Below are 112,132 nucleotides of genomic sequence, written 5' to 3'. Positions count from 1 at the left end.
CGCCCTCCGCGGCCACGACGCCGACGACGGCGGTCTCCGGGTTGCGCTCGCGCAGGTACGTCGCCGCCCCTCGGGTGGATCCGGTGGTGCCGAGGCCGCCCACAAGCAGGTCGACCTGACCCGCGTCGCGGTGGATCTCGCGGCCGGTCTCCTCGTAGTGGGCGCGCAGGTTGTCCTCGTTGGTGTACTGCGAGGTGTGGTGATAGCGGCCGGGCTCGCCCTCCATGAGGTCGCCGATCACGCTGAAGACGTCGTTCGGGGCGGTCGGGTCCGGACACTCCGAGAGGCCCGGCATCTCGGTCACCTCGGCGCCGAGCAGCGACAGCATCTCGCGGACCTCGCGCACCCGGACCCGGTTGGTGAAGGCACGGAACCCGACACCGTGCATCGAGGCGATGATCTGGAGCGCCTTCGCGGTGTTGCCGCTCGAGGCTTCCACGACGACCTGTCGGTTCGCGACGATCCCGTCGATGTGGTCGCGCAGCAGTCCCCAGGCGACCCGGTCCTTCACGGAGCCGAACGGGTTGGCCGACTCGAGCTTCAGGAAGATCTCGGCCTGGGGCACGCCGTGGGCGGCCGGATCGAGCCGCAGCAGCGGGGTGTCGCCGATCATGTCGAGCACGCTGTCGTATCGCATGGTCAGCTCCTGTGGTGATCGTCGGGCGCGTCGGCGAACGTGTCGGCGGTGAAGGTGAACCGGTCCTCGTCCAGGACCGCGGCGACCTTGGGCGGCGGCGCATGCCCGGCGGCGGCGGACGCCGACAGGTCCATCTGATAGGCGGCGGTGTTCACGAACGCGAGTACGTCGCCGCTGCGCGGCTCGGCGTCGAGGAAGACCTTCCGCCGGCTGATCAGGTCCGACTCCAGACAGAGCCGTCCGGCCAGGAACACTCCCCCGTCCGGCGGATCGCCATGCCCGTCGACGAGGACCGGGTCGAGCAGGACCTCCTGGTCGGCGGGGGTGACCTGGTTGCGGGAGAGGTCGAGCACGACCAGCTCGCGACCGGCCGCGCGTTTCCGGTAGAGCACCTCGGCCAGGGTGATCCCGGCGTGGTCGACGAGGGCCTTGCCCGGTTCGATCCACAGCGCGAGCATGCACTCGCGCAGGACCTCGGCGACCGGTCGCCGTTCGATCTCGGCAGCCAGGAACCGGTCGAGCACCTCGGTCATCGGGCGGTGGTTGCCGTACTTGTGCGCGGCCGGCGCCACGACGTCGTGACCCGGCCACACCAGCTCCCCCGGCCCCGCGGCAAGCGCCTGCGCATACCGCTGGAAAGGCTCCGGATCCTCGACGAACCGCTGGCGGATGCCGCCGCCGATGTCGACCACCGACGGCCGCAGACCCTTGCGGTACGCAGCGGACACCACCGCCATCGACTCGGTCAGCGCGTCCACGCGGGCGGCCGGATCGGCGGTGTCGAGGTGGAACGCGACACCGCGCAGCTCGAGCCCCGGCGCGCGGCGTACGGTCTCGAGGGCGGCGTCGGCGTCGGCGAGGTCGATGCCGAACCGAGACGGCGGCACCATCGGCGAGACGAAGCCGGAGAGCCGCAGCAGGACCGGGACGGTGCTGCCCGCACGCGCCGCGGCGGCGAGGCGGTCGAGCTCCCACGGATCGTCGGCGTTCGCGGTGACCCCGAGCGACGCGATCCGCTGGATGAACGCCGGCGACTTCGGACCGGTGGCCTCGATCCGGTCCGGCGCGAACCCCGCCGCCAGGGCCCGGTCGAGCTCGGCCGAGGAAGCCACGTCCACCCCGAGGCCGGCTGCGGCCGCCTCGGCGACCAGCGCGGTCGAGGCGTTCACCTTGTGGGCATAGAAGACGTCGTGCGGGATCGCGTGTCGCCGGAGCACGGCCTTCAGCGAGGCCGCGTTCTCGGCCATGACCTGGGGAAAGACCACGTGCAGCGGCGAGCCGAACCGTTCGATCGCCTCGGCCACCGCCGCGCCGTCGGCGAGGAACCGGTCGGCGATCGGGTGCCGCGCGGCCGGGAGCGGGTAGCGAGCCGTCACCCGTCGGCCACCGTGTAGCCGCAGTCGCGCAGGTCGGCGAAGACCCGGTCGCGCTGGTCGGCGTCGGTGAACCTGGCCCGCACCCGCTTTCCGTGCAGGTCCACCTCGATCAGCTCGGCCGCCTGGGCGTCGAAGACGGCGGTGATCGTCACCCGGCAGTGCCGGCAGGTCATGTCCGGGACCCCGAACTCCTGCTCTCCCGCGGCGAACCGGGCATCCCCGTCGGCAGGTCCGGGGGCCTCCGCGATCCGCACCGAGTCGACCGCGGACCGGAAGGCGCCGGTCAGCGCCTCGGCGACCGCGGCGAGCGGCTGGACCCGTGCGCCGTCGACCTGGTGGGCTCGCTGTCCGAGGCAGACCGGGCGCTCCTCGGCCGGCAGCAGGGCGTACTGTCGCGAGATCTGGTCGAGCTCGACGTGGTAGCGCTGGATGGCGGCGCGCAGGCCCAGGCCCTCCTCGCGGGCGCGGGCCATCACCTCATGGGCGTCGGCGATGGTGCGGCGCTTCATCTCGGCGAGCAGGGTGACGGTATCCGGGGTGTAGCGAAGGCGGCCGCCGGAGCGCTCCAGCCGCGCCGGGATCATGCCGCGGCGGTAGGTGGAGGCCTGCAGCTCCCAGAACCAGGTCGAGGCCACCGTGCCGTACAGGCCCGAGGCATGCATCTCCTCGGCGAACTCGACGAGGTCGTCGATGTCGACCTGGCCGGCGAGCATGCCGTGCTGGACGAGGGCACGGCCCGCGGCCTCGGCGCCGACGCGGAAGATCTCGCCGGGTTCCTGGTCGGTGGTGGTGTCGGCGAGGACGTCGAGCTCGTCGTCGCCGAGGGCGTCCGAGCGCGCGGTGACCGCATCTGCGGCGGCGATCGCGTCACCCACGGCGATCACGGCTTCCCGGGTCGCGATCGGCAGAAGTGGTCCCAACGGCCCCGGGCCGATGTGGCCGCTGTTGGCGATCCCGCGGGAGTCGCGCCAGGTGATCCGGTGAGTGGCGGTGACGACCTGGTCGGGGCGGCACGGGCGCATGAAGGATTCCAGGTAGCGACGCTGTCCCGTCGTGAGCGGTCCGCCGGGTTCGGGGCGGAGCTCCTCGACGCGGTACGCCACCGACACGGCCGGGGCCGTCGGCGCGGGCCCGGTCAGGAAGTCGGCACCGGCGACCTCGGCGAGGATGCGGGCAGCGGCGGCGCGGTCGTACCGGATGCCTTCGGTCTGCACGTGTCAGGTCCTTTCGGCAGCGGCCGCGAGGCCCTGCAGGAGTCGGTCGACGTCGTTCTCGTCGTTGTAGAGGTGGAAGCTCGCCCGGACGGCGTCGTCCCGCGGGCCGTCGAGACAGTGGTCGCCGGCGCGTACGTAGACCCGGCGGCGTTCGAGGGCGAAGGCGACGTCGGCGCCGGCCTGGCCGTCGAGGGCGAAGGCGACGATGCCGCTGTGCGGGCCGCTCGCCTCCACCGGCGGTCCGAGGAGCGTGACCCCGCCGATCCGGGTAGCGCCGTCCGCGAACCGGGAGGCGAGGGCGGCCAGGTGGCCGCCGACGCGGTCGATCCCGATGCCGTCGAGGAACGCCGTGGCCCCCGCCAGCGCTGCCGCTCCGACGCCGTCGAGGCTGCCCTCCTCGGCGGCGTCGGTGAGCGGTGAGACGTGCCGTGCCGGCCCGCTCCGCCCGGCCGCGCGGTCGACGGCGATCCGGTGATGCTCACCGCGGCGTACGTAGACCGTGCCGGTGCCGGGAGCACCGAACATCTTGTGGCCCGAGACGACGGCGACCTCGGCACGGGACTCGGCCAGGCGCAGGGGCAGCCGTCCGGCGCTCTGGGAGCAGTCGAGGCAGACCGTCGCGGCCGGCGGGATCGCCAGCGCGTCGAGGTCGGTCCGGGTGCCGTGGAGGTTGTGGACGTCGGTGGCGACGACCACCGCGGTGCGGTCGCTCGCGGCCCGGGCGAAGTCGTCGGCGTCGATACGTCCCAGGCGATCCCTCCGATAGGGCACCGCCCGCACCCCCTGGGGCCGCATCCGTTCCGCCAGCCGGAGCCAGGGACGCACCGTCGACAGGTGGTCCCCCGGACAGTAGAGGATGTCGCCACCCTTCTCGAGCGCGGCGGGGCCCCACCGGGCGGCCAGGAACGCCATCGCGCCGGTAGCGCCGCGGGTGAAGGCCACCTCGTCGGGGAAGGCGGCGCCGAGGAACGCGGCGACGGCGGCCCGGGCCTCCTCGACCCGACGCAGCGCGTCGCGTGCCCACGGATGTCCACCCCTGCCGGGGTTGGCGGCGGGACCACGCAGCTCGGCGGTGAGCTGGGCGATGACCGGTTCCGGGCACGGCGTGCCGGAGGCGGCGTCGAGGTAGACGAGATCGGGTTCGGCGGTGAGGGCCGGGAAGTGCCGACGGGAGCCGAGCACGGACGACTCCGCTGCCGGTCAGGTTTCGCGGGCGATCGAGAAGCCGGCCTTGGCGAGCGTTGATCTGAGGACCCTGGGCTCGACCGGTTCGTCGGCGGTGACGCGGGCACTCGAGACGGCTCCCGGGTTCAGATCGACCTCGACGCCGTGGACGCCGTCCAGGTCTCCGAGAGCGTTGGTCACGCTCTCGACACAGCGGTTGCAGGTCATTCCATCGATGCGCACTTCGAACTGAACCGACATGAGGCTGCCCTTCAGTAGGACTTCGCTGGTTCGCTCGAAAATATCACCGAACCGATCGCCTCACAGGTGGTTTGGTCCGTCCCCCGGTCCGCTGGAGGACGACACGCGCACGGATCGCCGGAGACGGCCGTCAGCCGGCGATCTGGGCGAGTCCGCGACCGAGCCTGCCCGGCGAGTTCCCACATCCTCCGAATCTCGCCGCCCGCTCAGGCCGCCGTCATCACCCCTTCCGGGGGAGGTCCAGCCGTACGCTCAGGCGAGCAGGGCAGCGAGATGGCTGGCGACGCTCTCGGGATCCAGCTCGAGGGCACCCTGGCCGACCGTCACCTCGGTCGCCACCCGGCCCGGCTCGTCGCTCGCGGTCCACGGTCTGCTGAACGCGAGCGAGTGCTCCTCGAGAGCGGCGAGGAGACGGGTGTTGATGTCGTCGGGGTCGCCCGCTGCGTACAGGAGGAAGGTGTTGGTGTGCGGCACCGCCGGCTGGGCGGTGATCTCCGCAGGAAGTGCGGCGGCCAGGGTCCTCGCCCAGGTCACGCACTCGCCGATGTGCGGGAGCCGGTCGCGGAGGCCGACCAAGGCGGCGACCGCCTCGGCGGTGGAACGGTAGAGCGTCCCGCCCATCCGGTGCCGCCACAGTCTGGCTTGGGCGACGAAGTCGTCGTCGCCGAGCAGCGCCGCTCCGGCGAGGCCACCGAGGCCCTTGTAGAAGCTGGTGTAGACGGTGTCGGCGAGGCCGGCGATCTCGGCCAGCGGCTTGCCGAACCACTCCTGCGACTCCCAGATCCGGGCGCCGTCGATGTGGAAGGCGATCCCTCGCTCACGGCACCCCTGCGCCAGCTCGGCGAGCTCGTCGAAGGTCGGCAGGACACAGCCGGCGTCACGCAGCGGAAGCTCGACCAGGCACGCCGCGAGCGGTCCCGGGATCGCGTCGAGGTGCGCCCTCGTCGGCGTCTCGCGGCCCGTGGTGAGGTGCTCGATCCGCAGGTCCTGCAGGATCCTCGGCCCGTCGTCCTCGTGGACCAGCAGATGCGAGAGGTCCGGCAGCGCGACCCGCCGGTTGCCCGCGGCGTCGGCGTGAATCCGCAGCGCCACCTGCTGCGCCATCACCCCCGAGGGAAAGTACGCAGCCGGCTTCCCGAGCAGCTCGGAGACCTCCGCCTCCAGGCGCGCCACCGGCCCCCTCTCGGCGTAGACGTCCCACTCCTCGATCCCGAGCTCTCGGCACGCCTCCGCCAGCCCGTCGAACACCTCGGCCGGACTCGGGTACGCCGGGAACACGCTCTGCCGGCACGCGATGATCGCCGCCCGGAGTCGCTCCGGCAGCGACTTCTCCTCCTCGTTCACGCGGCTCACCCTAGTGAGCGCGTCCGATCCCGAGCATCGGATTTCTGCGGCTCTAGTCTGTCCCCATGAACCTGCCGGCGGACCTCAGACGACCTGACTCGAGGTTCCAGAACCTGCTGTCGCTCCGCGCTGCGACGTACGCCGGAGTGGGTGGCGCCCTGGTCACTGTCGTCGTCGCCGGCTGGCCGCAGGTCGGCCTCGTCCTCGGCTGCCTGTCGGTGGTCGTTCTCTACAGCGTCTACCCGACGCTCTCGCTCGTCTGGGGCACCCGTACCGAGCGACTGACGGAGTGGGCCTTCCTCGCCGCCGCCGTCATCAGCATCGCGCTCGCGGTCACCGTCTCCGGCCGCTGGCTCGCCCTCGGCTGGGCGCTGCACGGCGTCTGGGACCTGCTGCACCACCACGACCGCCACGTCCTCGGGCTCCGCGGCATCCCGCCGTGGTACGTCCACATGTGCTGGATCTGGGACCTGCTGGCGGCGCTCGGCCTCCTGCTGGTGCTCTGACGGCGCGTTCGATCGGCCGACGCTCAGTCGCCGTCGCCACCACCGTCGACGGCGTCTCCACCACCTTCGGGACCGCGCGGGATCTCCGTCTCGAGCTGGTAGGCGATCGTCTCCTCCAGCGGCACCGAGGGCGGGAGCTTGCTGAAGTCCTCCGGGGGCTGCTTCGTCATGTGTCGAGTATCGCCCCCGCTCGGCTGGCATGGCGATGGGTAATTCGACCCATCGCCACGTGCAACCCGAATGCGCCGTACGACCGACGCGGAGCGGAGTGGTGCGGACCTAGCGTCGCGAGCATGGACACCACACACATCGAGACGATCATCATCGGCGCCGGCCAGGCCGGCCTGGCGACCGGTTACCACCTGCGACGACGCGGCCGCCCGTTCGTCATCCTCGACGCCAACGCGCGGATCGGCGACAACTGGCGACGGCAGTGGGACACGCTGCGGCTCTACTCTCCGGCCAAGTACGACGCCCTCCCGGGGCTGGCGTTCCCGGCGAAGAGATGGTCGTTCCCCGGGAAGGACGACGTCGGTGACTACCTCGAGACCTACGCCCGCACCTTCGAGCTGCCGGTACGGCTCGAGACCCGGGTCACCGGCCTCGACCGGCACGGTGACGGCTTCCGGGTGACGACCGACCATGGCACCTGGACCTGCGACAACGTCGTGGTCGCGACCGGCACCTTCGGACGTACGCCCAACGTCCCCGCCATCTCGGCGCAGCTCGATCCGTCGATCCTGCAGCTCCACTCCAGCGAGTACCGCCGGCCCGGGCAGCTGCGGGACGGGCCGGTGCTCGTCGTCGGTGCCAGCCACTCCGGCTGCGACATCGCCTTCGAGGTCGCCGAGTCGCGGCCGACGATCCTGGCCGGCCGCGACTGCGGCCAGATCCCGCCACGTCTGGACTCGCCGGTGATGCACGTGCTCTTCCCGGTGCTGCTCTTCGCCTGGCGGCACGTCCTCACCCGGCGTACCCCGATCGGCCGCAAGGAGATGCCCGAGATCCGCCGCCACGGCGGGCCGATGCTCCGCGTGAAGCGCTCCGACCTGGCCGACCGGGGCGTCGAGCGCGTCACCTCCAGGATCGAGGAGGTACGCGACGGCCTGCCCGTCGTCGACGGCACCCCGCGCGAGGTCGCCAGCGTCGTGTGGGCCACCGGCTTCCGGCAGGCGTTCGACTGGCTTCACCTGCCCGTGCTCGACGAGGACGGCTGGCCGCGGGAGATGCGCGGCGTGGTGACGGAGGCCGACGGTCTGTTCTTCTGCGGCCTCAGCTTCCAGTACGCCTTCAGCTCCATGCTCCTGGCAGGCGCGGGTCGCGACGCGGCGCTGGTCGCCGACCGGATCACGTCCCGGATGCGGCAGTCCGCGCGGGTCTCCGTCGGCGCCTGATCCGAGTACGCTCTCCAGTGGAGGTGCCTGCCGTGGCCGACGTCCAGCTGGAGAGCGCCCGCGCCGACTACGACCGCGGCGACTGGAGCGCGGCCTACGCGGGGTGGTCGGCCGCCGACCCGGGCCTGCTCTCGGCCGAGGAGCTCGAGGACTTCGCCGTCGCCGCGGAGCTGACCGGGCACCACGACGACACCATCGCCGCTCTGCAGCGTGCCTTCCGCAAGAGCCAGGAGGCCGGCGACCTCGGGCGCTCGGTGCGTTGTGCCTTCCGGATCACGATGACGTCGTACGTCCACGGGGAGAGCGCCCTCGCTCGCGGATGGACCTCGCGAGCCGAGGGCCTGGTCACCGAAGCAGGCGAGGACGCCGCCGGTGCCGCGGTCGGATGGGTGGACTTCCTGCGGATGTTTCGCGCGCTGGGCACCGGGGACTACGCCACGGCAGGAAGCTATGCCGACCGGGTGGCCGAGCGCGGCCGCCGTCATGCCGAACCCGACCTCACCGCCCTCGGGCTCTGTGCGCAGGGCAGGATGGCGATCTACTCCGGGCGGGTCGTCGAAGGTCTGGCGCGGCTCGATGAGGCGATGGTCCGGGTGATCGCCGGCGAGGCCTCCCCCGTCGTGGCGGGGCACGTCTACTGCACCGCGATCGAGGGCTGCCAGGAGATCAGCGACTTCGGACGGGTCGCGGAGTGGACGGCTGCCCTCGAGCGCTGGTGCGCCGCCCAGCCCGGGCTCCTGGCGTTCACCGGGCAGTGCGCCGTCCACCGCGGCCAGCTGCTGCGACTGCACGGTGAGTGGCAGCGGGCCCTGGAGGAGTTCGAGCACGCCACCCGCCGCTACCGGGAGGTGAACGCGCCGGACGCGGTCGGGCTGGCGGCGTACGAGGCGGGCGAGGTGCTCCGGCTGCGCGGCGAGTACGCCGAGGCCTATGCCGCCTACGAGCGTGCCGCCGACAGCGGCTTCGACCCGCAGCCCGGTCTCGCCCTGCTCTGGTCGGCCCGCGGCGAGGGCGCGGCGGCGCTGGCCGCGATCGACCGGCTGCTCGCCGAGACGGGTGGGGACGTGCAGCGGTGCCGTCTCCTGCCCGCTGCGGTCGACGTGCTGGTCGACGCCGGCGAGGTCGACCGGGCCCGCAACGCCGCGGCCGAGCTGGACGGGCTGGCCGGACGCTTCGGCTGCGTCTGGCTGGAGGCGGCCGCCGCGCACGCCCACGGCACGGTCGAGCTGGCCGCGGGCGACGCCGCCGGCGCCCTCCCCTACCTGCGTAAGGCCCAGCAGCTGTGGGCCCGGGCCGACGCGACCTATGAGCGAAGCCAGGCGCGGTTGCTCACCGGGCGCGCCCTGGCCGAGGTCGGCGACACCGAGTCGTCCCGCCGCGAGCTCGAGGCGGCGCGTACGGTGTTCCGGCAGATCGGCGCCGGCCCCGCTGCCGACGAGGCGGAAGCTCTCCTCGCCCCCGCCTCCCTGCCCGCCGGGCTCACCGCCCGCGAGGCCGAGGTCCTCCGCCTGGTCGCCTCCGGCCGCAGCAACGCCCAGATCGCCGCCGACCTGGTCCTCAGCGAGAAGACCGTCGCCCGTCACCTCTCCAACATCTTCACCAAGCTCGACGTACGCTCCCGCACCGCCGCCACGGCCTTCGCCTACGAGCACGGCGTGGTCTGACGATCGGCAGCGCTATCGAAGTTCATCCCCACGGAAGCGGCCCAGGATCTGGAGATGCTTCAGGGACACCGGGTCCGGTGTGGTCTCCCGACCCGTACCACCTGCCTTCGCCTCGAAGTCCCGCCACGCGTTCACCGTCGCTCGACCGGCCCAGCCATCCACGACGAGCTTCCGCCCTTTCGGGAGGTGTTTCACGTTCAGAGCGTTCTGGATCGTGGCGACGCCGTGGAACCGCTTCCGGTCGCCCTTCTTCACGCCAGCCGCGATCTGGAACTGCTCCTGCACCAGCGCCAGGTCGGACACCACCTCGGGGTTCCACATCCATGCCGGCTCGGAATTCAGCCACCGGGTGGTGTCGGTCCACTTCGCAGGGTTCTCCACCACGGACACGTGGACATGCTTGAAGTGACCGTTGCTGCCGGTGTACTTCCGGGGCGCGAACCCGAAGGTGCGGGAGTAGATCACGCCGTTGCTGATCACGTACCACACGCGCCGGTCGTGACGGGCGGCCTCGACAACCAGCAGACGCAGTTCGGCGGCCGGGTCGTTGTCGTCGATGTCGACATCGATCGCGCGCACCGCGCCCCCGTGAGCCCAGTCGGGGTTGTGGGACGACTTCCGTGCAGCGTGCGACGCGTCTCCGATCCAGCCATCACTGGACTTGTCCCGGTGCGAGAAGCGGGCATTCACCTCGTTTCGCAGAGCGACAAGCGCAGGCACCAGATAGAACCCCATTCAGAACCCCTCCTTGTCCTCTACCGCGACGAAGATGTCGTCGACGTATTCATCCGCCATCTCGTCCGGATCGCCCTCGTCCTCGGGCTCTGCGACCACGACAGGTGCTTCGGTCTTGCTCTCGATCGTGTTCTCGGTCGTGTTATCGGCCATTGCTCTGACCTCGGCGAGATTCTTCGGCAGCTGGTAGCCCTCCGGGTCGGTCCCCGTCACGTTGCCTTGCGCCGTCAACCCGGTGTAGGTCCACAGCGCCGCAAGCCCCATCACAGCGACGTTGTACCAACCCGGAATACGGTCCACTCCGTCATAGATCCCGGCGAGTGCGATACCACCGACCGTGGTCAGCCCCGTGGTGATCCACTGGATCATCAGTGCGAACTCGCGGACCTTCGGATACTTGTTCAGTGGGTTCATCTGTCGACTTCCCTCTCGATATCAAACAGCGAAGAAGACCCAACAACGAGGGGCCGATAACGCTCGAGACCGAGAGGGGCGAGCATGGGAGGCGCAGAACATCATTGCTACCTCATTGAATTCGCATCGGGGCCCGGTGAACCCTCGAATTCGATCGCGGAATACTCTTAGAGATTCCCGCGGTGCGAACCCGGAAGCATCCCCAAAGTTGCGTATCGGTTCAGCGATGACGAATGGATGCCTGGATGAATGGGCGCACGCATCAATACCCGTTGCATTCGGCGGGACTTTCGTCCAGCGAATTCAGCCCTGCGCCTCGTCCCACTCGTCGGCCAGGCCGGCGGTGACCATCACGGACGCGAGCGCGGTGCGTTGGTAGAGCACCCGCCGACCGCTCCGCCAGCAGGTGACCAGTCCGGTGCGCCGTAGCACCGACAGATGCGAGCTCACGGTCGCGGCCGAGAGTCCGATCTCCCGGGCCAGATCGGTCGTCGAGCGCGGCACCTGCAGACTCATCAGGATCTCGCTCCGGCTCCGCCCCAGCAGCTCGCCCAGCGCGTCCTCGCGGTTCACAGGCATGGGCCGGTCCGTCCACAGGGTGCCGATGCCACGCGCGCCGTACGTCAGGCTCGGCTCCCCGAGGAGACCGAGCTCGACCCACATCCGCGGCCAGACGAAGACGGACGGGACCAGAGTCAGGCCTCCGCCGTCGATGTCGCTGTCGGTGGCGCTGTTGATGCGGATCGCCTGATCGGTGAACTGCAGCGAGGGGTGCAGGTCCGAGAGCAGGGAGGCGATGCCACCGCGGGCCAGCCGGTCCAGACGATAGGCCACGTCGGCATCGAGGACTCCGCGCAGTCTGGGCCAGTGAGGCTCGAGCACCTGGTGCCAATAGCGCTCGAGCTCCACCGCAACCCGTTGAGGAGCGTCGGGATCCTCGAGGACGCGACGTACGGCCGGCGTGACGCCGACCCCCTGCCAGGCCCGCTGCAGCTCCCGCAGAAGGTGCTCGTGCGGCCAGTCGGCGACCAGCTGGAGCTGCTCCTCGATGGTGGTCTCCGTGCTGGTGGCGCCGACGAAGAGGAACTCGGCGACGTGTCCACCCGGCGGCACGATCCCCCGGAGCAGGTCGTTGTCGGCCCGCCGCAGGTCGCCACGCACCCGGTCGTACCAACCGCGGTGCAGCGGATGGATCGCGCCGGAATGGACCACGTACAAGCTCTTCACGGCCTCGGCCAACGGCGAGAACGCGAAGCGTGTCCGCGCGAGCACGGCGGAACTGAGCCGCAGCTGGATCATCAGTCGAGAGTCTGGCACACGTCCTCGAGCGTGCCGTCCACCTCCGCGAACTCTCGCTGCCCGTCGGCGTGCCGGAGGTAGTCGACATTGCCGGAGACCACGTAGACCCCCGGCGGGGTGAGTGCGTTCGGCACCCGGATCACCGCCAGTCCGTTGCCGTGGAATCGGAAGTGGACGCCGCCGTCCTCGCCGATCGTCGCGCGGAGGGTGCCGGAGGTGTCGCGGCGGATCGACTCACCGCTGTCGACGTTGGTGAAGCGGAACCCGAGCGATCCCTGGGTGTCCACCACCCGCGGCGAGCCGTCGGGGAACGTCTCCACCACCCGGGTGATCTCGTGGTCGTACAGGACGTCTGCCTGCAGCTCGAACGCGCAGCTCTCCCCCGCCGCGAGGTGGAACGGTGGCGTGAAGGTCTGCTCCCACCCGGAGCCGCCTCCCTGATCCGCGAACGCCGCCGGGAGGATGGCGTTCACCGCAGCGATCGCCGCGCCGATTGGTACAAGCCGTCGCACGGTCTTACCCATGGTTGCTCCTGTGATGCTGAGGGAATCGGACGCGTCCCATCGTGGAGAGCGACCGCGACGACGGCGACGATTAGACCCAGACCGAAGGGTCAGCCGTCGGTGAGAGGCCACGGATCCGGGAAAAGTTCAACGTTGTCTTTACCGAGACCGCCGCTCATAGTTGACGTCCTCCAGCGGAAGGCGGGTACGTGGGCGAGCAGGTCGACAGGGTCGGGCAGGTCTACGAGGAGCAGCGGTCGGTCGACGCGATGCATGCGCTCCTCGGTGCCGAGGTGAGCGCGAGACGCGCGGCCCAGGAGCGGGCGATCGCGGCGCCCGTCGACGGACCTGGTGAGCGTTATGCCAGAGACCTGGAGGTTGCGCAGCTGACCGAGAGCATCCGACAGCTGCGGGCGGCGGAGAACGCGCTGTGTTTCGGGCGGATCGATCGGCCCGACGGCGAGTCCCTGCACATCGGCCGGATCGGACTGCGCTCCGAGGCCGGGGAGCCGCTGCTCATCGACTGGCGGGCCGAGGCGGCGCGGCCGTCCTACGCGGCGACGATGGCCGCACCGATGGGCCTGCGCAGACGCCGCCACCTGCGCCTCGACGGGCGCCGGGTCGTCGACGTCAACGACGAGATCCTCGACGGTACGTCGCCGACGGCTGCCGACCTCGTGGGCGACAGCCCGCTCGTGGCCGCACTGGGCGCGGCCCGGACCGGGCGGATGCACGAGGCCGCGGCGACCCTGCAGGCCGAGCAGGACGAGATCGTCCGGTCTCCCCATCGCGGGATGATGGTCGTCGACGGCGGCCCAGGGACGGGCAAGACCATCGTCGCGCTGCATCGCGCGGCGTACGTGCTGTACGCGTTCCCCGCCATCGCCGGCCGAGGTGTCCTCGTCTTCGGGCCAAACCAGCGCTTCCTCACCTACATCTCCGAGGTGCTGCCGTCGCTCGGCGAGAACGACGTGAGGCTGGCGACGATGCCTGATCTGGTGGGTGTCGAGGCGGCCCGGGCCGAGCCGGACCACATCGCACGGATCAAGGGCCGCTCGGCGCTCGCCGACGGCCTCGCGAGCGTGGTGCGGCGTCATCAGCCCCACGGCGTACCGCTGGAGCTGAAGACCACCCACGACACGGTGCGGCTCGACCCGGCGGTCATCGATGCCGCTCGCCGCCAGGCCTTGCAGGGCGACGTCGGGCACAACCGGGCCGGCGACCTCTTCACCGAGTACGTCGTCGATGACCTGGTCAACGAGCTGGAACGCCGCACCACGACGGAGATCTCCGACTACGAGGAGGAACTGGAGGCGCTGCTGGGCATCGATCTCGACCGGTTCGCGGGCGTCGACGGCACTGGATCCCACGACGATCTGGACATCGACTGGGACAGCATCCGCGAGGATCTCCTCGGAGACCCGGCCATCGAGCGCGCGATCGCACGGGTCTGGCCCCGACTCTCCGCGGAGGATCTCGTCCGCGAGCTCCTGAGCAGCCGCGACGTACTCGCAGCCATGCTTCCCGACGTCGCGGCCGAGGACCTCGCGCTCCTGGGCGGCGGCGCTCCTGACCAGTGGAGCAGCGCGGATCTGGCCCTCCTGGACGAGGCGCGCGCCTTGGTCGAGGGTGGCCCGGGGACGAGCTACGGACACATCGTCGTGGATGAGGCCCAGCAGCTCTCCGAGATGGAGTGGCGTGCGCTGATGCGCCGCTGCCCGAGCCGGTCGATGACCATCGTCGGAGACCTCGCCCAGGCAGGCCCCTCGACCACCCTCCGCTCGTGGGACGACGCGTTGAGTCCGTACGTCGAGGAGCGGTTCGCCCACCATCGTCTGACGGTCAACTACCGCACCACGACCGAGATCCTGCTCGCGACCGAGCAGCTGCTGGCCGAGATCGCTCCCGATCAGCAGCTCTCCAGATCGATCCGGCACGGAGACCAGCCGCGGATCCTGGCAGTGACCGAAAGGGCCCTCCCCTCGACGCTGACCGGTCTGATCGCCGAGGTGGGTCAGAAGCACCCCGGTGAGCTGATCGGCGTCATCGCCACCACCGGCCGCTCGCGCGGCCTGGAGGCCGAGGTCGAAAGGGCCGGCGCAACGATCGTCGCCGCACCCGACGCCCGCGGCCTGGAGTTCGACACGGTGATCATCGTCGACCCCTCAGGGATCCGCGCTGCCGGGGACGCCGGCCCGCGCGACCTCTACGTCGCCATGACCCGTGCGACGAAACGACTCTTGAGCCTGCAACCGTCCTGAAAACCAACGAAGTCCAGGTCAGATTCACGATCTGACCTGGACTTGTCCGTCGGGCTGACAGGATTTGAACCTGCGGCCCCTTGACCCCCAGTCAAGTGCGCTACCAAGCTGCGCCACAGCCCGAAACTGCGAGTGGATTTCTCCGCTCGAAGCGATCCGAACATTACCGCACCGCGCCGCATGGCCTCCAATCGGTACCCCTACGGCGGGTCGTCGGCGGCGGCGAGGGCCTCGGCGGCCTCGTCGATGATGGCGCGCATGGCCTCCTCGGCTCCGGCGGGGTCGCCGTTGCGGATGGAGATGGCCACCTTCTCGTGCAGCTCGATGGCGGTCGGGTTCGGCGTGGCAGGCATCAGGTGGTGGTGCGTACGTCCGGCCAAGAGCTCGGCGACGAGGTCACCGAAGGCGGCGAGCATCTCGTTGCCACAGGCGTTGAGGAGGACGCGATGGAAGGCGGTGTCGGCCTCCAGGTAGGCCTCGAGGTCGCCGGAGGCGGCATGGACGACCATGTCGGCCACCGACCGGGCGAGGGCACCGTGGTGTTCCGGCTCGGCGCGCTCGGCGGCGAGGCGCGCGGCGATCGGCTCGAAGCCGCGGCGCAGCTCGGAGAGCGAGAGCAGCTGCTCGCGCCGGCCCTCGCCGTCGAGGCGCCAACGGATGACGAGCGGGTCGAAGACGTTCCACTCCTGCCGCGGGAGAACGGTGATGCCGACGCGGCGCCGGGTCGCGACCATGCCCATCGCCTGCAGCACCCGTATGGCCTCGCGCGCGACCGGCCGCGAGACGTCGTACGTCGCCTGGATCCCTTCCAGCGTGAGAACGGCCCCCGTCGGCAGCTCGCCGGAGACGATCTGGCGCCCGAGCGCGTCCCGGACGCTCTGGTGCAGTCGGTGCGCGGACTCACCGCTCGATGTCGTCACGGCGGCATCGTCGCACATCCTCGGCACCCTGCAATCAGAATCCTTACCATCACCCCGTCTTGCCAAACGGATGCCTTTTGATGCACCCTGTGACGCGTGACACAGAACCCTCTCCTCGTCGTCATGGGAGTCTCCGGCTCCGGCAAGTCGACCGTCGGTGCGGCCATCGCCCAGCGCCTCCGGGTCCCCTTCGCCGACGCCGACGACTTCCACCCGCCGGAGAACATCGCGAAGATGGCCTCGGGTCGTCCGCTCGACGACCGCGACCGGCAGCCCTGGCTGGAGACGCTCGGCAGTTGGCTCGCCGAGCACGAGCACACCGGCGCGGTGCTGAGCTGCTCGGCGCTCAAGCGCAGCTACCGCGACCTGCTCCACAGTCGCGCCCGCGGCCTCCGGCTCCTCCATCTCAGCGGCACCCCGGAGGTGGTCGAGGCGCGCCTCGCCGCCCGCGCGGGGCACTTCATGCCGCCGTCGCTGCTGCGTTCCCAGTTCGCGACCCTCGAGCCCCTCGCTCCCGACGAGCAGGGCATGACCATCGACATCGACCAGGACATCGATGCGATCGTCGACCGCTATCTCACCACGGTGACCCCCACCTCGAACCTCACCAAGGAGTCCGCATGAACATCCTCGCTGCCGCGACCGAGCCGGTCGCACCGGTCGCCTCAGGAGGCGTACTCCTCGCCGCCGCGCTCGCGGCGATCGCGCTGATCGTCGTCCTGATCACCTACGTGAAGCTGCACCCGTTCCTCGCCCTGCTCCTCGGCGGCGTCGCGGTCGGCGTGCTGTCGGGCCGCAACGTGATGGACGTGATCACCTCGTTCGGCGAGGGATTCGGCGCGACCGCCACGAGCGTCGGCCTGCTGATCGCACTCGGCGCGATGTTCGCCAAGCTCCTCTCCGACTCCGGCGGCGCGGACCAGATCGTCGACACGATCGTCGGCAGGTCCTCGGTCCGTACGCTGCCCTGGGCGATGGCGCTCGTCGGCGCGATCATCGGCCTGCCGATGTTCTTCGAGATCGGCCTGGTGCTGCTGATGCCGGTCATCTACCTGGTCGCCCGTCGCGCGCAGGTCTCGCTCATCACGGTCGGCATCCCGACCCTCGCCGGTCTCTCAGCGATGCATGGCCTGGTGCCGCCGCACCCCGGTCCGCTCGCCGCGATCGGCGCGCTCCAGGCCGACCTGGGCACGACGCTCGCGCTCGGCGTACTCGTCTCGATCCCGGTCATCATCGTCAGCGGACCGCTGTTCGGCCGACTCGCCGGCCGCTGGGTCGTGGTCGAGGCGCCGCACACCTTCGACGCCGCTCCGGTCGCCGACGGCTCCGGCGACAGCCGCCGCCCCTCGTTCGGCATCACCCTGTTCAGCGTCCTGCTCCCGCTGGTCCTGATGCTCGCCAAGGCGATCGTCGACATCGTCATCAACGACCCCGAGAACCAGGTCCAGCAGGTCTTCGACGTGATCGGCTACCCGCTCGTCGCACTGACCATCGCGGTCGTCGTCGCCATGTTCACCCTCGGCCGCGGCGCCGGGATGGACCGCCGCCAGATCGCCAAGACCGTCGAGCAGTCGCTCCCGCCGATCGCGGGGATCGTGCTCATCGTCGCCGCCGGCGGTGGCTTCAAACAGTCGCTGATCGACACCGGCATCGGCACCCAGCTCGCCGAGTGGGCGCAGGGCTCGGGCGTCTCCGCCATCGTCCTCGCCTGGGTGCTCGCGGTGCTCATCCGCCTCGCCACCGGCTCCGCTACCGTCGCCACCATCACCGCCTCCTCGCTGGTCGTCGACCTGGTCGCAAACATGCCCGCCGCCGAGGTCTCGCTCGTCGTGCTCGCCGTCGGCGCCGGCTCGGTCTTCTTCTCGCACGTCAACGACGCCGGGTTCTGGCTGGTCAAGGAATACTTCGGCCTCGACGTCGTGCAGACGATCAAGTCCTGGTCGCTGATGGAGACGGTGCTCTCCGTGTCCGGCCTGGTGTTCGTGCTGGCGCTGAGCCTGGTCGTCTGACCGAGTGATCTGACCGAGGCCCTCGCGAAACTGTCGGTGCCGTCCGACACAATCACTCCTGACACATGGATCACACCCACCACAGGAGCTCACCGTGTCGGATACACCTTCCCCATCCAACACAGCCCCGACCAGCACCGAAGAGACCAGCGGCCCAGCGCCCTCCGGCAAGCTCGACCCGATCTCCCGCAAGGGCACCCCGGCCCACCGGACGAGGTCGAAGCGGGAGGGCGCCGGGCGGCGCCAGGGAATGCCGGTGCAGGCGATCAGCCTCTCCGTGCCGGCATCCCTGGCAGCCCAGTGGAAGACCTACAGCCAGGAGGTGCCGCGCTCGCTCGTCGACGTGATGCTCGACGCCGTCGCGGCCACCCGCCCCCGGCTACCGGTCCTCCTGCGGGCCCACCAGGCGGCGCTGCGCGAGAAGACCAGGCCCGTCTCCGACGGCACCTTCCTGCGCACCGTCCCGCAGCCGAAACGGCTCGAGGACCCGTACGTCACGATGCCCCTGCGCCTCCTCGCGACGAACGTCGACGTGCTCGATGCCATGGTCCACGAGATGGCCGCGGAGTCCCGCTCGCAGCTGGTCGTGGTGGCGCTGACCGCGTGGCTCGCCGACCGGCGGGCCGAGGATCAGGTCTACGAGGAGCAGCTCGAGCTCGAGGTGCCCGAGGACCCGTTCGACCGTCCCTGAGCGCATCCGGGACGGTCCCCCGTCCCGGATGCGTCCGGTCTCAGAGCACCTTGGTGCCGTACATCTCCCCCAGCGGGTCGGCGAGGAGCTCGAGCCGCTCGCCGTCGGGCCCCTTGAAGTAGATCGATGACTTGGACTCGACCATGTAGTCGATGCCGGCGTCGTCGAGCTTGGCGCGCAGGTAGTCCCACTTCTCGTGGGTCACCGAGATCGCGATGTGGTGCAGCCCGCCGAGCACCTCGGCGTACTCCCCCAGGTCGAGCCCGGGGAGGGTGAAGAAGGCCAGCAGGTTGCCCGCCCCGACGTCGAAGAAGAAGTGGTCGGAGCCGGCGTAGTCGCGGTTCTCGAAGATCTCGGTCAGCGGGAACTCGAGGAGTCCCTGGTAGAAGTCGATCGACCTGCGTACGTCCGAGGAGAGCAGCGCGGTGTGGTGGATCCCCCGGGCCGTGGTGGCCGGCCGGGTGCCCTCCTCGCGGAGGTACTCCTTCTTGATCCGCTCACGGTCCTTCGTGATGAAGTCCATGTCGATGCTCATCGTGCTCTCCTCATGCCATGACTTTCAGATCCTGAAGAAGCTGCCCAGGAACTCTGCGGCGACCGCGGGGTCGCCCTTGACGGTGCCGGCGTTGGTCCGGCCGTACGCGGTCAGCACGAAGCTGGCCGGGTCGAATTCGATGATCGTCTCCACGCCGTCGAGCGATCCGGGCTCCTGCTGGAGACCGTCGGCGCCGAGCCTCATCCGGGTGCCACCGGCGTGCGCGCCGGAGGTGATGCTGATGCCGACCTCGAGCGGCTCCGCCGCGGGCGTACGCGACACGGTGTTGGCCCACAGGATGTTGCACAGCGGCACCAGCATGTCGGCGGAGTCCGCCGCCAGCGCGTGCGGACGGCCGAGGCCCTCGCGGATGTCCCAGCTGTGCAGCGTGTAGTCGACAAGCGCGAAGACCGGGTAGAACGCCGCCGGGAGCGGGCCCATGTACTTGTGCGGAACCGTCAGGCCCATCCAGTCGTCGGTGCTGAGACCCTCGAAGATCGCCAGCTCGTCGGCGAGCGCCGTCTGACAGCGCTCGACCAGCTCGGCGCGCGAGACGCCCTCGAACTGGCGGGCGCCCTTGTCGACGTGCGTCGCCATCTCGGTGAGCGGCACCAGCTCCGGCGCCTCCCCCTTGCCTGCGGCGGCGTCGAAGCTGCGGAAGTAGGTCTCGGTGGTGTCGACCAGATGGCCGACGACGTTCGCGGCGGTCCACGCGCCCGAGGCGGTCGGACCGTTCCAGGCCTCGTCGGCGGCGACGAGGGCGAACATGCCGTCCGCCTCGCGGCGGATGAGGTCCAGCAGGGTCTCCTTGCTGGATGCGTCCATGAAGTTCCACATGCTCATCAGTGGGAATCCTCTCTGGCCGCGCCTCTGCGACCAGTCTAGTTTCTGCGTCAACAGTTGCCGGGAGCGGGCGGTGATGCTGAAAGCACCAGTTCCGACTCGGTAAGGTGTACCTCATGGACGAGGTCAAGTGGCTCAGTAACGACGAACAGGTCGCCTGGCGTGCCTGGCTTGCCGTCAACGCACAGCTCACCGCGCGGATGAACCGCGACCTCCAGGCCAAGAACGGTCTCTCCCTCGCCGACTACGACGTCCTGGTCAACCTGACCGACGTCCCCGACCGCTCGCTGCGGATGTACGAGCTCGGCGACAAGCTCCAGTGGGAGAAGAGCCGGCTCTCGCGCCAGGTGATGCGGATGGCCGCCCGCGGGCTCGTCGAGCGTCGCGAGTGCCTCGACGACCGGCGCGGAGCCTACGTCGACCTCACCCCGGCCGGGCTCGAGGCCATCGAGGCCGCTGCCCCTGAGCACGTGAAGCTGATCCGGCAGGTCATGTTCGACGCCTTCACCCCCGAGGAGGTCGCCGCCCTGACCAAGCTCTACGAGGGCGTGCTGGAGCGCCTCGAGGCCAAGCCCGCCCGGGCCACCGCGGACGACTCCGCCGCCTGAGCAGCCCACGACATGCGGCAGGCCCGCAGGTCACCCATCGGTGACCTGCGGGCCTGTTGCGTCGGGTCCGGCGCCTGCTAGCGCTAGCGCTTGCGCTTCTCCCGGACCCGCTGCTGGAGCACGATCGGGGTGCCGACGAAGCCGAACTCCTCGCGCAGCCGACGCTCGATGAAGCGCTCGTAGGAGGCGTCGAGCTTGCCGCTGGTGAACAGGATGAAGGTCGGCGGCGCGGTCGAGGGCTGGGTGCCGAAGAGGATCTTCGGCTGCTTGCCGGAGCGGACCGGGTGCGGGTGCTCGGCGACGAGGCGGCCGAGGAAGGAGTTGAGCGCGCCCGTGCCGATGCGCGTCTCCCAGCCCTCGAGAGCCTTGTCGAGAGCCGGGACCAGGCGGTCGACGTGCCAGCCGGTGCGGGCCGTGATGTTGATCCGCGGCGCCCACTGCACCTGGACGAGCTCCCGCTCGATCTCGCGGTCGAGCTGCCAGCGACGGTCCTCGTCGACGAGGTCCCACTTGTTGAAGGCGATCACGAGCGCGCGACCGGCCTCGCGGACCGTCTGCAGGATCCGGATGTCCTGCTCGGAGATCTTCTCGCCGCCATCGATGACCAGCACGGCCACCTCGGCGCGGTCGATCGCGGTGGTGGTGCGCAGGGACGCGTAGTACTCGTGCCCGCTCGACTCCTTGACCCGCTTCCTGATGCCCGCGGTGTCGATGAAGCGCCACTCGCGGCCGCCGAGCTCGATCAGCTCGTCGACCGGGTCGACGGTGGTGCCGGCGACGTTGTCGACGACGGCCCGCTCCTCCTTGGCCAGCTTGTTGAGCAGCGAGGACTTGCCGACGTTGGGCTTGCCGACGAGCGCGATCCGACGCGGGCCACCGATCTCTGTGCCCTCGGGGAGCGGCGGCGGGTCGGGGAGCACCGCGAGGATCGCGTCGAGCATGTCGCCCGAGCCGCGGCCGTGGAGCGCAGAGACCGGCCAGGGCTCACCGAGGCCGAGGTTCCACAGAGCGGAGGCCTCCGCCTCGGTGCGCATGTCGTCGACCTTGTTGGCAACCAGGACGACCGGCTTGCCGGACTTGCGCAGGATGCGTACGACCGCCTCGTCGGCGTCGGTGATGCCGACGGTCGCGTCGACCACGAAGAGGACGGCGTCGGCCAGGGAGACCGCGATCTCGGCCTGGGCGGCGATCCGCTCGGCCAGCCCCTGGGCGTCGGGGTCCCAGCCGCCGGTGTCGACCAGCGTGAACGCCTTGCCGTTCCAGTCGGCGTCGTAGGAGACCCGGTCGCGGGTCACGCCGGGGACGTCCTGGACGACCGCCTCGCGGCGGCCGATGATCCGGTTGACCAGGGTCGACTTCCCGACGTTGGGGCGGCCGACGACGGCCACGACGGGCTGTGGCCCGGCCGGGGTCTCGTCAGTCTCGTGCAGGTCTCGTACGTCCTCGTACGAAACGTCGGGGTCAGTCATTGTTCTCCTCGCTAGGTAGCGGACCGGGCAGTTCGCGACCGGTCAACGCCAGGGCATGGTCCTGTTGGACCTGCATGTGCTTCTGGAGCAAACCCGAGACATGCCCGACTTGTTCCCTGGTACGCGGCCAGCCTACGCGCTCGACGTGGAAAGGCTCGCCATAGACGATGTCGATCCGGGCACCTTTGTGCGGCAGCGACGAGACCCCGCCGCCCGGGTCACGGCTGCCGAGCATGGTCACGGGCACCACCGGAGCGCCCGAGGCGAGGGCGAAATAGGCGGCGCCGCGGTTGAAGCGGACCAGGTCGCCGGCACCCCGGGTGCCCTCCGGGTAGATACCCATCGCGTTGCCCTCGCGCAGCACCTTCAGCGCCGTCTTCACCGCGGCCGGGTCGCTGCCGAACCGGTAGAGCGGGATCTGGCCCGCCCAGCGCAGGAACGGGCCGAGGAACCAGTGCTCGAACATCTCCAGCTTGGTCAGCGCGTGCACCGGACGCGGCGTGAAGATCGCCAGCAGCGGACCGTCGATGATGCCGATGTGGTTGGAGGCGAAGACGACCGGCCCCGTCGCCGGGATGTTCTCGGTCTCGTGCAGCCGGACGTCGAAGCGGCGGCGGATCAGCCGCCGGGCGTGGACGTTGAGGTGATAGAGCGGCCAGCGGGTGGGGTGCTCGACACCGTCCGTGTGTGGAAGGTCTCTCACTCCCCCGCCTTCTCGGCTGTTGCACGCACCGTGGTCTCGACAAGCTCGACCACCGATTCGATGACCTCGTCCAGCGTGTAGGGCGTCGTGTCGACGTGGATCGCCCCCTCCGGCACCGCCGCACCGCCCTTGGTGGAGTCGATCTTGTCGCGGTTCTCCAGCGAGGCGCGGACGGCTTCGGCGTCGCTGCCACCCTCCTCGAGGGCGCGGCGCGCAGCTCGGGCGGCCGGGTCGGCGGTGACGTACAGCTTCAGCTCGGCGGCGGGCCACACGGCGGTGCCGATGTCACGGCCCTCGACCACGATGCCGGAGCCGGCGGCCAGCGCCTGCTCGATCTCCTGCTGCTGGAGGGCGATCAGGCGAGCGCGGACCTCGCGGACGGTGGCGACCGGGGAGACGGCGGCGTTGACCCGGTCGCTGCGGATCTCGACCGAGACGTCGACCCCGTCGAGGGCGATCGTGGGGCCGAGCGGGTCCGTGCCGGAGGTGATCACGGGCTTGCCGGCCGCGGCGGCGACGGCGTCGGCGTCGTGCACGTCGATGTCGTTGCTGAGCATCCACCAGGTCATCGCCCGGTACATCGCGCCGGTGTCGAGGTAGCGCATCCCGAGGCGGTCGGCGACCCCACGCGAGGTGCTCGACTTACCGGAGCCGGAGGTGCCGTCGACGGCGATGACGATGCGGGCGGGGTCAGGGGTGGGATTGCTGCTGCTCACGGGCGGGAGCCTACCGGTGAGCGACCCAACCCCGGGACTCCAGAACCGCCTGCATCCGATCGGCCGCGTCCTCGGCGACGATCAGCTCCATGACACCTACCGGGCGGCCTGGGTCGTGGTCGATGCGTACGTCCTCGATGTTGACGCCGCTCTCCCCCGCGTCCGCGAAGAGCCGGGCCAGGTTGCCGGGCTCGTCGGGCACGGTGACGTAGACGATCGCCTGTGCGGTCTGCGGCCGGCCGTGCTTCCCGGGGATGGCTCGGGTGCCGGCCTGCCCCTCCTTGAGGAGTACGTCCAGGGCGGCCGCGTCGCCGCTGCCGACGGCCGCGATCATCTCGTCGAGCTGAGCGCGCACCTCGGTGAGCAGGTCGGTCACGGCCCGGGCGTTGCCGGCCACGATCTGGCCGTAGAGGCCCGGGTCGCCGGCGGCCACACGGGTCACGTCGCGCACCCCCTGGCCGCTGAGGCCGAGGTGGCCCTCCGGAGCAACGGCGAGGCGTCCGGCCACGAGCGCGGCCATCAGGTGCGGTACGTGCGAGGTGCGGGCGACCGCCTGGTCGTGGTCCTCGGGGGTGAGGGTCAGCGGGACGCCGCCGCACAGGGTGGCGAGCTCGCCGACGAGCTCGGTCGCCACCGGGTCGGCCTCCGGATGCGGCGTGACCGCCCACGGCCGTCCCTCGAACAGCGTCGCGGTCGCGGCCAGCGGTCCGGAGCGCTCGCTGCCGGCCATCGGGTGGCCGCCGACGTAGCGGTGGACCTCCGCGGGGCTGTGCTCACGCACATAGGACAGCGGCGACGCCTTCACGCTGCCGACGTCGGTGACGACCGCCTCGGGGCTGTCGGCGAGGGCTCGGGTGATCACCTCACCGAGATGCGCCGGCGGGACCGCGACGACGACCAGCTGCGGCGTGTCGCCGGGCTTGCGCCGGCGGCCTGCGCCGAGGCCGGTCGCGGTGCGTACGTGACTGGCGACCGAGTCGCTGAGGAGCACGTCGAGACCGGCCGCGGCGCACGCCAGCGCCACGGAGGTGCCCAGCAGCCCGACGCCGACGATCTCGACCGGGCCGGTCAGACTCGACGACCGTCCCCCTGCTTCCCCGGTCCGTGTCATGCGTCCAAGGCTAAACGGTCGGTGCCGCTCGACCCTCTTCGTCTCAGGCCTGTCGGTGCGCTAGCGCGGGCGGCAACCAGGGTGTGCGATATCGCCTTGCGATCACGACGGCTGGTAGCTGCCGAACGACCAGGAGTTGCCCTCCGGATCGGTCACCGTGCCGCCGCGACCGCCGTAGTCCTGGTCGACCATCGGCCGGTCCACGGTGGCGCCCGCGGCGACCGCCTTGTCGAAGACGGCGTCGGGGTCGTCGGTGATCAGGTAGGCGGAGGACACACCGGTCTTCTTGATGCCGCCGTCCTCGCGTACCTGTCCGAACATCAGCCCGCCGCCACCGGGCCAGAGCCATTCCGCGTGGTGCACGATGCCGCCTTCGCGGTAGGTGGCGTGCTCGACGAAACCGATCGCGCTCAGCCACGCCATCATCGCCTCGGCGTCCTGGAACGCCATCGACTGCCAGTACTTGATCTTCGCTACGTCTCTGATGGGTTCAGTGCTCATGCCTCGAGTCAACCGGCTGGCGGTCGGCGAGGTCTTGAACGAATGGGAACTCCTCGTGCAGCCAGGTCGTCGGCGTGCAGCCCGCGAACTCCTGCCACTCCCGGGTCAGGTGCGCCTGGTCGGCGTAGCCGCAGATGCTTGCCGCCTGCGCCAGCGGCATCCGGCCGACGAGTCCGCGGGACCGGTCGAAGCGCGCCAGCCGCTGGAACTGCTTCGGCGCGACCCCGGTCTCGGCGCGCACCAGGTCGCTGATCCGCCGGCGGCTGTAGCCGACGTCGTCGGCCACCTCCTGCACCCCCGCTCCCCCGGTCAGCAGCGCCAGCGCCCGCCCGACCTCCGCCCTCGGCCCGGGCTCGCCGTGGCGCGCCAGCGCGCCGACCAGCCCGGCGACGACCAACCGCTCCCACTGCCGCGGATCGGCCTCGGCCAGCTGCTCCGGCAGATGACGTACGCCGCCGGGTGCCGCGACCTCGTCGAGGGCCAGGAGCTCACCGCGCCAGGCCGCGGCCGGCATCCCGAACAGCGCCCGCACCCCGGCGGTCGTCAGCCCCAGCTGCACGCCGCGCTGGTAGCCGTGGTGATGGATCGTCGCCGGCCGGGTGTGCAGCCCCGAGACCAGTGACCACGCCGTCACCGGCTCGCTGCCGCTCCCCCACGAGGTGACCAGAGGATCGTCGACCGAGAGGACGAACGTCACCTCGGTCGACGGCATCCCGCGGTGCCTCCCCGGCGCGCCGAAGTCCACGTCGTAGGCGATCAGCGACGTGACGTAGGGACGCAGCACGTCCGGCACGGCCATGTCTCGATGGTGCCACGGTCGGCGCGGGTTGCCCATGCGCTATCGCCGCGGGCGGGTCCGGTGTGCGATAGCGCTGCGCGGTGTATGGGCTTTCGGAGGAACAGCCCTGAAGGAGCAGTCACCACGAGATCCCGACCGCCCGAGACGCATACGCCGCTTTCACAGCCGCGACCAGATCAGCCGCTCCGACGCGCCGCTCGACACCCGCAGCGACGTCACGTAGCTGCACCTCCCCGGCCTCCGCCTCGACAGCCCCGATGACCGCGATGAGCGGCTCACGCCGACGCCGGGACTCCCGGATCCGAGCGCCGAGCGAGCCCTCGGGATCCAGGCGCGGACGCAGACCCTCGGCGACGAGCGCGTCGACGAGGGCCCGAGCGGCCTGGTCCTGAGCCGAGGAGACCGGCAGGACGGCGAGCTGGACGGGTGCGAGCCACAGCGGGAGGCGGCCCTGGTAGCGCTCGAGCACCGCCGCGGTGACACGCTCCATGGAGCCGACGGTGCCGCGGTGGACCATCACCACCCGCTGCCGGGAGCCGTCAGCGGCGTCGTAGGTCAGGTCGAACCGCTCGGGCTGGTTGAAGTCGACCTGGACGGTGGCGATGGTCTCGTCGTGGCCGCGCGGGTCGACGACCTGGAGGTCGAGCTTGGGTCCGTAGAAGGCGGCCTCACCCGGTGCCTCGACGACCTCGACGCCCGCCTCCGAGGCTGCCTTCCTCATCGCACCTTCGGCACCGTGCCACTGCTCGGCGGAGCCGAGATAGGACGGCGAGTCGTCGCGGAGGGAGAGGCGTACGTAGTCGACCCGGAGACCGAGGATCTGCTGCGCCTTCAGTGCGGAGCTCAGTGCCTTCGCGGCCTCCTCGGCCACCTGGTCGGGGCGGCAGAAGACGTGGGTGTCGTCGAGGTTGATCTGACGTACCCGGCTCAGCCCGGACAGCACCCCGGAGCGCTCGGCACGGAACATCGGGGCGAGCTCGTGGAGCCGGACCGGGAGCTCGCGGTAGGAGTGTGGGCGCGCCCGGTAGGCCAGCGCATGGTGCGGGCAGTTCGCGGGCCGCAGAACGAGGTCGTCCTCCTCCCCTGCCGAGCCCGACCCGACGGCCATCGGCGGGAACATGTCGTCGGCGAACTTCGCCCAGTGGCCCGAGCGTTCGAAGAGGGCCCGCTTGCCGAGGACCGGGGTCTTGACCGGTACACAACCGTCGGCCCTGGCCAGCTCGGCGGCCAGCCGTTCCAGCTCGGCGAAGACGACAGCCCCGTCGGGCAGCCACAACGGCAGCCCCGAGCCGGCCAGCGGGTCGGTGGCGAAGATGGCGAGGTCGCGGTTGAGGTCGCGATGATCGAGGTTCATGGGTGCTCCTGGGGATGAGGCCCGGAGCACCGCCACCGGAGACGAAGAACCGCCCCGGAGCACTGCTCCGGGGCGGTCTGCGAAAGGGGTGGACAGCAGGTCAGCGCCGGAGTGGGTCCGGCGTCGTCGTGCTCATCGCGCTCTGCTGCATGCCGCTCACCTTAACGGCTCGCCGTCGCGTACGCATCCACGATTCCGAGCCGTCAGAGCTCGGTGGTGTCGAGGAGCTCGCCGAGCTCCTCGCGGGAGAGGTCGCGCATGTCGCCGGGCTTCATGGTGCCCAGCCGGACCGGGCCGATCCGGGTGCGGGTCAGGCGGGTGACCGGGTGGCCGACGTGGTCGAGGAGGCGGCGCACGATGCGGTTGCGTCCCTCGTGGATGACCAGCTCGATGATCGACTTGTCCTTGCGGGTCTCCATGATCCGGGCCTTGGTCACCGTGACCGGGCCGTCCTCGAGGGTGACGCCGGCGAGGAGCCGCTTGCGTACGTTGGGGAAGATCTCGCCCTTGACCTCGGCGACATAGGTCTTGTCGACCTCGTAGCTGGGGTGGGCCAGCCGGTGGGCGAAGTCGCCGTCGTTGGTGAGGATGATCAGGCCCTCGGTGTCGGTGTCGAGACGGCCGACGTGGAAGAGGCGCTCCGGGCGGTCGGCGACCAGGTCGGAGAGGTTGCGCCGGCCTTCCGGGTCGCTCATCGTCGAGACCACGCCTCGCGGCTTGTTGAGGACCAGGTAGACCTTGCCGGAGATCGGGGGGAGCCGCTTGCCGCCGACGCGTACGACGTCCTTGCCGGGGTCGACCTTGGTGCCGAGGCGGGTGACGACCTCGCCGTTGACCTCGACCTCGCCGTTGAGCATCAGGATCTCGCTGCCGCGGCGCGACGCGATGCCGGCCAGGGCCAGCAGCTTCTGGAGCCGGATCAGGCCCTCGTCGTCCAGCGGCAGGTCGTCTCGCTCAGGTAGGTCACTCACGGATTCGATTCTCCCGCATCCTCGGAGTCGGGCCCATTCGCCGCAGCCTCCTCCGGCTGCGCGGCGAGCGCCTCCTGGCTGACCTGCTCGGTCAGCTCCTCCTCCATGTCGGCGAGGTCGGGCAGGTAGGGAGCCAGCTCGGGCAGCTCGCCGAGGTCGGTGATGCCGATCCGCTCGAGGAAGTAGCCGGTGGTGCGGTAGAGGTTGGCGCCGGTCTCGTGGTCCTGGCCGGCCTCCTCGACGAGACCGCGGGTGAGCAGCGTACGCATCACGCCGTCGACGTTGACGCCACGGATCGCGGAGACCCGGGCCCGGGAGACGGGCTGCTTGTAGGCCACCACGGCGAGCGTCTCCAGCGCCGCCTGGGTCAGCCGAGCCTGCTGCCCCTCGAGCACGAAGCCTCCGACGACCTCGGCGTAGGCCTCGCGGGTGTAGAACCGCCAGCCACCGGCGACGTTGCGCAGGTCGAAGCCGCGGCCCTGCTCGGTGTACTCGGCGGCGAGACCCTCGAGCGACGCGACCACCTCGGCGGTCGGGTGGCCCACGGCCGAGGCCAGCGCGGCAGCCTCGAGCGGCTCGTCGGCGACCATCAGTACGGCCTCGAGCGCCGGGCGTAGATCAGCAAAATCGATCGCGAGCGTCTCGTCGGCGGCCTCAGTCATCGTCGTCCTTCTCCCCATCGTCGGCGCCACCCTCGGCAGGCGGCTGCCCCTCGAACTCGTCCTGGATCAGCTCATCGACGTCGAGCGCCCCGTCGCCGGTCCAGCGCACGGTCAGCTCGCCCAGCGCGGTGACCTGGTCGAAGGCGACCGCGCCCTCGCGGAACAGCTCCAGCAGCGACAGGAACCGGGCCACCGTGGTCAGCGTGTCGGGCGAGTCGGAGCACAGCCCGCGGAAGGTGATCTGTCCCGAGGCGCGCAGCCGCTCGATGACCAGCGCCGCCTGCTCCTTGACCGACACCTTCGAGCCGTGGATGTGGGCCAGCCCGATCTCGGGCGGTCCGGGCTTGGGCGCCATCGCGGCCGCGGCGAGCTGGGCGAACTGCTCTAAGCCGATGCCGATGAGCACCTCGGGCAGCAGGCCCGCGTAGCGCGGTTCGAGCTGCACCGAGCGCGGGTGGCGCTTGGACTCCTTCGCCAGCCGCTCCCCGAAGACGGCCGCCACCTGCTTGAACGCCTTGTATTGCAGCAGCCGCGCGAAGAGGAGGTCGCGCGCCTCGAGCAGCGCGAGGTCCTCCTCGTCCTCGACGTCGCCCTGCGGCAGCAGCCGGGCCGCCTTCAGGTCGAGCAGCGTGCTCGCGACCAGCAGGAAGTTGGAGGTCTGGTCGAGGTCCCAGGCGCCCTTCCCGCTGTCGGCGGCGCCCTTCTTGACGTACGCGATGAACTCGTCGGTCACCGTGGCCAGCGAGACCTCGGTGATGTCGAGCTTGTGCTTGGCGATCAGGCTGAGCAGCAGGTCGAAGGGACCCTCGAAGTTGCCGAGGTGCACCTCGAATCCGCCGGCACCACCCGACTCCTGCTCCTCGACCCCGTCCGGGGCTTGTGTCATCTGGGTGACCGTCACCGTCACTCGGCGAGCCGGTGCACGAGGGCGCTGTCTTCCCCGTACTCCTCCAGGTCGGCCAGCACGATCGCGAGCGCCTCGCGCACCAGCCGGCCGCGGTCGACCGCGATGCTGTGCTTGGCCCGCAGGCTGAGCCGGGCGTGCTCGAGGTCGAGCAGTTCCTCGGAGGTGATGTAGACAGTCATCTTCTCGTCGTGCCGTACGCGGCCGCTGGACCGCTTCTTGGCCGCCGGCGCCTCCGCGTCGGGCTCGGGGACGGCGTGGACCGGACGGGCCTTCGCCTCGGCGGCGGCCGCCGGGGTGGCACCGTCGGACGTACGCCGGAAGAGGTCGTCGGCGGCGGGAACCCTCACTCGCCTCGTTGCCATCGGGCCAGCACCTCCTTGGCGAGCATCCGGTAGGAGTCGGCGCCGGTGGAGCTGGAGGCGTACTCGGTGATCGGCTCGCCGACCACGGTGGAGTCGGCGAACTTCACGGTGCGTCGGATGACGCTGTGGAAGACGCGGTCGCCCCAGCCGTTGACCAGGGTCTCCATGACCTCGCGGCTGTGCATGGTGCGGCTGTCGTACATCGTGCCCAGTATTCCGTCGATCTTCAGACGCGGGTTGAGCCGCTCCTGAACCTTGTCGATGGTGTCCTTGAGCAGGGCGACACCGCGCAGCGCGAAGTATTCGCACTCCAGCGGCACGACCACCGAGTCGGAGGCGGTCAGCGCGTTGACGGTCAGCAGGCCGAGGCTCGGCTGGCAGTCGATCAGGATCACGTCGTAGTTCGCGACGGCCGGGGCCAGGGCGCGGGCCAGGGTCTGCTCGCGGGCGACCTCCTGGACGAGCTGCACCTCGGCGGCGGAGAGGTCGATGTTGGCCGGGAGCAGGTCGACGCCGTCGATGCCGGAGGGCACGACCACGTCCTGGAGCGTGATGTCGCGCTCCATCAGCAGGTTGTAGACGGTCAGCTCGATCTCGTTGGGCTGGAGCCCGAGACCGACCGAGAGCGACCCCTGGGGGTCGAAGTCGACGAGGAGCACCTTGCGGCCGTGCTCGGCCAGCGCGGCACCCAGGTTGATCGTGGTCGTGGTCTTGCCGACGCCACCCTTCTGGTTGACCATCGCGACCGTGCGCGCGGGGCCGCCGGTGGCGGGGCCGGGCTCGGGGAGGTTGGGCCAGGGGCGACCGGTCGGACCCATCTTGTTCTTGCCCGGGGAGTCGCCCGCGTCGGGCTCAGGGGCGTTGGCGCGCAGCCGGGCGGAGGGCGGATAGGCCGGCGGCGCCGACGTCTGCGGAGGCATCTGCGGCGCGGTCGCGCCACCTGCTCCGAAATAGCTGTCTTCCATTCCTCCACCCCCGGTTCAGTTGCCGCGGCCCTGGGATGATCACGGCGTGCGGGTCTATATGTCGACACGGCGACTCTAAGACCCAGATCTGCGCGACTCTAGGAGCCGCGCCGGGCGTGTCACAAGGCAAATCCTGGTGATTCTGCTACGCGATCCGAATCTGTTGATGACCTGTGCACTTGGCGCCGCGCCAGCCCCACAGGGAGGGCCTCCGATGTGGAGAAACCTGTGGATGGATCTCCGCCCGATCGGCCGGTGTCAGTGCGACTTACGGCGCTTCTGGAACTGGTCGTAGGCCTTGGTCGCAGCGTCCTTGATCTTCTTCTGGTTCTCGGGCTTGCGAGCCTCGTTGGCGATCTTCGCGATGGCCGCGACGACGACGGGGTTCTTCAGTAGCTTGCGCACGACGCAACGCTAGCGGACGCCGACAAGCAGTCACAGTCGGCGCATCGCCACCGTCGCCAGGACCAGCTCGCCGGCCTCGTCGCTCGCGTCCAGATCGGCCACCGCCTCGATCACCCAGTCGTGGTCGCCGGCCGGGTCGTCGATGGTCTGGGTGATCCGCCAGACCCGGGTGTCGTCGTACGTCTCGTCGTCCTCGTCCACCCCGGCCGGGGCGCCGCGCTCGGCGGTCCAGGTGAGCAGCTTGGGCGATCGCGAGTCGGCGGAGATGCCGACGTCGTCGTGCTCGGCGAAGTAGGCCTCCAGGGCGTCGTCCCAGCGGGACCTGGTCATCACCACCTCGCGTGCGGGGTCGAAGCGGTCGGCGGCCGCACGCTCGAGCCGCATCAGACCGTCGAGGTCGTCGCGCGAGACCGCGTCGACACGGGCCCACATCGCGTTGCGGACCATGATCTCGAAGGCTCGTTGCTGCTGGGACAGGGACCGCGGGGGCGGTGGCGCCTCGTGGTGGGCGACGGCCGACGGGATGTGCTCGGGGTCGGAGAGGGCCTCCCACTCGTCCAGCAGGCTGGAGTCGGTCTGCCGGATCGTCTCCCCCAGCCACTCGACCAGGTCCTCGACCTCGGGGCTCTTGTAGGTCTCGGGGACCGTGTGCCGGAAGGTGCGGTAGGCGTCGGTCAGGTAGCGCAGCACCAGGCCTTCGGAGCGGGCGAGCTGGTAGCGGCGTACGACGTCGGTGAAGGTCATCCCCTGCTCGTACATCTCGCGCAGGATCGACTTGGGGTCGAGGGCGTCCTCGGGCAGCCACGGGTGGGTGCCGCGGTAGACCTCGAAGAGCGCCTCGAGCCGCTCGGCCATCGGCCTGGGCCAGGTGATCTCCTCGATGAGCGCCATCCGCTCGTCGTACTCGACGCCGTCGGCCTTCATGTTCTCGATCGCCTTGCCGCGGGCCTCGTGCTGCTGGGCGAAGAGGATCTGGCGCGGCGGCTCGAGGACGGACTCGATCACCGAGACGATCTCCAGGGTGTGCTCCGGGGACTCGGGGTCGAGCGTGTCCAGCGCGGCGAGTGCGAAGTGGGCCAGCGGCTGGTTGAGCGCGAAGTCGGCCGGGAGCGCCTCGGTGAGGACATAACGACGCCCGTACGCATCGGGGTTCTCGAGCCGGGTGAGGACCCCGCTGTGCACCAGCGAGCGGGTCAGGCGCAGGGCCCGGCGGGCGAGCTTGAGCTGGGTGCGGCGGTCCTCGTGGTTGTCCATGGTGATCCGGCGCATCACCTCGAAGGCGTCCTCGTCGCGGGCGACGACGTTGAGGATCATCGAGTTGTCGACCTTCATCCGGCTCTGCAGCGGCTCGGGAGCGCCGTCGACGAGCTTGGTGAAGGTGGCCTCGGTCCACACGACGGTGCCCTCGGGCGGCTTCTTGAGCTGGGCCTTGGAGTTCTTCTTGCCGGCCTTGCGGCGCTCCTCGGACTTCGCCTTGGCCTTCTCGTTCTCGATGATGTGCTCGGGGGCCTGGACGACGACGTAGCCCTGGGTGTCGAAGCCGGCGCGGCCCGCCCTTCCGGCGATCTGCAGGAACTCCCGGGTGCGGAGGATGCGCTGGCGGCGGCCGTCGAACTTGGCCAGGCCGGTGAAGAGCACCGTGCGGATCGGGACGTTGATGCCGACCCCGAGGGTGTCGGTGCCGGCGATGACCTTGAGCAGGCCGGCCTGGGCGAGCTGCTCGACCAGCCGTCGGTATCTGGGGAGCATGCCGGCGTGGTGGACGCCGATGCCCTTGCGCAGCAGCTTGGCCAGGGTCTTGCCGAAGCCCGCGGCGAAGCGGACCGGCTCGAGCCGCCTGGCGATCTGGTCCTTCTCCTCGGTGGAGAGCTTCAGCCAGCCGGCGTTGAGCAGCGAGGTGCCGTGGGTGACGGCGTCCTTCTGGGTGAAGTGGACGACGTAGACGGGCGCCTGTCCGGTGGTGACGAGCTCCTCGAGCGTCTCCGGCAGCGGGGTCAGGCGCCAGTCGAAGGTGAGCGGAACGGGTCGTTCCGCCTGGTCGACCAGGACGGTGTCGCGACCGTTTCGCCTGGTCAGGTCCTTGGCGAGGACGCTGGTGTCGCCGAGCGTCGCGCTCAGCAGCAGGAACTGCGCCTGCGGGAGCTCGAGCAGCGGCACCTGCCAGGCCCAGCCGCGGTCGGGTTCGCCGTAGTAGTGGAACTCGTCCATGATGACGAGCCCGACGTCGGCATGACTGCCTTCCCTGAGCGCGAGGTTGGCGAGGACCTCGGCGGTGCAGCAGATGATCGGGGCGTCAGCGTTGACCGACGCGTCGCCGGTGAGCATGCCGACGTTCTCGGCACCGAAGGTCTCGACCAGATCGAAGAACTTCTCGCTGACCAGGGCCTTGATCGGCGCGGTGTAGAAGGACACCTTGTCCTCGGCCAGCGCCGCCGCGTGGGCCGCCGCGGCGACCAGCGACTTACCCGAGCCTGTCGGAGTCGCCAGGATGACGTTGTCGCCGGCGAGGATGGACATGATCGCCTCGTCCTGGTGGGGGTAGAGGCTGCGGCCACTCCCCTCGGCCCAGGTCACGACCGCCTCGTAGACGTCGTCGGGGCTCGCTCCGACCTTCGGGATCCAGCTGGTATCGGTCACAGGGCCCTCGGGTGCGCGGTCGCGAAGACCTCTCGGAGATTGTCCACGGTGACAAGAGTGTAGATCTGCGTCGTGGTCACCGACGCATGGCCCAGCAGCTCCTGCACGACACGTACGTCGGCACCCCCGTCCAGCAGGTGGGTGGCGAAGGAGTGGCGAAGGGTGTGCGGCGAGACGTCCTTGTCGATCCCGGCGCGCTCGGCGGCGCGGGTCAGGACCGTCCAGGCCGACTGGCGGGAGAGGCGGCCACCTCGGGCGTTGAGGAAGAGCGCGCCTCCCGAGCGGACGGAGGCGAGATCGGGACGGGCGCGGGTGAGGTAGGCCTCGACGGCCTCGATGGCGTAGGAGCCGACCGGGACGATCCGCTCCTTGCCGCCCTTGCCCCTCAGCAGGGCCACGTGGTCGACCCGGTCGAGGTCGTCGACGTCGAGGCCGACGGCCTCGGAGATGCGGGCGCCGGTGCCGTAGAGCACCTCCAGGAGCGCGCGGTCACGTAGGGCGAGCGGGGTGCCGGGCGCGCCGGCCGCCTCCAGGATCGCCTCGACGTCGGACAGCGGGAGCGCCTTCGGCAGCCGCTTCTCCGCGCGCGGCGGCTTCACATGGCCCGCCGGGTTGGCCTCGACCAGCCCGTCGGCGACCGCGAACTTGTGGAACCCGCGCACCGCCACGACCGTCCGCGCCGCCGATGTCGCGCTCAGCGCCGGATGGTCCTCGCTGCCTTCGCGCAGGTGTGCCAGGAACCCCGACACGGTCGCCTCCGAGACCGCGGTGAGCTCATCGACGTCCTGTTGTGCCAGGAACTCGGCGTACCGCCTCAGGTCGCGCCGATACGACGACAGCGTGTTGGCCGCGAGACCGCGCTCGACCGTGAGGTGGTCGAGGTACGTGCGCATCGCATGCTCCACCGCGGAAGTGGAGTTCGAAGCAACCGATGCCGACGTCACGTCCCCATCCAACCAGGGGTGGTGGATGCCGACGGGTAGGAATACCCGGTGAACCGGGTATTCCTGCACTTCTCTGGCGTGGCAACACCCGAGAAGTGCAGGAACACCCTGAACGGTGTGACTCCTGTGACCCCTGAGTCGATCAGCCGAGCACGTCGGCGAGGGCGACCGTGTCGATCCCGACCGCCTCGCCCACCGGGGCGTTGGTCAGCTCACCGGCATGGGTGTTGAGACCCTTCGCCAGCGCCGCATCATCACGCAGCGCCTGGGCCCAGCCCTTGTTGGCCAGCGCGACCGCGTAGGGCATGGTCGCGTTGGTCAGCGCATAGGTCGAGGTGTTCGGCACCGCACCCGGCATGTTGGCCACGCAGTAGAACGTCGAGTTGTGGACCTGGTAGGTCGGGTCGGCGTGGGTGGTGGCGTGGGAGTCCTCGAAACAACCACCCTGGTCGATCGCGATATCAACCAGCACCGAACCCGGCTTCATCCGCGAGACCAGATCATTCGAGACCAGCTTCGGCGCCGCCGCCCCCGGGATCAGCACCGCACCGATGACCAGGTCGGCCTGCAGCACCTGCTCCTCCAGCACCAGCTTGTTCGACGCCAGCCCGTGGACCTGGTTGGAGTAACGCCAAAACGACATCCGCAGCTTCTCCAGATCGGTGTCCAGCAACGTCACATCCGCACCCATCCCGAGCGCGATGTTGGCCGCGTTCTGCCCCGAGACACCAGCACCGATGATCACGACCTTGGCGTTGGCCACACCACCGACACCACCCATCAACACACCCCGACCACCCTGGGCCTTCATCAGGTTGTACGCGCCCACCTGCGGCGCCAAACAGCCCGCGACCTCCGACATCGGATACAGCAACGGCAGCGCCCGGTTGGGCAGCTCCACGGTCTCGTAGGCGATCGCGGTGACCTTCTTCGCCAACAGCTCCTGCGTCAGCGGCTTGTCCGCAGCCAGGTGCAGATAGGTGAACAGGGTCAGGCCCTCACGCAGACGGTGATACTCCTCCGCCACCGGCTCCTTGACCTTCAACACCATCTCCGCGTTGCCCCAGGTCTCATCGGCATCACCCAGGATCTTGGCACCCACCGCCGCATACTCGCCATCGGTGATCGAGGAACCGAGACCGGCACCGGCCTGCACGAACACCTCATGGCCGTTGGCCACCAGCTCGTGAACACCCGAAGGGGTGATCGCCACCCGATACTCGTGGTTCTTGACTTCCTTGGGAACGCCGATCTTCATTGCTCTGCCTTCATGTCATGGCCCCAGAATGTGGTGGTCCGTGGGTTGTTACGGGTTCAGCCGGATGTTCGCCGCCTGATGCGGCATGTCTAACCCGGTGTGGCGCACGTCACCAAAACCACGTAGATCGGTCATGACCAGGCGCCTGGTTCAGACTCTGCCACGCGCTTTGAGGGCGGCGTACGCAAGAACCGCCTGAACGATCGGCGAGTCGGTCGCCTTGCCGGTGAGCACGGCGTCGAGGAGCTCCTCGAAGGGCACCCAGTGGACGCTCATCTCGGCCTCCTCGTGCTCGAGCTCGAAGCCGTCGCGGTCAGTGGCGGTCAGGCCGCGGGCGAGGAAGAAGTGGTGGATCTCCTCGGAGATCCCGGGCGAGGTGTAGGTCGAGAGCAACGGCGTCCACTCGGCCGCCTCGTGGGCGACCTCCTCACGCAGCTCGCGCACGGCGACGTCGAGCGGGTCCTCGCCGGGGTAGTCGATCAGGCCGGCGGGGAGCTCGACGAAGCGCCGCTTGGCCGGGTGGCGGTACTGGGTGATCACCAGCGCCCGCTCCTCATCGTCGAGCGCGAGCACGACCGCCGCTCCCGGGTGCTCGACGACGAGGCGGCGGAACGGCTCCTCGTCCTCGTGGCCGGGGCGGTTGATCCGGTCCGCACGCAGCGCGACCACCCAGCCGTCGCGGTGGAGGTCCTCGCTCGAGGCGACCGGCCAGCTCTCCGGTACGTCCCACTCGGTGAGGGGGCCTTGGTCCAGCGGCACGGGCGTGTCGGAAATTCGTGCGTCCGATGTCATGGCCCGAGGCTACCCTCGGGCCATGTCTGAGATCTCCCCCGCCGCCCCTTCTTCACTCACCCAGGAGGAGGCCGCCGCACGCGCCGCCTCGATCACCGTGGAGCGCTACGACATCTCGCTCGACATGACCGGTCTGCTGGATGGCGAGACGCTCTCCAGCGTCTCCACGATCACGTTCTCGGCCACGCCGGGCTCGAGCACGTTCGTCGACTGCGTGGCCGAGGTGTCGGCCGCCACGCTCAACGGCACAGACCTCGACCTCACCACGATCAGTGGCGGACGGATCCCGCTCGAGGACCTCGCCGAGACCAACACCCTGGTCGTCAGCGCCTCCCAGTCCAACACCGCCTCCTCCGAGGGCGCGCTGCGCACCGTGGACCCCTCCGACGGCAACGTCTACGTGTGGACCTCCTTCGAGCCCGACGACGCCCGCCGGCTGTGGGCCTGCTTCGACCAGCCCGACCTCAAGGCGGTGCACGCGTTCACCGTGACCGCGCCCGAGCAGTGGACCGTGCTGTCCAACTCGGCGCCGAGCGACGTCTCGGAGGCGACGGCCGGGGCCAGGACCTGGGTCTTCGAGGACACTCCCCCGCTGTCGACGTACGTCGTGGTGGTCAACGCCGGTCCGTTCGTCGAGGTCCGGGCCGAGCGTGGCGGCTACGACCTGGGGCTCTACGCCCGTCAGTCGCTGGCGAGCCAGCTGGAGCGGGACCGCGAGGAGATCCTCGACGTCACCGAGCACGGGCTGGCCTGGTTCGGGAGCAAGTTCGCGATGCCCTTCCCGCAGACCAGATACGACCAGATCTTCGTGCCCGACATGGGCGGCGCGATGGAGAACTGGGGCGCGGTCACCCACAGCGACGTCTTCCTCTTCCGTACGACGCCGACCCATGCCGACCGCACCGAGCGCACCAACGTGATCCTGCACGAGATGGCGCACATGTGGTTCGGCGACCTGGTCACGATGCGCTGGTGGGACGACCTGTGGCTCAACGAGGCGTTCGCCTCGTGGGCGGCCGTGTGGGCCTCGGCGGCTCTGCCCGACTACACCGACGTGTGGGCCGCGATCGCGCTGACCGAGAAGAAGATGGCCTACGACACCGACCTGACCGCCGCCACCCACCCGATCCGCGGGGTGGTGCCGAGCGTGGACGTCGCGATGGCCAACTTCGACGCGATCACCTATATGAAGGGCCAGGCGGTGCTGCAGCAGCTGCACGCCTACATCGGCGAGGAGGCCTACCTGGCCGGGCTGCAGGCCTACTTCGCCGAGCACGCCTACGGCAACACCGTCCTCGACGACCTGATGGGCGCCTTCGGGGCCGCCGCGGGCAAGGACCTCTCGGCCTGGACCACCGCCTGGCTCGACCACGCCGGCACCGACGTGATCACCCTCGCCGACGGCAAGGTGTCGGTGACCAGCGCAGACGGGACCGTACGTCCCCACCGGCTCGACATCGCCTCCTACGACGACTCCGGCGCCCTGCTCGCGACCACCCCGGTCACCGTCGAGGGCGAGCCCGTCGCGGTCTCGCTCCCCGACGGGGCCGCACACCTGGTCAACGCGACCGACGTGACCTTCGCGGCGGTGCGCTCGGACGAGGCGAGCGAGGCCTGGCTCGGCCGGAACGCCGGCATCCTGCCCGACGCGGTGGCGCGAGCGGTCGCGGTCAACAGCGCGTGGTCGGCGATGTTCCGTGGCGAGATCGGCGGCCCCGAGGTCGTCTCCCGGGTCGTCTCGGTCCTCGAGCGCGAGCGGAACCCGCAGGTCACCGGCGAGTTCCTGGGCATGGCCGTGACCGCGGCCGAGCTCTGGACCGCGCCCGAGCGGGTGGCCGAGCAGCGCGCGCTGGTCGCCGGCGCCGCGGCGACCCTCGCCGAGGACCCGGCCAACCGCGACACCGCGCTGCGCGTCGTCGCCTCGCACGCCTCCACGCCCGAGCAGGTCGCCCTGGCCGAGGCCGGGGCGGCCGAGGACGTACAGGTCGCCTGGCGGCTGCTCGGGCGGCGGGCCGAGCTGGGCGACTACGACGCCGAGGCGGTCACGGCGCTGCAGGCCCGCGACCCGGATCCCGAGTCCTGGGTCAGCGCCCTGGCCGTACGCACCGCCCAGCCGCTCGCGGAGGCCAAGGAGGAGGCCTGGCAGGTGACCATGGTCGAGCGCCGGCTGCCGCGCACCGACAGCGCCTACGGCTTGAGCTCGGCGTTCTGGCGGCCCGGCCAGGACGAGATCCTGGCGCCGTACGCCCAGCGCTATCTCGAGGCCGTCGCCGCCATCCGCGGCGGCGGGCTGCTCTCCTACGGGCTCCAGCTCAGGTTCTACCCCACTCGGGCCGGCGAGGACGTCGCCGAGGCGGCACGCGCCGCCTGCGAGGGCGAGACGCTGGTCCCGTTCGTCAGGCAGACGGTCATCCGCCTGGCCGACGTGCACTCGCGGCAGGTGGCGGCTCGGGCGCTGTGAGATCGCGGCTGGATCCGGGTCGAGAAGGTATGGCCCGGGAAGTCGCCGGGTACCCCCTGTGTCGTACGCAATCGAGAGGAGACGCGAGGACATGAGCACCATCGAGAAGAGCGTCCAGGTCGGGGTTCCGATCAGCACCGCGTATGACCAGTGGACGCAGTTCGAGTCGTTCCCGCAGTTCATGGAGGGCGTCGAGTCCGTCCGGCAGCTCGACGACAAGCACCTGCACTGGAAGGCCGAGATCGGCGGCGTGACCCGTGAGTGGGACGCCGAGATCGTCGACCAGGTTCCCGACGACCGCATCACCTGGCGAGCCGTCGAGGGCACCAAGAACCAGGGCACCGTCTCGTTCACCGAGGACCCGATGAACAGGTCCACGAAGGTGACGCTGCACCTCGAGTACGAGCCCGAGGGCGCGGTCGAGAAGACCGGCGACGTCCTCAAGATCGTCGACATGAGGGCGAAGGGCGACCTCGAGCGGTTCAAGGACTTCATCGAGCACCGCGGCACCGAGACCGGTGCCTGGCGCGGCGAGGTGAAGCCGACCGGCGAGGTCGACCACTGAGGAACCCGAAACGCCGAGCCCCTGGGACCGACAGGTCCCAGGGGCTCGTCTCGTTGTTGCTCAGCTCTGTGCTGCTCAGGCCTCGGCGGGCTCCGGCAGCTCGACCTCGCTGACCTCGCGGCGCAGGTTGGTCTCGTCGATCGGGAACCGCTGCTCCTTCTGCCGGTCGAGGGCCGCCTTCACCAGACCCGCGAACAGCGGGTGCGGGCGGGTCGGCCGCGAGCGGAGCTCGGGGTGGGCCTGGGTGGAGACGTAGTAGGGGTGTACGTCGCGGGGCAGCTCGACGAACTCGACGAGCTGGTTGTCGGGCGAGAGGCCGGAGAAGACCAGGCCGGCGCTCTCGAGCTGGTCGCGGTAGGCGTTGTTGACCTCGTAGCGGTGGCGGTGGCGCTCCTCGATGGAGGTCTCTCCGTAGACCTCGGCCGCGATCGAGCCCTTTTTGAGCTCGGCGGGGTAGAGCCCCAGCCGCATGGTGCCGCCCAGGTCGCCGGCGCCCTCGACGTACGCCTTCTGCTCCTCCATCGTCGCGATGACGGGCTCGGGGGTCTCGGCGTCGAACTCCGTGGAGTCGGCCTTCTCCAGGCCGAGCACGTTGCGGGCGTACTCGATGACCATGCACTGCAGGCCCAGGCACAGGCCGAGCGTGGGGATCTGGTGGGTGCGGGTGTAGGTCAGCGCGCCGAGCTTGCCCTCCAGGCCACGGATGCCGAAGCCGCCGGGGACGCAGACGGCGTCGACGTCGTGGAGGTTCTTCGCGGCGCCCTCGGGGGTCTCGCACTCGTCGGAGGGGATCCAGCGGATGTGGACCTTGGCCTCGTTGGCGAAACCGCCGGCGCGCAGCGCCTCGCCGACGCTCAGGTAGGCGTCGGGGAGGTCGATGTACTTCCCGACCAGGCCGATCGTGAGTTCTTCCTTGGGGTGGTGGACCCGGCGGAGCAGGTCCTCCCAGAGCACCCAGTCGACGTCGCGGAAGGGCAGGTCGAGCTTGCGCACGACGTAGGCGTCCAGGCCCTCGCGGTGGAGCACCTTGGGGATGTCGTAGATGCTCGGCGCGTCGGCCGCGGTCACCACGGCGTCCTCGTCGACGTCGCACATCAGCGCGATCTTGCGCTTGATGCCCTCGGGCAGCTCGCGGTCGGCACGGCACACGATCGCGTCGGGCTGGATGCCGATCTGGCGCAGCGCCATCACCGAGTGCTGGGTCGGCTTCGTCTTCAGCTCCTTGGACGGGCCGATGTAGGGCACCAGGGAGACGTGGACGAAGAAGACGTTGTCGCGGCCGAGGCGCTGGCGCACCTGGCGGGCGGCCTCGAGGAACGGCAGCGACTCGATGTCGCCGACGGTGCCGCCGATCTCGGTGATCACCACGTCGACCTCGGGACCGTGCATGGCCAGGACCCGCTCGGAGATCTCGTCGGTGATGTGCGGGATCACCTGGACGGTCTCCCCGAGGTAGTCGCCGCGGCGCTCCTTGGCGATCACGTTGGAGTAGACCTGCCCGGTGGTCACGTTGGCGTGGCCGACCAGGTCGGTGTCGAGGAACCGCTCGTAGTGGCCGATGTCGAGGTCCGTCTCGGCCCCGTCGTTGGTCACGAAGACCTCACCGTGCTGGAACGGGTTCATCGTGCCGGGGTCCACGTTGAGGTACGGGTCCAGCTTCTGCATGGTCACGCTCAGACCACGCGAACGGAGAAGACGGCCGAGGGACGATGCCGTCAGGCCCTTTCCCAATGAGGAGGCGACGCCCCCGGTGACAAAAATGTGCTTGGTCAAGCTCGCCGACTTCATGGACCTCAATCCTATCAATGCTTCAGCAGGCCACCGAAACCTGACGCACCGAAATCGCCACCTTGTTGACTTCGCTGGCGCGCGAGCACGAGCGGCGCGGCGACCTGGCCGGTGGCCGTCTCGACGCCGTCGACCGAGGCGAACCAGCCCGGCCAGTCGTTCGCACGGAGCGTCTCGAGGTTCTCGGAGCCGGTGCTCGCGGCTACGACCAGGCCTTTCGCCGTAGCACCGAGCCCCTCGACGAGTCCTTCGACAGCAGTCGTGTCCCGGCTGTCGTCGCCGAGCACGACCAGGACGAGATCGGCCGGCCCGGTCGGTCGTCCTCGGGCCGTTACCAGGTCGCCGGTGAGCAACGCCACAGCCGCGGTCTTGGCGGGCTGATCGAACTCGGTGGGCGGCTTCGTGCCGGCGTAGGTCTCCCCCACGACCTGACCCATCCGCTGGTAGGTCGCCTGGTCGGCGTCGCCCCGGCCGAGCTGCTTGACCAGCTGGGTGGCCAGGCTGTCGACATACTGCTTGCGGTCCGGGTCCAGCAGATTCGGCCGTACGTCGAGCACCCCCGTCGTCTCACCGCCGGCCGTCTTGATGTTGCCGGTGAGCACGTCGACCGTCTTCGGGTCCGCGCCGGGGAGGGCGAGGACCGCGACCCGCTGCCCGGTGAGCTTGCCCGGCAGGAGCGCAGCGCCGGCCTCCTCCACGAACTGCGACTCGGCGGTCTGCGGGTCGGTCTTCGTCCCGCTCCGGCCCGAGGTGGTGCTCGCCGCGGCGCCCTCCCCCGCATCGCCCCCGAAACCCGAGCCGAATCCGGCGCCGAGGCCGGAGCCGATCTCGGTCAGATCGTGGTCGGCTGCCCAGATGCCGGCGGGAATGCCGATCGCCAGCGCGGTCACCGCCGCGAGAACCGGCAGCACCAGCCGTCGGCTTCGGGGCTCCCTGCGCCGCACCGCCGGGACCGCGGAGGCGTCGATCAGTGTCGGGCCGAGGGCCAGCCGGGTCAGGTAGGTGCCGGCCAGGCCCGGGCGCTGATCCTCGAGGAAGTCGGTCAGCGTGGTGCTCAGCCCGGCGCCGACCACCAGCGAAGGATGCTGCGTGTAGGCGACCAGCAGGGCCGCGTCCTCGGGGGCGAGGGAGGACTCGAACCGCTTCGGCTGCACCCCGACCCGGTCGAGCAGCTCGGCCGCGCTCTCGCTCGCGGAGCCACCGGGCGCGAGCACGACCTCCGCGGCGCTGGTGAGCACCTTCGGTTCGGGGTAGGTGTCGGTGTCCGGGCCCAGGACGAGCACGGCGTGGCGTACCTGCTTCTTGGTCAGCCGCTTCGCCGCGGGGCCCACCGCGATGATCGCCGGGCGCTGCTCGCGCAGGAAGCCCTTGAGGTCGCCCAGGAGCCGGTCCAGGTCGAGGTTGTCGGCGACCACGACGACGGGTCGGCCGACCAGCGGCGTGTCGAGAGGAGGTACGCCGTTGCCGTGCAGCAGCACCTCCTCCTCGCGCTTGAGCAGCTCGCTGCTGTTGTGGGTGAAGAGCTCCAGGTGGGAGCTCAGGCCGCGCTTCGCGTCCTCCAGGTCGCTCTCCAGCGACTCTTGGTCGAGCGCCCGTCCCGAGGTCAGCAGCTGCTCGCCGTCGAAGATCTCGCCGTCGAGGATCCGCGCCTTCCGCCCGTCGACGAGCTTCTCCAGGCCCGCCTCGCCGATCTTGTCGATCAGCTCGATGCCGGCGTCGGCCAGCGCCTGCGGACCCCGGTTGGGGTAGCGCCCCGAGACCATCGGCTGGGCGTTGACGACGGCGATCACGCCCTTGGCGGCGATCGCCAGGGCGGTGCTCCGGTCGAGGTCGACATGGTCGATGACCGCGATGTCACCCTCTTTGAGCCGCGGGATCAGCGCCCTGGTGGGCCGTCCCGAGCGCAGGGTGCCGCGGATGCCCGGAAGTACGGAAGGAATCTGGCGAGTAGGCAGTCTCATGTCCCGCCAATCCTCCCCCGGTATCGCGGCACGTCCCCGGATCTCTCATCCGGCGAGTCGGTCGTCATGGCGGCCGAATGCGTACGTTTGGTGGCCGAATCCGTCGTTGTGGCGTGTGTCGTTCGCCACAACGACGGACTCGGCCGCCAGAACTGAGGTCTCGGCGGGGTCAGGCCTTCGCCGAGCGGGCGACCTCGAGGAGCTCGCGGGCGTGCGCGATGGCGGTGTCGGAGGCGGTCAGCCCGGCCAGCATCCGGGAGAGCTCTCGCTCGCGGGACTCGTCGTCGAGGACGGTCAGGCCGGAGCTGGTGACCACCCCGTCGCTGGTCTTCTCGACGGCGACGTGATGGTCGGCGAAGGCGGCGACCTGGGGCAGGTGGGTGACCACCAGGACCTGGGCGGTGCGGGCCAGGTGGGCGAGGCGGCGGCCGATCTCGACCGCTGCGGTGCCACCGACACCGGCGTCGACCTCGTCGAAGACGAAGGTCGGGACCGGGCTGGTGGCGGCCAGGACCACCTCGATGGCCAGCATGACTCGGGAGAGCTCACCGCCAGAGGCGCCCTTGTGGAGCGGACGGGGCTCGGAGCCGGTGTTGGCGGCCAGCAGCAGCTCGACCTCGTCGAGGCCGTTGGAGCCGTAGCGCAGCCACCGACCTGTCTTGCCCGATCCGACCTTCAGCGGCGCGTGCGGCTCGTCCTCGGAGGCCGGCGCGTCGGTCTCCTTCTGCCGTACGTCGACCACCAGTCGGGCGTGCGGCATGGCGAGCCCGGTGAGCTCGTCGCTGACCGCCTTGGCCAGGGCGCCGGCGGCGTCGGTGCGGGCCGCCGACAGCGCGAGGCCGGCCTCGGCGAGGGCGGCTCGCAGCCGCGTACGCTCGCTGCGGAGCTCCTCGATGCGGTCATCGTCGGAGTCGAGCTCGAGAAGCCGCTTGGCGCCGGTCTCGGCCCAGGCGAGCACCTCGTCGATGGTCTCGCCGTACTTCCGGGTCAGCGCGGTCAGGGCCGCGCGGCGCTCGGAGACCACGGACAGCCGCGCCGGGTCGGTCTCGATCGCGGTCGCGTAGGACGCGACATCGGCGGCCAGGTCGGAGAGCAGGTAGGAGACCTCGGCGAGGCGGTCGGCCAGGGAGGCAGCCTCGGGGTCGTGGTCACGGACGCCGTCGAGGGACTGGCGGGCGGCCGAGATCGCGCCCAGCGCGTCGGGGGCGTCAACCTCGGACGAGAGCGCCTCGCGGGCCTGCTCAGCGGCGGTGCGCAGCGTGTCGGCGTAGCCCAGCCGCTCCTCCTCCTGGGCGAGGGTGACGTCCTCGCCGGGCTCGGGCGTCACCGCTTCGACCTCGCCGAGGCCGAAGCGGAGCAGGTCGGCCTCCTGCGCCCGCTCGCGGGCATGGGTGGTGACCTCGTCGAGCTCGCGCTCGACCTTCTGGAGCTGGCTGTGGAGGTCGCCGTAGGCGGCGAGGAGCTTGGCGACGGGCTCGCCACCGAAGCGGTCGAGCGAGTCGCGCTGGGCGCGTGGCTGCAGCAGCCGGTGCTGGTCGGACTGACCATGGACGGCGACGAGCGGCGAGGTCACCGAGCCCAGGGTGGCTACCGGGACGGTCGCTCCCCCGACGTAGGCCCGGGCACGTCCTTCGGCGGCCACGGTGCGGGCGACGAGGACGCGGCCCTCCTCGACCTCTCCCCCGGCCTCCTCGGTCGCGTCGACGACGGCGGGCAGCGACCGGGCGTCGATGACGCCTTCGACCCGGGCCGCCTTCTTGCCCTTGCGGACCGAGCCGGCATCGCCTCGGCCACCGAGCAGCAGCCCGAGCGCGGTCACGATCATCGTCTTGCCGGCACCGGTCTCACCGGTCACCACGGTCAGCCCTGGTCCGAGCTCCAGGGTCGAGGACTCGATGATCCCGAGTCCGGAGATCCTGATCTCCTCAAGCATGCTCGCCTCCGTTCATCCTGAACGGACGCCGTTCCGCGGCGCCTCGCCATCCCTCCACAGACAGTCCGAACTTCCGCACCAGGCGATCCGTGAACGGGGCCTGGTGCAGGCGGACGAGTCTGACAGGCTCCACCCCCCGGGTGACCTCGATCCGGGCACCCGGGCCCAGGTCGTAGGAGCGCCGGCCGTCGCACCAGAGCACCCCGGCGCCGTCGGCCCGGGTGATCACCTCGACGGCGAGGACCGAGGTCGGCGCGACCACCATCGGCCGCGCGAACAGCGCGTGGGCGCTGATCGGGGTCAGCAGCAGCGCCTCGACGCCGGGCCACACGACCGGGCCGCCGGCGGAGAAGTTGTAGGCCGTCGAGCCGGTCGGGGTCGCGCAGACGACGCCGTCGCAACCCCACCTCGACAGCGGCCGGCCGTCGATCTCGACGACGACCTCGAGCATCCGCTCCCGCGAGGCCTTCTCGACGCTGGCCTCGTTGACCGCGAACGTACGGAAAACCTTCTGGCCGTCCTCGAAGACGCTGACCTCGAGCGCGAGCCGGTCCTCGGAGGTGTAACGGCGCTGCACGATCGCCTCGATCGTCGACTCGACGTCGTCGTACTCCGCCTCCGCGAGGAAGCCGACATGTCCCAGGTTGACCCCGAGCACCGGGGTGCGGTGGGGCTGGACGATCTCGGCGGCGCGCAGGATGGTGCCGTCACCGCCGATGACCAGCGCCAGCTCGCAGTCGCTGCTGGCGTCGTGCTCGTCGGCGGCCAGCTCGAGCTTCGGCTCGTAGGCGGCCGGGTCGATGCCGAGGTCGGCGGCCTCGGTGGCCAGCATCCTCACCACGATGCCGTGCACGGCGAGCGACTTGGCACAGGCGAGACCGACCTCGCGGGCCTCCTCGCGCCCGGTGTGGATGAGCATGAGGACGCGCCGGACCTCGGCTGGGTCCACAGGCGCTGGGTCCACGGCGGAGGTATCGGTCACGGATCAACCTTCTCAGACGGCACCGACACTTCCCGGACGGCATGGTTCTCGAGGCCGCGCTGTTCGCGCACGGCCTCCTCGATCTCGGCCTCGCTGACAGTGGCCTCGCCGCGGCACAGCCAGAGGAAGAACTCCACGTTGCCCGAGGGGCCCGGGAGCGGGCTGGTGGTGACCGCGCGCGCACCCCAGCCGCGCTTGGCGGCGGCGGCCGCCACGGCGTTGACGGCCTCGGCCCGCAGCGCCGGGTCGCGGACCACGCCGCCCTTGCCGACCCGGTCCTTGCCGACCTCGAACTGCGGCTTGACCATCAGCGCGAGGTCGCCGTCGGCGCTGGTGACCCCGATCAGCGCGTCGAGGACGAGCTCGAGGGAGATGAAGGAGAGGTCGCCGACGACGACGTCGACGGGTTCGCCGACCACGTCGAGGGAGAGGTCGCGGATGTTGGTGCGGTCGTGGACGACGACCCGCTCGTCCTGCTGCAGCCTCCAGGCGAGCTGGCCGTAGCCGACATCGACGGCGACGACCTGTCGGGCGTCGTTGCGAAGCAGTACGTCGGTGAACCCACCCGTCGAGGCGCCGGCGTCCAGGCAGCGGCGGCCAGCGACCGAGAGCCCGAGCGGCTTGAACGCGGCGAGCGCCCCGGCGAGCTTGTGGCCCCCGCGGGAGACGAAGTCGGGGCGGTCGGGGTCCTCGGTGACCACGATGGCGACGTCGGTGGTGACGCCGGTGGCCGGCTTGGTGGCGCGGTTTCCGGAGACGGTGACGCGGCCGGCGGCGATCAGCTCGCTGGCGTGCTCACGGGATCGGGCCAGCTTGCGGCGGACCAGCTCGGCGTCGAGACGCAGGCGGCGAGGAGGCATGCGCTCGCCTCTCAGGGCTGGTCGGTCGGCCGCGGCTCACCGGACGCCGCGGCGATCCGGGCCATCGCGTCGTGGGCCTCGGCGGTGTCCTGAGCCTGTCGAAGGGTATCGGGGTCCAGGGCGCGGCGCAGCTCGGTGTGGGCGGCCTCGAAGACGCTGACGTGCTCGGTCAGGGGCAGCTCGTCGAGCCGGTCGAGCGACTCGAGGACCGCGTCGACGCGCGCGACACCGGTGTGCGGCGCCGTGCCGGCGCCACCCAGCCCGGCCGGGGCCGGAGTCTCGTCGAAGTGCTGCTCGCTCATGGGGCTGAGACTACCGTCCCGCCGTCGGCATCCGGGCGAGGCGGCACGGCCTGTGCGCCGATCGTGACCGCCGTCCCGGTGGCGTCCAGGTGTGCCCAGGCGCTGGTCGCGGCGACCCGCCACCAGTCGTCGGTGCTTCCCTGGCCGTTGACGCGCAGCTCGCCGTCGCGTACCCCTGCCGTCCACCCGGCCAGCCGTGCCGTCGTGCCGTCGCTCTCCGGGGCGCCGTGGGTCTCCAGCAGCCCGCGCAGGTCGGAGGAGATGAAGGCCGGCCGCCGCTGCGGCTCGGCCGCGACCAGATCTTCGAGTCCGGTCACCCCGGTGAGCACGAGCAGCGTGTCGATGCCGGCGTTGTGGCCGCCCTCGATGTCGGTGTCGAGCCGGTCGCCGACCATCAGCGGGCGCTCGGCCTCGGTGCGCCGGATGGTCTCCTCGAGCAACGGCCGCGACGGCTTGCCCGCCACCACGGGCTCGACACCCGAGAAGCGGCGCAGGGTGTCGACCAGGACGCCGTGGCCCGGCGCGATCCCGAAGGCGGCCGGGAAGGTCATGTCGGTGTTGCTGGCGACCCAGAAGAGACCGTCCTTGATCCGGACCGCCGCCCGCAGGATGTCCTTCCACAGCAGCTCGGGGTTGTAGCCCGTCACGATCGCCTCGGCGTCCTCGTCGACGGCCACCGGCACCAGGCCGACGGCCTCGATCGGCTCGCGGAGCCCGGCTGCACCAAGGTTGACCACCTTCGCACCCGGGTCAAGACGCTCGGCGAGGACATGAGCGGCAGCCTGCGCCGAGGTGACCACGTCCTCGGCGGTCGCCTCGATCCCCAGATTCTGGATGTTCGCGGCGACCTTGGCCGGAGTCCTGGCGGCGTTGTTGGTGATGAACGCCAGGTGCAGCCCGGCCTCTCGCGCCGCGGCGAGCGCCTCGGGGGCGCGCGGGACCGCGGCACCACCGATGTAGACCACTCCGTCGAGGTCGAGCATCGCCACGTCGTAGACCGAGGCGAGCGTCCGTTCTGAGCCCTTCAACTGATGGCCGGTCAGCACACGGAGTTCCTTACTCTGAGTCGGGGGTTCGGCGAATGGCACCAGTGTGACCCTACGATGTGCGGATGGACGATACGGGTGTGGTCAGGGCGCCGTACCTGGGGCGTCCGCTGCGCCTGGAGCCTTTTCGAGCACTCTCGCTGGCGCCGTCCCGGATCGGTGACCCGACCTCGGCACGGCTCTACTCACGGCCCTATCGCGGCGTCGCGTCCCGGATCAGCTCGTGGCTGGCACGTGGCGACCTGCGCGAGCATCGCGACCTGGCGCTCTACCTGCACGAGTACACCGCGGCCGGGATCACCGTGCGTGGCGTCGTCGGGATCCTCGACGTCTCGCACCGCACCGACGAGCCCGGTGAGGCCGCCGTGCTGCCCCACGAGGGCGTACGCACCGCGCAGGCCGAGCAGCTCGCCTCTCGGATGCGGCAGATGAGAGTGCACCCGGCTCCGATCCTGCTCACCTACCATGCGCCCGACGGTGTCGCCGCGCTGCTCGACCGGGTGCAGGCCAGCCCTCCCGAGGAGCAGTACGACGACCACGGCGGTCAGCACCATCGGGTCTGGGCGATCACCGACGAGGCGTTGATCGGGCAGCTGCGCACGGCCTGGGCGAGTCAGCAGGCGCTGATCGCTGACGGACATCACCGTTACGCGGCGTACGCCGAGCTTCAGGGGGTCGCCGAGCCGGGCGGCTCCACCGCGACGGACTTCGGTCTGGCGATGCTCATCGACCAGGACGACACGCCGTTGCAGCTCGGAGCGATCCACCGCGTGCTGGCCGGGGTGAACCTGCGCGACCTACGGGCCGCGGCCGAGGCCGTCGGGGCCGAGTGGACGGCTGGTGGCCGTGACGCCGCGCTGGGCAGGCTCGGCCCGGGCGTGATCGTGGTCAGCGACGGCCGTGGCTGGGCCACGCTCGAGGTCGACACCTCCGAGAGCCCGATCACCGGCGATGTCGGCTACCTGCACGACCGGGTCCTCCCGGAGCTGCGCCGGCAGCCGTCGCGGGTGCTGCACGCCCATCAGGTCGATGCCGCGCTGAAGCGGGCCCGCCCGGGTCGCGACGTCGCGGTGCTGCTGGCGGCGCCCACGTTCGACACCATCCTCTCCTCCGCCTCGATCGGTCAGCTGCTCCCGGAGAAGGCGACCTCCTTCCAGCCCAAGCCGCACCCCGGCGTGCTCATCCGGCTTCTCGATGCCGTCCGGCTGGAGAAGTCGCGGCACTAGCTCGCCTGCCTCGTCGCCGCGGCGGCACGACTCACCCGTCTGGCGGTCAGCACCTCGACCTCGGTCATCGACTGCAGACGTCCGCCGGTCTTGAAGAACCGGCGGCGCAGGGAGCCGTTGACCTCGATCACGTCACCGACCTGCCAGGTCATCGCCGCCCGCCGGACCCGGGCGACCCAGGTGTGACACTCGAGCGCGTCGATCTGCACTCGGCTCCCTCGGCGTTTGTCACGTGGCCTGTTCACGACCACCCGGAACGCGGTGAGCTGGTCACCGCTCGGCAGATCCCTCTCCTCCGCGGCCAGCGACAGCCGGCCGATCAGCCGCACCTCGTTGACCGTCGCCAGCCCGCCGGCCGGCCCCATCCGCTCGCCATCGTCCGGTGATGGCTCCTTCTCTACCCTTGCGACCGTCATCTCGATCACCTCCGACCACCAGCCTGGTCGGGAGCACCGACAGTTCCGCCCGGGTCCACGCGGCCTGTGGACAACCTCGGTCCGAACCGGGCCTGTGGATGGTCATCGGCCCGTCCGGCGACTTTTCAGAGGGCCTTCGCCGGCCGGTAGCGCGAGACCGTCGGGTCGCCCGCGACCCAGAACCGCCACGGACGCTCCGGGGCGAGCCGCAACCCGACCCGCGGCCCGGCGGCCACCTCGATCCCCGCCCACGCCTCGGCCGGCGCCAGGTCCAGCTCGAAGTCGGTCGTCCCGTTCATGGTGAGGTCGATCCCGAGGGCCGAGGCGAGCCGGGCCGGGCCTCGGGCGAGATCGACGTCGCGTACCGTTCCGCGTCGTTCCCGGGCCACCTCGATCCCCTCGACCACCTCTCCCGCGCGGAGCAGGATTCCGCCGGGTTCACCCTCCGGGTGGCAGACGAGGTTGGCGCAGTAGTGCATGCCGTAGGTGAAGTAGACGTAGAGCCGCCCCGGCGGCCCGAACATCACCCGGTTGCGGTTCGTCTCGCCGCGGAAGGCGTGCGAGCCGGGGTCGTCGGCCGCGTACGCCTCCACCTCGGTGAGCCGCACCTCCACCCCGTCGAGGGACAGCGTCGCCCCGAGGAGCCGCGGAGCGGTCACCTCGGGGCGCTGGTTCAGCAGGTCCGTGAGTCGCACTAGGACGGACGGAACCCGGCTGCCTTGGACCGGAGCTCGGCGAGCTGCTCGGCGACCCGGTCGGGGGCCGTGCCACCCCGGCCGTCACGGGAGGCGACCGATCCCTCGATGGTCAGCACCAGGCGTACGTCCGGGGTGAGCGCCGGGGAGATCGTGGCGAACTCCTCGTCGGTGAGCGCGTCCAGCTCCACGCCCCGCTTCTCCGCCGCCTGGACGCAGGCGCCGGCGAGCTCGTGGGCGATCCGGAACGGGGTGCCCTGCCGCACCAGCCACTCGGCGATGTCGGTGGCCAGCGAGAAGCCCTGCGGGGCGAGCTCGGCCATCCGGTCGGTGTTGTAGACCAGCGTGGCGACCTGGCCGGTGAAGGCCGGGAGCAGCACCTCGAGGGTGTCCAGGGAGTCGAAGACGGGCTCCTTGTCCTCCTGGAGGTCGCGGTTGTAGGCGAGCGGCAGCGCCTTCAGCGTCGTCAGCAGCCCGGTCAGGTTGCCGACGAGACGTCCGGCCTTGCCGCGGGCGAGCTCGGAGATGTCGGGGTTCTTCTTCTGCGGCATGATGCTCGAACCCGTCGACCAGGAGTCGTGCAGCGTGACGAAGTCGAACTCCTTGGTCGCCCACAGGATGATCTCCTCGGCGATCCGGCTGATGTCGACCCCGATCTGGGCGCACACGTAGGCGAACTCGGCGACGAAGTCGCGCGAGGCGGTCCCGTCGATCGAGTTGGCGCTCGACCCGGTGAAGCCGAGCTCGGCCGCGACCAGCTCGGGGTCGAGCCCGAGCGACTGCCCCGCGAGCGCCCCGGATCCGTACGGCGAGTCGCAGACGACCCGCGCCTGCCAGTCGTTGAGCCGGTCGGCGTCACGCAGCAGCGACCAGGCGTGGGCCATCAGGTGGTGGGAGAGCAGAACCGGCTGGGCGTGCTGGAGATGCGTACGTCCTGGCATGATCGCGCCGAGGTTGTCCTCGGCCTGGGTGGCGAGGGCGTCGATCAGGTCGAGCACGAGCCCGCGGAGCACCCGCTCGTGGTCGAGCAGATAGCTCCGGAAGAGGGTCGCGATCTGGTCGTTGCGCGAGCGCCCGGCGCGCAGCTTGCCGCCGATGTCGGGACCGATCTCCTCGATCAGCAGCCGCTCCAGCGCACCGTGCACGTCCTCGTCGGACGCGGCCGGGAGCAGCCGTCCGGCGGTGAACCGGTCGGCGAGGACGTCCAGCCCCCGGTGGATCTCGTTCTCCTCGTCACCGGTGAGCAGCCCAGCGGCCCCGAGCGCCTTGGCGTGGGCGTGCGAGCCGGCGATGTCGTAGAGCGCCAGCCGCCAGTCGAACTGCGTCGAGCGCGAGAGCGCCTCCAGCTCCGGCGACGGCCCCCCGGCGAACCGGCCGCCCCAGAGCTTGCCCTCGTTGGTGGTGTTGGCAGGCGTGGTCACGACTCTCCTCGTACGGCTTTGATAGCGATCTCCATGATGTCAGGAAGTGCGCCGGGAGATGCGGTGCCCTCGGCGCGGAGCTTGTCCGGCGTCCACCAGCCGGCTTGGACGACGGACGCGACCTCGATCGGCTCCAGATTCGCGAAGCTGATCTCGACCTCACGGTCGAGGCCGAGCGCGAAGTAGGCGTTGTGGCCGCTGTAGTCGACGCCGTTCCAGCTGTACTCGTCGTCGTGGATCTGGACGGGACCGACCAGCGCCTCGGGCATGACCCGGACGCCGGCCTCCTCCCACAGCTCCCGGACGGCGGTGCCCACCGCGTCCTCGCCCGGGTCGATGGCACCACCGATGCTGGTCCAGTAGGCGCCGCGCGACGGGTTCCCCGGATCGGTGTCCTGCAGCAGCAGCACCTCGCCGTCCGAGCTGACCGGGAGAACCCGCGCCGACCTGCGATGGACGCGGACCATCAGTCGTTGCCCGCCTCCAGCGCGGCCTCGTCGAGGATCGTGTCGTCGAGGACGGTCCCCTCGACAGGAAGAGCGGCGGGGATGGGCTTGCCGTCGGTGGCGGCGATGCGGTCGAAGCCGCCGGCAGGAAGCTCGCCGAAGAGGGTGCCGTTCTCGACGAGAACCGTGCCCTGATCCAAGGGATGCCCGGCGTAGATCTCCAGCTTGGAGCGCGAGTCGGCGATGTCGAGGTTGCGCATGGTGAGCTGGCCGATGCGGTCGACGGGGCCGAAGGCGGCGTTCTCGACGCGCTCCATGGAGAGCTTCTCCGGGTGGTAGGAGAAGTGCGAGCCCTCGGTGTTCAGGATCGTGTAGTCCTCGCCGCGGCGCAGCCGGAGGGTGACGGTGCCGGAGACGAGGGAGGCGATCCAGCGCTGGATCGACTCGCGCAGCATCAGAGCCTGCGGGTCGAGCCAGCGGCCCTCATAGAGCAGCCGGCCGAGCTTGCGGCCCTCGTTGTAGTAGTTGGACATGGTGTCCTCGTTGTGCACCGCGTTGAGCAGCCGCTCGTAGGCCGCCCACAGCAGCGCCATGCCCGGCGCCTCGTAGATGCCGCGGGACTTGGCCTCGATGATCCGGTTCTCGATCTGGTCGGACATGCCCAGGCCGTGGCGGCCGCCGATCGCGTTGGCCTCGTAGACCAGCGCGACGGGGTCGGAGAAGGACTTGCCGTTGATCGCCACCGGGCGGCCCTCGACGAACGAGATGGAGACGTCCTCGGTCTCGATGGCGACCGAGGGGTCCCAGAACTTCACACCCATGATCGGCTCGACGGTCTCCAGGGAGACGTCGAGGTGCTCCAGGGTCTTGGCCTCGTGGGTGGCGCCCCAGATGTTGGCGTCGGTGGAGTAGGCCTTCTCGGTGGAGTCGCGGTAGGGCAGGTTGTGGGCGACCAGCCACTCCGACATCTCGTGACGGCCACCGAGCTCGTGGACGAAGTCGGCGTCGAGCCAGGGCTTGTAGATGCGCAGCTCGGGGTTGGCCATCAGGCCGTAGCGGTAGAACCGCTCGATGTCGTTGCCCTTGAAGGTCGACCCGTCGCCCCAGATGTTGACGTCGTCGGCCTGCATGGCGCGTACCAGCATGGTGCCGGTCACCGCACGCCCCAGAGGCGTGGTGTTGAAGTAGGCACGGCCGCCGGAGCGGATGTGGAAGGCGCCGCAGGCGAGCGCGGCCAGCCCCTCCTCGACGAGCTGGGGCTTGATGTCGATGGCGCGGGCGATCTCCGCGCCGTAGGCCATCGCACGGTCCGGGACCCCGGAGATGTCGGGCTCGTCGTACTGCCCGATGTCGGCGGTGTAGGTGCACGGGACCGCGCCCTTGTCGCGCATCCAGGCGACCGCCACGGAGGTGTCGAGACCTCCGGAGAAGGCGATGCCGACGCGCTCACCCTTGGGAAGGGAGGTCAGGACCTTGCTCACGAGATGTTGCTCCTTGCTCTGAAACTTACGGAATGTCTGTGGTCTTGCCGGCGAGGCTGAGGAACCGCTCGACGAGCGCCGCTCCGCCCTTGGGCTCGCGGCCGATGACGAGCACGGTGTCGTCGCCGGCGATGGTGCCGAGGATGTCGGGGTACTCGGCCCGGTCGATCGCGGAGGCGAAGTACTGGGCGCCACCCGCAGGGGTACGCAGCACCACCAGGTTCGCACTCCCGTCGGCGCTCACCAACAGCTCACGGGCGAGTCGGCCGAGCTTGCTGCGTCCGCTCGCGGACTCCCCCGGCGCCACCGCGGTGCGGTCGCCGCCCTCGCCGGGAACCGCGTAGACCAGCGCACCGGACGGTGTCCGCACCTTCACCGCGTCGAGCTCGTCCAGATCGCGCGACAGCGTCGCCTGGGTGACGTTGACCCCGTGGGCGAGCAGTGCCTCGGAGAGCTCGGTCTGCGACCGGATCTCCCGGCTCCAGATGATGTCGACGATCAGGGACTGCCGGGCACCCTTGGTCGCCGGCCGCTGGGTCTCGTTCGTCGTCATCGTCGCTCCCACAGGAACGCCAGGATCGCCTTCTGGGCGTGGCGCCGGTTCTCCGCCTCGTCCCACACCAGGCTCCGCGGGCCGTCGAGCACCTCGGCCTCGATCTCCTTGCCGCGGTAGGCCGGCAGGCAGTGGAGCACGACCGCGTCGGGGTCGGCGTGGCCGAGCAGCTCGGTGGTGAGCGCGTAGGGCGAGAACACCGCGACCCGGGCGGCCGCCTCGCTCTCCTTGCCCATCGAGACCCAGGTGTCGGTGATGAGTACGTCGGCCCCGGCTGCCGCCGCGACGGGGTCCGAGGTCACCGTGACCGAGCCGCCGGTCTCCTGGGCGATCTCCTTGGCCCGGACGAGCACCTCCGCGTCGGGGGCGTAGCCCTCCGGCGCGCCGAACCGGACGTGCATCCCGGCCGTGGCCCCGGCGAGCGCCCAGGAGTTGCCCATGTTGCAGGCCGCATCGCCGAGGAAGGCCGCGGTCACGCCGGCGAGGGATCCCTTGTGCTCCTGCAGCGTCTGCAGGTCGGCGAGCAGCTGGCAGGGGTGGAACTCGTCGGTCAGCGCGTTGACAACCGGGACACCGGAGTGGGCGGCCATCTCCTCGAGGTCGCTCTGCGCGAACGTACGCCACACGATCTCGCCCGCCTGCCGGCCCAGCACCCGGGCGACGTCGGCGACCGACTCCCGCTCGCCGATCCCGGCCAAGCGGCCGTCGACGAGCATCGAGTGGCCGCCGAGCTCGGCGATCCCCGAGGAGAACGACGCCTGGGTGCGCAGCGTCGGCTTGTCGTAGATCGTGGCCACGGTCACCGGGCCGGCCAGCGGCTTGGCGGCGTACGGCTCCTGCTTCATCGACGCCGCGAGCGCGAGCACCTCGGCCTGCTCGGCCGGGGTGAGGTCGTCGTCGCGGAGGAAGTGTCTGGTCATCTCGCCTCCTCCGCTGAGTCGAGGATCCCCGGCCACGCGGCCAGCAGCGCCTCGGCGTCGTCCTCGGTGAGGACGAGCGGCGGGACGATGCGGATCCGCTCGGGGGTGGCGTTGTTGAGGATGAAGCCCGCCTCGAGTGCCGCCGCGGCGACGGCGGCCGAGTCGAGACCGGCGAGGACCACGCCGATGAAGAGACCCTCACCGTCGACGCGCACGACCCGCGGGTCGGCGGCGAGACCGTCACGAAGCTTCTGGCCGAGCACGGTGACGTGCTCGAGGAGCTTCTCGGACTCGATCGTCTCGATCACCGCGAGACCCGCGGCGCAGGCGACCGGGTTGCCACCGAACGTGGTGCCGTGGTTGCCGGGCTCGAAGAGCGTGGCCGCCCGGCCCAGACCGATGCAGGCGCCGATCGGGAAGCCGCCGCCGAGGCCCTTGGCCAGGGTGACGATGTCGGCGGTGACCCCGGAGGTCTCGTGGGCGAACCAGCGGCCGGTGCGGCCCACGCCGGACTGCACCTCGTCGAGCCACAGCAGCGCGCCGTGCTCGTCGGCCACGGCCCGCGCGGCTGCCAGGTAGTCGGCCGGGGGCACGACGACGCCTGCCTCGCCCTGGATCGGCTCGAGGATGATGGCCGCGGTCTCGTCGGTCACGGCGGCCGCCAAGGCCGAGGCGTCGCCGTAGGGGACGAAGGTGACCTCGCCCGGGAGCGGCTCGAACGGCGCCCGGTAGGCCTCCTTGGCGGTCAGCGCCAGGGCACCCATCGAGCGGCCGTGGAAGGCGCCCTGAGCAGCCACGATGTGCGTACGGCCGGTGCGCCGGGTCAGCTTGAAGCCGGCCTCGTTGGCCTCGGTGCCGGAGTTGGTGAAGAACACCCGTCCGGTCTCCCCGCCGGGAACCCGGGCGAGCAGGGCCTCGGCCAGCTCGACCTGCGGGTGGGAGGTGAAGAAGTTGGAGACGTGGCCGAGCGACTGCATCTGGGCCGTCACCGCAGAGACCAGCGCCGGGTGGGCGTGGCCGAGGGCGTTGACGGCGATGCCGGCCAGTAGGTCGACGTACTCCTTGCCGTTCTCGTCCCACACGTGGGCGCCCTCGCCTCGGGTGAGGACCAGCTTGGGGGCGCCGAAGGTGTTCATCAGGGAGGCGGCGTAGCGCTCTCCATAGGTGCTCATCGGTCCAGCTCCCTTGCCTTGCGGGTCTTGGTGGTGACGCCGGGGAGCACCTGGGTGCCGACTCCCTCGGCGGTGAACAGCTCCAGCAGCACCGCGTGCTGCTCGCGGCCGTCGACGACGGTGGCGCGCTTGACGCCGCCCTTGACCGCCTCGAGGCAGGCGCTCATCTTCGGGATCATCCCGCTGGCGAGGTCGGGGAGGATGCCTTCGAGCGCCTCGGGGCTGATCTCGCCGATGACCTCCTCGGGGTCGGGCCAGTCGAGATAGAGGCCTTCGACGTCGGTGAGGACGAGCAGCTTCTCGGCCTGCAGCGCGATCGCCAGGGCGGAGGCGGCGCGGTCGGCGTTGACGTTGTAGATGACGCCGTCGGCGTCGGGGGCGACGCTGGAGACGACCGGGATCCGGCCGGCCTCGATGATGTCGAGGACCGACGCGGGACGTACGTCGACGACCTCGCCGACCTGGCCGAGGTCGACTTCCTCACCGTCGACGACGGTGCTGGCCGGCTCGGCGGTGAAGAGCCCGGCGTCCTCGCCGGACAGACCGACGGCCAGCGGGCCGTGCTCGTTGATGAGTCCGACGAGCTCACGCTGCACCTGCCCGACCAGGACCATCCGGACGACGTCCATGGCCTCGGGGGTGGTCACCCGCAGCCCGCCGCGGAACTCCGACTCGATGCCGAGCCGGTCGAGCATGCTCGAGATCTGCGGGCCGCCGCCGTGCACGACGACCGGCTTGAAGCCGGCGAACCGCATGAAGGCGACATCCTCGGCGAAGGCGCGCTTGAGCTTGTCGTCGGTCATGGCGTTGCCGCCGTACTTCACCACGACGATCTTGCCGTGGTACTCCTTCAGCCACGGCAGCGCGCCGGCCAGGGTGCGGGCCTTGGCGGGGTCGGGGCGGCCGGGCTCGTGCGACACCGTCTCCAGGTCGATCACGGTGCCACTCCCACCGTCGACAGGCCGGCGGTCTCGTCGAGACCGAGCGCGAGGTTCATGCACTGGATCGCTCCCCCGGCGGTGCCCTTGGCGAGGTTGTCCTCGGCGCCGATCACGACCAGCCGGCCGGCGGCCTCGTCGACGGCCACCTGCAGGAGGACGGCGTTCGAGCCGAGCACGGCCTGGGTCTGGGGCCACTGGCCCTCGGGGAGCAGGTGGACGAAGGGCTCCTCGCCGTAGGCCTTCTCGTAGACGGCGCGCGCATCGGCCGCGGTCACGTCGGCGGCGAGCTTGGCCGAGCAGGTGGCCAGGATGCCGCGCGGCATCGGCACCAGCACCGGGGTGAAGGAGACCGACACCTCGCCGTCGACCAGCGCGGAGAGGTTCTGGACGATCTCGGGGGTGTGGCGGTGGACGCCACCGACGCCGTAGGCGCTCACGTTGCCCATCACCTCGGCGCCGATGAGGTGCGGCTTGGACGACTTCCCCGCGCCGCTGGCGCCGGTGGCGGCGACCACGACGACCTCGGGCTCGACGATGCCGGCCTCGACGGCCGGGGCGAGGGCGAGGGTGGAGACGGTCGGGAAGCAGCCGGGCACGGCGATCCGGTGAGCGCCGGTCAGGGTCTCCCGCTGTCCCCGCAGCTCGGGCAGCCCGTAGGGCCAGGTGCCGGCGTGGTCGGTGCCGTAGAACTTCGTCCACGTCTCGGCATCGGCGAGCCGGTAGTCGGCGCCGCAGTCGATCACGACCACGTCGTCGGGAAGGCCGGCGGCGATCGGTCCGGACTCCCCGTGCGGCAGCGCCAGGAAGACGACGTCGTGACCGGCCAGGGTCTCGGCGTTGGTGGGCTCCAGCACGCGGTCGGCCAGCGGGAGCAGGTGGGGCTGGAGGCTCCCCAGGGTCTTGCCCGCACTGGAGGCGGCGGTCAGTGCGCCGATCTCCACCTCGGGGTGGGCCAGCAGCAGCCTGAGCAGCTCGCCTCCGGCGTATCCACTGGCACCGGCTACGGCGACGCGCTTCTTCGTCATGTGCATGAACATACGTCACTCTGCATGTATGTCGCAAAGCGTGTTCGACCCCTGAGACGGCCGTGAAGGAAACCCGGAGGAAATGTGTCAGCGGTGACGCTTAAGGTTCCCTCCATGACTCGTCTCACCCCCGCCGCCTACCTCGACCACATCCGGTCGGAGTCGGCGCGTTTCCGTGCCGTGCTGGCCGACACCGATCCCGCCGCCACGGTCCCGACCGCCCCGGACTGGACCGCCGCCGACCTGCTGTGGCACGTCGCCGCCGAGGTCCAGCACTTCTGGACGTACGTCCTGGAGAGCCGTCCCGCAGAGCCGACCGAGGAGACCTATACCGAGCTCGAGCGCCCGGAGGGCGCGAGCTACCAGGACCTGCTCGCCCGCTTCGACGAGCTCAACGCCCGCTTCATCAAGACCCTCGAGCAGACCGCGCCCGAGGAGCCCACCTGGTCCTGGTCGCAGGACAACACCGCCGCCTTCGCCTACCGCCGGCAGGCACACGAGATCCTCATCCACCGCCTCGACGCCGAGCTCACCGCCGGCGCGGTGACGCCGCTCGACCCCGCGCTCGCCGCGGACGGGATCGACGAGCTCCTCGACGTCTTCTACGGCGGGAAGCCCGACTGGGCGACCTTCGCGGGCAGCGACCACTACGTGCGCGTCGACGCCGTGGACACCGACACCCAGACCTGGGTCCAGCTGGGCGTCGTCTCCGGCACCCGTCCCAACGGCGACCGGCTCGAGGACGAGCCCGACCTCAGCGTCGTCCCCGCCGAGGAGATCCCGGCCGGCACCGAGCCGGACGTCGTCATCGAGGGTCCGGCGGCGGACCTCGACGCCTGGCTCTGGCGTCGCCGCGACGACGAGGGCATCCAGGTCACCGGGGACAAGGACATCTACGAGCGCTTCCGCGCGTTGACCAACCAGGCGATCACGGACGACTAACCTTCGCCGCATGATCAAGCACCTGGCGGTCTTTCTCGGCTCCCGCGACGGCAACGACCCGGCGCTCGGGAAGAAGGCCTACGAGGTCGGCGCAGGGCTCGCCGAGCGTGGCATCGAGCTGGTCTACGGTGCGGGCGGCGGCGGGCTGATGGGTCAGATCTCCCAGGGCACCATCGACGGCGGCGGCCGGGTCTTCGGCGTGATCCCACGCTTCATGATCGAGCGAGAGTGGGGTCGCGTCGAAGGCGCGCCGGGGATGCAGACGATCGTGGTCGACACCATGCACGAGCGCAAGGCGCGCATGGCCGAGCGCGCCGAGGCCTTCCTGGTCCTCCCCGGCGGGATCGGCACCCTCGAGGAGCTCTTCGAGGTCTGGACCTGGCAGACCCTGTCGCTGCACGGCAAGCCCGTCGGCCTGTTCAACATCAACGGCTTCTGGGACCCGCTCGTGGAGATGATGGAGCGCATCGCCGAGGCCGGTTTCATGCACGGCTCCCCCGGCGAGTCGCTGGTGGTCGGCGACGACCTCGACGACGTCCTCGCCCGCCTCGACGCCGCCCGCTGAAACCGGCCCGGGGTCGTGAAACCGCGGTGAAGGCGCGCTGAAACCGGCGCCCTTCACCGTGGGAGCATGACAACCACCGAACTGGCCGTATCGGCCTCGGGTCTGGTCAAGACCTTCGGAGACTTCACCGCGGTCGACGGGACCGACCTCGAGATCCGCCGCGGCGAGGTCTTCGGCGTGCTGGGGCCCAACGGCGCCGGCAAGACCACGACCCTCAAGATGCTCGCGACCCTGCTCCCGATCGACGCCGGCACGGCGGAGATCTTCGGGGTCGACGTCAAGGCGCACCCCCACCAGGTGCGTCAGCTCGTCGGCGTGACGGGGCAGTACGCCTCGGTCGACGAGAACCTCACCGCCACCGAGAACCTGGTCCTCTTCGGCCGCCTGCTCGGCATGTCCGGCAAGGCCGCCCGAGCCGCCTCGGAGGAGCTCCTGGAGTCCTTCGGGCTCCAGGAGGCGGCCAAGCGGCAGATCTCGAAGTTCTCCGGCGGCATGCGCCGCCGCCTCGACCTGGCCGCCTCGCTCCTGTCCCGTCCCCCGCTCATCTTCCTCGACGAGCCGACCACCGGCCTGGACCCGCGCACCCGCGGCCAGATGTGGGACACCATCCGTACGCTGGTGGCCGGCGGCTCCACGGTCCTGCTGACCACGCAGTACCTCGACGAAGCCGACCAGCTCGCCGACCGGATCGCGGTCATCGACCGCGGCGTCAAGGTCGCCGAGGGCACCTCCGAGCAGCTCAAGACCTCGGTCGGGAACTCGACGCTCCACCTGCGGCTGAGCGACAAGACGCAGGTCGCCACCGCCGCGGCCGTGGTCGAGAAGGTCACCGGCGAGCGTCCCGTGCTCACTCCCGAGGCCGGCGGGGTCAACGTACCGCTGGCCGATGCCGACCGGGCCGCCGACGTGCTCATCGGCCTGCGCCACGCCGGCATCTCCATCACGACCGCCAACGTGCAGCAGCCGACCCTCGACGAGGTCTTCCTCGCCCTGACCGGCCACGGCACCGAGAGCTCCGAGAGCCCCGCCGGGAACCACGCCGAGAACCCGGCAGAGACCCGCACCGACATCCGCACCGAGGAGGTGGCCTGAGATGGCTGCACTGATCTCGACGTACGCCGTCGCCGACCGCCCGCTCAAGCCCCACCCCGGTATCGGCGAGACGGTCTCCCAGACACTCACCATGGCCCGGCGCGCACTGATCAAGATGATGCGCAACCCCGAGCAGTTCTTCGACGTCACGATCCAGCCGCTGCTGTTCACCGCGATGTTCGCCTACATCTTCGGCGGCGCGATCTCCGGTGACGTGAAGGCGTACCTGCCCACCATCATCACCGGCATCCTCGCCCAGACGGCGCTGACCGCCTCGATGGCTCGCGGTACCCAGCTGCGCGAGGACATGGACAAGGGCGTCTTCGACCGGTTCAAGGCGCTCCCGATCGCCCGGATCGCGCCGTTGGCCGGACCCGCCGTCGCCGACCTGCTCCGCTACGGGATCGCGGCAACACTGACGATCCTGGTCGGCCTGCTGATGGGCTACCGGCCCGGTGGTGGCGTCGGCGGAGTGCTCGCCGGCTGGGCGTTGACCATCTTCGCCGGCTGGTCGCTGAGCTGGATCTTCACCTGGCTCGGCACGGTCCTGAAGACCGCGGGCGGAGTGCAGGGGCTGGGCATGATGATCATGTTCCCGCTGACGTTCCTCTCCCCCGCGTTCGTGCCGAAGGAGACCATGCCGAACTGGCTGCAGCACTTCGTCGACGTCAACCCGGTCACCCTGGTCATCAACGCCACCCGCGACCTGATGAACGCCGGCGACCTCACCCTGAGCGTCGTGTGGGCACTGGTCGGCTGCGCCGCGGTCGTCGCGATCTTCGCGCCGATCTCGGTGTGGAGCTACAGCAAGAAGCTCTAGCCCGCGGGCACCACGCGCGCGATGACGCCGCGGGCCTCGTCCACCAGGGCGAGCCCGCGGCGTTCGCCGTACTCGGCCGAGACGCGTTCGAGCACGCCCGGTGCGAGCCGCGCCGCGTCGGCGACGGCGAGCTCCCAGCGCATGTCGAGGAAGGACCGGGAGTAGCCGAACCGGTCAGCCAGGACCAGCAGCCTCACCGACTCCTCGCGCGGAAGCGCGTCCCTGAGGAGGCCCCACACGCCCAGCGCGAGGAGCAGCATGCCGGTCACCGGATAGTCCTGGGAGCGGCGCTCCCGGGAGACGAGCCGGGGCGCCTTCGCCATGAGTACGTCGAAGAGGTCGGCGCCGTCGGATGCCTCGCCGTGGCGGGCGCAGCTGACCACGGTGACGGCCTCGGCCGCGACCCGCCACGGGACCAGGTCGGGGTCGTCGGTGAACCCGGGGAACGGCAGCTCGCCCATCGTCGCCACCACCTCGCCGAACAGCGCCAGGCCCTCCTGGACCCGCCCCTGGGCGAGGAGGAGCTGCGCCTTGGCGCCATGGACGGCACCACGGGAGCCGAAGCCACCGCGAGGCTGCTTCTCGGAGAGCTCCGCGAGGATCTCGGCGGCCTCCTCGAGGCGCCCCTGCTCCACCGCGTACGTCACCAGGACGGCGTGGGTCTGGATGAGGTCGTCGTCGGCGCCGAGACGGCGCAGGACCGGGACGGCTTCGCGGGCGTGGTGGGCGGCCTCGCCGAGACGGCCGAGCTGGGCGTAGAGACCGCTGAGCTGGGCGTGCAGCATCGCGCGCGGCCAGGGTCCGCCCGCGGTGCCGGTCAGGCGCAGCGCCTCCGTCCCCGCGGCGAGCGCTCCCTCGGGGTCGCCGAGGTTCTCCCGCTCGTGGCTGAGGAAGGTGTAGGCGCGGGCGCGCACCTCCGGGTCGGGATCGGCGATCAGCTCGGTCAGCTCGTCCTCCAGCGGCCGGCCGGGCTCGCCGGCGCCCGCCCGGGCGACGGTGCCCGCCATCGCCTGCATGACCTTCAGCATCACCCTGAGCTGCGGGTCCGCGGCCTCGATGCCGACCCGGTCGAGGATCGCCATCAGCCGCTCCAGGCCGCTGCCACCGGTGACCGCCGCGCCGAAGAGCAGCAGCGCCAGGACGAGCCTGGTCTTCTCCAGCATCTCGGCAGGCGGCTCCCACTCGGCCAAGAGGTCGGCGACGGGCCCGGCCAGCATGATCACGCGCTGGTGCTCGCCCGCGATGGTCCAGAAGACGCCCAGCGCGCAGAAGAGGCGGATCACGGACTCGGCCTCGTCGTCGGCAAGGACCTGACGCAGGATGTCGGCGAGGTTGCTCTCCTCCGCCCGCAGCTCGTCCATCGCCTCGAACTGCTCTGGGGAGTAGATCCGGCCCGCCCCCGCGTCCGCGTAGGCCGTGGCCCAGGCTCGTTGCGCCGCCCGGGCGGCGCCGTCCTCGCCGGAGTCGATGAGCTGCATGCGGCCGAACTCACGCACGGTCTCGAGCATCCGGTAGCGGAACCCGAGCGGTGCCTCGACGACTGTCAGCAGGGACTGGTCGACCAGCTCCTCGATCGCGGCGAAGGCATCGGCACCGAGCATCGCCTCCGCGGCCGCGAGAGTGAAGCCGTCGTGGAAGACCGATAGCCAGCGCATCGCCCGGCGCTCCCGCTCGGAGAGCAGGTTCCAGGACCAGTCGATGACCGCGACGAGCGTCTGATGGCGGTCGGGGGCGTTGCGGTCGCCGCCGCGCAGCAGCTCGAACCGGTTCTCCAGCCGCCGGGCGATGTCGGCGACCGACATCGCCCGCACCTTGACCGCGGCCAGCTCGATCGCCAGCGGCAGCCCGTCGAGCCGGGTGACGATCTCGTCGACGCGGTCCTCGTCGAGCTGGACGCCGGGCCGCGCGGCGACCGCTCGCCGGCGGAACAGCTCACTGCCGTCGTACGCCCCCAGCCGGCCGAGCGGGTAGACCCGCTCCGCGCCGATGGCGAGCGGGCTGCGCGAGGTGGTAAGGACGGTCAGGTCGCGCACCGTCGCGACCAGGAAGGCGACCAGGTCGGCTACGGCGGCCACGATGTGCTCGCAGTTGTCGAGCACGATCAGGGTGGGCGCGCCGTCGAGCTGCTGGGCGATCCGCGACCGCACGTCGGCGCGCTGCTCGGGGGTGAGCCGGTCACGGCGGGCGACCGAGTCGCGTACGCCGAGCGCCGAGCCGACCTCGCTGACCAGGTCGTCGGGCGCGGTCACGCCGACCAGCTCGACGAAGTGGACCACCGGCTGCTCGGCGCCATGCGCGATCACCTGGGCCAGGCTGGTCTTGCCCAGGCCACCCGGCCCGAGGATCGTGACGACGCGCGAGCTCTTCAGCAGTGCGGAGACCTCGGCGGTGTCCTGCTCGCGACCGATCAGCAGGTCGGCGTCGTGGCGCAGCCCCGAGCGCACCGGACGGTCGCGCGCGAGCAGCTCGGCATGAACCGCCCGCAGCCGCGGGCTCGGGTCGACGCCGAGGCCGTCGGCCAGCCCGGCCCGGTACGCCGCGAACCGCTCCAGCGCCGCCGGCACACCGTGCACCGCGGCGACCGCCCGGAGGATCGCCTCGGTGACCTCCTCGTCGGGATCGAGCCGGTCGAGCCGCTCGAGGAGCGGGAGCGCCTCCGCGTACCGCTTCTCCGCGGCAAGTCGCAGCGCGTGCGGCCGCAGCGACCAGGCGTCGACCTCGCCCGCCTCGAGGCCGAGGCGGTAGCCCCGCGGCGTACGTTCGATCGCGTCGGACGCGGTCGCCGTCCGAGCCCGGGAGACGACCACCTGGAGCGCCTTGGCGGGGTTGGCCGGGACGTCGTCGCGTCCCCAGATCTCCTCGACCAGAGCAGCCTCGGAGGCACCTCGCGGACCGGCGTCGACCAGCGCGCGCAGCAGCGCCCGGGTCCGCTCGCCGGCCACCGGCGCCCCCGCCCAGGTGACCTCGTCCAGCACACTCAGTGTCGTCACAGCGGCCATTCTGTCATAACGATATATCGCGTACGTACGGGATTTCGGCCCTCCCTCCGAGGAGTGGAGCCGTCATGGCGAGAATAGGACCGTGACCGTCGAACTGCGCTCTGACAACGCCGCCTCCGTCTCCCCCGCGATCCTGGAGGCGATGGCCGCCGTCAACTCCGGCTCCGCGCTCGCCTACGGAGGTGACGAGGTGACCGCCGCGCTCGAGAGCCGGGTGCGCGAGGTCTTCGAGCACCCCACGGCCCGCGTCTTCCCGGTCCTGAGCGGCACCGCCGCCAACGCCCTCTCGCTCTCCGCGATGACCCCGCCGTGGGGCTCGGTGGTGTGCCACGAGACCGCGCACATCCTGGGCAGCGAAGGCGGCGCCACCTCCTTCCTGAGCGGCGGCGCAGTGATGACGGGCATCGCCGGCGACGACTACAAGATGGCGCCCGAGGCACTGCAGGCCCACCTGGACGGCGTACGTTGGGGCGACCCCCACCACTCCCAGCCGGCCGTCCTCTCGCTGACCTCACCGTCCGACTACGGCACGGTCTACTCGGTCGCCGAGATCGCCGAGCTCACCGGGATCGCCAAGACCCGTGACCTGCGCGTGCACCTGGACGGTGCCCGGTTCGCGAACGGTGTCGTGGCCACCGGTGCGTCGCCGGCCGACCTCACCTGGCGGGCCGGTGTCGACGTACTCTCCCTGGGCGCGACCAAGAACGGCGCCCTCTCGGCCGAGGCGATCGTCTGCTTCACCGACGCCCCCGCCGACGAGCTGGTCTACCGCACCAAGCGCAGCGGCCACGTCACCTCGAAGATGCGCTACCAGTCGGCCCAGCTGCTCGCCTACCTCACCGACGACCTCTGGCTCCGCAACGCCCGCAACGCCAACGAGCGGATGGCCGAGCTCGCCGCGGGCCTGGAGAAGGAAGGCGTACGCATCACCAACTCCGTCGACGCCAACCTGGCCTGGGTCGATCTGTCGGAGGAGACCGCCGACCGCCTGGAGGCCGCCGGGGTGCTCTTCTACCGCCTCGACGGCCAGGTCCGGTTCGTGACGTCGTGGGAGACGACCCCCGAGGAGATCGACTCGGTTCTCACCCTCCTGCGGGAGGATCGCGGCTGAGCCGGACCCGCGTCAGGACGCCGCGGGTGCGGGGTCCTGACGCGGTGAGGACTCAGCGCTGGACGGCGCCGGTGAGCTCGGCCGCCTTGGCCACGGCCGCATCGCGAGCGGCCGCGGTCTCCTCGGCCTTCAGCGTGCGGTCGGGAGCGCGGAAGCGGAGCGCGAAGGCGAGCGACTTCTTGCCCTCGCCGACCTGGTCGCCCTCGTAGACGTCGAAGAGCCGCACGGTCTCGAGCAGCTCGCCGGCACCCTCACGCAGGGCCGCCTCGACGGCAGCGACGGTGACGTCGGTCGACACCGTCAGCGCGACGTCCTCCTTCGCGACCGGCATGGTCGAGAAGACCGGGCCGGCAGCGGTGGCGGGCACCTTCGAGATCAGGAAGTCGAGGTCGATCTCGACCGCCGCCGAGCGGGCCGGCAAGCCGAACGCCTTGCACACGTTGGGGTGCAGCTCGCCGGCGTGGCCGAACTCGACCCCGTCGACGGAGACGACCGCGCAGCGACCCGGGTGCCACGGCGCCCGCGACGCCGAGGCGACCTCGACCGAGACCCCGAGCTCGGTGCCCAGGCGGCGGACGACGTCGATGGCGTCGGCCCACGAAGCCGTCTCGGCCGAGCCCCACCAGCCACCCCGCGTACGCTCCCCGGCGAGGACGACGGCGAGGTGCAGCGGCTGGCGCGGGATCGCGGCGAGGAGCTTCTCGAGCTCCTCCGCCGACGGCCGCCGGTCGACGCCGTAGATCGGCGCGGCCTGGTCCACCGGGAACGCGACCGTCGCGGTCTCGAACAGGGAGACCCCGTCCTGACCTCGGGAGACGTTGCGGGCGGCGACCTTCAGCAGCCCGGGCAGCAGGGTCGTCGTGTAGCCGGGCTCCTCGCTGCTGAGCGGGTTGGCCAGGTTGACGGTGTGGCGACGGACGTCGTCGGCGGACAGCCCGAGCCGGTCGAAGTCGGCGTCGCCCACGAACGGGAAGTCGACGACCTCCACCAGCCCGGCACCGGCCAGCGCCCGCCCGATCCGGCGGCGCAGCTGCTGGGCGCGGGTCAGGCCACGGCCGGTCGCCCGGCGCGGCAGCACCGAGGGGACCTTGTCGTAGCCGACGATGCGGGCGACCTCCTCGATCAGGTCGTAGGGGTCGACCAGGTCGGTCCGGTAGGTCGGGACCTTCGCGGTCAGCGAGTCACCCTCGACGCTCACCTGGCAGCCGACCAGCTCCAGCGACTTCACGACCGTCTCGACGGATACGTCGATACCGATGATCCGGGCCGGCAGGTCGGCGGCGATGGTGATCTCGGTGAGCGGCGCGCGCGTCTGCGGCGAGGCGGTGGGACCGACCGCGGTCACGCCCTCCTCGACCACGCCGCCGCCGTGCTCCACGAGCAGCTCGACCACACGCTGGGCCGAGACCGGCGGCAGCAGCCGGTCGGTGCCGCGCTCGTTGCGCTTGCCGGCCTCGGAGGTGAGCTTGTGGCGGCGCCCGGTGCGGAACATCGAGCGCGGCTCCCAGTGAGCGACCTCGATGAGCAGGTCGGTGGTGGACTCCGAGACCTCGGTCGTGGCACCGCCCATCACCCCGCCCAGGCCGATCGGGCCGGAGTCGTCGCAGACGACCAGGTCCTCGGGATCGAGGACACGGACCGTCCCGTCGAGCGTCTCCAGCTTATCCCCCGCGTTCGCACGACGGACCACGATCGGGCCCTGCAGCTTGGCGCGGTCGTAGGCGTGGATCGGCTGGCCGAGCTCGAACATCACGTAGTTGGTCACGTCGACGGCCAGGGAGATCGACCGCACGCCGACGGCCTCGAGCCGCTTCTTGATGAAGTCGGGCGTCGGAGCGGTGGGGTCGAAGCCGGTGACGGTGCGCGCGACGAAGTAGTCGCACCCGTCGGTGTCCTCGATCTGGACCGGATAGCCGGTGTCGTTGGCCATCGGTGTGTCCCGCTGGGCCGGGTCGTGGAACGGCGCCTCGAACCCGAGCGCCGCGTCGCGCGCGATGCCGCGCATCGAGAGCGCGTAGGCACGGTCGGGGTTGATCTCGAACTCGATGATCTCCTCGCCGAGCCCGAGCACCTCGCGGGCGTCGGTGCCGGGTGCGGGAGCGTCGGCCGGGAGCACGATGATGCCGTCGGCCTCCTCCCCCAGCCCGAGCTCACGCGCGGAGCAGATCATGCCGGCCGACATGTGGCCGTAGGTCTTCCGCGCCGAGATCTGGAAGTTGCCGGGCAGCACGCCACCGGGAAGGATCACGACGACCTTGTCCCCGGGCACGAAGTTGTGCGCGCCGCAGACGATCCCCTGCGGCTCCCCCGTGCCGTTGGCAGCACCGACGTCGACGGTGCACCAGTTGATGACCTTGCCGTTCTTCTGCGGCTCCTTCTCGGCGGTGAGCACCTGGCCCACCACGAGCGGGCCATCGATGCCGGCGCCCGAGGTCTCGATCGCCTCCAGCTTGAGGCCGAGCGCGGTCAGCCGGTCGGTGATCTCCTCGATGCCGAGCTCGGCGGGCAGGTCGACGTACTCCTTGATCCAGGAGAGGGGGGCCTTCACAGTTCACTCCCGAATGCAGTAGTAAGCCGGACGTCACCCTCGAACAGGGTGCGCAGGTCGGACAGGCCGGTGCGGAACATCAGGGTGCGGTCGATGCCCATCCCGAACGCGAAGCCGCTGTACTTCTCGGGGTCGACGCCGCACGCCACCAGCACGCGCGGGTTGACGATCCCGCAGCCGCCCCACTCGATCCAGCCCTCGCCCTTGCAGGTGCGGCAGGTGACGAGCTGACCGTCTCCGGCGTCGACGACCTGCGCGCCGCGGCAGACGAAGCAGGTCAGGTCGACCTCGGCAGAGGGCTCGGTGAAGGGGAAGTACGACGGCCGGAACCGGGTCACGATGCCCTCGCCGAACATCTGGGTGGCGAAGTGGTCCAGGGTGCCCTTCAGGTTCGCCATCGAGATGCCCTCGTCGATGGCCAGCCCCTCGACCTGGTGGAACATCGGCGAGTGGGTCGCGTCGTACTCGTCGGTGCGGAAGACGCGGCCGGGGCACACCACGTAGATCGGCGCCTCGCGGGTGAGCATGGTGCGCGCCTGGACCGGGCTGGTGTGGGTGCGGAGGACCACGTGGTTCTCCGCGGGCTCGGTCCAGAAGGTGTCCTGCATGGTGCGGGCCGGGTGGTCCGGACCCAGGTTGAGGGCGTCGAAGTTGAGCCACTCGGCCTCGATGAGCGGACCCTCGGCGACCTCCCAGCCCATCGCCACGAAGATGTCGGCGATGTATTCGGCGCCGGTGGTCAGCGGGTGACGGCCGCCGGCCGGGACCCGGTCGGTCGGGAGCGTCACGTCGACGGTCTCCTCGACCAGCATCCGGGCCTCGTGCTCGGCCTCGAGGACCTTCTGGCGCGCCGCGAGCGCCTGGTTGACGGCGCCGCGGGCCTTGCCGACGCGCTGGCCGGCCTCCTTGCGCGCGGCCGGTGGCAGCGCGCCGATCTCGCGGTTGGCCAGGGCCAGCGGCGAACGGTCGCCGGCGTGGTCGAGCCGTGCCTGCTTGAGCTCCTCGAGACTGTTCGCGGCGTCGATGGCTGCCAGCGCAGCATCGCGCGCGGCCTCGACCTCCTCAGCCTTCAAGGGGGTGACCTCTACCGGGTCATAGTCGGTGTTGGGACCGGACATCACTGGCTTTCGTCGTCTGATGACTCAGTTGTCATGAATGAACGACAGTCTAGGAACCCCACACCTCCCCGCGCGAACCGGACATCCAGGCGCGCCGGGACCGAATTCGCGGACCCCCTGAGACAGGCGAGCCTTAGTTAGGCTAGCCTCACCTCATGCCCCCTGCGCTCTCCGGTCACGACCTGGTTCTCGGCTACGCCCGCGCCACCGTCGTCCATGGAGTCTCGATCGGCCTCGAGTCGGGGCGGGTCACCGCTCTCATCGGCCCGAACGGCTCGGGGAAGTCGACCGTGCTCCGCTCCCTCGCCCGGTTGCACCGGGTGACCTCCGGGTCGGTGTCGCTGGACGGCGACGACAGCGCCCCGCTGGGCGCGCGCGAGTTCGCGCGCCGGGTGACGCTGCTGTCGCAGTCGCGTCCGCACCCCTCCGGTCTGACCGTCCGCGACATCGTCGGGTTCGGCCGTCACCCCCACCGCCGGCGCTTCGCCGCACTGACCGAGGACGACCTGGCGAGCATCGACCGGGCGCTGGAGCTGACCGGCACGGCACGGATGGCGGACCGGCCGGTCGACCAGCTCTCCGGTGGCGAGCTGCAGCGCGTGTGGTTGGCCAGCTGCCTGGCCCAGGACACCGGCGTGCTGCTGCTCGACGAGCCCACCAACCACCTCGACCTGCGCTACCAGGTCGAGATCTTGGACCTGGTCCGCGACCTCGCGGACCATCACGGGACGGCCATCGGCGTCGTCCTGCACGACCTGAACCAGACCGCCGCCGTGGCGGACCAGGTCGTACTGCTGCACCACGGCGTTGTGCACGCCACCGGCGAACCCGCTGACGTGCTCACCGCCGAACACCTCTCCGAGGTGTACGGGCTCCCGATCGAGGTGACCTCCGATCTGGAGACCGGGCGCGTCCGGGTCGAGCCACGCGGCAGGCATCACGCCCGGCGCTGACGCCGGCGGACACGAAGAGGAAGACATGATTCGACGTACGACGACGGCTGCCCTGGCAACGGCTTGCGCAGCCCTGCTGCTCGCCGCCTGCGGGCAGACCACCACCGCCGCCGAGACCGACACGTCCGACAAGAAGGCCTCCGCGGGCTGCGAGGGGGTCGAGACCTCGACCGGCGCGGTCAGCCTGACCGACTCCTTCGGCAACAAGGTCGAGCTCGACAAGCCTGCCGAACGGGTCGCGGTCCTCGAGTGGCAGCAGACCGAGGACCTCCTCAGCCTGTGCGTGGACCCGGTCGCCGTGGCCGACGCCAAGGGCTACCGCACCTGGGACACCGCCGAGGAGCTCGGCGAGGACGTCACCGACGTCGGCACCCGGGGCGAGCCGAACCTCGAGACCCTCTTCGGCACCAACCCCGACCTGATCGTCGTCGAGGCCTACACCGCCGAGGACGAGATCCTCGAGCAGCTCGCCAAGTACGACGTCCCCGTCCTCGCCACGAAGGGCGCCGACGCCAAGGACCCGGTCGCCAACATGGTGACCACCTTCGAGATGATCGCCGAGGCCACCGGCCGCGAGGCGCAGGCCGAGGCCGTCGTCGGTGACTTCGAGGACAAGCTCGCCGCCTCCAAGAAGGCGGTCGCCGACGCCGACGCCGCAGGCACCGAGTTCGTCTACTTCGACGGCTGGATCGACGGCGCCAACGTCGCGATCCGCCCGTTCGGCCAGGGCTCGCTGATCGGTGAGCTCGGCGAGGAGATCGGGCTGAAGAACGCCTGGACGGGCGAGGTCGACCCGGCGTACGGCCTCGGGCAGACCGACATCGAGGGCATGACCACGCTCGGCGACGCCACCTTCTTCCACACCGGCACCGTCGACCCCGCCGGTGACATCAACGCCGAGCTGGCCAAGAACAACGTCTGGAAGTCGATCCCCGCCGTGAGCGAGGGCCGCACCCACGCCTTCCCCGAGGGCATCTGGACCTTCGGTGGCCCGCGCTCCGCCGAGCAGGTCCTGGACGCGTACGTCGACCTGCTCAGCAAGTGACCGATGCCGTCAAGGCCCCGCGGGCGGGCGCGGGAGGCGCCTCTGTCGTCCTCCTGTGCCTGCTCGTCGGGCTGCTGCTGACCGCCTGCTGGCACCTCACCCAGGGCACCTCGGGCGTCGGCCCCGCAGACTTCCTCGACGCGCTGCTCGGACGTGAGCAGTCGCACGGCGCCACCGCGTCGACCATGGAGATCATCACCGGCTCGCGGATCCCCCGGCTCGCCGCGGGCATCGCGGTCGGGTTCGCCCTCGGTGTCGCGGGGGCGCTCCTGCAGTCGCTCGCCCGCAACGCGATGGCCGCCCCCGACACCCTCGCGGTGACCGGCGGCGCCTACTTCGCGGTCACGCTGGTCGCCGCCTTCGGCCTGTCGGTCCCGCTGTGGGCCTCCGGCATCACGGCCTTCCTCGGCGGCCTCGTGGCCGCCGGCATCGTCCTCGCCCTGGCCGGTGGCGCCGGTACGTCGACGACCCGGCTGATCCTCGCCGGATCGGCCGTCGCACTCGCGCTCCAGGCCGCCACCTCGACGCTGCTCATCCTCTACTCCGAGGAGACCACGAGCCTGTTCGCCTGGGGCAGCGGCTCGCTGAGCCAGCTCGGGCTACGGGCGTTCTGGCAGGTGGCGCCGGTGGTCCTGGTGGCGACGGTCTGCGGCCTGCTGCTGGCCCGCCGGCTCGACCTGCTCTCCGCCGGCGACGACGCCGCCTCGGTCCTCGGCGTCCCGGTCCGCTCGACCCGTGCGATCGGGACCGTGCTCGCGGTGCTGCTCACCTCGGCCTCGGTGACGCTGGCGGGCCCGATCGGCTTCGTCGGGCTGTGCGCCCCGGTCCTGGTCCGCCTGCTCGGCCGGCTCGTGCCGACGCTGAACCGGCACGCGGTGCTGCTTCCGGCCGCAGGTCTGGTCGGCGCCCTCGTCGTCGTCGCGGCCGACGTCATCGTCCGCGCCGTGCTCGGCGCCGACGAGGCCATGTCCGTGCCCACCGGGGTCACCACGACGATCGCCGGTGCGGTCGTGATGGTGCTCCTCGCCCGTGGCGGTCGTGACTCCGGACCCACCCGGCGCCCACCGGGCGCCACCGTCACCATCCGCAGCCGGCTGCGCTTCCTAGTGGTGCTCGTCCTGCTGCTCGCCCTGACGGTCGGGGCCACCGTCGTCGGCCTGCTCGCGGGCCACCAGTGGCTCTACACCGGCGACATCGTCGCCTGGCTGCAGAACCAGGGCATCCCGCTGGTGCAGTTCGCGCTCGACGAGCGCGCACCCCGGGTCGGCGCGGCCGTGCTCGCCGGCGGCGCCCTCGCCCTGGCCGGCATGTTCGTCCAGGCGACGTGCCGCAACCCGCTGGCCGAGCCGGGGATCCTCGGCATCACCGGCGGAGCCGGGGTCGGCGCGGTCATCGTGGTGACCGGGCTGTCCTCCGGCTGGAGCGGCGGCAGCTCGGCGGCCGCCTCGACGACCACGATGCTCGTCGCCGCGACGATCGGATCCCTGGTCGCCTTCGGCCTGGTCTACGGCCTCGCCTGGCGGCACGGGATCGACACCGATCGGCTGGTCCTCATCGGGATCGGCGTCTGGTACGGGTCGGTCTCCCTCAGCACCTTCCTGCTGGTGCGCTCCAACCCGTGGGACACACCGCGGATCTACACCTGGCTGTCCGGCTCGACCTACGGCCGCAGCTGGGAGCAGGTCGTCCCGGTCGCGGTCGCCCTGGCCGTCGCGATCCCGATCGCCTTCATGGTGCGCCGCGAGCTCGACCTGCTCACGCTGGACGAGGACACCCCACGGCTCGTCGGGGTCTCCTCGGAGCGGGTACGGCTGCTGATCCTACTGACCGCCGCGGTGCTCACCGCGATGGCCGTCTCCGCGGTCGGCGTCGTTGGCTTCGTCGGCCTGGTCGCGCCGCACATCGCGCGCGCTCTCGTCGGTGGCCGGGCCGTACGCGTCGTCCCGGTCGCCATCCTGGTCGGGGCGCTGCTCCTCGTGGTCGCCGACGCCGTCGGCCGCACCGCGATCAGTCCCGCCCAGATCCCCGCGGGTCTCGTGGTCGCGCTCATCGGCGCGCCGTACTTCATCTTCCTGCTCGCCCGGTCCAGGCCGTGACTAGAAGGTAAGCCTCAGGCCGACGGCGGATTCCGGGGCCAGCCGATCTCGATGCGAGCCCCGCCGCCGTCGGCATCGGTGATCCTGACCGAGCCGCCGTGGGCCTTGGTCAGGCCACCGACGATGTAGAGACCCAGGCCCGAGCCGCCGCGGGCGCCGTGCTTCCAGAACTTCGTGAACACGCGCTGGCGCAGCTCCGCGGGGATACCCTCGCCGCGGTCCTCGACGACCAGCAGGACCTGGTCGGGGTCGTCGGGACAGACGCCCAGGCTCACGGTGACGACGCCGTCGCCGTGACGTACGGCGTTCTCGACGAGGTTGGTCACGACCTGGGTGAACTTGTCCGGGTCGGCGTGGATCTCGAGCTCCTCGGGGTCCGCGGAGACGTCGAGCTCGATCGGCCGCGAGGTCGCCGAGCGCACCGACTCGACCACGCGGGTGACCAGAACCGTCGCGTCGCTGGCGCGCGGGTAGAGCTGCAGCCGGCCGGTGTCGATCCGGGCGACGTCGAGGAGCTCGGCGATCAGCCGGGAGAGCCGGTCGGAGTCGGAGGCGACCGTCCTGAGCATCAGCTTCTTCTGGTCGTCGTTGAGCTTGTCCCACCGGTTCAGGAGCGCCTGCACGAACCCCTTGACCCCGGTCAGCGGCGAGCGCAGCTCGTGGGCGACGGTGGCGACGAGGTCGGACCGCTCCCGGTCCAGGCGCTTGCGGCCACGTCCCGAGCGCAACGAGATCGAGACCCGGTCGACGGCAGCGTCCAGCGCCGGGCGCCGGATCGTCGAGACGACGAGCACCTCGGTGCCGTCGGGCAGCAGCCAGGCCTGCTCCGGGGTGCCGGTCACGGTCGGCAGGGTCTCGTAGGGCCGGTTGACCTTGGTCCAGGTGTGTCCGTCGGTGTTGCTCAGCGTGAGTACGTCACCCAGCGGCCGCCCGAGACTCGCGTCGGGGTCCACGCCGAGCATCCGCCCGGCCAGGGCGGAGACCAGAACGACCGTGCCATCCGCATCGGCGACGACGACACCGTCGGGCAGGGCATCGGCGAGTTCTCTGGCGTCCACGCCGCCACCTTAGGACGTGTCTCTCCGATCCACGCCCGCTACGCGACGTTTCGCATCCGATCTGGCCGCGTTGGCGCCGCTCGACAGCCTCCAGGTTGCCTTCGCAGCGCCGCCTTGCCAGATCGGCCCGAAACGCCGCTCGCGGCCGCCGTGTCTTGGGGAGACACGCCCTAAACCGAGGAGACCGGCGCCGGGCCGCTACTCCGGCCGATTGCTCAGCGGCAGCGTGATCGGCGCACGGTCGCCGGGCGAGAAGTAGATCTTGATGAAGGTGTGCACGGCCTCGGGGAGCAGATTGGAGACGAGCGGGATGTCGGGGACGGTGCTCTGGTAGGAGCGGACCAGCAGCGGCACGGCGCCCGCCCAGACCCGCGCGAGCACCGGGTCCCTGTCGAAGGCGATCATGTCGGCGTACGCATCCCCGATCACGTAGCGTCCCAGCGACTCCAGCTCGTGGCGCAGCAGCGGGTTGCCCTCGCCGATCACCGCGTCGAGGAGCGCCTGGGCGAGCTCGACGCCCTCGCGGGTGCCGCCGGTGGCCGGGCCCATCACCTGGTCGTACTGCGCGTACGCCGCGGCCCAGTCCTTCGGCAGGTACTGGTCCTGCACGCCGAGCAGGTGGAGATCGACGTTCCAGGCGTGCAGGAACGCGTCGGCGAGCTCCGCGCCCGGCGCGATGTCCCACTCGGTGAACTTCTTCATCACCCAGGTGCCGAGGCTGTGGAAGGTGACCAGGATGTCGGCCTGGCTGATCGGGATCTCCTGGCCGGCACCGACGCTCGCCCAGCGGGGAGACTGCGGGAGCAGGTGGCGTACGGCGGCGTGGACCATCCTGGTCTTGACCGAGTTGACCAGCAGACTGCCGGACGCGGTCCAGCCCTGGGCGTCCATCACGTCGTAGCCGAGCACGGTGGTCTTGGCGATCCGCTCGCGCATGTTCGCGCCGCCGTAGGAGTAGTAGACCGACCAGGCCTCGCGCTTGATCGCGCAGCTGATCAGGCCGCTGCCGAGCGTGTAGAGGAGGGCGAGGAAGAAGCCGTACCTCTCCTCGTTGAACGTGCCGGCCAGCTTCAGCCTCCCCTGATCGGCCCAGGCCGGGAGGCTTCTCGCCTCCTCGATGAAGTCCTCGAGGTAGCCGGGCAGGCCCGCGGGGAGCGGCTGGTCGTTGGTGGTCCAGCTCGTCAGGATCTGGTTGACCTCGGCGACCTTGCCGAGACCCTCGCCGTAGAGGCGCGCGATGACCGGGTCGGCGCGGACGTCCCAGACGTACTCGGGGTCCAGCCCGTCCCCCGCACCCGCGATCGACGCGCTCGGCGCCCACGTCCACAACGGGAGGGTCGCCCCCGCCGCGGCCGCCGCGCCGCCCGAGGCCAGCAGCCGTCGTCTGCTCACGTTCGTCATACGATCGAGTGAAACAGATTTACCTTTCGTGTATCAGACCCGGTGGGGTATCGGCTGCGGCAGTCGGGCGACCCGGACCGCGGCCGGGACGGTCGCCAGGAGCAGCGCTCCCACGACAGCCAGAGCCAGCCGTACGTCGACCCCGGCCGCCGCGCCGAGCAGCGGCGTCGCGACCAGCACCGGGCCGGTCTGAGCCAGCTGGGTCAGGCTCGAGAACCGGGCCAGCATCTCCGGCGGGGTGCGGGCGACGTAGGCCGGCAGGAGGTAGGTGGTCAGCATCGTGGTGCCGACGCCGACCAGGCCGACCGCGAGCACCCCCGCCCCGACCTCCGTACGCAGCGCCAGCAGACCCACACCTCCGGCCGCGATCACGGGGCCGGCGACCGCGACCGGCGCGCGGGGCGCACCCCAGCGAGCGACCGTCAGCGTCATCACCAGTCCCCCGGCCACCCAGGCGGCGGAGACCAGACCGGTCTCCGCCGCCGTCCAGCCGCGCTCGCGGCCGGCGAGGGGCAGCGCGAGCATGACCAGCGGGAGCACGGACGCGGCGAGACCGGTGATCGCGACGAGGACCGGGACGACCCCGGGGGTGCGTCGAGCCGCGCTCGCGCCGTCGGCCAGGCTGCGCCAGACCGACCCTCGGGCGGGCTCGGGAGCCGGCTCGTGCGGTGGACGGACGAGGAGGAGCGCGACGAGCACGAGCGCGAACGTCGCCGCGTCCAGCCCGGCAGTCAGCGGCAGTCCGCCGTGGCCCATCAGGAAGCCGCCGGCGGCGGGCCCGGCGGTGCGGGCGATCTGATGGGCCGACCCGACCAGTGCCATCCGGCGATCGAGATCCTCGGCGCCGAACAGCCGCGGGAAGACCCCCTCGGCCGGTCGTCGCAGTGCTTGGAGGGTGCCCGAGAGAGCCCCGACGGCGACCAGCACCCACAGGTCCGCGCCACCGATCGCCCCGACCGCGAACGCGGCCATGACCAACACCATCGCGGCATCGCACGCGGCCATCGTCCGCCGGATGCCGATCCGATCGGCCAGCACTCCCCCGGCCAGCACCAGCACGGCCAGCGGGATGCCCTCAATGGTGAGCACCAGGCTGGCCGCGTCGGCTCCGAAGCCCGCCGCCGCCCAGCCGATCGCGAAGAAGGTCACCGAGTCACCGAAGACCGAAGCGGTCGACGCTGCCAGCCAGGGGCGGAACCCCCGAGCCATCGGTGGTCGAGCCTGTCGAGACCCTGCCACGGCTCAGTCCTCGGCGTCGTGGCGCACCGGCATGACCAGCGCGGTGAACCCGGGCTGGTAGGGCGAGGTGAGGACCACCGGCCGGTCGGGAGCGGTCACCGCCAGCTGCACCTCGTCACCCAGGCACGCCGCCAACGCGCGGCCGAAGAGGGCCGTGCCGAGCCGGAGCCGGGCCGGCGGGCCGGTCACCACGCCGCGTACGTCGCTCTGCTCGGCGGTGTGCGGCGAGCGGAGCCGGGCCTGGTCGCCGAGGAAGAGGTCGACCTCGGCGTAGGCGGCCGCGTCGAGACCGGCGAGCAGATCGGCCCTGGACAGCACCGCACGGGTGCCGGCCGGCTCCAGGCCGGCGAGCACGAGGCGATGAGCCGGATAGGTGGCATCGCGCCCGAGCGAGCGGCCGGCGAGAGTGAGGGTGCCGTCGGCGATCCGCAGCTCGGCGGTCGCGATCGCGTCGAGCCGGTCGGCGAGCGCGGCGGCGTCGGGCAGGGACAGGACCGCTCGGCCGCCGTCCCCCTCGGCGACTGCCGGCAGCTCCCGCACCGCCATCCAGTAGCGGTTGGTGGCGACCACGTCCACACCGGCGCCGTCGACGTCGATGAGGACGGAGGCGAGCTCGGAGGCCGGATCCGACTCGGCCGCGTGCCGAACCTGCCGGATGGCGGCGGCCAGCACGGGACCGGGCAGCTCGACGATCGCCGGCTGGGCGGCGGGGCCGGCGTCGACGACGGCCAGCACGCCGCGTACGGCCTCCTCGGCGCGCCCCGTGCGCGCCGTCTGCTCCTCGAGGAACGCCGCCAGCGCGGTCCGGGCCTCTGCCGCCGAGGAGTCGAGCACCACCCGCATGGTCTCGATCGGCACCCCGGCCTCGCGCATCCCGACGATCAGCCGGGCTCGCTCGGCCAGCTCGGGCGTGTAGTAGCGATACCCGGTCCCCGAGTCGACCTCGGCCGGGACCAGCAACCCGCACTCGTCGTAGTGGCGCAGCGCGCTCGCGGTCAGGCCCACGGCGCGCGCGAACGCCCCGATCGTCAGCAGTGGCTCATCCATGCCGGCAACCATCGGCCTTCAGGTGAGATGAAGGTCAACCGATCTGAGCCGCCCGCAGGCGGACGAGCTCGGCGAAGGCTTCGTCGGGCAGCGGGCGCTCGACGGTGCAGTAGAGCGAGCCACCGCCCTCGGAGACCTCGAAGTCGCCCGCGACCTGGGCGTTCAGGCTGCCGCTGAACGGGATCACCGACAGTCCGGCCCTGGTCGCCATCACCGAGACCAGCCCTTTGCCGCGGAGCGTGTAGCACGCCATCGCGTACTTCCTGCCGGGGACGGCCTCCGGGAACAGCTCGAGCACGAGGTCGTAGTAGTGCTCGATCAAGGCCCGCTTCGCCGGCTCGACGCCGGCGAGATAGTCCATCACGGGGTCACTCACGATCCCACTCTAGGCGGGTTCAGCGCTGGGCGCGGGCGCTCGCGTAGAGGCAGAGCGCCGCGGCGGTGGAGAGGTTGAGCGACTCGGCCCTGCCGAAGATCGGGATGCTCACGATCTCGTCGGCCTCGGCGGCCAGGTCCGGCGGAAGTCCCCAGGCCTCGTTGCCCATCAGCCAGGCCGTGGGCCGGGCCAGGAGCGCGTCGGCGGCGAACAGGTCCGCGGTGCCGTGCATGTCGGCGGCCAGGACGGTCAGCCCGGCTGCCTTCGCGGCCTTCACCGCGACGAGCGGGTCGCGCTCGATGGCGACCGGGAGGTGGAAGGCCGAGCCGACCGAGGCGCGCACCGTCTTGGGGTTGTAGAGGTCGACCGAGTCGCCGGCGAGGACAACCCCCGACGCACCCGCCGCGTCGGCACAGCGGATGACCGTGCCGGCGTTGCCGGGATCGCGTACGTCCGCACAGATCACCACGAGCGGGCCGGCGATGTCGGCGAGCGGGACGTCGAGGAACCGGCACAGCGCCACCACGCCGGCGGGAGTCACCGAGTCGGACAGGCCGGCCATGGCCCGGTCGTCAACGAGGGTCACCTGCCGATCGGCCAGCAGCGAGGCGTACGTCTCGGCCCCTGCCTCCGTCGCGAAGATCTCCTGCACGCAGCCGTCGACGCCGAGGGCACCCTCGACGGCCTTGGGCCCGTCGGCGAGGAACTGCCGGCGCTCGGCCCGGACGGCTCGGCGGGCGAGCTTCCGGATCTCCTTGAGGCGGGCGTTGGCAGCAGAGAGAATCACACTCACCCCGTGATCAAGTAGGTGGACAAACAGAAAGTGGGAGTCCCAGTGTCACCAGGTGACACCAAGACTCCCACGATCGGAGTCGGACTCAGGCGTTCGCCGGGGCGTTGACGTCCTCCGGCAGCGCAGCCTTGGCCTGGGCGACGAGGGCGTTGAACGCGGCCACGTCGTTGACGGCGAGGTCGGCGAGGATCTTGCGGTCGACCTCGATGCCGGCCAGGTTGAGACCCTGGATGAAGCGGTTGTAGGTCATGCCCTCGGCCCGCGCCGCGGCGTTGATCCGCTGGATCCACAGGCGACGGAAGTTGCCCTTGTTCTTGCGGCGGTCGTTGTAGGAGTAGACCAGCGAGTGGGTGACCTGCTCCTTCGCCTTGCGGTAGAGGCGCGAGCGCTGGCCCCGGTAACCGGAGGCCCGCTCGAGGGTGGTGCGACGCTTCTTCGCAGCGTTCACTGCGCGCTTGACGCGTGCCATTTCAGTGCTCCTTGAATGCTCTGGGGAAAGTTCGGGTGATCAGCGGTCTCAGCGACCGAGCAGCTTCTTCGCGCGCTTGACGTCGGCGGGGGCGAGCTCCACCAGACCGGCGTTGCGACGGTGCTTCTTGCGCGAGCCGGTGGTCGGCGCGGAGGCGAACGCAGCGCCGGACTTACGGCCGGCCTGCAGGCGCTGGATCTTCCCGGAACCGGTCACCTTGAAGCGCTTCTTGGAACCGGAGTGGGTCTTGTTCTTCGGCATAGTTCTTCCTTCTCTCGTCGTCCGGCCGGTCACGGGGCGCCGCGGCGGCGGAAGTCAGTGGATCGACCGGTCAGAGGTCGATGTCGGGGTCGAGGTTCTCCGAGCGGCGCTTGACCTTGGGGGTCGATGCCGGACGGGCGGCGTTCGCGGCCGTACGCTCCGCCTTCTCGGCGGCCTCGTCGGCGGCACGCTCGGCGGCCTTCTCCTCCTTGGCCGTCTTCGCCTCCACCTTGGCGTCGGCCTTCTTCTTGTGAGGGCCGAGCACCATGATCATGTTGCGGCCGTCCTGCTTCGGCGAGGACTCGACGAAGCCCAGGTCCTGGACGTCGTCGGCCAGCTGCTGCAGCAGGCGGAAGCCGAGCTCGGGACGGTGCTGCTCACGACCGCGGAACATGATCGTGATCTTGACCTTGTCCCCGGCGTTGAGGAACCGCACGACGTGACCCTTCTTGGTCTCGTAGTCGTGCTTGTCGATCTTCGGACGAAGCTTCATCTCCTTGATGATCACGTTCGTCTGGTTTCGACGGGCTTCACGGGCCTTCTGGGCGTTCTCGTACTTGAACTTCCCGTAGTCCATGAGCTTGCAGACCGGCGGCTTGCCCTGCGGGGCGATCTCGACCAGGTCGAGGTCGGCCTCCTGGGCCAGGCGCAGCGCGTCAGGGGTCGGCACGATGCCGACCGTCTCTCCGTTGGGACCAACGAGGCGGACCTCGGGAACCCGGATCCGGTCGTTGATACGAAGCTCAGTGCTGATGTGTCCTCCAGTTGTTTGGCTGCGGAGGCTCTGGATCTTGCTTTCCGGGCCGCGTGCACGGGCGGTCCGGAAATGAAAAAGGGCTTCCGCTGGAATTGTCACAAGCGGAAGCCAGTCATAACGCTCACCCATGCATGGGCTTGCACCACCGAATCCATTGCCCCACAAATCTCTGGGACACTCTCTTCGGGACCGGAACCCGACGACCTTTGTTGCTCACGGTCGATGCGGGTGGGAGAACGCTGTTGTGATCTCCGCTTGTTGGATCAACCGACGGCGTACGTCGGCTGATCGGTCAACACGGAACACTACTGCAACATTCCCTGCCGTCCCAATCCCCAGGGCGCCCGGGGTGTCAGGCACAGACCCTCAGGGCCGCACCCAGGCCGTACGCGGCCCGACGGTCGCCAGCTGCCAGCCCTCGGCCACCTTGTGCAGGTCGTCGCCCTCGATGGCGAACGGGACCGGGCCGGCGAGGTCGAGCACGAGCGCGTCGGCGCCGTCGTGGACGGCGGCCCGCGCGGCGTCGCGCAGGGAGACCGGCACGGGACGGGCGTCGGCCTGCCACGCCTGGAGCGAGGCGGTGCCGGTGAACCCGAGCAGCGCCTGCCGCCCGTCGGCGCCGGTGAGCAGCACGGTGGCCATGTCGGAGGTCTTGTCGTGGGCCAGACCGGCCTCGTCGACCTCGACCTCGCCCAGCACGGCGACGACCGGGACGAGCACCCGGGCGGCGGCGAGCGTGGTGAGCACGTCGGCCTGGGTGGCCCGGCCCGCGGCGTACGACCTCATCACGGCCACGACCTCGGGGCTGGTCTCGCCGGTGTCGCCGGGAAACGCAGTGCCGAGGAGTCGCTTGTCGTTCATCTCCTCCATTGAACCCCAGCACGAGCCCCGGCCGAAGATCAGGGCCGATATCGGGGACAGTCCGGGTGCCGCATCACCGCCGCTGTGGGAGTCTGGAGACATGGACCAAGGCGCCTACCTCGCACTAGCCGCTGCGCTCACCGTGCTGGGCGCGATCTGGACGTGGATCGCGTTCCGACGGCGTGGCGTGGGCGCCGGCGTGAAGGGCCTGGGGTGGACGCTGCTCGCCCCGGCCGCCTACCTGACCGGGCTGCTGCGGGCCGGCGGCAGGATCGTGGACGCGATCGCCGACTGGGCCGCGCGGCTGGTCTTCAGCCCGACCGTGTGGATCGGGTTCGGCATCGCCGCGCTGGCGATCGTGCTGATCTTCGTGGCGCGGGTGCTGCCCACCAAGGAGAGGCCGAGCCGCGCCGCGCGGAGGGAGGCCGGCGCCGCCCCTGGTCCGGCCTCGGTCGCGGCCCCGAAGGCCGCCAAGGGTCCGCTGGTCGACGACGATGACGACGACCTGGCCGACGTCAACGACATCCTGAAGAAGTACGGCATCTCCTGAGCTCGACCGACTCCCCCGCTGCCGCGGATCTGCTCACGATCGCGATGAGCCGTCCGGCCACCCTCGGTCCCGGGCGGCTGATCTGCGTCGACGGCCCCGCCGGCTCCGGGAAGACCACGCTGGCCTCCGCCCTGGCCGAGATGACCCAGGCCCCGGTGATCCACATGGACGACCTCTACGCCGGCTGGGACGGTCTCGCCGCCGGCATCGCCCAGCTGGAGACGGTCCTGCTCCCCCTCGTCGAGGGCGCGCCGGGCTCCTACCGCCGCTACGACTGGCACCGAGGCGGCTATGCCGAGACGGTCATGGTCCCGCCGTGCCCGCTGCTCGTGGTCGAGGGTGTGGGCAGCGGCGCCGCGGCGTACGACGGCCTTCGCACCGCCCTGGCGTGGGTCGACGCACCGGAGGAGCTGCGCCGGCGGCGCGGCATCGACCGCGACGGCGACACCTTCGCGCCGCACTGGGACGCGTGGGCGGCCGCCGAGGCCGGGCACTTCGCCGAGAACCTGACCGCCGCCCGCGCCGACGTCGTCGTGCAGACCTAGGAGATCAGCTCGTCGAGCCGGCTGTAGGCACGTGCGTCGCCCTGGAGCACGACCGAGCGCCGCCCGTCGACCGAGACCGGTACGTCGCCCGCGACCGTGACCCGGCGCATCTCGCGCGGGTGGTGGTCGAAGTCGGCGACGGCGTAGTGCTGGGTCGCGCGGTTGTCCCACATCGCCACGTCGCCGGGCTGCCAGGCCCAGCGGATGGTGTTCTCGAGCTTGGTGACCCGGTCCTGGAGCAGGTTGAACAGGTGGATCGACTCGGTGGAGGTGAGCCCGTCGAACTCCTTCACGAACGAGCCGAGCACCAGCGACCGCTCCCCCGTCTCCGGATGGACGCGGACGACCGGGTGCCGGGTCTCGAAGTGGATCGAGGCGAAGTCGTCGCGGGAGTAGTTGGCGTCGGGCTGCTCGTGCTCCTCGTCGCGCTGGGCGTAGTCGTAGGAGTTGGTGTGCACCGCCCACAGCTCGTCGGCCAGCGCCTTCAGGGGCGACGGGAGCCGGTCGTAGGCGGCCGCGGTGTTGGCCCAGATCGTGGTGCCGCCGTAGGGCGGCAGGGTGACCGCGCGCAGCACCGAGATCGCCGGCACCCGGTCGACGAAGGTGACGTCGGTGTGCCAGGCGTTGGCCGCCATGCCGGCGTTGGCGGTGACCCGCAGCACCCGCCCGGAGCCGGTGTTGACCGTCGGGTGCGCGGTCGTCAGCTCGCCGAACCGGGCCGCGAAGGCGCTCTGCTCCTCGTCGGTGAGCCCGTCCTGGCCCCGGAAGAAGAGCACCTTGTGGCGCAGCAGGGCGCTGCGTACGTCCTGGATCTGGGTGTCGTCGGCCTCGGCCAGCCGCAGGCCCTCGATGACGGCGCCGATCCGGGCGCCGGCGCGGCGGACCCGTACGCCCGAGGGGGTCTCGACGACGTCGGCGGGACGGTGCAGCTCGGTGATGGTCACGTTCGTTCTCCGATCGGGATGGGGATCAGGCGGGGGTGAGCTCGGGCTCGGCGGTCCTCGTGGGCGCACCGCCGCCGCGGCCGAGCCTCTTCGGCCACCAGGACGGCGCCAGGCCACGCTGGCCGCCGAGGGCGGCCGAGACCCGGTCGAGGTAGATCGCGATGACGACGACCGCCAGGCCGCCTTCGATCGAGGCGCCGATCTGCAGGCCCTGGACGGCGTTGACGACGACACCGCCGAGGCCGGAGCCGCCGACCAGGCCGGCGACGACGACCATCGAGAGGGCCAGCATGATGACCTGGTTGACACCGGTCATGATCGACTCCCTGGCCAGCGGGAGCTGCACCTCGCGCAGGATCTCCCAGCGGCCCGCGCCGAAGGCGGCGGCCGCCTCGACGGTCTCGGCGTCGACCTGGTTGATCCCCAGCTGGGTGAGCCGGACGGCGGGCGGCAGCGCGAAGACGATCGTCGCGACCAGACCGGGTGCGTCCCCGACCCCGAAGAAGAGGATCGTCGGCAGCAGGTAGACGAAGACGGGCAGCGTCTGCATCAGGTCGAGCACCGGCCGCAGCGCGGCCCGTAGCGGTGGCGAGAAGGCCGACCAGATGCCCAGCGGGATGCCGATCACCAGGGCCACGAGCGTGGCCACGAGCACCGAGGTGGTGGTCTGCATCGTCTCGTACCACAGGTCCATCGACTCGATCAGGAGCAGCCCGACGGTCAGCACCAGGGTGAGGACGACCTGGCGGGTCACCAGGAGCGCGATCACGGCCAGCACGATGATCATCGCGATCGGTGGGAGGCCGCCGAGCACGTCGTAGACCATCCGGAGCAGGAAGTTGAGCGCCTCCTTGATGCCGTCGAAGAACGGGCCGAGGTTGTCGGTGAGGAAGTTGATGACGTTCTCGCCGAAGTCGCCGATGTGAAGGTCAGGCATGGGCCACCTCCTTGGTCTCGGTCGCGGCGCTCGCGCCGTTGGCGGTGGAAAGGGCCGAGAGGATCGCGGCCCGCGGCACGACCCCGACGATCCGGCCGTCGTCGTCGAGCACGGTCACCGGCACGACCTGGCGTCCGGCGAGCTGCATGAAGTCGCCGACGACGTCGTCGGGCGCGACCTGCTCGAAGGGCTCTCCGAGCGCTTCCCGCAGGCTCTCGCCGCTGCTCAGGTCGGCGACCCGGTCGGCGGTCACCACACCGAGCAGCCGGTCCTCGGCATCGGTCACGAAGGCACCGGTGACCTCGTTCTCGCCCAGCCTGGTGAGGGCGTCGGCGCGGCTGGTCTCCTCGTCGAGCACGAGGCGTGGCGGCCGCACCAGGTCGCCGGCGCTGAGCACCCGGGCCCGGTCCACGTCGGCGACGAACTCGCTGACGTACTCATCGGCCGGGTGGGCGACGATCTCGGGGCCGGGGGCGACCTGGATGGCCCGGCCGTCGCGCATCACCATCACCCGGTCGCCGATCCGCATGGCCTCGTTGAGGTCGTGGGTGACGAAGACCGTCGTGCGCTGGTCCTGGGCCTGGAGGTCGACGAGCAGGTCCTGCATGTCGCGCCGGATCAGCGGGTCCAGTGCCGAGAACGGCTCGTCCATCAGCAGGATCGGTGGGTCCACGGCCAGCGCACGTGCCAGCCCGACCCGCTGCCGCATGCCGCCGGAGAGCTCGTGCGGCAGCTTGTCGCCACGCCCGCCCAGGCCGACCCGCTCGAGGGCGGCATCGGCCTTCTCCAGACGCTCCTGCTTCGTGGTGCCGCGTACTTTCAGGCCGTACGCCGCGTTCTCCCGCACCGTCCGGTGCGGGAACAGCGAGAAGTGCTGGAAGACCATCCCGATGCCGTTGTTGCGGAGCTCGCGCAGTCGCTGGTCGGAGACCTTGGTGATGTCCTCGCCGTCGATCAGCAGCTCGCCGGCGCTGGGCTCGTTGAGCCGGTTGATCATCCGCAGCACGGTCGACTTGCCCGAGCCGGACAGTCCCATGACGACGAACATCTCGCCCCTGGCGATCTCGAAGTCGATCTCATGGGCACCGAGATAGCCGCCCGCCGCCGCGGCCGCCGCACGCGGGTCCTCGGCGGCCAGCGCCTTCTCGGCCTGCCTTCGGCCGAGCCCGTAGACCTTGCTCAGGCCTCGCCCGACGATCGCCGGCGAGCCCGTCTCGTTGGATTCCGTCTTCGTCTCGCTCATCAGATCTCCGCCTTCTCGCCGTCGGCGTCCTCGACCCCGTCGAGGAACCGGGCGACCTTCTCGGGGTTGTCGTCGATCCACGCCTCGGCGATGTCGGCGAGCTCCTTCCCGGACTTGTCGTGGTCGTAGTAGAACTGCCCGGCCTCGTCGGTGCTGAAGCTCAGGTTGGACAGGAACTCGGCGATCTCGGGGTTGTCGTCCTCGAACCCCTTGCGGGTGACGGTGCGGATCTCGCCGGCGCCGCCCCAGACCTTGTCCGGGTCCTCGAGGAAGACCGCGTCGAACTGCACCGTCATCCAGTGCGGGCTCCAGCCGAGGAACACGATCGGCTGGCCCGCCTTCTGCGACTTCTCGACCTGGGCGAGCATCGCCGGGGTGCCGCTGGCGACGAGCTTCCAGTCACCCAGCCCGTACGCGTCTTCGTCGATCGCCTTCTGGATCGTCTCGTTGCCCGGGGAGCCGGCCTCGATGCCGTAGATCTTCCGGCCGAACCTCGCGCCGTTGGCGTCGAGGTCGGCGAGCGACTCGATCCCGAGCCGGTCGGCGACGTCGCCGGGGACGGCCGGGGCGTACTCGGTGCCCTTCACGATCGTGGAGAGCACCTCGACCTCGCCGGAGTCGATGGGGTCGCCGAAGCTGGGCTCCTGCGAGGGCCACCAGTTGCCGAGGTAGGCGTCGATCTGGCCCGAGGAGACCGCGGTCGCGGCGTTCTCGACGGAGAGGTTCTTCTTGATGCTGGCGTCGTAGCCGAGCTCCTGGAGGATCTGCACGGCGACCTCGTTCTCGACCTGGAGGTCGACCCACGGCTGCTCGGCGAGGACCACCGAGTCCTCGGCTCCTCCGGAGTCGCTCTGGGCGAAACCGTCACGCTCGCTCGCGGTCGTGCAGGCGGACAGGGTGCCTGCCGTCGCCACGACGGCGAGGGCGGCCACGGCCAGGCGGCGGGGGCGGCGCATGCGTGCTCCATCCATTCGGTTCATATATGTCTAACACACTAGACATTGACCTTCCGGTGTTCCAGCACGTCGACACGCGGAGCAAGACCAGGATCGAGAGGCTGTGATAGAGAGCCTCTATAGCTGGTTCACGGGTCGGTCAGCTCCTGCGCCAGCGCGACGAACTGATCGACCAGCGCGTCACCGCGCCCCTCCAGCCACACGACGGACACGCTCACCCGCGTCACCGGCGTCAGCGGCACCACCTGCGCGCCGGCGCGCGACGCCGCACGGGCCATCCCCTCGGTCAGCACCGCCACGCCGGCGCGGGCCAGCACCAGCGGGGTGATCGAGGCGACGTGGGCCGTCTCGATCGCGACCTCGCTGGGCAGGCCCGCGGCCTCGAGACGGGCGTCGAGGAACGTACGCAGCGCGGTGCCGGCCGGCGTCGCGATCAGGCCGACCTCGGCGAGCTCCTCGATCCCGATCTCCTCCGGCGCCTCGCCCGAGGGCGGCAGCACCGCCACCAGCTCGTGCTCGGCGAGCCGGTGCGAGCCGAACGGGCCGCGCGGCGGCGCGCCGTCGATGAGGCCGACGTCCGCCTCGCCCTTGCGCACCTGGTCGAGGACGTCGGAGCGGTGCTGCGGGTCGGTGACGACGACCTGTGCGGCCGGCTGGATCCGCCGGAACTCGGCGAGCACCGGCACCAGCGGCTCGACCGCCCACACCGTGCTGGAGGTGATCCGGAGCCTGCCGAACCCCTCGTCGGAGACGGACCGGACGGCTCCCGCGGCGAGCTCGAAGCCACGTACGACCCGGCGGGCCGGGCCGAGCAGCGCCGAACCCGCCGGGGTGAGCCGCACTCCCCTGCCGTGACGCTCGAAGAGCGGGCCGCCGAGCTCGCGCTCGAGCCCCCGCACGGCGTACGACAACGACGGCTGGGCCACGTGGAGCCGGGCCGCGGCGCTGGTGAAGCTGCCGGCCTCGGCGATCGCGAGGAAGAACTCCAGCTGTCGTCGCTCCATGGCCCGAGGCTAACCCGACCACTCACCGAGACCCTCCGGACACCTCGATAGCCTGGGCGCGTGCTGAGACCGAGTGGAGAGCAGTTCACGATCGACGGCGGGGGCTACTCCGCGACGGTGACGGAGAGCGGAGGGTCGCTGCGCCTGCTGTCCTACGAGGGGCGCGACCTCATCGCCCCCTTCGGCGACGACGAGCAGTCCAGCGGCGGCAAGGGACAGCTGCTGGCGCCGTGGCCCAACCGGATCCGGGACGGCCGCTACGAGTTCGGCGGGAAGACCTACCAGCTCGGGCTCTCGGAGGTGTCGCGCAACAACGCCTCCCACGGCCTGGTGCGGTGGGCGCAGTGGCTGCCGATCGACGAGACCAAGGCCTCGATCACCCTCGCCACCCGGCTGATGGCGCAGAGCGGCTACCCGTGGACGCTCGACCTCGAGGTGACCTACGCCGTCGGGCCCGACGGACTCACCGTGACCCAGTCGGCGACCAACCACGCCGGCTCCCCCGCGCCCTTCGCCGTGGGCGCCCACCCCTATCTGACCGTCGGCGACGGACCCGTCGACGGCTGGACGCTCACCCTCCCGGCGCGGACCCGCCTGCTCTCCGACCCGGAGCGCAAGCTGCCCACCACGAGCGAGCCGACGGCCGGGACGGCCCACGACTTCACCTCCGCCAAGCCCATCGGCGATGTCGTGCTCGACCATGCCTTCACCGATCTCGACCGCGGCGAGGACGGGCGGACCACGGTGACGCTCGAAGGCCCCGACGGCGGCGTCGCGCTCTGGGTCGACGAGCACCACCCGTGGCTGATGGTCTACAGCGCCGACGACCAGTCGCCCGCGCGCGGCAGCCTCGCCGTCGAGCCGATGACCGCTCCCCCGGACGCGTTCAACTCCGGCACCGACCTGATCGAGCTGGCTCCCGACGAGCGGTTCGAGGTCGCCTGGGGCATCACCGCGATCTGACCGTCGCGGTCTAGCGGTCGCACTCCAGCAACGACAGGTCGAACGCCTCGGCCATCGCCGCATAGCCGGCGTCGCCGGGGTGGAGGTGGTCCCCGGAGTCGTACGCCGGCAGGAACCGCGCCGGCCGGTCGGGGTCACGCGTGGCGGCGTCGAAGTCGACGACGCCGTCGAACTCGCCGGAGGTGCGGATCCACTCGTTGACCGCGACCCGCACCCGGTCGCGTTCGGGGGTGTAGCGGCTGCCGCCCTCGTACGGCGTCAGGGTCGCGCCGATCACGCAGACGTCCTCGGCGTGCGCCTGCGCGATCAGCTCGCGGTAGGCGTCGGTCAGGTCGGAGGCCTCGTCGGCATCGTCCCAGCGGATGTCGTTGATCCCCTCCAGCAGCACGACCGTGGAGACGCCGGGCTGGTCGAGGACGTCTCGCCGGAAGCGGTCCAGGCCGCGCTGGCCGCCGGTGCTGTCCACGAGGACGCGGTTGGCGGAGATGCCCTCGTTCATCACGCCGAAGCGGCCGGCCAAGCGGCTGCCCGCGATCCGGTCGGCCAGCAGGTCCGGCCAGCGCCGGTCGGCGCCGACGGTGGACCCGTTGCCGTCGGTGATCGAGTCGCCGAAGAGCACCGCGGTCTTCACCCGGCGGGGCTTCTCGACGAGGACGCTCTCGACCCAGTACCAGCGGGAGATCTGCGTCGTGAACGCCGCACCGGACTCCTCGCCGGCGACGTCCGCGCCGGCCGTCCCGGAGACGTAGGAGATCTGCGTCGCCACGTCGTGCCCGGTGATCGGGCCGCTCTCCCCGACGACGTGGAAGCTGACCGCGAGGGTCGTGTCCGCAGGCACGGTCGCGTCGACGGGGTCGCTGAGCGCCTCGGTACCGGGAGCGACGGTGACCCGGTCGGCACCGGCGAAGGTCACCGGCCGGTTCGTGCCGGACACCACCGCGGCACCGACACCGGCCACCCCCACGTGCGCCGAGGCGAAGGTGACCGGACGGTCCCCGAAGGCGTTGGAGAGCGTGATGCGTACGCCGGAGCCACCCAGCGAGGTGTGGACCAGGTTGCGCACCGACAGGTCGGCCAGCCCGGCAGCGCCGGTGGTGCCGCCCACCTCGTCGGCCGACGCGCCCCAGGTGCCGACCGGGTGCGCCGGCGCGGCCTGGGCCGGCACGGTCGAGGCCAGGGTGAGCACGGCTGCCAGCACGGCAAACGCACGAGTCCAGGAGATCACGCGGATACGCTAAGCCGCCGCGTACGTCGCGATCAGCAGGCGCCGCGAGGATTCCCCGAACCGTAGTAAGCGGTTCGCCGGCCGGTCGTCGTCAGGACAGCTCGTCGGCGAGGGTGCGCAGCGTGCGTACGGCCTTCCGCGACGATGCGCCGTCGGAGGCCTGGATGCCGAGGGCGGAGATGTTGTGGCCCGAGGCGAGGTCGATCGTGGGCCAGGGCGCACCGCGCGGGAAGTTGATCGCGAGGATCTCCGCCCACTCCAGGTCGCGGCGCTTGTAGCCGTTGACCACCGTAAGGCCGCTCTCCCGGGCGACGACCCGCGACCGGGTCAGCGCGTGCACGCAGACCACGATCCCGAGACCCACGGCACCGAAGGTGAGCCGCTCGAACATGGTGACCTGGGCCTTGATCTCGGGCGTGAACCCGACCCAGACCATGGTGCACATCACCGCGAGCGCGGCGACGAGGAACCAGCCCATCACGCTGGCGCCGAGCGGGCGCCAGGTGTGCGGCAGCTTCACCGGCAGCTCGGATCCCGTGGACTCAGATCCGGCAGGCATTGATCTCCGTCAGCAGGATCGCACGGGCGCCCACGGCGTAGAGGTCGTCCATCAGCTTCTGCGAGCCCTTGCGCGGCACCATCGCGCGGACCGCGACCCAGCCCTCGCGGTGCAGCGGGCTGACCGTCGGGCCCTCGAGCCCGGGGGTCATCGCGGAGGCCTCGGAGAGGTCCTCGGCGCGGATGTCGTAGTCCATCATCACGTAGCTGCGCGCGATCAGGACGCCGTCGAGCCGCCGCCGGAAGGTCTCGTACGCCGGGGGCAGCTGCGCACCCGACCGGGTGATCACCACGGCCTCGGAGTGCATGATCGGCTCGCCGAAGATCTCCAGGCCGGCCTGGCGCATCGTGGATCCGGTCTCGACCACGTCGGCGATCACGTCGGCGACACCGAGCTGGATCGAGGTCTCCACGGCGCCGTCGAGGCGGGTCACGCTCGCGTCGATCCCCTCGCGCTCCAGGAAGGCGGAGACGACCCCGACGTAGGAGGTCGCGATCCGCTTGCCGCGCAGCTCCTCGACCGAGGTGAACGCGCCGGCACGGCCGGCGAAGTGGAACCGTGACCGGCCGAACCCGAGCCCGACGACCTCGTCGGCCTTCGCGCCGGAGTCGAGGAGCAGGTCACGACCGGTGATGCCGATGTCGAGGGTGCCCTCGCCGACGTAGAGCGCGATGTCGCGCGGGCGCAGGTAGAAGAACTCGACGCCGTTCTCCTCGTCGATGAGGGTCAGGCGCTTGGAGTCGTCGCGCTGGCGGTAGCCCGCCTCGCGCAGCAGCTCGGAGGCGGCGACGGACAGCGAGCCCTTGTTGGGGACGGCGATCCGGAGCATGCCGGTCTCGGTGTTGTCACGCTGGGTCAGGTCAGACATGGGTGATCCCTACAGGTGTGAGTAGACGTCGTCGATGGAGATTCCGCTGGCGAGCATGAGCACCTGGGCGTGGTAGAGCAACTGGGAGATCTCCTCCGCGGTCGCTTCCTTGCCCTCGTACTCGGCCGCCATCCAGGACTCGGCGGCCTCCTCGACCAGCTTCTTCCCGATCGCATGGACCCCGGCGTCGAGCTGTGCCACGGTGCCGGATCCTTCAGGTCGGGTCCGGGCCTTCTCGCTCAGCTCGGCCCAGAGCTCGTCGAACGTCTTCACGAGCGTCAAGCCTAGGCCGTACGCGACCTCGCACCCGAATCGTCTCACCCGAGCGATAGCAGTTCTGCTATGGACAGTCATAGCAGAACTGCGATACCGTCGACGTCGTGAGCACCAACGACGAGGACACCGCGTTCTACGTCGGGATCGCCGCCCAGGTCACCGAGCACCGGGTCGCGCGGGGGCTGTCCCAGCGCGAGCTCGCCGAGCTCTGCGGGACGACCCAGTCGGCGATCGCACGGCTGGAGTCCGGGTCCCGCCCGCCCAAGATCGACACCCTCCTCCGGGTGGCGGCCGCGCTCGACTGCCGCCTCGAGGTCGGCTTCCATGCCCGCACCCGAGCCCACAGGAGCACGCCATGAAGACCCCTATCGCCGCCGACGAGGTCGAGTCGACCCGGAGCGAGCGGTTCCTGGCGGTCGCGCTGACCGCCTTCCTGCTCGTCGGCACCGTCTGGTTCTACGTCAAGGTGGCCGACTGGTGGCCGCTCTACCTGGACTGGGACCAGTGCAACAACGGCGAGTCGCCGTGCAAGATCCCCGGTCACGAGGCGATCCAGATCGGCGTACGCCTCGGCTTCATCATCCTGCTGTGCCTGGTCGGCTTCTGGGTCCTCTACCGGCTGCGCCGCAGCGGCTCACGCTTCCTGCCACTCGGCTTCGCGCTCGCCGCGACCGGGGTGATCATGGCCCTGGTCTTCGCCTTCCACTACACCTTCGAGTACGCCGACTTCGGCCCGCTCATCCTGTCGCTGTTCGGAGCCGCCGGCACCGTGGGCGTGTTCGTCGCTGTCCAGCGTCTGCTGGCCAAGCGGATCCCCGCCATGCGGGTACGCAAGGGCGACTGCCCCTACTGCGGCTACCCCGTCCGCGGCAAGCACTGCGAGGGCTGCGGCCGGGAGACGATCGCCCCGTGCACGACCTGCGAGGCCGACCGCCGGGTCGGCTCGCTGCACTGCGTGGCCTGCGGAGCGGAGTAACCCTCAACCTCAGGGTCAGGGTTTGACCGGGCGTACCGTCGCGCGGTGCAGCTTCATGAACTCCACGTAGCCCGGCGCGTTGAGCTCGAGGATCACGGCCGGGTTGGTGTCGGGCTCGATCGTGCCGCGGATCTTGGCGGGCACGCCCATCACCAGGCTGTGGTCGGGCACCTGGGTCCCCTCGACCACCATCGCGCCGGCTGCGATCAGGCAGCCGTCGCCGATGACCACGGCATCGGAGACGACCGCCCCGTTGCCGATCAGCGAGCCGGTGCCGATCCGGTCGCCGTGCACGACGCAGCCGTGGGCGATCGTGCTGTGCGGGCCCATCTCGAGGGAGGAGCCGGGGCGTACGTGCAGCACCGAGTTGTCCTGGACGTTGGAGCCCTCGCCGATGACGATCGGCCCGACGTCGGCGCGGAGCACGGCGCCGTACCAGACGCTCGCGTTCGGGCCGAGGCGTACGTCACCGATCAGCGTCGCCGTCGGCGCCACCCAGGCGTCGGGGTGGATCTGCGGACTCTTGCCGTCGAACTCGAAGATGTTCATCGGAGCAGAGCCTAGAGGCAGCCGTCAGTGCGTGCCCTCCGGGCTGACGTGGAGCACGACGCTGGTCAGGCGCGGCAGCGCCTCCAGGAGGTGCTCCTCGGCGTGGTGGGCGATGTCGTGCGCGGCGGAGACGGCGAGGTCGGCCGCAACGGTGATGTCGCCGTCGGCGTGGAGCGTGTGCCCGATCCACCGCAGCCTCAGGCTGCGGACCTCGAGGACGCCGTCCACGGTGGCGACGGCCTCCCGCGCCCGGCGGACGTCCTCGGGGGTGACCGCGTCCATCAGCCGGGCGCCGACCTGCTTGAGCGCCGAGCGCAGGACACCGAGGATCGCGACCGCGATCAGCAGACCGATCAGCGGGTCGGCCCACGGCATCCCGACCGCGACCCCGGCGGCGCCGAGGACGACCGCGAGCGAGGTGAAGCCGTCGGTGCGTGCGTGGAGCCCGTCGGCGACCAGGGCCGCCGAGCCGATCTGGCGGCCCACCCGGATCCGGTAGCGGGCGACGATCTCGTTGCCGAGGAAGCCGACCACGCCGGCCGCCGCGACGGCCCAGACGTGCTCCACCTCGCGCGGATGGAACAGCCGGTCGATCGCCTCCCAGCCCGCCAGGATGCTGGACAGCGCGATCATGGCGACGACGAAGAGCCCGGCGAGGTCCTCGGCCCGTCCGTAGCCATAGGTGAAGCGGTCGTTGGCCGGGCGCCGGGCCAGCCAGAACGCCACCAGCAGCGGCACCGCCGTCAGCGCGTCCGCCACGTTGTGGAGCGTGTCCCCCAGCAGCGCCACCGAGCCGGTCAGGCTGACGACGACCGCCTGGATCGCGGCCGTCAGCGCGAGGACACCGAGGCTGATCCACAGCGCCCGCCGGCCACGTACGTCTGCCTCCAGCGCCTCGTCGACCTGGTCCGCGGCATCGTGGGAGTGCGCCCCGAACACGTCCGAGACCGCATGCCGGACCCGAGCCCACCGGCCGTCGTGGTCGTGACTGTGGGCATGGCCGTGTCCGTGACCGTGCCCGCCGGTGTGCTCGTGCGCGCCCGCGTGGTGGTGGTCGTGGTGCAGCGTGTGGGTCATGCCGACTCCTCGGCGGATCGGTGGTGCGCCGGGACCTGGTCGAGAAGATGCTCGACGTGACCGATCGTGTCGAGGACCAGCTGGCGCACGTGCCCGTTCTCCACCCGGTAGAGCACCGAGGTCCCCTCCTTGCGCGTGGTCACCAGCCGAGCCATCCGCATCTTCGCCAGATGCTGCGAGACCCCCGGCACCGGCTTGTCCAGCATGCCCGCGAGTTCCGAGACGGACCGCTCCTCGTCCAGCAACAGCCCCGCCACCTGCAGTCGCGTCGGATCCGCCAGCATCCGCAGCACCTCGACGGCGAGGGTCACTACGTCGTCCCCCCATACCGGAGGTTGCGTATTTGCATGCATGCGCAAATTATAGCGCAACCGTTACCCTCGGTCCCCGATGACCATGACCGAGATCGGCGCCGCCTACGACAGCCGCGCCGCTGAATACATCGACCTCTTCGGCACGATCGACAAGCTCGCCCAGCAGGACCGCGACACGATCACCACCTGGCGGGACAGCACGACCGGCCCCCTGCTGGACGCCGGCTGCGGCCCCGGCCTCTGGAGCCAGGAGCTCGGCACGGGCGGTGCTCGCGACGTCGTGGGGATGGACGCCTCGGCCGAGTTCGTCGCCGCCGCACGAGCGCGCTATCCAGACATCGCCTTCCAGCGAGCGGACCTCGCCGCACTGCCCCTCGCCGACCGGTCGATCGGCGGCATCCTGGCGTGGTACTCGATCATCCACACCCCGCCCTCGGACCTAACGGCGATCCTGAGCGAGTTCGCGCGGGTGCTGACGCCCGGCGGGTCGGCGCTGATCGGCTTCTTCGACGGCGAGCCCGGTGAGGCGTTCGACCACGCCGTGCACACGGCCTACTACTGGTCCGCCGAGGCCCTCGGGGAGCTGCTCACCGCACACGGGTTCGTCGTCGAGCACGCGTCAGCGCGGCAGGACCCCGGGACGCGTCGCCGCCAGGGTGACCTGGTCGCGACACTCCCTGCCTGACCAAACGCCCGCCGAGCCGGCGCAACTGTCCCACCCCAGAACGTCGAGTCGGCGCATCTGCCCCACGCGGCCGGGACAGATGCGCCGACTCGGCCGTTGCTGGCGGGACAGTTGCGCCGACTGGGCGTCAGTAGTGGCGTACGCAGTCGCGCAGCGTGAGCGCGGTCTCCATGGCCGCAGCGGCGGCCTCGTAGCCCTTGTCCTCGCTGGATCCCTCGAGGCCGGCCCGGTCGAGCGCCTGCTCCTCGTTGTCGCAGGTCAGCAGGCCGAAGCCGACGGGGATGAGGTGGTCGATCGCGATCCGGTTCAGGCCGTCGGTGGCGGCCGAGCAGACGTAGTCGAAGTGCGGCGTGCCGCCACGGATGACGACCCCGAGGGCGACGATGGCGTCGTAGCCCGACTTGGCCAGGGCGGCCGCGGCGACCGGGAGCTCGAAGGCGCCCGGGACCCGGACGACCGTCAGGCCGCCGACGTTGGCGTCCTTCAGCGCGCGCTCCGCGCCGTTCAGCAGGCCGGTCATGACCTCGTCGTGCCAGCGCGCGGCCACCACGGCGACGCGCAGGTCGCTCGCGTCGACGACCTCGGGGGTCGGGGCTCCCTTGCCACTCATCGGTTCTCCTCAGACAGATCGGGCAGCGCGTGACCCATCCGGTCACGCTTGGTCAGCAGGTAGGCGAGGTTGTGCTCGTTGGGGCGCGGGGTGAGCGGCACCCGCTCGGCGACCTCGACCCCGTACGCCTCCAGGTTGCTCACCTTCTCAGGGTTGTTGGTGAGCAGGCGCACCGAGTCGATCTTGAGGTCGCGGAGGATCTGCGAGGCGGCGCCGTAGTGGCGCGCGTCGGCAGGCAGGCCCAGGTCGAGGTTGGCGTCGACGGTGTCGCGACCGCCGTCCTGGAGCTGGTAGGCCTGCAGCTTGGCGAGCAGCCCGATCCCGCGGCCCTCGTGCCCGCGCAGGTAGACCACGACGCCGCAGCCGACATCGGCGATCCGCTCGAGCGCCTCGCGCAGCTGCGGTCCGCAGTCGCAGCGGCGCGACCCGAACACGTCCCCGGTCAGGCACTCCGAGTGCACCCGGGCGAGGACCGGGTCGCACCCGGCCACGTCGCCGTGGACGAGCGCGACGTGCTCGACGCCGTCGTCGATGGTGCGGTAGCCGTAGGCGGTGAAGTCACCGAACTCGGTGGGCAGCCGGGTCACCGCCTTGCGCTCGACCAGCACCTCCGTACGCCGCCGGTAGGTGACCAGGTCCTCGATCGAGATCATCGCGAGACCGTGCTCGTCGGCGAACTCGCGCAGCTGCGGGGCGCGCTGCATCGTGCCGTCGTCGTTGACCAACTCGACCAGGGCGCCGGCGGGCTCCAGACCGGCCAGCCGGGTCAGGTCGACGGCGGCCTCGGTGTGGCCGACCCGCACCAGCACTCCCCCGTCGCGGGCCCGCAGCGGGAAGACGTGGCCCGGGCGGGTCAGGTCGCCGGCCACCGACGCCGGCCCGGCCAGCAGCCGGGTGGTGAGCGCCCGGTCGGCCGCCGAGATGCCGGTCGTGACACCTTCGCGGGCGTCGACCGAGACCGCGTACGCCGTCTGCTTGCGGTCCTCGTTGACACGAGTCATCGGGGGCAGCTCGAGGGCGTCGAGCCGGTCGCCCGGCAGCGCCACGCAGATCACGCCCGAGGACCAGCGGATCGCGAACGCCATCACCTCCGGGGTCGCCAGCTCGGCGGAGAAGATCAGGTCGCCCTCGTTCTCCCGGTCCTCGTCATCGACGACCACGACCGGCTTCCCGGCCGCCAGGTCGGCAATCGCGTTCTCGACCGGGTCCAGCCGGACCCCCACGTACTGCTGCTCCGTCATGACCGAACCCCTTCCGGTGAAGTCAGCACGAGCTTCTCCACGTGCTTGGCGATGATGTCGGTCTCGAGGTTGACCTCGTCGCCGACGGCCCGGAACCCGAGCGACGTACGCGCCAGGGTCTCGGGGATGAGGCTGACCGTGAACGAGTCCTCGGTCACGGAGACGACGGTGAGGCTGATCCCGTCCACCGCGATCGAGCCCTTCTCGACGACGTAGCGCGCCAGCTCGGGCGGCAGCGAGATCGTGACGACCTCCCAGTGCTCGCTCGGCTCACGCGAGACGATGCGGCCGACGCCGTCGATGTGCCCCTGGACGATGTGGCCGCCGAGACGGGTGGTCGGGGTGACCGCGCGCTCCAGGTTGACCTGGTCGCCGACCGAGACCGCGTGCAGGCTGGTGCGCTTGAGCGTCTCCAGCATCACGTCCGCCGTCCACTCGCCGGAACCCAGCGTGGCGACCGTCAGGCAGCAGCCGTTGACCGCGATGGAGGCACCCAGCTCGGCGTCCGACAGCACCGTGGTGGCGGAGATGGTCAGGCGTACGGCGTCGCCCTGGTCCTCGATCCCGGCGACGGTGCCGAGCTCCTCAACAATCCCGGTGAACATCACTGCTCCCCTTTCTGTGGCTCCAAGATGAAGCGCACGTTCGGCTCCTCGCCCGGCGCGGCTGGTGCGAGCACGTCGACAGAACGCACCCGCGGCCGGAAGGCGTCGGAGATGGTGGTGATCCCGAGATCGGCGACGGCCGAGCGGCCCGCGCCGAGCAGGAACGGGGCGACGTAGACGACGATCTCGTCCACGAGCCCCGCGTCCAGGAAGGCCGCGGCCAGCGTCGGCCCGCCCTCGAGAAAGACATGGCGGCGCTCCCGCTCCCACAAGGCGGCCAGCGCCGAGTGCGGGTCGCGGGTGCGCAGGTGCAGCGAGGGCGCCTGGGCGTCGAAGATCCGGCGGTCCTCGGGCAGGTCGCGCTCCCCCATGACGACCCGCAGCGGCTGTACGCCGACCGGCCGGTCCTCCAGGTCGCGCACCGTCAGCGCGGGGTCGTCGACGGCGACGGTGTTGGCGCCGACCAGCATCGTGTCGCTCAGCGCCCGCAGCTTGTGGGTGTCGAGCCGCGCGGCCCGCGACGAGACCCAGCGCGAGGTGCCGTCGGCGGCGGCGCTGCGCCCGTCGAGCGTGGTGGCGAACTTCCAGGTGACGTAGGGGCGCTGCAGCTCGGCCGCCCGGGTCCAGACCCGGTTGAGCTCGCGGGCCTCGGCGGCGTACAGGCCCTGCTCGACCTCGACGCCCGCCTGCTTCAGCGTGGCGGCGCCGCCGGCGGCGACCGGGTTGGGGTCGGACTGGGCGTAGACGACGCGGGCGACGCCGGCCTCGATCAGCGCCTGCGAGCAGGGGCCGGTGCGACCGGTGTGGTTGCACGGCTCCAGGGTGACCACCGCGGTCGCCCCGCGGGCGGCCTCCCCGGCCTTGGCCAGGGCGTCGACCTCGGCGTGCGGGGTGCCGGGGCCGCGGTGGTAGCCCTCGGCGATCATCGACCCGTCCGCCCCCAGGAGTACGCAGCCCACCCGTGGGTTGGGATAGGTGGCAGGTCCCGGCGCGCCGATCGCAGCGGCCAGGTCCAGGGCGCGACGCATCGCCCCCGGCTCCGGGTCACGCTGGTCCAAGCACTTCATCTGATCCCCTCTGGTCCGTCTCACGGACTCCGGGGTCAGGCCGAGACATCGCGCCGCGCCCTGGTCTCAGGGCGGTCACGACGAATCGGGCTGCGTGCGTCTTCCCATCCGGACTTTAACCGTCGGTCCAGGATTCTCACCTGGTCAACCGATGACTGGCTGCCATCGGGTCGCGGACTTCTGGACCTCTGATCCAGTCACCGCCGGCTCGGAATTTCACCGACCCCAGAGCACGCGAGCACAAGCTCGTCTGAAACCAGTGTGCCACACGGGTGGCATGAGGCCCGATCAGGCGTCAGAGGCTGAGACGGCCTTGTCCCGCAGCGCGTTGACCATCGCGTCCGGGTCGTCGGCCGAGTAGACCGCGGAGCCGGCGACGAAGACGTCGGCCCCAGCCTCGGCGCAGCGCTCGATGGTCTCCAGGGACACCCCGCCGTCGACCTGCAGCCAGGTCTCGACGCCGTGCTTGTCCATCATCGACCGCGCCCGGCGGATCTTCGGCAGCACCAGGTTGAGGAACTTCTGCCCACCGAACCCGGGCTCGACGGTCATCAGCAGCACCATGTCGAGCTCGGCCAGCATGTCCTCGTAGGGCTCGATCGGGGTCGCCGGCTTGAGCGCCATCGAGGCGCGGGCACCCTTCGCCCGGATCTCGCGGGCCAGCCGCACCGGGGCCTTGGTGGCCTCGACGTGGAACGTCACCGAGCCGCAGCCGGCCTCGACGTAGGCCGGGGCCTCGCGGTCGGCGTTCTCGATCATCAGGTGGGCATCCAGCGGCACCGAGGTGGACCGAGCGATCGCCTCGACCATCGTCGGCCCGAAGGTCAGGTTGGGCACGAAGTGGTTGTCCATCACGTCGACATGGATCCAGTCGGCGCTGGGGATCCGGGCGACCTCGGCCCCGAGGGCTGCGAAGTCGGCGTTGAGGATGGACGGAGTGATCTGGATGTGGCCCACGAAGGCACCCTAGATGATGCCGAGGGCTCAGAGGTCGGCCAGGTCGGCGTAGGTCAGCCCCTCCAGCGTGTCGCGGAAGACCCGGCGCTCGCCGGGGGCGACGGGGACGTGGTTCTCGACGACCAGGACCGTGCAGCCGGCGGCCTCGGCGGAGCGGGCACCGGTGTTGGAGTCCTCGACCGCGATGGTGTCCTCGGCCGCGACACCGAGGGCGGCAGCCGCGGTCAGATAGGGCTCGGGATGGGGCTTGCCGTTGCGGACCATGTCGCCGGTGACGATCACCTTGAAGGTGCCCTCGGGCAGCTCCTGGAGGATCGGGCCGACGAAGCGGGCGTACGACATCGTCACCAGCGCGCACGGCACCCCCTGCTCGACCAGGTCGGTGAGCAGCTCCCGTGCCCCCGGGCGCCACGGCACCTCACGCTCGACCTGCTCGACGACGCCGTCGAGGAGCATCTCGACGATCTCCTCCGGCTCGTGCGGAAGCCCCATCCCCTCCTTGATCAGCCGCGCAGACTCGACCAGTGCGTTGCCGACCAGCTCCATCGCCTGCTCCTCGGACCAGGTCGCCCCGAAGCGCTCGGCGATCGCGTACTCCGCGGCGATCCAGTAGGGCTCGGTGTCGACCAGGGTGCCGTCCATGTCCAGCAGGACCGCGGCCGGGAACTGCCTGGACGGGTCGGCAGGTGCTCGGTTCGTGTTCAGCGGAGCCTCCGGTGGAACGAGATCGGGTCGCGATGCGGGACCAACACTAGGGCCTGCCCAGCGGAGGGAGATCAGGGGCGGACGGCGGTTCAGAGAAGGCCGGCGATCAGACCTGCGGCGCGATCGGCGCCGTCGGTCTCGACCGGCCTGCTGCGGGGCTCACGACCGATCTCGTCGGTGATCGCTCGCGCGAGCGTGTCCGGGGTGAGGTCGTGGTACTCGAGACAGCGGCCCGCGCCGTACTGCTCGAGACGGTGCCGGACGTGGATGTTCTGCTCGAAGTGGTGGCGCAGCGGCACGTAGACGAACGGCGTGCCGGCAGCGGTCAGCTCCATCGTCGTGGTCAGCCCGCCCTGCACCACGGCAAGATCGCAGGCGCCGAGGAGGCGGTAGAGGTCGGGAACGAAGCCGAGCACCTCGAAGCCGGGGCGCGCTCGGACGACGCCGGTGTCCAGGCGCGGGCCCGTCACGACGATCACCCGAAGGTCCGGCACGGCCGCGCGGGCGGCGTCGTACGCCCCTTCCACCCGGCGGAGCAGGTGGCTGCCGACTCCGGACCCACCGACCGTGACCACGCAGACCCGCTCGTCGGGTCGCCAGCCGAGCTCCTGTCGCAGCCGTGCCTTGTCGGCGATCGAGCCGGGGTCGATGCCGGTGACGTAGCCGCTGAAGTCGTAGTGCTGCCGCGTCCAGGCCGAGATCTCGGGCAGACCGTCGCCGAAGCGCCCGGGCACGACGTCCGCGGGGTTTCCGACGAAGATCGCCCGGTCGCGAAGGCGCGGACTGCGCGCGATGTGCTCGAGCATCTCGGCGTTGTGATCGGCGGTGACGAAGCGTGCCCGCTCGTCGTCGTCGGGCATCGGGAGGAAGCCGACGAAGTCGGTCAGCCACACGTAGCCGAATCGTTTGAGCTCGGGGTTCTCGTGCAGGAAGTGGTCGACGTCCCAGGCCTCGTCCCCGACGACGAGGTCGTAGTGCTCGTCGCGGACGACGTCATCGAAGACCATGAAGTTGTTGACCAGGACCTCGTCCATGCGCCGCATCGCGTCGAAGACGTGCAGGTCGTGCTCACCCGACTCCTCCTCGATGTGGCGCGACTCGTTGGCGAGCCACCTGCTGGCGGGATGGACCCGTTCGCCGGCCGCCTCGAGGACCCTCGTCACCGGATGCTGGGCGAGCCAGTCGACCTGTACGTCCTCGTGCCGTTTCCGGAGCGCCTGCGCGATGGCCAGGTCGCGGCGGGCGTGCCCGAGCCCGATGGGCGAGGAGAGGTAGAGGACCTTCTTCGGACGGTGGGACGCGCGTACCCAGGTGCGGCTCACCGGCGGCGGAGGCTGGACCGCGTCCGCGAAGTCCTTGATCAGGTGGTTGATCTTGACCGGGTCGCGGCCGACCACGCCGTGGCCGCTGCCCTCGAGCAGCACGAGCGACCCGCCGGTGAGCTCGACGAGGCGCTCGCTGATCGCGACCGGCCGGATCTGGTCGTCGGTCCCGTGGATCGCGAGAACCGGGCACCGTACGCGACCGCAGATCTCCTCCACAGAGGCGCAGAGCACCCCGTCGCACCCGAGGCGCGCCGCGGTGGCGTCGACCACGACCTGGGGCGTCGTCTCGTGCGCCCAGGCGATGCAGTCCTCGATCTGCTTGGTCGAGTGCGGCTCGGGGAACATCTTGGCGAAGAAGAACTCGAGGAAGTCGTCGTAGCCGCCCTCAAGCCAGTGGTAGCGGTTGTACTTCGCCCACCCGTCGGTGGTGTCGAGGCGGGCGTCCCAGACGAAGGCGTCCCGTTCCTGGACGATCGGGAAGCCGCAGGCGGCCCCGATCGCGACCAGCCCGGCCACCCGGTCCGGGTGTTCCGCGGCCAGGTGCAGGCTCCACGTGACCCCGCACGACAGCCCCACGACGACGGCGCGATCGGTGCCGGTGGCGTCGAGGACGGCGAGGGCGTCCGCGGCGTACGCCTCGTTCGTGTACGCCGCGGCGCCCTCCGGCCGGTCGGACCGCCCGTTGCCACGCCCGTCGAAGGTCACGACCCGGAAGTGCCGTGCCAGGTAGCCGATCTGCGCCTTCCAGGACCGGGAGTGGATGATCGTCCAGGTCGGCATCAGCAGGATGGTGCGGTCGCCCGGGCCGGCGGTCTCCGCGCCGTAGACCTCGTAGTGGACCTTGACGCCGTCGGTCTCGACGTAGCCGTCGGCGTCGGGCTCGCGTGCCCTCATGGCCCCAGTGTGACCCGGCCGGGCCCGGTCGCGCCGGACTTCGGCCGGGGAACGCACCGCGTGGGCCTCGTGCTCACGGCCGGACCTCGTAGACACGGTTGAACGGAGTCTCGGCCACGGCCTCGAACCGGCTGAACCCGGCCGCGATCGTGACGTCGCGGATCCGGGCCGGGCCGGCCTGGGTCCCCAGCGCGAGCCCGACGTCCTGGGCGAGGGAGCTCGGCGTGCAGAGCAGGGTGGAGAAGCCGTAGTAGGCGCGACCGACCGGGTGCAGGTTGTCCTCGACGTGGTCGCCGGCGACGGGCTCGACGACCATCCAGGTGCCGTCCTCGGCCAGGGACTCCCGAACGTGCCGCGCCGCCCCGACCGGGTCGCCCATGTCGTGCAGGCAGTCGAACATGGTGACCAGGTCGTAGTCGCTGCCGCCGAAACCGGATGCGGAGGCGACCTCGAACCTCACCCGGTCCGCAACGCCTGCCGCCGCCGCACGCTCGCGGGCGGTCGCGATCGACGCGTCGTGGTAGTCCCACCCGATGAAGCGCGAGTCCGGGAAGGCCTGCGCCATCAGGATCGTCGAGGCGCCGTGGCCGCAGCCCACGTCGGCGACCGTCGCACCGCGCTGGAGCTTCTCCACGACGCCGTCGAGGGCGGGAAGCCACTCGGCGGTCAGGTGGGCGTTGTAGCTCGGCCGGAAGAACCGCTCGCAGCCGACGTGGACGTCCGAGTCGTGCTCGTGCCATCCGTAGCCGCCGCCGTTGCGCGCGGCCTCGAGGATGTGCGAGGCGTCGCGGACGGTGCCGAGAGCGATCTGGAACATGCCGGGCAGGAAGGCCGGGCTGTCCTCGACGGTCAACGCCACCGCGTGCTCCTGCGGGAGCGTGAACCGGCCGGTCGCCGGGTCATAGGTGACGTACGAGCCGGCGGCCTGGGCGGCGAGCCACTCGCGGGCGTACGGCTCGCCGGTGGCGGTCCGGCCGGCGAGCTCCGCCGGCGTGCTCGGCCCGTTGGCCGCGAGGTCGCGGTAGTAGCCGAGCTTGTCGCCCATCACCACCAGGGCGGCGTTCAGGGTGGCACCGACCTCGTCCACCGCGCGGAAGACGAAGGCCATCAGCTTGTCCATGTCGATCTCGACCTCGTTCGTGCCCGGGGTCATGGCGTCATCAGTGGTAGTCATGGCGGGAACGCTAGGAACGCTCGGCATGTCCTCGCGTCAGGTGCCCCACCTAGTCCTGCCCGGGTACCCAGGACCAGGTAGGAGGCCGTTCGAGCGCGGAGCGGGCGCCGGAGCCGGTTCCTAGACTCACCACCGTGCTCATCGGACGAGAGGCCGAGCAGCGGGTCGTGGACCAGCTGTTCGCCGGAGCGAGGATCGGCCGCGGTGGTGCCCTGGCGGTCCTCGGCGAGCCGGGCGTCGGCAAGACGGCGCTGCTCGACGATGCGCTCGAGCGTCTGGAAGGCGTCCGCGTGCTGCGCACGACCGGTACGGAGGCGGAGCAGGACCTCGCGTTCGCCGGGCTCCACCTGCTGCTCCGTCCGACGCTCCCTCTCATCGACGCGCTGCCCGCCCCGCAGGCGGCCGCGCTGAGCAGCGCACTCGCTCTCGAGACGGCGACCGCCGGCGACCGGTTCGCCATCGGCGCAGCCACCCTCGCGCTGTTGTGCCGGTACGCCGAGCAGGCTCCGATCGCGGTCGTCGTCGACGACCTCCAGTGGCTCGACCGCCCGTCGGCCGAGGCCCTCGCCTTCGCTGCCCGCCGGCTCGACGCGGACCCCGCCGTCGTCCTGCTCGCCGGCCGATCGGGAGCGTGCGACGGCCTCGTCGACGGCCTCGACGTGCTGGAGCTGTCAGGCCTGAACCCGGTGGCGTCGGGTGACCTCGTGCGGTCTCTGGAGGCCGTCCCGCCGACCGAGGAGCAGGTGGCCCGGCTCTTCGCCGCGACCGGCGGCAACCCGCTTGCCCTTCTCGAGCTCGGCCGCAACATCGAGCTCCTCGACGACCGGGCCCCGGGGCTCCCGCCCGCGCTGCCCGCCGCGCTCGCGGCCGCCTTCTCCCGGCGTCTGGCCGAGCTCGACCAGGGGTCCCGGACCGCCCTGCTCGCCGCCGTGGTCACCAACGGCGACCTCCACCTCACGGGAGAGGTCTGCAAGCGACTCGGTCTCGACGTCTCCGGTCTCGGTGCCGCCGAGCGTGCCGGGCTGGTCGTGGTGACGAGCAGCCGCATCGACGTACGGCACCCACTCGTCCGCGCGGCTGTGTACGCGGAGGCCGACGAGACTCTTCGCCGGGCCGTCCATCTCGCCGTGGCCGACCTGCTGCCGGACGACGCGGAGCGTCGGGCGTGGCACCTGGCGGAGGCGACCTGGGGTCCCGACCCGGAGGTGTCGGAGCTGCTCGAAGCCGCCGCCGACAGCGCGAGCGCCCGCACGGCGTACACCGTGGCGAGCACCGCCTACGAGCGCGCGGCACGGCTGAGCACCGACACCGACCGGTGGCACGTCCTGCTCTGCGAGGCCGCCGAGGCAGCCTGGACCGGAGGGCTCCACGACCGAGCGGTCGCCCTCCTCGACGAGATCGACACCCGGCACGTCCCGGACGACACCCGCTCGCGCACGCTCCGAATCCGGGCGCAGATCGCGGCACGGAGCGGGTCCGTCGCCGACGCGGTCGACATCCTCGAGCGCGCGGCGCCGGACGCGCCGACACCCGACGACACGGTGTTCCTCCTGGCCGAGGCGCTCCACGCTGCCTTCTACCTGGCCGACGCGGCGGTGTCGACGCGCCTCGCCACCGCGCTGCTGGACGCGGTCGCGGCGGCCGAGTCGCCCCGCGCCCGCGCCATCGGGCTCGCTGCGGCGGGGATGGCGAAGGTGCTCAGCGGCAAGGGCGGGTTGGAGGAGATCCAGCTGTCGGTGCCGCTGCTGGCCGCGCACGCCGACCCGGCCGAGCACCCCGAGGCGCTGCCGTGGCTGCTGACGACGCCGTTGTTCCTCCGCGACGCGGAGACCGGTGCCAACCTGCGCCGGATCGTCGACGACGTCCGGTCCCGGATGGGCGTCGGCCTGCTGCCCAACGTCCTGTTCCACGTCGCCCGGGACCAGGCGACGTCCACCGCCTGGTCCCGGGCCGCAGCCAACTACGAGGAGGCGATCCGGCTCGCCCGGGAGACCGGTCAGGGCACGGACCTCGCCATGTCCCTCGCCGGGCTCGCCTGGCTCGAGTCCCGACAGGGTCGGGGCGACGCCTGTCGGGAGCATGCGGCCGAGGCCGTCCGACTGTGCACCCAACGGGGCATCCGCATGGGCGAGGTCTGGTGCCTCTATGCCGTCGGCGACCTCGAGCTCGCGGAGGGCGATCCCCGAGCCGCCACGAAGACGTTCCTCGACCTCTCGCGACGGCTCGACGCATGGGGCATCGCCGACCCCGACCTCTCCCCCGGCGCCGAGCTGGTGGATGCCCTGCTCCGCCTCGGCCGCCCCGCCGACGCGGAGGCCGAGGCCCGGCGGTACGCGGCCGCAGCACGCGCGAAGGGTCGGCCCTGGTCGATCGCGCGGGCGCACCGGGCGCTGGGAACCGTGGCGGACCAGCGGTCCTTCGACGAGCACTTCGAGGCCGCCCTCGAAGGTCACGCCGACACCCGTGACCTCTTCGAGGCCGCACGGACCCACCTCGCGTACGGCGGCCGGCTCCGGCGCGCGGGACGCCGCGTCGATGCCCGCGCACACCTGCGTACCGCGCTCGAGTCCTTCGACGACCTCGGCGCAGACCCGTGGGCCCGGACCACCGCGGCCGAGCTGGAGGCGACCGGCGAGAAGGTGGCGCGGCGGGAGGCGTCGGGAGCGGCGTCCCTGACACCGCAGGAGCTGCAGGTGTCTCTGCTCCTCGCCGAGGGCCGCACGACTCGCGAGACCGCGGCCGCGCTCTTCCTCAGCCCGAAGACCGTCGAGTACCACCTGCGGAAGGTCTACACGAAGCTGGACATCCACTCCCGCGCCGAGCTCGCCGAGCAGCTCCTCGGTTCGTGAGAATCAGCGCTGACCACGTCAGCGGACGTACTCGTCGAAGGTCCGCTGGCCGAGGAACGGGGCGACGTGCTGGGCGAGGATCCCGACCGGGACGGTCTCACGCTTGAGGACGCCGTACTCCTCGGGCCAGCTGCCGTCGCGGGGCAGCTTGAAGGAGCCCATCAGCATGTCGATCACCGGCAGGTGGATGGCGTAGTTGCGGTCCCAGTAGTCGAGGTGCCGGGCGTGGTGCCAGTGGTGGTAGCGCGGCAGCACGATCAGGTACTCGAGGAGGCCGAACCGGATGCCGAGGTTGGCGTGGGCGACGACCGCCTGGATCCCGACGAGCACGGCGTACGCGTTGACGACCGAGGTCGAGAAGCCGAGGAACAGCAGCGGCAGCAGCACGATGCTGCGGGTCAGCACGGTCTCGACGAAGTGCACCCGGGAGCCGGCCAGCCAGTCGAGCTCGGGGCTGGAGTGGTGCACCGCGTGGAAGCGCCACAGCACCATGATCCGGTGGTAGCAGCGGTGCAGCACCGCCTGGGCGAGGTCGGCGAGGAAGACCGCGAGCAGGAACGCCGCCACGAACGGCAGGTCCTGGATCCAGGACTGGACGCCGGGGACCTTCACCGTGGAGACCACCAGCGACGTCGAGGTGGTGACCAGGATCAGGATGAGCTGGACGAGCACGTGGCTCATGAAGAAGTAGCACGCGTCGGTGCGCCAGCCGGGCCGGAAGACCGGCACCGGGCGACGGGCGAAGGCGTGCTCGAGCGGGATGAAGACCAGCGCGGAGAAGAACAGGGCGAGGACGAACCAGTCGAGGCCGAGCGAGAAGGGCGTGTCCTTCACCGGGCCGTCGAACGGGACCTCGGTGCCGCCGAGCAGCACCGCCACGGTCGCCGTGCCGACACCGGTGAACGCCATCCGCCTGTGCTGGTCGCGCAGCACCGCGATCGTCCCGGCGAAGAAGGCCGCCGCCAGGCCGATCAGCAGCAGCGTACGGGCGAAGTCCTCGGTGTAGATCGCGCGGAACTCGCGGCTGGTCAGCAGCTCGGGGAAGTGGAAGCAGAGCACCGTGGCGAGGCTCAGGACGCCCAGGAAGCACGAGGTGGCGGGGGCGAGCAGGTGGTGGCGCAGCAGGGACGTGGACATGCCAGAAATTCTGGCCGTCGGCGCGCTGCCGGCGCCTGAGCCGGGGTACTCAATTCGAGCTCGCGCTAGGCCCGGGTTGTCGCCGGCGACCGCCCACGCTGTCGCCTCCGACACGATCGCGCCACCGGGCCTGTCGCCGCTCGCGACGGCGGCCCGGCGGGGTTAACGTCGACAACGAGGCGAGGCCGCCCGGCGCGCCCGCGGCGACGACATGCACAGGAGCGCGAGATGGTCGACCAGGACACCTCCGGCCAGGGGCCTGCCCCCGCAGGTGAGTGGAAGCAGCGCGACTACCACCATCCGGCGGCCGGCTGGGGCGCGGCGACCTCGGTCATGAAGGTGCTCTCCCGCGAGCACGCCATCGCCTCCGGAACCAGGGCGATGTTCAAGATGAACCACGAGAACGACGGGTTCGACTGCCCCGGCTGCGCCTGGCCCGACGACATGAAGGGGCTCAAGCTCGACCTGTGCGAGAACGGGATGAAGCACGTCGTCTGGGAGATGACGAGCAAGCGTGTCGACCGTGACTTCTTCGCCGCCCATACCGTCACCGAGCTGGAGGGCTGGTCCGACTTCGAGCTCGAGGACCAGGGCCGGCTGACCGAGCCGATGGTCTACGACGAGACGACCGACCGCTACGTGCCGATCTCCTGGGCCGACGCGTTCGCGCTGGTCGGCTCGTCGCTGCAGGCTCTTGACTCCCCTGACGAGGCGGCGTTCTACACCTCGGGCCGGCTCGGCAACGAGGCCACCTTCCTCTACCAGCTGTGGGCGCGTGAGTTCGGCACCAACAACCTGCCCGACTGCTCCAACATGTGCCACGAGGCCTCGGGGCGTGCGCTCAAGGCAGCGCTCGGCACCGGCAAGGGCACCGCGGACCTCAAGGACTGGGAGACCGCCGAGGCGCTCTTCGTCCTGGGCGTCAACGCCGCCTCGAACGCGCCCCGGATGCTCACCGCGCTGACCGAGGCGTACGACCGCGGCGCCCAGATCGTGCACATCAACCCGCTCGTGGAGGCGGCGGCCCGCAAGGCGATCATCCCGCACGAGTTCGTGGACATGGCGCTCTTCAAGGCCACCCGCACCAGCACCCTCAACCTGCAGGTCCGCCCGGGTGGTGACCTCGCGCTGCTGCGTGGGATGGCCAAGGCGCTGCTCGAGGAGCACCGCACCGACCCGAAGGCGCTCGACGTCGAGTTCATCGAGCGCTACACCTCGGGCTTCTCGGCTTACCGTGATCTGGTCGAGTCGACCTCCTGGGACGACCTCACCCGCCAGGCCGGGCTCAGCGAGGCCGACATCCGCAAGGCCGCGGCGGTCTACTCCGCCTCCGACCGTACGTTGATCAGCTGGTGCCTCGGCGTGACCCAGCACGAGCACGGCGTCGACACGGTACGCGAGATCGTCAACGTGCTGCTCCTGCGTGGCAACCTCGGCCGCGAGGGCGCCGGCCCCTCCCCCGTACGCGGCCACAGCAACGTGCAGGGCAACCGCACCTGCGGCATCGACCACAAGCCGACCGGCGAGTTCCTCGACCGGCTCGGCGAGGTCTGCGGCATCACCCCGCCGCGCGAGCACGGGCTGGACACGGTCGGCGTCATCAGGGCCATGAACGAGGGTCGGGTCAAGGTGTTCGTCGGTATGGGCGGCAACTTCGTGATGGCCGCCCCCGACACGCCCTACACCGCCAGCGGCCTGCGCAACTGCGATCTGACCGTCCAGGTGAGCACCAAGCTCAACCGCAGCCACCTGGTCCACGGCCGCACGGCCCTGATCCTGCCCTGCCTGGGCCGCACCGAGAAGGACCACCAGGCCGGCGGCCTGCAGGAGACGTCGGTCGAGGACTCGATGAGCATGGTCCACCTCTCCCGCGGGATGAAGCGGCCCGCCTCGCCCCACCTGCTCTCCGAGCCCGCGATCATCGGCGGGATGGCGCGGGCGACGCTGCCCGACAGCGCCACCCCGTGGGAGTCATGGGTCGAGGACTACGACCGGATCCGCGACGTGATGGCCAAGGCGCTGATCGGCTTCGAGGACTTCAACCGCCGGGTCCGACTCCCGCTGGGCTTCCGGCTCAAGCAGCCCGCTCGCGAGCTGGTCTTCCACACGCCGTCGGGCCTGGCGGAGTTCGCCGCGACACCGCTGCCCGACGTGATCCCGGCCGAGGACGACGTGCTGGTGCTCCAGACGATGCGCTCCCACGACCAGTGGAACACCACGATCTACTCCGACGACGACCGCTACCGCGGCATCAAGAACCTGCGTACGTTGATCCTGATGCACGAGGACGACATGCGCTCGCGCGGGATCGCCGAGGGCTCGCTCGTCGACATCGTCGCCACCTCCAAGGACGGCAGCGTCCGGGAGCTCCGCGGCTACCGTGCGCTCCGCTACGACCTGCCCCGCGGCAGCGCCGCGGGCTACATGCCGGAGATGAACGTGCTCATCGGTGCCGCCGACTACAGCGTCCAGAGCGACCAGCCGCTGATGAAGAACGTGAAGGTCCGGGTCGTCCCGAGCAGCTGACGCTCGGGCGTCAGCCGACGGGAACGGCCTCGATGCGGTCGGTGCCTGCGTAGATGTTCATCGAGGATCCGCGCAGGAAGCCGACCAGCGTGAGCCCGTTGTCGTCGGCCAGGTCGACGGCGAGCGACGACGGGGCCGAGACCGCCGCGAGCAGCGGGATGCCGGCCATCACGGCCTTCTGGACGAGCTCGAAGGAGGCCCGGCCGCTCACCATCAGCATGCTGTTGCGCAGCGGCACCAGGCCCTCGCGCAGCGCGTGACCGATCACCTTGTCGACGGCGTTGTGCCGGCCGACGTCCTCGCGTACGCAGAGCAGGTTGCCCTCGGCGTCGAAGAGTCCGGCCGCGTGCAGACCACCGGTGCTGTCGAAGACGCGCTGCGCCTCCCGCAGCCGCTCCGGCAGGACGGTCAGGAGCTCGGGCGTGACCCGCAGGGTGTCCTCGGCGACGGACCAGGCCGAGGACGTACGCACCGCCTCGAGCGACGCCTTGCCGCACAGGCCGCACGAGGAGGTCGTGTAGAAGCTGCGCTCCAGGGAGGCGTCGGGCGGCGGGACGTGCGCGGCCAGGCCGACGTCGACCACGTTGTAGGTGTTGCCGCCGTCGGCCGTCGCACCGGCGCAGTAGCGGACGCTGGCGACGTCGTCGGCGGAGTGCACGACGCCCTCGCTGACGAGGAACCCGACCGCCAGG

Annotated in this window: 110 protein-coding genes, 1 tRNA gene and 1 riboswitch (2 of these 112 only partly in view); of the genes, 27 read left to right on the top strand and 84 right to left on the bottom strand. The window is 70.9% G+C overall.

Annotated elements, in window-relative coordinates:
- From ACWZJV_RS28015 to ACWZJV_RS27990, 6 genes are all read right to left on the bottom strand, one after another.
- Nucleotides 1-637, bottom strand: the 5' portion of a protein-coding gene (locus tag ACWZJV_RS28015; RefSeq protein ID WP_457179715.1) for a pyridoxal-phosphate dependent enzyme. The gene continues 641 nt to the left of window position 1, outside the view; the window shows 637 of its 1,278 coding nt (coding positions 1-637); the start codon lies at nt 635-637; its stop codon lies off the left edge, out of view.
- Nucleotides 638-639: 2 nt separating this feature from the next.
- Nucleotides 640-2,013: an alanine racemase gene (locus tag ACWZJV_RS28010; protein WP_457179714.1), complete on the bottom strand. Its 1,374-nt coding sequence runs from the start codon at nt 2,011-2,013 to the stop codon at nt 640-642.
- The gene (locus ACWZJV_RS28005; RefSeq protein ID WP_457179713.1) at nt 2,010-3,227 is read right to left on the bottom strand and encodes a hypothetical protein; all 1,218 of its coding nucleotides are present in this window, start codon (nt 3,225-3,227) and stop codon (nt 2,010-2,012) included. The genes ACWZJV_RS28010 and ACWZJV_RS28005 overlap by 4 nt, the downstream gene beginning before the upstream one ends.
- Before the next feature lie 3 nt (nt 3,228-3,230).
- Nucleotides 3,231-4,409 (bottom strand): aminotransferase class V-fold PLP-dependent enzyme, encoded by a 1,179-nt coding sequence (locus ACWZJV_RS28000; protein WP_457179712.1) that lies wholly within the window; start codon nt 4,407-4,409, stop codon nt 3,231-3,233.
- Between the two features lie 18 nt (nt 4,410-4,427).
- Nucleotides 4,428-4,652 (bottom strand): heavy-metal-associated domain-containing protein, encoded by a 225-nt coding sequence (locus tag ACWZJV_RS27995; protein ID WP_008359506.1) that lies wholly within the window; start codon nt 4,650-4,652, stop codon nt 4,428-4,430.
- A 252-nt stretch (nt 4,653-4,904) separates the two neighbouring features.
- Nucleotides 4,905-5,996: a threonine aldolase family protein gene (locus ACWZJV_RS27990; RefSeq protein WP_457179711.1), complete on the bottom strand. Its 1,092-nt coding sequence runs from the start codon at nt 5,994-5,996 to the stop codon at nt 4,905-4,907.
- A gap of 65 nt (nt 5,997-6,061) precedes the next feature.
- Here ACWZJV_RS27990 and ACWZJV_RS27985 point away from each other — a divergent pair, with 65 nt between their 5' ends.
- Complete coding sequence (locus ACWZJV_RS27985; protein ID WP_457179710.1) at nt 6,062-6,502, top strand: hypothetical protein; 441 nt, start codon at nt 6,062-6,064, stop codon at nt 6,500-6,502.
- 23 nt (nt 6,503-6,525) lie between these two features.
- Here ACWZJV_RS27985 and ACWZJV_RS27980 read toward each other — a convergent pair whose 3' ends face one another.
- On the bottom strand, nt 6,526-6,672 hold the full coding sequence (locus tag ACWZJV_RS27980; protein WP_457179709.1) for a hypothetical protein: 147 nt from the start codon (nt 6,670-6,672) through the stop codon (nt 6,526-6,528).
- Between the two features lie 123 nt (nt 6,673-6,795).
- Between ACWZJV_RS27980 and ACWZJV_RS27975 the strand changes: the two genes are divergently transcribed.
- Both ACWZJV_RS27975 and ACWZJV_RS27970 read left to right on the top strand, forming a co-directional pair.
- Nucleotides 6,796-7,896, top strand: coding sequence for a flavin-containing monooxygenase (locus ACWZJV_RS27975; protein ID WP_457179708.1), 1,101 nt, complete (start codon nt 6,796-6,798; stop codon nt 7,894-7,896).
- 32 nt (nt 7,897-7,928) lie between these two features.
- Entirely contained in the window at nt 7,929-9,560 is a 1,632-nt protein-coding gene (locus tag ACWZJV_RS27970) for a LuxR C-terminal-related transcriptional regulator (RefSeq protein WP_457179707.1), read from the top strand.
- Between the two features lie 12 nt (nt 9,561-9,572).
- On the opposite strand, the gene ACWZJV_RS27965 is transcribed toward ACWZJV_RS27970, so the two are convergent.
- The 4 genes from ACWZJV_RS27965 to ACWZJV_RS27950 form a co-directional block, all read right to left on the bottom strand.
- Nucleotides 9,573-10,295 (bottom strand): hypothetical protein, encoded by a 723-nt coding sequence (locus tag ACWZJV_RS27965; RefSeq protein ID WP_457179706.1) that lies wholly within the window; start codon nt 10,293-10,295, stop codon nt 9,573-9,575.
- Entirely contained in the window at nt 10,296-10,709 is a 414-nt protein-coding gene (locus ACWZJV_RS27960; protein WP_457179705.1) for a hypothetical protein, read from the bottom strand.
- A gap of 303 nt (nt 10,710-11,012) precedes the next feature.
- Complete coding sequence (locus ACWZJV_RS27955; RefSeq protein WP_008359491.1) at nt 11,013-12,008, bottom strand: ArsR/SmtB family transcription factor; 996 nt, start codon at nt 12,006-12,008, stop codon at nt 11,013-11,015.
- The gene (locus ACWZJV_RS27950) at nt 12,008-12,532 is read right to left on the bottom strand and encodes a hypothetical protein (protein ID WP_457179704.1); all 525 of its coding nucleotides are present in this window, start codon (nt 12,530-12,532) and stop codon (nt 12,008-12,010) included. Before ACWZJV_RS27950 ends, ACWZJV_RS27955 begins: the two co-directional genes overlap by 1 nt.
- A 188-nt stretch (nt 12,533-12,720) precedes the next feature.
- Here ACWZJV_RS27950 and ACWZJV_RS27945 point away from each other — a divergent pair, with 188 nt between their 5' ends.
- On the top strand, nt 12,721-14,772 hold the full coding sequence (locus tag ACWZJV_RS27945; protein ID WP_457179703.1) for a HelD family protein: 2,052 nt from the start codon (nt 12,721-12,723) through the stop codon (nt 14,770-14,772).
- A gap of 49 nt (nt 14,773-14,821) precedes the next feature.
- Here the strand turns inward: ACWZJV_RS27945 and ACWZJV_RS27940 are convergent.
- Nucleotides 14,822-14,895: transfer RNA gene (locus ACWZJV_RS27940), tRNA-Pro, on the bottom strand.
- A gap of 77 nt (nt 14,896-14,972) precedes the next feature.
- A complete protein-coding gene (locus ACWZJV_RS27935) occupies nt 14,973-15,692 on the bottom strand; it encodes a FadR/GntR family transcriptional regulator (RefSeq protein WP_307785620.1) in 720 nt (239 codons plus the stop codon).
- A 123-nt stretch (nt 15,693-15,815) separates the two neighbouring features.
- On the opposite strand from ACWZJV_RS27935, the gene ACWZJV_RS27930 reads away from it, so the two are divergent.
- The 3 genes from ACWZJV_RS27930 (at nt 15,816) to ACWZJV_RS27920 (ending at nt 18,392) form a co-directional block, all read left to right on the top strand.
- Nucleotides 15,816-16,316, top strand: coding sequence for a gluconokinase (locus tag ACWZJV_RS27930; RefSeq protein WP_457182008.1), 501 nt, complete (start codon nt 15,816-15,818; stop codon nt 16,314-16,316).
- Nucleotides 16,313-17,701, top strand: coding sequence for a GntP family permease (locus ACWZJV_RS27925; protein WP_457179702.1), 1,389 nt, complete (start codon nt 16,313-16,315; stop codon nt 17,699-17,701). The genes ACWZJV_RS27930 and ACWZJV_RS27925 overlap by 4 nt, the downstream gene beginning before the upstream one ends.
- Before the next feature lie 94 nt (nt 17,702-17,795).
- Nucleotides 17,796-18,392: a hypothetical protein gene (locus ACWZJV_RS27920; RefSeq protein ID WP_457179701.1), complete on the top strand. Its 597-nt coding sequence runs from the start codon at nt 17,796-17,798 to the stop codon at nt 18,390-18,392.
- A 40-nt stretch (nt 18,393-18,432) separates the two neighbouring features.
- Here ACWZJV_RS27920 and ACWZJV_RS27915 read toward each other — a convergent pair whose 3' ends face one another.
- Nucleotides 18,433-18,927 (bottom strand): VOC family protein, encoded by a 495-nt coding sequence (locus ACWZJV_RS27915; protein ID WP_457179700.1) that lies wholly within the window; start codon nt 18,925-18,927, stop codon nt 18,433-18,435.
- 24 nt (nt 18,928-18,951) lie between these two features.
- On the bottom strand, nt 18,952-19,770 hold the full coding sequence (locus ACWZJV_RS27910) for a maleylpyruvate isomerase family mycothiol-dependent enzyme (protein ID WP_457179699.1): 819 nt from the start codon (nt 19,768-19,770) through the stop codon (nt 18,952-18,954).
- 116 nt (nt 19,771-19,886) lie between these two features.
- On the opposite strand from ACWZJV_RS27910, the gene ACWZJV_RS27905 reads away from it, so the two are divergent.
- Entirely contained in the window at nt 19,887-20,378 is a 492-nt protein-coding gene (locus ACWZJV_RS27905) for a MarR family winged helix-turn-helix transcriptional regulator (protein WP_008359464.1), read from the top strand.
- Nucleotides 20,379-20,461: 83 nt separating this feature from the next.
- Here the strand turns inward: ACWZJV_RS27905 and der are convergent, their stop codons facing one another.
- The 17 genes from der to ACWZJV_RS27820 form a co-directional block, all read right to left on the bottom strand.
- Nucleotides 20,462-21,847 (bottom strand): ribosome biogenesis GTPase Der, encoded by a 1,386-nt coding sequence (der, locus tag ACWZJV_RS27900; protein WP_008359463.1) that lies wholly within the window; start codon nt 21,845-21,847, stop codon nt 20,462-20,464.
- On the bottom strand, nt 21,840-22,550 hold the full coding sequence (locus tag ACWZJV_RS27895) for a lysophospholipid acyltransferase family protein (protein ID WP_457179698.1): 711 nt from the start codon (nt 22,548-22,550) through the stop codon (nt 21,840-21,842). The genes der and ACWZJV_RS27895 overlap by 8 nt, the downstream gene beginning before the upstream one ends.
- A complete protein-coding gene (gene cmk, locus ACWZJV_RS27890) occupies nt 22,547-23,266 on the bottom strand; it encodes a (d)CMP kinase (RefSeq protein ID WP_457179697.1) in 720 nt (239 codons plus the stop codon). Before cmk ends, ACWZJV_RS27895 begins: the two co-directional genes overlap by 4 nt.
- 10 nt (nt 23,267-23,276) lie before the next feature.
- On the bottom strand, nt 23,277-24,377 hold the full coding sequence (locus ACWZJV_RS27885) for a prephenate dehydrogenase (protein ID WP_457179696.1): 1,101 nt from the start codon (nt 24,375-24,377) through the stop codon (nt 23,277-23,279).
- Between the two features lie 102 nt (nt 24,378-24,479).
- Nucleotides 24,480-24,878 (bottom strand): VOC family protein, encoded by a 399-nt coding sequence (locus ACWZJV_RS27880; RefSeq protein WP_457179695.1) that lies wholly within the window; start codon nt 24,876-24,878, stop codon nt 24,480-24,482.
- Nucleotides 24,868-25,677 (bottom strand): helix-turn-helix domain-containing protein, encoded by an 810-nt coding sequence (locus ACWZJV_RS27875; RefSeq protein WP_457179694.1) that lies wholly within the window; start codon nt 25,675-25,677, stop codon nt 24,868-24,870. The genes ACWZJV_RS27880 and ACWZJV_RS27875 overlap by 11 nt, the downstream gene beginning before the upstream one ends.
- A 118-nt stretch (nt 25,678-25,795) precedes the next feature.
- Nucleotides 25,796-27,031, bottom strand: a complete 1,236-nt coding sequence (gene thrS, locus ACWZJV_RS27870) for a threonine--tRNA ligase (protein ID WP_457179693.1) — start codon at nt 27,029-27,031, stop codon at nt 25,796-25,798.
- 203 nt (nt 27,032-27,234) lie between these two features.
- Nucleotides 27,235-28,002, bottom strand: coding sequence for a pseudouridine synthase (locus ACWZJV_RS27865; RefSeq protein ID WP_457179692.1), 768 nt, complete (start codon nt 28,000-28,002; stop codon nt 27,235-27,237).
- On the bottom strand, nt 27,999-28,664 hold the full coding sequence (scpB, locus tag ACWZJV_RS27860) for an SMC-Scp complex subunit ScpB (protein WP_457179691.1): 666 nt from the start codon (nt 28,662-28,664) through the stop codon (nt 27,999-28,001). Before scpB ends, ACWZJV_RS27865 begins: the two co-directional genes overlap by 4 nt.
- The gene (locus ACWZJV_RS27855) at nt 28,657-29,550 is read right to left on the bottom strand and encodes a segregation and condensation protein A (protein WP_457179690.1); all 894 of its coding nucleotides are present in this window, start codon (nt 29,548-29,550) and stop codon (nt 28,657-28,659) included. Before ACWZJV_RS27855 ends, scpB begins: the two co-directional genes overlap by 8 nt.
- A 17-nt stretch (nt 29,551-29,567) precedes the next feature.
- Nucleotides 29,568-29,933, bottom strand: a complete 366-nt coding sequence (locus tag ACWZJV_RS27850) for a hypothetical protein (protein ID WP_008359450.1) — start codon at nt 29,931-29,933, stop codon at nt 29,568-29,570.
- Nucleotides 29,915-30,853 (bottom strand): AAA family ATPase, encoded by a 939-nt coding sequence (locus tag ACWZJV_RS27845; protein WP_445321548.1) that lies wholly within the window; start codon nt 30,851-30,853, stop codon nt 29,915-29,917. The genes ACWZJV_RS27850 and ACWZJV_RS27845 overlap by 19 nt, the downstream gene beginning before the upstream one ends.
- A 303-nt stretch (nt 30,854-31,156) precedes the next feature.
- Complete coding sequence (locus ACWZJV_RS27840; RefSeq protein WP_008359447.1) at nt 31,157-31,303, bottom strand: hypothetical protein; 147 nt, start codon at nt 31,301-31,303, stop codon at nt 31,157-31,159.
- Between the two features lie 30 nt (nt 31,304-31,333).
- Nucleotides 31,334-33,940: a DEAD/DEAH box helicase gene (locus tag ACWZJV_RS27835; RefSeq protein ID WP_457179689.1), complete on the bottom strand. Its 2,607-nt coding sequence runs from the start codon at nt 33,938-33,940 to the stop codon at nt 31,334-31,336.
- Entirely contained in the window at nt 33,937-34,833 is an 897-nt protein-coding gene (gene xerD, locus ACWZJV_RS27830) for a site-specific tyrosine recombinase XerD (protein WP_457179688.1), read from the bottom strand. The genes ACWZJV_RS27835 and xerD overlap by 4 nt, the downstream gene beginning before the upstream one ends.
- A 193-nt stretch (nt 34,834-35,026) precedes the next feature.
- Nucleotides 35,027-36,142, bottom strand: a complete 1,116-nt coding sequence (gene ald / locus ACWZJV_RS27825; protein WP_457179687.1) for an alanine dehydrogenase — start codon at nt 36,140-36,142, stop codon at nt 35,027-35,029.
- Between the two features lie 150 nt (nt 36,143-36,292).
- Nucleotides 36,293-36,934, bottom strand: a complete 642-nt coding sequence (locus ACWZJV_RS27820) for an NUDIX domain-containing protein (protein WP_457179686.1) — start codon at nt 36,932-36,934, stop codon at nt 36,293-36,295.
- Between the two features lie 22 nt (nt 36,935-36,956).
- Between ACWZJV_RS27820 and pepN the strand changes: the two genes are divergently transcribed.
- Complete coding sequence (gene pepN, locus ACWZJV_RS27815) at nt 36,957-39,395, top strand: aminopeptidase N (protein ID WP_457179685.1); 2,439 nt, start codon at nt 36,957-36,959, stop codon at nt 39,393-39,395.
- A gap of 91 nt (nt 39,396-39,486) precedes the next feature.
- The gene (locus ACWZJV_RS27810) at nt 39,487-39,960 is read left to right on the top strand and encodes an SRPBCC family protein (RefSeq protein ID WP_008359434.1); all 474 of its coding nucleotides are present in this window, start codon (nt 39,487-39,489) and stop codon (nt 39,958-39,960) included.
- A gap of 75 nt (nt 39,961-40,035) precedes the next feature.
- On the opposite strand, the gene ACWZJV_RS27805 is transcribed toward ACWZJV_RS27810, so the two are convergent.
- From ACWZJV_RS27805 to ACWZJV_RS27775, 7 genes are all read right to left on the bottom strand, one after another.
- Nucleotides 40,036-41,748 (bottom strand): CTP synthase, encoded by a 1,713-nt coding sequence (locus tag ACWZJV_RS27805; protein ID WP_008359432.1) that lies wholly within the window; start codon nt 41,746-41,748, stop codon nt 40,036-40,038.
- 14 nt (nt 41,749-41,762) lie between these two features.
- Complete coding sequence (gene steA / locus ACWZJV_RS27800) at nt 41,763-43,709, bottom strand: putative cytokinetic ring protein SteA (protein WP_457179684.1); 1,947 nt, start codon at nt 43,707-43,709, stop codon at nt 41,763-41,765.
- A gap of 169 nt (nt 43,710-43,878) precedes the next feature.
- A complete protein-coding gene (gene recN, locus ACWZJV_RS27795; protein ID WP_008359428.1) occupies nt 43,879-45,642 on the bottom strand; it encodes a DNA repair protein RecN in 1,764 nt (587 codons plus the stop codon).
- On the bottom strand, nt 45,635-46,624 hold the full coding sequence (locus ACWZJV_RS27790; RefSeq protein WP_374221682.1) for an NAD kinase: 990 nt from the start codon (nt 46,622-46,624) through the stop codon (nt 45,635-45,637). The genes recN and ACWZJV_RS27790 overlap by 8 nt, the downstream gene beginning before the upstream one ends.
- Nucleotides 46,621-47,484, bottom strand: coding sequence for a TlyA family RNA methyltransferase (locus ACWZJV_RS27785; protein WP_457179683.1), 864 nt, complete (start codon nt 47,482-47,484; stop codon nt 46,621-46,623). Before ACWZJV_RS27785 ends, ACWZJV_RS27790 begins: the two co-directional genes overlap by 4 nt.
- Nucleotides 47,485-47,495: 11 nt before the next feature.
- On the bottom strand, nt 47,496-47,786 hold the full coding sequence (locus ACWZJV_RS27780; RefSeq protein ID WP_457179682.1) for a hypothetical protein: 291 nt from the start codon (nt 47,784-47,786) through the stop codon (nt 47,496-47,498).
- The gene (locus tag ACWZJV_RS27775) at nt 47,783-48,832 is read right to left on the bottom strand and encodes an HAD-IIA family hydrolase (RefSeq protein ID WP_457179681.1); all 1,050 of its coding nucleotides are present in this window, start codon (nt 48,830-48,832) and stop codon (nt 47,783-47,785) included. The genes ACWZJV_RS27780 and ACWZJV_RS27775 overlap by 4 nt, the downstream gene beginning before the upstream one ends.
- 65 nt (nt 48,833-48,897) lie before the next feature.
- Here ACWZJV_RS27775 and ACWZJV_RS27770 point away from each other — a divergent pair, with 65 nt between their 5' ends.
- Nucleotides 48,898-50,058 carry a DUF1015 family protein gene (locus ACWZJV_RS27770; RefSeq protein WP_008359420.1) on the top strand — a complete coding sequence of 387 codons (1,161 nt, stop codon included), beginning with the start codon at nt 48,898-48,900 and terminating at the stop codon, nt 50,056-50,058.
- Here ACWZJV_RS27770 and ACWZJV_RS27765 read toward each other — a convergent pair.
- The 10 genes from ACWZJV_RS27765 to argC form a co-directional block, all read right to left on the bottom strand.
- Nucleotides 50,055-50,474, bottom strand: coding sequence for a single-stranded DNA-binding protein (locus ACWZJV_RS27765; RefSeq protein WP_008359419.1), 420 nt, complete (start codon nt 50,472-50,474; stop codon nt 50,055-50,057). The genes ACWZJV_RS27770 and ACWZJV_RS27765 overlap by 4 nt on opposite strands.
- Before the next feature lie 125 nt (nt 50,475-50,599).
- Complete coding sequence (locus tag ACWZJV_RS27760) at nt 50,600-51,169, bottom strand: DNA-3-methyladenine glycosylase (RefSeq protein WP_457179680.1); 570 nt, start codon at nt 51,167-51,169, stop codon at nt 50,600-50,602.
- On the bottom strand, nt 51,169-52,590 hold the full coding sequence (gene argH / locus ACWZJV_RS27755) for an argininosuccinate lyase (protein WP_457179679.1): 1,422 nt from the start codon (nt 52,588-52,590) through the stop codon (nt 51,169-51,171). The genes ACWZJV_RS27760 and argH overlap by 1 nt, the downstream gene beginning before the upstream one ends.
- On the bottom strand, nt 52,587-53,057 hold the full coding sequence (locus tag ACWZJV_RS27750) for an NUDIX hydrolase (protein ID WP_457179678.1): 471 nt from the start codon (nt 53,055-53,057) through the stop codon (nt 52,587-52,589). Before ACWZJV_RS27750 ends, argH begins: the two co-directional genes overlap by 4 nt.
- Nucleotides 53,057-54,517: an argininosuccinate synthase gene (argG, locus tag ACWZJV_RS27745; protein ID WP_008359411.1), complete on the bottom strand. Its 1,461-nt coding sequence runs from the start codon at nt 54,515-54,517 to the stop codon at nt 53,057-53,059. The genes ACWZJV_RS27750 and argG overlap by 1 nt, the downstream gene beginning before the upstream one ends.
- Nucleotides 54,518-54,542: 25 nt before the next feature.
- Nucleotides 54,543-55,070 (bottom strand): arginine repressor, encoded by a 528-nt coding sequence (locus ACWZJV_RS27740; RefSeq protein WP_008359409.1) that lies wholly within the window; start codon nt 55,068-55,070, stop codon nt 54,543-54,545.
- A complete protein-coding gene (gene argF / locus ACWZJV_RS27735) occupies nt 55,067-55,990 on the bottom strand; it encodes an ornithine carbamoyltransferase (protein WP_008359408.1) in 924 nt (307 codons plus the stop codon). Before argF ends, ACWZJV_RS27740 begins: the two co-directional genes overlap by 4 nt.
- Nucleotides 55,987-57,162, bottom strand: a complete 1,176-nt coding sequence (locus ACWZJV_RS27730; protein ID WP_457179677.1) for an acetylornithine transaminase — start codon at nt 57,160-57,162, stop codon at nt 55,987-55,989. Before ACWZJV_RS27730 ends, argF begins: the two co-directional genes overlap by 4 nt.
- The gene (gene argB / locus ACWZJV_RS27725) at nt 57,159-58,100 is read right to left on the bottom strand and encodes an acetylglutamate kinase (protein ID WP_457179676.1); all 942 of its coding nucleotides are present in this window, start codon (nt 58,098-58,100) and stop codon (nt 57,159-57,161) included. Before argB ends, ACWZJV_RS27730 begins: the two co-directional genes overlap by 4 nt.
- On the bottom strand, nt 58,097-59,134 hold the full coding sequence (gene argC / locus ACWZJV_RS27720) for an N-acetyl-gamma-glutamyl-phosphate reductase (RefSeq protein ID WP_457179675.1): 1,038 nt from the start codon (nt 59,132-59,134) through the stop codon (nt 58,097-58,099). The genes argB and argC overlap by 4 nt, the downstream gene beginning before the upstream one ends.
- A gap of 108 nt (nt 59,135-59,242) precedes the next feature.
- On the opposite strand from argC, the gene ACWZJV_RS27715 reads away from it, so the two are divergent.
- The 4 genes from ACWZJV_RS27715 to ACWZJV_RS27700 all read left to right on the top strand — a co-directional run bounded on the left by ACWZJV_RS27715 (nt 59,243) and on the right by ACWZJV_RS27700 (nt 62,547).
- Nucleotides 59,243-60,070, top strand: a complete 828-nt coding sequence (locus tag ACWZJV_RS27715) for a maleylpyruvate isomerase family mycothiol-dependent enzyme (protein ID WP_457179674.1) — start codon at nt 59,243-59,245, stop codon at nt 60,068-60,070.
- A 10-nt stretch (nt 60,071-60,080) separates the two neighbouring features.
- A complete protein-coding gene (locus ACWZJV_RS27710) occupies nt 60,081-60,635 on the top strand; it encodes an LOG family protein (protein WP_008359398.1) in 555 nt (184 codons plus the stop codon).
- Between the two features lie 66 nt (nt 60,636-60,701).
- The gene (locus tag ACWZJV_RS27705) at nt 60,702-61,727 is read left to right on the top strand and encodes an ATP-binding cassette domain-containing protein (RefSeq protein WP_457179673.1); all 1,026 of its coding nucleotides are present in this window, start codon (nt 60,702-60,704) and stop codon (nt 61,725-61,727) included.
- 1 nt (nt 61,728) lies between these two features.
- Entirely contained in the window at nt 61,729-62,547 is an 819-nt protein-coding gene (locus ACWZJV_RS27700) for an ABC transporter permease (RefSeq protein ID WP_008359394.1), read from the top strand.
- Here the strand turns inward: ACWZJV_RS27700 and ACWZJV_RS27695 are convergent.
- Nucleotides 62,544-65,537: an ATP-binding protein gene (locus ACWZJV_RS27695; RefSeq protein ID WP_457179672.1), complete on the bottom strand. Its 2,994-nt coding sequence runs from the start codon at nt 65,535-65,537 to the stop codon at nt 62,544-62,546. The genes ACWZJV_RS27700 and ACWZJV_RS27695 overlap by 4 nt on opposite strands.
- A gap of 91 nt (nt 65,538-65,628) precedes the next feature.
- Here ACWZJV_RS27695 and ACWZJV_RS27690 point away from each other — a divergent pair, with 91 nt between their 5' ends.
- Complete coding sequence (locus tag ACWZJV_RS27690; protein ID WP_457179671.1) at nt 65,629-66,657, top strand: threonine aldolase family protein; 1,029 nt, start codon at nt 65,629-65,631, stop codon at nt 66,655-66,657.
- Between the two features lie 52 nt (nt 66,658-66,709).
- Here ACWZJV_RS27690 and pheT read toward each other — a convergent pair whose 3' ends face one another.
- Both pheT and pheS read right to left on the bottom strand, forming a co-directional pair.
- Nucleotides 66,710-69,205 carry a phenylalanine--tRNA ligase subunit beta gene (pheT, locus tag ACWZJV_RS27685; RefSeq protein WP_457179670.1) on the bottom strand — a complete coding sequence of 832 codons (2,496 nt, stop codon included), beginning with the start codon at nt 69,203-69,205 and terminating at the stop codon, nt 66,710-66,712.
- Complete coding sequence (gene pheS / locus ACWZJV_RS27680; RefSeq protein ID WP_008359388.1) at nt 69,202-70,323, bottom strand: phenylalanine--tRNA ligase subunit alpha; 1,122 nt, start codon at nt 70,321-70,323, stop codon at nt 69,202-69,204. The genes pheT and pheS overlap by 4 nt, the downstream gene beginning before the upstream one ends.
- A gap of 155 nt (nt 70,324-70,478) precedes the next feature.
- Between pheS and ACWZJV_RS27675 the strand changes: the two genes are divergently transcribed.
- The 3 genes from ACWZJV_RS27675 to ACWZJV_RS27665 are packed head-to-tail and all read left to right on the top strand — an operon-like array spanning nt 70,479 to nt 74,417.
- Complete coding sequence (locus ACWZJV_RS27675) at nt 70,479-71,276, top strand: ABC transporter ATP-binding protein (RefSeq protein ID WP_008359386.1); 798 nt, start codon at nt 70,479-70,481, stop codon at nt 71,274-71,276.
- A gap of 25 nt (nt 71,277-71,301) precedes the next feature.
- Nucleotides 71,302-72,321: an iron-siderophore ABC transporter substrate-binding protein gene (locus tag ACWZJV_RS27670; protein ID WP_457179669.1), complete on the top strand. Its 1,020-nt coding sequence runs from the start codon at nt 71,302-71,304 to the stop codon at nt 72,319-72,321.
- Nucleotides 72,318-74,417 carry an iron ABC transporter permease gene (locus tag ACWZJV_RS27665; protein ID WP_457179668.1) on the top strand — a complete coding sequence of 700 codons (2,100 nt, stop codon included), beginning with the start codon at nt 72,318-72,320 and terminating at the stop codon, nt 74,415-74,417. Before ACWZJV_RS27670 ends, ACWZJV_RS27665 begins: the two co-directional genes overlap by 4 nt.
- 14 nt (nt 74,418-74,431) lie before the next feature.
- Here the strand turns inward: ACWZJV_RS27665 and ACWZJV_RS27660 are convergent, their stop codons facing one another.
- From ACWZJV_RS27660 to ACWZJV_RS27615, 10 genes are all read right to left on the bottom strand, one after another.
- On the bottom strand, nt 74,432-75,475 hold the full coding sequence (locus tag ACWZJV_RS27660) for a sensor histidine kinase (RefSeq protein ID WP_457179667.1): 1,044 nt from the start codon (nt 75,473-75,475) through the stop codon (nt 74,432-74,434).
- Between the two features lie 198 nt (nt 75,476-75,673).
- Nucleotides 75,674-76,876 carry an oxygenase MpaB family protein gene (locus ACWZJV_RS27655; RefSeq protein ID WP_457179666.1) on the bottom strand — a complete coding sequence of 401 codons (1,203 nt, stop codon included), beginning with the start codon at nt 76,874-76,876 and terminating at the stop codon, nt 75,674-75,676.
- A gap of 33 nt (nt 76,877-76,909) precedes the next feature.
- On the bottom strand, nt 76,910-78,085 hold the full coding sequence (locus ACWZJV_RS27650; RefSeq protein WP_457179665.1) for an MFS transporter: 1,176 nt from the start codon (nt 78,083-78,085) through the stop codon (nt 76,910-76,912).
- 33 nt (nt 78,086-78,118) lie between these two features.
- A complete protein-coding gene (locus ACWZJV_RS27645) occupies nt 78,119-79,162 on the bottom strand; it encodes a MerR family transcriptional regulator (protein WP_457179664.1) in 1,044 nt (347 codons plus the stop codon).
- Nucleotides 79,163-79,196: 34 nt separating this feature from the next.
- Complete coding sequence (locus ACWZJV_RS27640; RefSeq protein ID WP_457179663.1) at nt 79,197-79,538, bottom strand: iron chaperone; 342 nt, start codon at nt 79,536-79,538, stop codon at nt 79,197-79,199.
- Between the two features lie 19 nt (nt 79,539-79,557).
- The gene (locus ACWZJV_RS27635) at nt 79,558-80,331 is read right to left on the bottom strand and encodes a TrmH family RNA methyltransferase (protein ID WP_457179662.1); all 774 of its coding nucleotides are present in this window, start codon (nt 80,329-80,331) and stop codon (nt 79,558-79,560) included.
- A gap of 85 nt (nt 80,332-80,416) precedes the next feature.
- Nucleotides 80,417-80,800 carry a 50S ribosomal protein L20 gene (gene rplT / locus ACWZJV_RS27630; protein WP_008359372.1) on the bottom strand — a complete coding sequence of 128 codons (384 nt, stop codon included), beginning with the start codon at nt 80,798-80,800 and terminating at the stop codon, nt 80,417-80,419.
- Between the two features lie 48 nt (nt 80,801-80,848).
- Nucleotides 80,849-81,061 (bottom strand): large ribosomal subunit protein bL35, encoded by a 213-nt coding sequence (locus tag ACWZJV_RS27625; RefSeq protein ID WP_008359371.1) that lies wholly within the window; start codon nt 81,059-81,061, stop codon nt 80,849-80,851.
- Nucleotides 81,062-81,131: 70 nt separating this feature from the next.
- Complete coding sequence (infC, locus tag ACWZJV_RS27620) at nt 81,132-81,797, bottom strand: translation initiation factor IF-3 (protein ID WP_457182007.1); 666 nt, start codon at nt 81,795-81,797, stop codon at nt 81,132-81,134.
- Nucleotides 81,798-82,184: 387 nt separating this feature from the next.
- Nucleotides 82,185-82,679: an SseB family protein gene (locus ACWZJV_RS27615; protein ID WP_040755531.1), complete on the bottom strand. Its 495-nt coding sequence runs from the start codon at nt 82,677-82,679 to the stop codon at nt 82,185-82,187.
- Nucleotides 82,680-82,779: 100 nt separating this feature from the next.
- On the opposite strand from ACWZJV_RS27615, the gene ACWZJV_RS27610 reads away from it, so the two are divergent.
- Together ACWZJV_RS27610 and ACWZJV_RS27605 are read left to right on the top strand one after the other, a co-directional pair.
- Nucleotides 82,780-83,229, top strand: a complete 450-nt coding sequence (locus ACWZJV_RS27610) for a hypothetical protein (RefSeq protein ID WP_457179661.1) — start codon at nt 82,780-82,782, stop codon at nt 83,227-83,229.
- 44 nt (nt 83,230-83,273) lie between these two features.
- Nucleotides 83,274-83,774 (top strand): nucleoside/nucleotide kinase family protein, encoded by a 501-nt coding sequence (locus ACWZJV_RS27605; protein ID WP_196874261.1) that lies wholly within the window; start codon nt 83,274-83,276, stop codon nt 83,772-83,774.
- Here ACWZJV_RS27605 and ACWZJV_RS27600 read toward each other — a convergent pair.
- The 5 genes from ACWZJV_RS27600 to ACWZJV_RS27580 form a co-directional block, all read right to left on the bottom strand.
- Nucleotides 83,771-84,718: a TauD/TfdA dioxygenase family protein gene (locus ACWZJV_RS27600; RefSeq protein ID WP_457179660.1), complete on the bottom strand. Its 948-nt coding sequence runs from the start codon at nt 84,716-84,718 to the stop codon at nt 83,771-83,773. The genes ACWZJV_RS27605 and ACWZJV_RS27600 overlap by 4 nt on opposite strands.
- A gap of 25 nt (nt 84,719-84,743) precedes the next feature.
- Entirely contained in the window at nt 84,744-85,655 is a 912-nt protein-coding gene (locus ACWZJV_RS27595; protein ID WP_457179659.1) for an ABC transporter permease, read from the bottom strand.
- Entirely contained in the window at nt 85,648-86,898 is a 1,251-nt protein-coding gene (locus ACWZJV_RS27590; protein WP_457179658.1) for a quaternary amine ABC transporter ATP-binding protein, read from the bottom strand. Before ACWZJV_RS27590 ends, ACWZJV_RS27595 begins: the two co-directional genes overlap by 8 nt.
- Complete coding sequence (locus ACWZJV_RS27585; protein WP_457179657.1) at nt 86,898-87,854, bottom strand: ABC transporter substrate-binding protein; 957 nt, start codon at nt 87,852-87,854, stop codon at nt 86,898-86,900. The genes ACWZJV_RS27590 and ACWZJV_RS27585 overlap by 1 nt, the downstream gene beginning before the upstream one ends.
- Before the next feature lie 128 nt (nt 87,855-87,982).
- Nucleotides 87,983-88,858, bottom strand: a complete 876-nt coding sequence (locus ACWZJV_RS27580; RefSeq protein ID WP_457179656.1) for a LysR family transcriptional regulator — start codon at nt 88,856-88,858, stop codon at nt 87,983-87,985.
- A gap of 60 nt (nt 88,859-88,918) precedes the next feature.
- Between ACWZJV_RS27580 and ACWZJV_RS27575 the strand changes: the two genes are divergently transcribed.
- Complete coding sequence (locus ACWZJV_RS27575; protein ID WP_457179655.1) at nt 88,919-89,821, top strand: aldose 1-epimerase family protein; 903 nt, start codon at nt 88,919-88,921, stop codon at nt 89,819-89,821.
- A 10-nt stretch (nt 89,822-89,831) separates the two neighbouring features.
- Here ACWZJV_RS27575 and ACWZJV_RS27570 read toward each other — a convergent pair whose 3' ends face one another.
- From ACWZJV_RS27570 to ACWZJV_RS27555, 4 genes are all read right to left on the bottom strand, one after another.
- A complete protein-coding gene (locus ACWZJV_RS27570) occupies nt 89,832-91,046 on the bottom strand; it encodes an SGNH/GDSL hydrolase family protein (RefSeq protein WP_457179654.1) in 1,215 nt (404 codons plus the stop codon).
- Between the two features lie 91 nt (nt 91,047-91,137).
- Nucleotides 91,138-91,605: a PH domain-containing protein gene (locus ACWZJV_RS27565; protein ID WP_457179653.1), complete on the bottom strand. Its 468-nt coding sequence runs from the start codon at nt 91,603-91,605 to the stop codon at nt 91,138-91,140.
- Nucleotides 91,589-92,434, bottom strand: coding sequence for an ATP phosphoribosyltransferase (gene hisG / locus ACWZJV_RS27560; protein WP_457182006.1), 846 nt, complete (start codon nt 92,432-92,434; stop codon nt 91,589-91,591). The genes ACWZJV_RS27565 and hisG overlap by 17 nt, the downstream gene beginning before the upstream one ends.
- 48 nt (nt 92,435-92,482) lie before the next feature.
- Complete coding sequence (locus tag ACWZJV_RS27555) at nt 92,483-92,746, bottom strand: phosphoribosyl-ATP diphosphatase (RefSeq protein WP_008359350.1); 264 nt, start codon at nt 92,744-92,746, stop codon at nt 92,483-92,485.
- 107 nt (nt 92,747-92,853) lie between these two features.
- Between ACWZJV_RS27555 and ACWZJV_RS27550 the strand changes: the two genes are divergently transcribed.
- Nucleotides 92,854-93,108, top strand: a complete 255-nt coding sequence (locus tag ACWZJV_RS27550; RefSeq protein WP_008359349.1) for a helix-turn-helix domain-containing protein — start codon at nt 92,854-92,856, stop codon at nt 93,106-93,108.
- Nucleotides 93,105-93,725, top strand: a complete 621-nt coding sequence (locus tag ACWZJV_RS27545) for a hypothetical protein (RefSeq protein WP_457179652.1) — start codon at nt 93,105-93,107, stop codon at nt 93,723-93,725. The genes ACWZJV_RS27550 and ACWZJV_RS27545 overlap by 4 nt, the downstream gene beginning before the upstream one ends.
- Before the next feature lie 15 nt (nt 93,726-93,740).
- Here the strand turns inward: ACWZJV_RS27545 and ACWZJV_RS27540 are convergent, their stop codons facing one another.
- From ACWZJV_RS27540 to ACWZJV_RS27530, 3 genes are read right to left on the bottom strand one after another with little or no spacing between them, the layout of a single operon-like run.
- Nucleotides 93,741-94,274, bottom strand: a complete 534-nt coding sequence (locus ACWZJV_RS27540) for a gamma carbonic anhydrase family protein (protein ID WP_008359344.1) — start codon at nt 94,272-94,274, stop codon at nt 93,741-93,743.
- Between the two features lie 24 nt (nt 94,275-94,298).
- The gene (locus tag ACWZJV_RS27535) at nt 94,299-95,351 is read right to left on the bottom strand and encodes a cation diffusion facilitator family transporter (RefSeq protein ID WP_457179651.1); all 1,053 of its coding nucleotides are present in this window, start codon (nt 95,349-95,351) and stop codon (nt 94,299-94,301) included.
- On the bottom strand, nt 95,348-95,662 hold the full coding sequence (locus ACWZJV_RS27530) for an ArsR/SmtB family transcription factor (RefSeq protein ID WP_457179650.1): 315 nt from the start codon (nt 95,660-95,662) through the stop codon (nt 95,348-95,350). The genes ACWZJV_RS27535 and ACWZJV_RS27530 overlap by 4 nt, the downstream gene beginning before the upstream one ends.
- 79 nt (nt 95,663-95,741) lie before the next feature.
- Between ACWZJV_RS27530 and ACWZJV_RS27525 the strand changes: the two genes are divergently transcribed.
- Entirely contained in the window at nt 95,742-96,350 is a 609-nt protein-coding gene (locus tag ACWZJV_RS27525; RefSeq protein WP_457179649.1) for a class I SAM-dependent methyltransferase, read from the top strand.
- Between the two features lie 127 nt (nt 96,351-96,477).
- Here the strand turns inward: ACWZJV_RS27525 and ribH are convergent, their stop codons facing one another.
- The 8 genes from ribH to ACWZJV_RS27485 all read right to left on the bottom strand — a co-directional run bounded on the left by ribH (nt 96,478) and on the right by ACWZJV_RS27485 (nt 104,928).
- Nucleotides 96,478-96,960: a 6,7-dimethyl-8-ribityllumazine synthase gene (gene ribH, locus ACWZJV_RS27520; protein WP_457179648.1), complete on the bottom strand. Its 483-nt coding sequence runs from the start codon at nt 96,958-96,960 to the stop codon at nt 96,478-96,480.
- Entirely contained in the window at nt 96,957-98,201 is a 1,245-nt protein-coding gene (locus tag ACWZJV_RS27515) for a bifunctional 3,4-dihydroxy-2-butanone-4-phosphate synthase/GTP cyclohydrolase II (protein WP_457179647.1), read from the bottom strand. Before ACWZJV_RS27515 ends, ribH begins: the two co-directional genes overlap by 4 nt.
- Nucleotides 98,198-98,806 carry a riboflavin synthase gene (locus ACWZJV_RS27510; protein ID WP_457179646.1) on the bottom strand — a complete coding sequence of 203 codons (609 nt, stop codon included), beginning with the start codon at nt 98,804-98,806 and terminating at the stop codon, nt 98,198-98,200. The genes ACWZJV_RS27515 and ACWZJV_RS27510 overlap by 4 nt, the downstream gene beginning before the upstream one ends.
- A complete protein-coding gene (ribD, locus tag ACWZJV_RS27505; protein WP_457179645.1) occupies nt 98,806-99,873 on the bottom strand; it encodes a bifunctional diaminohydroxyphosphoribosylaminopyrimidine deaminase/5-amino-6-(5-phosphoribosylamino)uracil reductase RibD in 1,068 nt (355 codons plus the stop codon). Before ribD ends, ACWZJV_RS27510 begins: the two co-directional genes overlap by 1 nt.
- A 90-nt stretch (nt 99,874-99,963) precedes the next feature.
- Nucleotides 99,964-100,111: riboswitch (FMN riboswitch) on the bottom strand.
- Between the two features lie 50 nt (nt 100,112-100,161).
- The gene (gene rpe / locus ACWZJV_RS27500) at nt 100,162-100,830 is read right to left on the bottom strand and encodes a ribulose-phosphate 3-epimerase (RefSeq protein WP_457179644.1); all 669 of its coding nucleotides are present in this window, start codon (nt 100,828-100,830) and stop codon (nt 100,162-100,164) included.
- A 27-nt stretch (nt 100,831-100,857) separates the two neighbouring features.
- The gene (locus ACWZJV_RS27495) at nt 100,858-101,535 is read right to left on the bottom strand and encodes an HAD family hydrolase (protein WP_457182005.1); all 678 of its coding nucleotides are present in this window, start codon (nt 101,533-101,535) and stop codon (nt 100,858-100,860) included.
- A gap of 89 nt (nt 101,536-101,624) precedes the next feature.
- On the bottom strand, nt 101,625-103,754 hold the full coding sequence (locus tag ACWZJV_RS27490) for an alpha/beta fold hydrolase (RefSeq protein WP_457179643.1): 2,130 nt from the start codon (nt 103,752-103,754) through the stop codon (nt 101,625-101,627).
- Nucleotides 103,755-103,827: 73 nt separating this feature from the next.
- Nucleotides 103,828-104,928: a class I SAM-dependent methyltransferase gene (locus ACWZJV_RS27485; RefSeq protein ID WP_457179642.1), complete on the bottom strand. Its 1,101-nt coding sequence runs from the start codon at nt 104,926-104,928 to the stop codon at nt 103,828-103,830.
- 134 nt (nt 104,929-105,062) lie between these two features.
- Here ACWZJV_RS27485 and ACWZJV_RS27480 point away from each other — a divergent pair, with 134 nt between their 5' ends.
- Nucleotides 105,063-107,777: an ATP-binding protein gene (locus tag ACWZJV_RS27480; protein WP_457179641.1), complete on the top strand. Its 2,715-nt coding sequence runs from the start codon at nt 105,063-105,065 to the stop codon at nt 107,775-107,777.
- Between the two features lie 18 nt (nt 107,778-107,795).
- Here the strand turns inward: ACWZJV_RS27480 and ACWZJV_RS27475 are convergent, their stop codons facing one another.
- Complete coding sequence (locus tag ACWZJV_RS27475; RefSeq protein WP_457179640.1) at nt 107,796-108,914, bottom strand: sterol desaturase family protein; 1,119 nt, start codon at nt 108,912-108,914, stop codon at nt 107,796-107,798.
- 228 nt (nt 108,915-109,142) lie between these two features.
- Between ACWZJV_RS27475 and ACWZJV_RS27470 the strand changes: the two genes are divergently transcribed.
- A complete protein-coding gene (locus ACWZJV_RS27470; RefSeq protein ID WP_457179639.1) occupies nt 109,143-111,440 on the top strand; it encodes an FdhF/YdeP family oxidoreductase in 2,298 nt (765 codons plus the stop codon).
- A 10-nt stretch (nt 111,441-111,450) separates the two neighbouring features.
- Here ACWZJV_RS27470 and fdhD read toward each other — a convergent pair whose 3' ends face one another.
- Nucleotides 111,451-112,132, bottom strand: the 3' portion of a protein-coding gene (gene fdhD, locus ACWZJV_RS27465) for a formate dehydrogenase accessory sulfurtransferase FdhD (RefSeq protein WP_457179638.1). The gene runs 155 nt beyond the window's last position; the window shows 682 of its 837 coding nt (coding positions 156-837); the start codon falls outside the window, past its right edge; the stop codon is at nt 111,451-111,453.

Source organism: Nocardioides sp. WG-D5, from assembly GCF_054031175.1.
This window is presented reverse-complemented; position numbering and strand designations above follow the sequence as displayed.

Bases quoted from the DNA above. Each gene is read 5' to 3' on its own strand.
- ACWZJV_RS27995 (WP_008359506.1), bottom strand. From the start codon at position 4,652: ATGTCGGTTCAGTTCGAAGTGCGCATCGATGGAATGACCTGCAACCGC.
- ACWZJV_RS27985 (WP_457179710.1), top strand. From the start codon at position 6,062: ATGAACCTGCCGGCGGACCTCAGACGACCTGACTCGAGGTTCCAGAAC.
- ACWZJV_RS27980 (WP_457179709.1), bottom strand. From the start codon at position 6,672: ATGACGAAGCAGCCCCCGGAGGACTTCAGCAAGCTCCCGCCCTCGGTG.
- ACWZJV_RS27975 (WP_457179708.1), top strand. From the start codon at position 6,796: ATGGACACCACACACATCGAGACGATCATCATCGGCGCCGGCCAGGCC.
- ACWZJV_RS27965 (WP_457179706.1), bottom strand. From the start codon at position 10,295: ATGGGGTTCTATCTGGTGCCTGCGCTTGTCGCTCTGCGAAACGAGGTG.
- ACWZJV_RS27960 (WP_457179705.1), bottom strand. From the start codon at position 10,709: ATGAACCCACTGAACAAGTATCCGAAGGTCCGCGAGTTCGCACTGATG.
- ACWZJV_RS27955 (WP_008359491.1), bottom strand. From the start codon at position 12,008: ATGATCCAGCTGCGGCTCAGTTCCGCCGTGCTCGCGCGGACACGCTTC.
- ACWZJV_RS27950 (WP_457179704.1), bottom strand. From the start codon at position 12,532: ATGGGTAAGACCGTGCGACGGCTTGTACCAATCGGCGCGGCGATCGCT.
- ACWZJV_RS27930 (WP_457182008.1), top strand. From the start codon at position 15,816: ATGGGAGTCTCCGGCTCCGGCAAGTCGACCGTCGGTGCGGCCATCGCC.
- ACWZJV_RS27925 (WP_457179702.1), top strand. From the start codon at position 16,313: ATGAACATCCTCGCTGCCGCGACCGAGCCGGTCGCACCGGTCGCCTCA.
- ACWZJV_RS27915 (WP_457179700.1), bottom strand. From the start codon at position 18,927: ATGAGCATCGACATGGACTTCATCACGAAGGACCGTGAGCGGATCAAG.
- ACWZJV_RS27910 (WP_457179699.1), bottom strand. From the start codon at position 19,770: ATGAGCATGTGGAACTTCATGGACGCATCCAGCAAGGAGACCCTGCTG.
- ACWZJV_RS27905 (WP_008359464.1), top strand. From the start codon at position 19,887: ATGGACGAGGTCAAGTGGCTCAGTAACGACGAACAGGTCGCCTGGCGT.
- der (WP_008359463.1), bottom strand. From the start codon at position 21,847: ATGACTGACCCCGACGTTTCGTACGAGGACGTACGAGACCTGCACGAG.
- ACWZJV_RS27885 (WP_457179696.1), bottom strand. From the start codon at position 24,377: ATGACACGGACCGGGGAAGCAGGGGGACGGTCGTCGAGTCTGACCGGC.
- ACWZJV_RS27880 (WP_457179695.1), bottom strand. From the start codon at position 24,878: ATGAGCACTGAACCCATCAGAGACGTAGCGAAGATCAAGTACTGGCAG.
- ACWZJV_RS27875 (WP_457179694.1), bottom strand. From the start codon at position 25,677: ATGGCCGTGCCGGACGTGCTGCGTCCCTACGTCACGTCGCTGATCGCC.
- thrS (WP_457179693.1), bottom strand. From the start codon at position 27,031: ATGAACCTCGATCATCGCGACCTCAACCGCGACCTCGCCATCTTCGCC.
- scpB (WP_457179691.1), bottom strand. From the start codon at position 28,664: ATGACTGAGGCCGCCGACGAGACGCTCGCGATCGATTTTGCTGATCTA.
- ACWZJV_RS27855 (WP_457179690.1), bottom strand. From the start codon at position 29,550: ATGACACAAGCCCCGGACGGGGTCGAGGAGCAGGAGTCGGGTGGTGCC.
- ACWZJV_RS27850 (WP_008359450.1), bottom strand. From the start codon at position 29,933: ATGGCAACGAGGCGAGTGAGGGTTCCCGCCGCCGACGACCTCTTCCGG.
- ACWZJV_RS27845 (WP_445321548.1), bottom strand. From the start codon at position 30,853: ATGCCTCCGCAGACGTCGGCGCCGCCGGCCTATCCGCCCTCCGCCCGG.
- xerD (WP_457179688.1), bottom strand. From the start codon at position 34,833: ATGCGCACGTACCTCGACCACCTCACGGTCGAGCGCGGTCTCGCGGCC.
- ald (WP_457179687.1), bottom strand. From the start codon at position 36,142: ATGAAGATCGGCGTTCCCAAGGAAGTCAAGAACCACGAGTATCGGGTG.
- ACWZJV_RS27820 (WP_457179686.1), bottom strand. From the start codon at position 36,934: ATGACATCGGACGCACGAATTTCCGACACGCCCGTGCCGCTGGACCAA.
- pepN (WP_457179685.1), top strand. From the start codon at position 36,957: ATGTCTGAGATCTCCCCCGCCGCCCCTTCTTCACTCACCCAGGAGGAG.
- ACWZJV_RS27810 (WP_008359434.1), top strand. From the start codon at position 39,487: ATGAGCACCATCGAGAAGAGCGTCCAGGTCGGGGTTCCGATCAGCACC.
- ACWZJV_RS27805 (WP_008359432.1), bottom strand. From the start codon at position 41,748: ATGAAGTCGGCGAGCTTGACCAAGCACATTTTTGTCACCGGGGGCGTC.
- steA (WP_457179684.1), bottom strand. From the start codon at position 43,709: ATGAGACTGCCTACTCGCCAGATTCCTTCCGTACTTCCGGGCATCCGC.
- recN (WP_008359428.1), bottom strand. From the start codon at position 45,642: ATGCTTGAGGAGATCAGGATCTCCGGACTCGGGATCATCGAGTCCTCG.
- ACWZJV_RS27785 (WP_457179683.1), bottom strand. From the start codon at position 47,484: ATGCCTCCTCGCCGCCTGCGTCTCGACGCCGAGCTGGTCCGCCGCAAG.
- ACWZJV_RS27780 (WP_457179682.1), bottom strand. From the start codon at position 47,786: ATGAGCGAGCAGCACTTCGACGAGACTCCGGCCCCGGCCGGGCTGGGT.
- ACWZJV_RS27770 (WP_008359420.1), top strand. From the start codon at position 48,898: ATGGACGATACGGGTGTGGTCAGGGCGCCGTACCTGGGGCGTCCGCTG.
- ACWZJV_RS27765 (WP_008359419.1), bottom strand. From the start codon at position 50,474: ATGACGGTCGCAAGGGTAGAGAAGGAGCCATCACCGGACGATGGCGAG.
- ACWZJV_RS27750 (WP_457179678.1), bottom strand. From the start codon at position 53,057: ATGGTCCGCGTCCATCGCAGGTCGGCGCGGGTTCTCCCGGTCAGCTCG.
- ACWZJV_RS27740 (WP_008359409.1), bottom strand. From the start codon at position 55,070: ATGACGACGAACGAGACCCAGCGGCCGGCGACCAAGGGTGCCCGGCAG.
- argF (WP_008359408.1), bottom strand. From the start codon at position 55,990: ATGACCAGACACTTCCTCCGCGACGACGACCTCACCCCGGCCGAGCAG.
- ACWZJV_RS27730 (WP_457179677.1), bottom strand. From the start codon at position 57,162: ATGAGCACCTATGGAGAGCGCTACGCCGCCTCCCTGATGAACACCTTC.
- argC (WP_457179675.1), bottom strand. From the start codon at position 59,134: ATGCACATGACGAAGAAGCGCGTCGCCGTAGCCGGTGCCAGTGGATAC.
- ACWZJV_RS27715 (WP_457179674.1), top strand. From the start codon at position 59,243: ATGACTCGTCTCACCCCCGCCGCCTACCTCGACCACATCCGGTCGGAG.
- ACWZJV_RS27710 (WP_008359398.1), top strand. From the start codon at position 60,081: ATGATCAAGCACCTGGCGGTCTTTCTCGGCTCCCGCGACGGCAACGAC.
- ACWZJV_RS27705 (WP_457179673.1), top strand. From the start codon at position 60,702: ATGACAACCACCGAACTGGCCGTATCGGCCTCGGGTCTGGTCAAGACC.
- ACWZJV_RS27700 (WP_008359394.1), top strand. From the start codon at position 61,729: ATGGCTGCACTGATCTCGACGTACGCCGTCGCCGACCGCCCGCTCAAG.
- pheS (WP_008359388.1), bottom strand. From the start codon at position 70,323: ATGTCCGGTCCCAACACCGACTATGACCCGGTAGAGGTCACCCCCTTG.
- ACWZJV_RS27675 (WP_008359386.1), top strand. From the start codon at position 70,479: ATGCCCCCTGCGCTCTCCGGTCACGACCTGGTTCTCGGCTACGCCCGC.
- ACWZJV_RS27670 (WP_457179669.1), top strand. From the start codon at position 71,302: ATGATTCGACGTACGACGACGGCTGCCCTGGCAACGGCTTGCGCAGCC.
- ACWZJV_RS27655 (WP_457179666.1), bottom strand. From the start codon at position 76,876: ATGACGAACGTGAGCAGACGACGGCTGCTGGCCTCGGGCGGCGCGGCG.
- ACWZJV_RS27650 (WP_457179665.1), bottom strand. From the start codon at position 78,085: ATGGCTCGGGGGTTCCGCCCCTGGCTGGCAGCGTCGACCGCTTCGGTC.
- ACWZJV_RS27645 (WP_457179664.1), bottom strand. From the start codon at position 79,162: ATGGATGAGCCACTGCTGACGATCGGGGCGTTCGCGCGCGCCGTGGGC.
- rplT (WP_008359372.1), bottom strand. From the start codon at position 80,800: ATGGCACGCGTCAAGCGCGCAGTGAACGCTGCGAAGAAGCGTCGCACC.
- ACWZJV_RS27625 (WP_008359371.1), bottom strand. From the start codon at position 81,061: ATGCCGAAGAACAAGACCCACTCCGGTTCCAAGAAGCGCTTCAAGGTG.
- ACWZJV_RS27615 (WP_040755531.1), bottom strand. From the start codon at position 82,679: ATGAACGACAAGCGACTCCTCGGCACTGCGTTTCCCGGCGACACCGGC.
- ACWZJV_RS27610 (WP_457179661.1), top strand. From the start codon at position 82,780: ATGGACCAAGGCGCCTACCTCGCACTAGCCGCTGCGCTCACCGTGCTG.
- ACWZJV_RS27605 (WP_196874261.1), top strand. From the start codon at position 83,274: ATGAGCCGTCCGGCCACCCTCGGTCCCGGGCGGCTGATCTGCGTCGAC.
- ACWZJV_RS27595 (WP_457179659.1), bottom strand. From the start codon at position 85,655: ATGCCTGACCTTCACATCGGCGACTTCGGCGAGAACGTCATCAACTTC.
- ACWZJV_RS27590 (WP_457179658.1), bottom strand. From the start codon at position 86,898: ATGAGCGAGACGAAGACGGAATCCAACGAGACGGGCTCGCCGGCGATC.
- ACWZJV_RS27585 (WP_457179657.1), bottom strand. From the start codon at position 87,854: ATGCGCCGCCCCCGCCGCCTGGCCGTGGCCGCCCTCGCCGTCGTGGCG.
- ACWZJV_RS27580 (WP_457179656.1), bottom strand. From the start codon at position 88,858: ATGGAGCGACGACAGCTGGAGTTCTTCCTCGCGATCGCCGAGGCCGGC.
- ACWZJV_RS27565 (WP_457179653.1), bottom strand. From the start codon at position 91,605: ATGCCTGCCGGATCTGAGTCCACGGGATCCGAGCTGCCGGTGAAGCTG.
- hisG (WP_457182006.1), bottom strand. From the start codon at position 92,434: ATGCTCCGGATCGCCGTCCCCAACAAGGGCTCGCTGTCCGTCGCCGCC.
- ACWZJV_RS27545 (WP_457179652.1), top strand. From the start codon at position 93,105: ATGAAGACCCCTATCGCCGCCGACGAGGTCGAGTCGACCCGGAGCGAG.
- ACWZJV_RS27540 (WP_008359344.1), bottom strand. From the start codon at position 94,274: ATGAACATCTTCGAGTTCGACGGCAAGAGTCCGCAGATCCACCCCGAC.
- ACWZJV_RS27535 (WP_457179651.1), bottom strand. From the start codon at position 95,351: ATGACCCACACGCTGCACCACGACCACCACCACGCGGGCGCGCACGAG.
- ACWZJV_RS27525 (WP_457179649.1), top strand. From the start codon at position 95,742: ATGACCATGACCGAGATCGGCGCCGCCTACGACAGCCGCGCCGCTGAA.
- ribH (WP_457179648.1), bottom strand. From the start codon at position 96,960: ATGAGTGGCAAGGGAGCCCCGACCCCCGAGGTCGTCGACGCGAGCGAC.
- ACWZJV_RS27515 (WP_457179647.1), bottom strand. From the start codon at position 98,201: ATGACGGAGCAGCAGTACGTGGGGGTCCGGCTGGACCCGGTCGAGAAC.
- ACWZJV_RS27510 (WP_457179646.1), bottom strand. From the start codon at position 98,806: ATGTTCACCGGGATTGTTGAGGAGCTCGGCACCGTCGCCGGGATCGAG.
- ribD (WP_457179645.1), bottom strand. From the start codon at position 99,873: ATGAAGTGCTTGGACCAGCGTGACCCGGAGCCGGGGGCGATGCGTCGC.
- ACWZJV_RS27490 (WP_457179643.1), bottom strand. From the start codon at position 103,754: ATGAGGGCACGCGAGCCCGACGCCGACGGCTACGTCGAGACCGACGGC.
- ACWZJV_RS27485 (WP_457179642.1), bottom strand. From the start codon at position 104,928: ATGACTACCACTGATGACGCCATGACCCCGGGCACGAACGAGGTCGAG.
- ACWZJV_RS27475 (WP_457179640.1), bottom strand. From the start codon at position 108,914: ATGTCCACGTCCCTGCTGCGCCACCACCTGCTCGCCCCCGCCACCTCG.
- ACWZJV_RS27470 (WP_457179639.1), top strand. From the start codon at position 109,143: ATGGTCGACCAGGACACCTCCGGCCAGGGGCCTGCCCCCGCAGGTGAG.